This is a genomic window from Brevibacillus schisleri (assembly GCF_055685845.1).
Genome location: NZ_JBVNDM010000001.1, coordinates 2,212,575 through 2,305,000, shown reverse-complemented (window position 1 = coordinate 2,305,000; position 92,426 = coordinate 2,212,575). Strand labels below are relative to the sequence as shown.

Below are 92,426 nucleotides of genomic sequence, written 5' to 3'. Positions count from 1 at the left end.
CACGCAAAAGCCCCATTACTCCTAATGGGGGATTTCAACGCGAGTAATGTGTCCTTTACTCCACACCTGATGGACTGTGCCCTTGTCTCAGGTCAGGAAAAAAAACCAACGCTTCCTGCCTTCCGCCGACGCCTGGACTATATTTTTGCTTCTCATCACTGGAATATCGAGCACTACGAGCTGCTACCTGTCAATTGGTCCGATCATGTCCCGGTCATTGCGGATTTGAGGCTGACGGAATCCCCAGTTCACGGAGAATAAAGTCTTTGACATCTACCAGTCTTGCTGGGAGTGGAAACAACTCCGATGCCCCTGCAATCACTAACGGAATCAGAGAATCTTGCTTATGCAGGGAACCATGGCTTCCTCCACCTAAATGCGTGGGTGCACATTCCGATACTAATTCATAGCTCTTGGCAGCGGTAACGACTACCACGTCACCGGTCTGCGAGAACAATGCCCCGTATAGTCGAGAAAAAGCATCCGGGTATGTATCAAAAGAAAGACACTCCCCATCATATTGCACATCCAGCACGGTAACATCTCCTTCAATGGACCAAGAAGAACCGTAGGCATCTTGATACTCCCCGTTTCGCCAAAAATACATTTCCTGTTGCGTTCCGCCCCGACGCACCTTTACCTTCTCGCCCTCTTTCCAAGCAATCAAATCAATTCTTTCTTCCACACTAACCGCTTCTACAATAGAAAGTGGATCCGTTCCATTCACTGGATACAAATAGGCCATACGCTCATTATTGCAAATGACTACTTCCACTTCTGATGTCACATCCGTACCAAGCGCATGGATCGAAAAATTCGCCAAAAGATGATTCAGCGGTATATTGTGGTCCTCACTATCTCCGATGACGGTCTGCCCATGATCACTAATCAAAATGCATACATTTCTCTCCAGCATTTGCTCCCATGATGCGAAGCTATCCAGTAAACGAGCCAATTGCTTGTCCACATCTGCCAAGTGCTGTACAGCATCCTCCGGGGATTTGTGGAGTTTATGATCATTCTCTGGCAGATAGACCAGCGTAAAATGTGGCTGATGACCGCTGCGAATCACCTCAATCATCACATCGATTGCATAAGTATCATTAATTCCGTAGCCTTCCAAAGCGGATTGCGAGAAACCCCAGGGGACGGTACGAAATAACGCCGGGCTCACCAGTGTCCCCATACTCATGATCGTTGGACCACTTACCTTTTCGCGCAGGGAAAAAGATGTAATTGTATCAAGCAAGACTGGCATTTTCACCTTATGCTGCTTATGTCCGCGATGGGCGATCACATTGATGGAACCGGATACTAGTTTGTTCTCTTCCAGAACCTCATGAATCGTTTTGACATCCTTACTCAGATGACGTTCATTTAAATCAAAAAGGACGTTTTCGGCACAGCTTATGATGCCTATTTTTCGGATAGAAGGGGCCCCATTAATATAATTCACCATCTGTTTCTGCTCTGCATCATACCAAACTAAACCCGGTACTTTGTGCTGATCGGGGTAGACTCCCGTAATGAGAGAGCAATCTATCGAAGCCGTCATTGTAGGGAAAACGGTCACACAATCTGGTATGTACTGGCTATGCTCCATGAAAAACCGAAGCGCCGGTGCTTTATCGGCAGCAATGCATCGCTCCAGAACATCAGACATCATGGAGTCGATCAGGAATAGTATGACCTTTTTCATCCGGCTGCCACCCTTCTCTTCGTAATAGTAATAGTCATAGTCGCACCTGATAGTGTACGATTTTGCATGACCGAGTATACGCCTAAAAAAGAAAAAGCCCCTGTTCGCCAAAAGCGACAGGGGACCATGCTCACGAAGTAAATGTGAGGGTGTTGACACCATTTTTCGTTTGCTGTTTTAGTGCAGGGTACTTCTTCAAATACGGAGCAAGTGCTACGTAATCTTTTTCGCCAATGGACGGATCACCCAGCAAATGCGAAAGTACAGCAGCTCGGATTTGCAGCCCTTGAGGCGTTTGTTTAAAAAGAGGATCTACCGTAGGGAATGGAATTCCATTGATGACGGTATCGCCTTCTGCGTCACTCAGTTCCCACGTATTGACGTTCAATGAATGGAGAGCTTCTACTACTTGTGCTCCATAATCCTCCACAACCATATCCGGTTGCAGCCCTACGTGATTCACCACGGAATGCTTAGGGGTAAAATATTCATTCAATGTGAGTTTGAGCGCGTCGCCGTCTGACAAAGGAATAACTTGTTGGGCACTCCCTTTTCCAAATGTCTTGGTACCCACAAGTTTGGCGATGCCATGATCACGCAGCGCACCTGACAACAACTCAGATGCAGAAGCGGTTCCACCGTTTACCAAAATTCGCACTGGAATGCCGATATCCTGCCCATTTCGTACCCACGTCTCTACCTCTACCCCATTGCGATTCGTGGTATACATGAGCAAGCCTTCTTCCATAAAGAGGCTCGCAATATCTCGAGCTGTGGACAAGTATCCCCCACCATTATCCCGCAGGTCTAACACCAACCCGGACAACCGCTTTTGCACACGGGATAGTTCAGCAAGCTTGTCCCTTACCTGGATGGCTCCTTCTGATCCGAATGTTTCAAGACTGATATAGCCAACCGCGCCCTTCGTAAACATCTGTCCTTCCGCTTCCGGCAAGGTCATCGAGGCACGCTTCAACTTTATCTGGTGTTCCCGTTTGTCAGATGGACGATATACAGTAAGAACGGCTTCAGTCCCTTCGTTGCCCCTCAAATAAGCATACGCTTCTTCAAAAGTCTTTCCTACCAGCGAGGTCTCATTGACTTTGATCAATTGATCGCCTCGTTGCAAAGGAGAAGCTGCTGCTGGAGAATTCGGAACGATTTCACGGATGATAATATGATCATTTTGCCGCCGGAGACGAAAACCAAATCCGACAAATTGATTCTCAACGTCAGATTGGAACAAACGCAATTCATCTTGCGTAAAAAATACGCTGTGCGGGTCATCGAGCGTAGAGAGCATTCCATCAATCGCCCAAGTGTTCATCGTCGGCGTATCAAATCCGCCTTTCTTCTGCCATTCTACAAGCCTCAATTCCAACTCGTCCCAGGTGTCATCTTCTTCAGAAACTTTGAACTGAAGCTGTTTTTTCTGATTAGCCTGCTGACTGACCACCTCTAGAGCCCCTTTTACCAATTGTTTGGCTGCCGGTTTACTCAAGTGGCTCTGCATGACGTGCTGGAATACTTCTTCTGTTTCTTCGAAAGGATACTCTGCCGCTTGCACAGGAAGAACAGTTGTGAGTAGCAGTACAGCTGCTACTGCCCATTGACTAAATCGTTTCATGGCGCCACCCCTTTTCGAACATCATCAGGTATCGAGAATGCAACATTCCTTGTAAAGTCGTAATTGTCGGTACCCGAATAGGCTACGTATCCGTCGCCCTCATAAATTTCTTCATAACGCCACGTATGTTTGACAATTTGGTCGCTAGCTCGATCAATATAATACTTGTTCATGAACAAGGGAACCTCTTTCACTTTTCCCTGTCCGAGCGTAACCTTCTTTGATTTCTCTACCAGCATGGAGCCCGGAATCCACTCTGTAATGACATCATACTTCCCGTAGGATTGCTTGTAGTAGCGTGCATGAAGCTCCTTGGCACGATCGGCTACCTTGACAGCACCAACCCACTCGTGCAAAAAGTCAACTTTGTCCGTTCTACTCTTGTCCCATGTCTGCCGATCCGTATCGTACGAGTATTGCGTGTTTGTTTTCCCATCTGTATAGGAGAGCAGCTTGTCTGATATTAGTTTTTGCGGAGATTGATAAGAGCCGGATATTCTGCTTATTTGCTTTTCCTTGTTAACATCCTGCGTGTATGAGAACGTCAATCCACTCAACGCCGCTTCACCCTTGACTTGGTAGGTGTCGGCATTGTCCAACCGGCGCAAAGAGTACCCCAAATCAGAAATAATAGCTGGCTGATCTTTTAACGATGCAAACTCTTGACGCAACATTTTGTGCAGCTGATTCATTCTGCTGTCTGACGCTTTCGGTTTCATCGCAGCAAGAACCTCTTCAGCTTCCTGCATACGTCCTTCCTGCAAATAATAGTAGGAAGTATTCAACAATGCCTCCGGGCTCCTGTCGGCAAATCGCTTGTAACGAGCCAGCGCCAGGTCTACCTGACCACTCCTGATTTCCAGTGCCCCCAAATACATGGCGAGCGATTCCCATTCTTTGGAATCCTGCTTCACTTTTTGTTCATAAGCACTAAGTCGGTCAAGCACTTTTTGGTATTGGCTTTGATCCTTGTTCCCTAGCTGCAAGGCGATATCGTACACATTGGCACTCAACAGCCCGAGTGTTTCCGGGAGAATGATTTTGTCTTCGAAGTAAGCGTCGATAGAAAGAAAAGCTTCCTCCAGATTGGTTTCAATCGGTGTTTCAGGATTCCAGCTCAGTAAATAGTGAACACCAACTTGATTGGGGAAGGAGTCATCCGCCAGCTTGCGTAACTGTTCAAATGTCTCTTCACTATCATTTCTACTGCGAATAGCGGCAGCCGCATCTACATAAATCTGTTCTTCTGTTGTTTTGGGATCTGCATAGGTTGCGAATAGCGGCAATACCTCTTCGAGATCAGGAACCATGGGGAACTTTTTCCCGTCGTAATCCAGCAGAGGCATGATTCCATCCTGAAGGAAATAATTCACCATGCGATCAGCTGCAACCGCAGCATCTCCTCGCTTCACTCGTTCCGTTTTTTCTCCCTCTAGCCATCCCCACGAACGCACTTCTTCCCACGCATTTTTACTATCTGGAGACATGGTGAACATTTGCAAAATCTTGGCAGCTTCTTCTTTGGTGATCGGCTGATTCGGCTTCATCATCTCACCAGGAAAAATGTACTGAATCGCATTTGGGCCGTACAATCTATCCAAGATCGTGGAGATGCGCAACGTTGGTTTGTACATCCAGGTCAGACGGTCAACATCTTTATATGGCAAATACGGTTCCTGAAAACCTTCTGCCCGCGCCCACTCCGAATGCTCGGATAAAAAAGTAAGCGGATAGATCTGATACTGCCCCCCGTAATAAAGCCGATCGATCATGACGAGAAATTCCGCACGCGTCATGTCACGATTTGGGTAAAACTTCGGAACATTTGGACCAGCCTCAAACAAACCAAGCTGCACACCTTGAATGATTGCTTTTCTCGCCCAGTGCTTGCTGATGTCATTGTATGGCAATAAGCCCCCAGCCGCAGAAGCGACGCCGGGGGTGAGTAAGCTTACTGTCAGTAATCCACAAGAAATTGTCCGGATTAGTTTTTGCACATAAAATCCTCCTACACTTCATCTGGCAGGCAACAAAAGGTTGGTCCTGCTACGTCTTAAACAAACTGGAACGGATCTGTGTGCACGCGCGAAGGAATAACCTCTGTTTCGTAACCATTTGCCTGCAATTGTTCCAGCAGGATAGTCGCCAGCTTTTCCTTCATGATTTTTTCGATATTGTGACCAGCATCTACGATCGACAAGCCTTCTGCTTGCGCATCGTGTGCGGTGTGATAACCAATGTCTCCTGTTAAATAAACATCCGCGCCTTTAAAAATGGCTTTGGAAACAAAGGAGCTTCCGTCTCCACCTACTACCGCTACTTTTTTGACTGTCGCATCCAAGTCGCCAACTACGCGTAGACCGTGGAGAGAAAATCGTTCTTTGACGAGCAAAGCAAACTCACGGAGTGTCAGTGGTGTAGGCAGACTGCCGATACGCCCAATTCCGTATACAGTTCCGGACTGCTCTAGTGGAATGATGTCATAGGCGACTTCTTCGTAGGGATGGGCAGCAAGCATTGCTTTGACCACAGCCGATTGCCTGGACGCAGGAACAATCATCTCGATGCGAACTTCCTCTGCTTTTTCCAATTGACCTGTCGAACCGATATGGGGATTCGTTCCTTCCCCTGGTAAAAAGGTTCCGGTGCCTTCTGTCTGAAAAGAACAGTGGCTGTAGTTACCTACATGCCCTGCACCCGCTTCAGCAAGTGCGGAAAACACTACTTCCTTATGAGTAGCGGGCACGAATACGACGAGCTTCTTCCAATCCTCTCGTGAAAGAACATCCAGTACATCTACATTCGTGAGTCCAACCGCTTCTGCGAGCCAGTCGTTCATCCCCCCATACGCAACATCCAAATTGGTATGGGCTGTATATACCGCAATGTCATGCTTGATCAGCTTTTCGAACACACGTCCGGCGGCGAGATCTGTCCTAAGGTGTTTCAGTGGTCGATATATAACGGCATGGTGAGCCACAATCAGGTCTACACCCTCTGCGATTGCTTCCTCCACCACAGATTCCAGTACGTCTAGTGCGATCATCACTTTTTTTACCTTTTTTTGCAAGGTGCCTACATGAAGGCCAATCTTGTCACCTTCCATCGCCAACGATTTAGGTGCAAGACGTTCTACATATTGGATTACTGTTTGTCCGTGCGCAAGCATGCGATCACCTCATCGATCCATTTTACTTCTGCTTCGATTTCCTTGATTCGTTCTGCTGCTTCCGGCTTGTCCGAACGCTTTAATTGAACGATGATCTTTTGCCATTTTTCATGCTCATCCAGCCACTTCGCTTGTAATACCTCTGATTTTTCCACCCAAAGAAATGGACCAATGCGCATGAGCTCTTGCTGCGTACGATCTTTGCCCTCATAAGGCAAGGTAGGATTGCCTCGTTCGGCGACGAGAATCTCATAAATCACGCCGTCTTCTTGCAAAATGGACTCCGCGATTAACTGCCAACCATTCTCTATCATCCACAGGCGCACCGCTTCTTCCCCTACGTTTGGTTGGAGAATCAGGCGTTGCACACCTTCCAGTTTGTCTTTACCTGCTTCCAAAATGGAAACGATCAATTGTCCGCCCATCCCAGCAATGCAGATCACATCTGCTTCCCCAGGTTGTAATACCGCGAGCCCGTTTCCTTTACGTACCGAAGCGCGATCTTTTACCTGCAATGTATGTATTTGTTTTTTTGCCGCTTGAAAAGGCCCTTCATTCAATTCGCCTGCGATCACGAAAGAAGCAATTCCTTTTACAAGCAAATAAGAAGCCAACAACGCATGATCCGACCCGATGTCGGCGACGCGGGCTCCTTCTGGACAATAGCGGGCAATTGTTTGTAGCCGCTTGGATATTGATACTGATGTCATCTGTATATTCACCTTCCGTTGCCTCTATTCTACCCTATTTGGCAGCAATTGCGAAATGCAAATTCCCTAACAGATGATCAGCAAAGAACGACAAAATCCTCACTGTTGCACCCAGCAGGGACAAGGCCATTAAGGGGGCTCTTGGGTAGTAGTCGAGAGGCTTACAGGTTGCCATTACGTGGATGTAATGTTCGGAATAACAAGCAAAATTTTTAAATACGGCGTTGTTTTATCGTATTTTATACAATTTGATTTAATTTTCATCGAATTGTGAACTTTATTTTAATAAATAAATATTTACAAAATTTTTACATATATGTATATTAACGCCATGAACATCATGGACTAACACAAACTAACTATCTTTAAGGAGGAGAAAAGTTTGAAAAAAAGAACAGGCAAGTGGTGGGCAATGGGATTACTCTCTTCGGCGCTAGTGATGAGTGTCTTCACAGGTGTGGGGGCAGCCAGTAACGATTCACTCGATGAATTTGAAACTGAACGGGTATTAATTCAGTCAGATTCGGATGTGAGAACCGGTTATTTTGCTGGACCTTTGGAAGTACGCCATGATTTTGGTGAAGATGGCTTTACCCTCGATGTAAATAGTGATCAACTCGACCAACTGAAAAGCGATCCCAATGTAAAAATCACCGTATTGCAAAAATTAAAGATCGCTGAGTATATAGAAGAAGATCAAGTAAGTGCGCTAGAGGTCTCTCCTGCGGCAGTCGTTCCGTGGGGAATTAAAGCAATCTATAAAAACCAATCCCTCTCCGCTACAACTGGCGGTGCAGATGTTCGTGTTGCGGTCCTGGATACTGGCGTGTATACGCAGCACCCGGACCTAACCGCTAACGCAGAGCAGTGCAACGATTTCACGCAATCTTCTTCTCCTGTTGTTACCGGTGCTTGCAATGATGCACATGGTCATGGAACACACGTCGCCGGAACTGTTCTCGCTGACGGCGGCAATGGCGCAGGTATTTATGGTGTAGCACCAGATGCAAAGCTATGGGCATATAAAGTACTGGATGACTCTGGCTCCGGCTATGAGGATGACATTGCCTATGCTATTCGTTACGCTGCTGACCAATCCGCTCAATTAGGCGTGAAAGCGATCATCTCTATGTCTCTTGGCTCTAGCGGTAAGAGTACCCTTATGGAAAGTGCCATCACCTATGCAAACCAAAAAGGTGTATTAGTCGTCGCTGCAGCTGGTAACTCCGGACCGACAGTGAACAGCATTGGCTACCCTGGAGCATTAGTGAATACAGTAGCCGTAGCAGCGTTGGAGAATGTTCAACAAAACGGAACCTACCGTATAGCTGACTTCTCTTCTCGTGGCAAGAGCGGGCAAGCGGGAGACTACGTGATTCAAGAGCGTGATGTGGAAGTATCAGCACCAGGACGCGCTATTCAGTCTACATGGAATAACGGAGGTTACAATTCCATCAGCGGAACTTCCATGGCAACCCCACACATTTCCGGTTTGGCTGCGAAAATCTGGGCATCCAATCCATCTTGGAGCTCTCAAGATGTTCGTGTAGAATTGCAAAAACGCGCGAAAGGAAATGACATCAAAGGTGGCTCAAACGCTGCTGTAGGAGACGATATCGCGAGTGGATTTGGTTTCCCAACTGTACAATCTGGCGATCAATAAAAAGTAATAAACAAAAAAAGAGCCATGGCTGTCAGTTTACGCTGGCAGTCATGCTCTTTCGTTACCAAATACGGAAGGCTAGCACCCGATTTCTCTTGCGATGACATTACGTAAAATCTCTGAAGTCCCCTCGCCGATCTCTAACAGTCGGGCATCGCGGAAAAATCGTTCTACCTGATACTCCCGCATATAACCATACCCACCGTGAATCTGAATAGCCTGATGTGTAGCAGACATGGCAATCTCCGAAGCATACAATTTTGCCATTGCTGCTTCTTTCGTAAATTTGCGACCATGATCCTTCAACCACGCTGCTTTATACACCATCGTTCTCGCCAGCTCTATTTGCATCGCCATATCCGCCAGCTTGTGCTGGATCGCTTGAAAATGACTCAAGGAATTGCCAAAAGCCGTACGCTGCTTGGAGTATTGCAACGCCTTGTCATAGGCAGCCTGTGCAATTCCTACTGCCATAGCTCCGATCCCGATTCGCCCACCATCAAGTGTAATGAGGAACTGCTTGAAGCCTTCTCCCCGCTTCCCAAGGACGTTTTCCTCTGGCACGCGGACATTTTCAAGAACGAGCTCCGTCGTATTGGAGCTGTGCAAGCCGAGCTTTTCATAGTTCGCCAATACCTGAAAGCCAGGTGTATCTGTCGGAACGATAAAAGCAGTAATACCCCGTGAGCCCTGCTCTTTGTCAGTCACAGCTGTCAAGGCGAGAAACGAAGCATAAGAGGCATTGGTAATGAAGCATTTGGAGCCGTTAATCGTCCACTCCCCATCTGCTAAGATCGCATTCGTCCTCGTACCACCTGCGTCAGACCCTGCATTTGGTTCGGTCAACCCAAACGCGCCAAAGCTTTCGCCAGAACAAATTTTGCTTAAATAGTTCAGCTTTTGCTCTTCCGTTCCAAACAAAGCCAGTGGAGCGCCACCTAACGAGATATGCGCCGAATACGTGATTCCTGTAGAACCACATGCACGACTTAGCTCTTCCACAACGATCGCAAAACTCGTGGAATCGGCTCCCGCACCCCCGTATTTCTCAGAGAAGGGAAGGCCCATCAAGTTCAGTTCGCTCATCTGCTTGAATATTCCGACAGGAAATTGTTTAGTTTGATCGCGTTCATCTGCTTCCGGTGCCACTACCTCATCAGCAAATTCGCGTATCATTTTTTTTAACATTTGTTGTTCTGAAGTCAAATCGAAGTTCATAATCGCTGCCCCCTTGAAAACGCTTTAGTAAAGAACCATCAAGAAATACACAATTTTGACTGAGCGTTTGTTCAGAATACTCTTACCATTATACACCACGATTTTGGATTCATGTGGAATTTCTCAAAAAAAAACACGCCTATGATCGGCGTGCTCCTAATAAAATCGCTCCCAAAAAAGAGACAGATGCTGCTATGAATCCGATGCTATATGTATGTACACCCATAAATTTGGCTACTGTTTCTCCACCCAGAAAAAAAGCCGCCAGCAAAATACCGATTAAAACTTTCCACTTGTTGTTCATTTATTCACCCCGTTTGCTCTCTTCTGAAATTGTAACAGATAAGCATGCAGAGGAGAACGAGAAGTCTCGGATAGTCTACAGTCTCAACCACGCATACCAATATCCACGCGTGAAGAAGAACAAAATGGACGCAACGAACACCTTAATAAACAACAGCAATTGAATCATATCTCGCTTCGCCGCTGGAATATACAGAGCCTGTATCTCTGCACCAAAGAAAAAGGCAAGTCCACATACTGCAAATACTCCCGCCCATTTCGAATTGGCCTTATTCATCAAGAAGCCCATACCTGTGAGCAAGCACGCAAGCGGTACCCAGTACAACTCCGATGTCCACCATGTATAGTCTATCCCTACTCGATGAACGGTTGTAATGCCATACAAGATGGCCAAACCCAGTAATCCTGCATAGAGCAAATAAGCATAGCCGAAAACAATTGCGCTGATGCACAACAGCATGCAAACGAAGCCTAAATAAAACAGGATAAGCGGCAAGCTACCATCCATTTTTTGGATACAATAAACGCCTCCCGCGATCAAAATCCCAAAGGACAAAGCCAGGAATAAATGCGTCAATGGCGGGGCCGATCTTCGATAAACGAATCCCAGAATATAGAAAACGAGAGCGAAACAGGCAAAGATGGTAATTTGCATTGGGGTTTGAAAACGGTTAAAATGAAAAGCAAGTAAGATCAAACCAGCAATGACAAAGGCACCAAGGAGCCATGCCACTACCATTTTCCCCGTCACTGGAGAGACAGTTCTAGGTGCATATGTGTTTGTGACAGATGATGTTGAATTGACTTTTCCTGACAGCACACTCGGTGCCGTTCCCATTCGCTCATTCCCACCTGCGGACGCCGGTGTATTTGGCCGATCCCCTTCTGTATACAGATTTAACAAGAAGATGCAGTAATGTTCAGGCAGTAAATGGTTGCGCCGCCAGTTTTCAATTTCGGCAATGATCGTGCGCTTGCGCTGGTCGTCCAACGCGGCCCCTCCTAACTACGACAAAAAGTGTATTCCTTCATGAATAAGAAAAGCCTACGTCGGCTAACGTAGGCCACATACTTCTTATATCGGTTATTCTAAGAAATCTTTTAAGCGTTTACTTCTACTCGGATGACGCAATTTGCGAAGAGCTTTTGCTTCGATCTGACGAATCCGTTCACGGGTTACACCAAACACTTTGCCTACTTCTTCTAACGTCCGTGTACGTCCGTCATCTAACCCGAAACGCAGACGCAGCACATTTTCTTCCCGGTCTGTTAATGTATCCAAAACGTCTTCCAACTGTTCTTTCAAAAGTTCATAGGCAGCTGCATCAGATGGCTCCAATGCATCCTGATCCTCAATGAAATCACCTAAGTGGGAATCGTCTTCTTCCCCAATTGGAGTCTCCAGGGATACTGGTTCTTGAGCAATCTTCATGATTTCCCGAACTTTTTCCGGAGTGAGATCCATTTTTTCAGCGATTTCTTCTGGCATAGGTTCACGACCTAGCTCTTGCAGAAGCTGACGGGAAACGCGGATTAATTTGTTGATCGTTTCCACCATATGAACCGGAATCCGGATCGTTCTAGCCTGGTCTGCAATAGCACGGGTAATCGCTTGGCGAATCCACCAGGTCGCATACGTACTGAACTTGTAGCCTTTGCGATAGTCAAACTTTTCCACCGCTTTAATCAGACCCATGTTCCCTTCTTGAATCAAGTCGAGGAATAGCATGCCGCGTCCTACATAACGCTTCGCAATCGATACTACCAATCGCAAGTTCGCCTCAGCCAGACGTCTTTTAGCTTCCTCATCACCTTGTTCAATTCGCTGCGCCAGTTTAATCTCCTCTTCTGCGGAGAGCAGAGGAACTCGACCAATTTCCTTCAGATACATCCGTACAGGGTCATTGATCTTAATTCCAGGCGGAACGGAGAGATCGTCAAAATCAAATTCTTCGTTGTCCTCGTCTTTGATGATCATTTGATCGACTTCATCGTCGTCATCTTCATTCTCATTGTTGTTAATCTCAATGCCTTGATCACCTAGATATTCAAAAAACTCATCCATTTGATCAGAATCCTGCTCAAAACCTGCCAAACGAGCAGTAATCTCCTTATACGACAATGCGCCGCGTTTCTTGCCTAATTCGACCAACTGTTCCTTCACTTGTTCGATGGACGTTGCTTCCATGTCGGAAGTAATATTTTGCTTGTTCATCTACTTTCCCTCCTTCCCCGGGAATGATCTGAAGCTACCCTTCTTTTAAAGCATTTTCCAATTCAAGAATCTTCATCCCTGTGACGGCTGCTTGAAGTTCAAGTTGTTTGCGCGCATCCTCGCTGTCCGCTGCGGCCGCTTGGAGGTGTAAGCTCCGCTGCTCATCGCGCAATCGTTCCAACTCGGCACGCTTCGGGTAGTTATTCACTTGTTTGATGTAGTCACCGATCTCTAACTCAGATACGTCGTTGTTGCACTCCATCATGGCCAATCCCGAGGCTAATTGCTTTAACAAATCGTCTTGCACGTAATGTATAAACTTTCCAGGGTCTTCCGGGTTTCCCTCTGCATAGTAGGCGTACAGGTAGGCAGCCAGCGCATCGTGTTCATCCACCTGAAAGTGGGCACTGCATTCCTGCTGGACGCGGGCGGCTATTTCTTCGTTCCGCATCATGTAGTAAAGCAGCATGCGCTCAGCCGTGTGATAAGCGGGTGGCAGTGTTTTCGCGAGCGTAACTTTGCCATTATTTATACTATTATTCCATGCTGGCGTCACTTTATCCCTTTGGCGCTCACTTTTTTGCTGATTGTAGGCGCGTTTGGACTCCCATTTGAGATCACCGAGAGTAAGGGAGTATTCTTCAGCCAATTGCCGTTGATACATGTCCCGTTCCACCGGGCTGCTCAGTTCATTAATGATCTCGACCGCCTTCGCGATTAAGCGAGCTTTGTCCGTCTCATCTTTTATTACGAACTGACTGCGTAAATGTTTCAGACGGAAAGCCGTAATTGGCATCGCCTGTAACAATACCTGCTGGGAAAATGCTTCAGCCCCATGCTGGCGGATGTAATCATCCGGGTCCACTCCTTGTGGAAGTGGAGCTACTCGAACGATCAAACCGGCTTGCTGCAAAACGTGAATCGCTTTGCTCGTTGCTTCTTGCCCTGCAGCATCTCCGTCATAACAGAGTACGACTGACTCTGTATTGCGACGAAGAATTCTGGCCTGCTGCTCCGTCAAGGCTGTTCCCAAAGTGGCAATACCTTGCGTAAAACCCGCCTGCCATGCCGATATGACATCGACATATCCTTCAAACAACAGCGCCTCTTTTCTCTTTCTAATGATGGGGCGTGCACGATGAAGATTAAACAGCGTAGCACTTTTGTTGAACAAAAGGCTCTCCGGGCTATTCAGATACTTGGGTTGAGACTTTTGATTGGAATTGGGCTTCGATCCTTGCAGTAAGCGCCCACCAAATCCGATGACGTTACCTTGGGAATCCTGAATCGGAAACATGATACGACCTCGAAAGCGATCAAAGATTTTTCCTGCATCGCTCCTGGCCAATAACCCTGCTTCCACCATAAATTCCTGTGAAAATCCCCGCTTTGTCAACTGCTGCGTTACGAAATCCCAGGAATCCGGGGCAAACCCGATTTGGTATTCGGCGATTGTCGCCTCAGACATTCCGCGCTTTGCAAGATACTTCATCGCTTCTGCGCCATACGGGGTTTTCGTAAGCACGTAGTGGTAGAGGCGTGAAACGAATGTATGCGCTTCTTGCATCGCATGCTTCATCCGTTTTTCAGGTGATTCCTCTACTTGCTGCGGCTGGGGCATAGCTATCCCGGCACGCTCCGCCAATTTGTGCAGTGCCTCTGGAAAAGTCAATTGCTCCAGTTTCATTAAAAAGGAAAAGATATCCCCACCTGCTCCACAGCCAAAGCAATGAAAAAACTGTCGCTCTGCATTTACGTTGAAGGAAGGGCTCTTTTCAGAGTGAAACGGACATAGACCGAGAAAGGCACGACCGCTTTTTCTCAGTTGAACGTACTCTCCTACAACGTCTACGATGTCGACAGCGGCACGCACTTGATTTACAAATTCATCTGAAGTGGGACCAGTCATGTCTTTCCACCTTTATAAGGAGAATCGCACGTGAGAATATTTAGTTCGTCAAAATTCGTCAATTTCCTTCTTTACATCGAACTTCTTTTCTTCTTTTCTACTTTTCCACATTTCTTCGGGCAATAAACGCTGAGAACTCACGTATGAGAAGTACCTCAGCTAATTGAAATTCTACAAAAAACGTCAAAATCCTTCTTTCGGCCTATTTCCTTTCATTTCGGAGATTGTTTTTTCGAATCATCTCCAAAATGATGTTTGCCGTTTCTTCTACTGCCTTGTTGGAAACATCAATAACGGTACATCCAAGGCGCTCAATAATGTGCTTCGAATAGGCCAGTTCTTCGGCAATCCGTTCGAGATTGGCGTAATTTGCTTGTGCTGTCAATCCCAGTGCCTTCAGACGCTCTGTCCGAATGCCGTTCAGTTGCTCCGGATTGATGGTAAGCCCAATACACCGTTCGACTGGCAGTTGGAACAATTCTTCCGGTGGCTCTACCTCTGGGACAAGCGGAACATTGGCAACCTTAAGTCGTTTGTTAGCCAAATACATGGAAAGAGGCGTCTTGGAAGTACGTGAAACGCCAATCAAAACCACATCTGCTCGCAACAGACCGCGTGGGTCCCGACCATCGTCGTATTTGACAGCAAATTCGATGGCGTCTACTTTGCGGAAATATTCCTCATCCAGTCGGCGTACCAAACCTGGTTTTCCGGTTGGTGGCTCTTTCAACATGCCCTGCAATGTATTCATCAAAGGCCCCATAACATCAAGAGCCGGAATTCCGAGAAGAGCAGCTTGTTGTGTAATATACGCATTCAGCTCCGGAATGACCAGAGTGAAAACGATCATTGCCCGCGATTCTTTTGCCGAAGCAATGATTTCGTCAATCGATTCCTTGTCTTCTATATACGGATACTTTTGTACATCAAACAAAAAACGATCAAACTGACTAGCTCCTGCGCGAACGACAAGTTCGGCCGTTTCGCCGATGGAGTCTGAGACTACATAGATGAGCTGTCCTCGCTGATTACCTTGCATCGCTTCTCCTCCTACACTTTCGGTTCGCTACCCAATTCTACAAATGCTTTCGCGATCGTCGTCTTGGTGACGCGCCCCAACAGCTCCATTTGCTTCGGATCTTCCTCGCTAGGCCTTACGACAGGCAGAGAATCGATCTGAAAATCAATCAGCTTTTTAGCAGCTGCGTACAAGGTCTCATCAGGTGCGCATGTAATGATATTCGGCATTCTAGACATGATAATGCTGACTGGCACATCCTCCAGCGTCTTATTGCCTAAAGAAGCCCGTAGGAGGTCTTTTCGTGAGATCACGCCAGCCAAATATCCTTTTTGGTTGACGACGAATAACGTGCCAACATCCTCCAAAAAGAGGGTAACAATGGCGTCGTAAGCCGAGGCGGATTCGGATACCACGATCGGTACCGCCTTGTAGTCATTGACGAGAAGCTTGTGAAGCCGTTCACTTATGACTGAGCTTGCGGGTCTGCCGGCATAAAAATACCCGACCCGAGGTCTGGCTTCTAGATATCCTGACATCGTGAGGATGGATAAATCAGGGCGCAGCGTCGCACGAGTCAAATTCAGTCGCTCCGCGATATGTTCTCCTGTTATCGGTCCGTCATCCTTCACTATCTGTAAGATGTGCTCTTGTCGTTTGGTAAGCTCGATGACCAATCACCCCGGTTCTGTCTTTACCTCTTCCTAGTATTACTCTATTCGACGGGATATTCCTTCTTTCACGCGGAAAAAAGGTGCCCCCGCCTGATTTTCAGACGAAGGCACCAGTGTTATTTTGTTTAGGCGAAAACAATTTTGGAAAAATCTGCGTAGCGATAAAGCACACGAGAAAGCTGCAAGAGAAGTCCAAGACGATTCGCACGAACAGCCTGATCTTCGGCCATGACCATGACTTTATCAAAGAATGCGTTAATCGGCTGGCGCAAGGTTGACAAGGTTGCGAGCACCTTCTCTTGATCCTTCAGACTCTCTACATCCTTCTGAACAGCTTGGAATGCCTGATACAAGGCCCTCTCCACATCTTCTGCGAACAAAGCTTCGGTGACTTGGTCTGCTTCCGCTTTTTGCGCCAGATTGTTCACCCGGTTAAACTGCTCCACAATCAGCTTGAATTCTTCTGTTTGTACCGCTCCCATCAGTGCTTTTGCTTTTGCCAGCACCTCTGGAACCAATGTCAGGTCGGCAGCAAGAACTGCGTCGGTGACATCGTAACGAACACCATGATCCTGCAAGACATTTTTCAGACGTAGTGCGAAGAAGTCTACGAGGTCTTTTTTCACGTCTTCTGCGGCTCTCTTGTTTACTCCTTGCGCTACATAGCCTTCCATCGCGGCATTCCACAGATCGGCAAGAGAAATTTGCCAATCGCGCTCCACCAAAATCGTAACGATCCCCGCTGCCATACGGCGCAGACCATACGGGTCCTGTGAGCCAGTAGGCACAATACCGATCGAGAAGCAGCCTACGATCGTGTCCATCTTGTCAGCCAGACTGACGATCGCGCCTTGAGCCGAAGCAGGCATTTTGTCTCCTGCAAAACGCGGGAGGTAATGCTCGAATACGCCACTTGCGACGACGTCGGACTCACCCGCTTTGCGCGCGTAATCTTCACCCATGATCCCTTGCAGTTCAGGGAACTCCCCTACCATGTTGGTCACGAGGTCGAATTTTGCGATTTCTGCAATGCGGTCGACCTGCTTGGTTTCTTCTGCGCTCACGCCTAGCTTGCTTGCTATTTGCGCAGCTGTTTTGCGTACACGGCGAACTTTATCACCGATTGTTCCCAGCTCTTCATGGTAAACGATTGTCTCCAAGCGTTTCAGGCAGCTGTCAATGGACAGCTTTTGGTCCTCCACGTAGAAGAAACGAGCATCAGACAAGCGTGCGCGAAGAACTTTTTCATTCCCTTTCGCTACGTTTTCCAGAGCGCGGCTGTCTCCGTTACGTACTGTCACAAAATGATTCAGCAATTGACCCTTTGCATTTTCAACAGGAAAATAACGCTGGTGCTCACGCATGGAGGTAACCAAAACCTCACGTGGAATGGAAAGGAATTCTTGTTCGAAAGTACCGAAAAGTGCAGTCGGATATTCTACAAGATGAACTACCTCATCCAGAAGTCCTTCGTCCATTGGAATTGTCCAGCCATTTTCTTTCTCCAAGCGATGGATTTGTTCTACAATGGCTGCTCTGCGCTCGTCGGGCTTCACCATGACGTATTGCTCAGCCAGCTTGCTCACGTATTCGCTTGGGTGATTCAAGGTAACCTCTGTTCCCAAGAAGCGGTGTCCACGAGAAACACGTCCGCTTTTTACACCTGCAATCTCTAAATCGATCAATTCATCGCCAAACAAAGCAACCAGCCAACGAATCGGTCGAACGTATTTCAAATCGCGTGCGCCCCAGCGCATATTTTTCGGGAAGCTCATGCCGGTGATTACTTCAGCCAGTTGCGGCAAAAGCTCGGTAGTTGGTTTTCCCGCTTCGGATTTGCGAGCATGAACATACTCGATCCCGTTTACTTCTTTATAATACAGTTGGTCAGGCTCAACATTGTTGCTTCGTGCAAATCCAAGTGCTGCCTTGGACCAGTTGCCCGCTTCATCTTGTGCGATTTTGCGTGCAGGACCTTTCGCTTCATCATTGCGGTCAGGTTGCTTTTCTGCCAATCCATTGATTAACAGGGCAAAGCGACGAGGTGTCTCCAATGCCGTAATTTGATCAAACGGCACGCGCTCAGCAGTCAGCCACTTTTCTACTTTTTCCTTGAATTGTGCCGCTGCCTGTGCGACAAAACGAGCAGGCATTTCTTCCAAACCAACCTCTACGAGTAGATCGCGCTTACTCATTTGTATCCTCTCCCTTCACCTGATTCACTTGAACCGCAGCGTCTGCGTTGCCTTTTTGCAAAAGCGGGAAACCGAGGCGCTCACGCTCTTTATAGTAGGTTTGTGCTACTTCACGAGACAGATTACGTACACGAGCGATATAGCCTGTACGCTCCGTCACACTGATCGCTCCACGTGCATCCAGCAAATTGAAGGTGTGGGAGCATTTCAGTACATAGTCATAAGCCGGGTAAACCAGTCGCTCCGCCATCAGTCTCTTTGCTTCCGCCTCATACGTATTGTAGAGAGAGAACAGCATGTCGACATCAGACAGCTCAAATGTGTATTTGGAATGCTCGTATTCTGGTTGCAGGAATACATCGCCGTACGTATACCCGTTGCACCATTCCAGATCGAACACATTTTCTTTTTCCTGAATATAGGAAGCCAAACGCTCCAGTCCGTAAGTCAGCTCGACTGCTACTGGTTTACATTCCAGACCGCCCACTTGCTGGAAGTACGTGAACTGCGTGATCTCCATTCCGTCCAGCCAAACTTCCCAACCTAAGCCCCAAGCGCCAAGACCAGGGTGCTCCCAGTTGTCCTCAACAAATCGGATATCATGCTCCAGTGGCTCGATCCCGAGTTCGCGCAAGCTCTCCAGGTACAGCTCCTGAATGTTGTCAGGCGATGGCTTCATGATTACTTGGAACTGATGATGCTGATACAACCGGTTTGGGTTTTCCCCATATCGTCCGTCTGCCGGGCGACGGGAAGGCTCCACATATGCTACATTCCACGGCTCAGGTCCAATGGAACGAAGGAAGGTCATTGGGTTTAGCGTACCCGCCCCTTTTTCAACGTCATACGGCTGGACAATGAGACAGTTTTGCTTTGCCCAAAAGTTTTGCAGCGTCAAAATGATGTCTTGAAATGTCATTTTCATGCTTGATCCTCCTCTAAACTTCGTAGAACTTAGAACTTGGCTTTAAGTCGAAACTAAAAAAACCTCCCGCCTCTACACTGCCTGATGCGACAGTGTAGGGACGAGAGGATTCTCGCGGTTCCACCCTACTTGGCGAATGACTTCTTCGCCCACCTTACAATCAAATTGCTCCAGAACGCCCTTCATCAGCATGGTGACCGGGCTCTCACTATCCCCGATTCGCTACTCACAGCCAGTGGCCGACTACTCTTTTCCTTCATGGCAACATACGGTATACAAGTTTGCTTCTTATCATAACGAAAACAAATTCGTATGTCAATTAGTCCTGATCTGATTGCGTCATTCTTTCCATACGCTCCAGTTGCTCCAGAAATGACCGACTTTTCAGCCTGAGATCCAGATACTCGTCCATGAAGCTCCGCAGTACATGCTTGAGCTGGTTGCGTGTAGCCGGTTTTACTTCAATGTCACCAAGCCGTTCCAAATCAAATACCTGGAATAGCCGTAACAGCTTCCAGGTCGAGGGTGTAACTGCCATCGCATACGGATCGGAAGGCAGGCAAACTGGGCACAACAGGCCGCCCTGCCCCACACTGATCGCATAGGGTTCGCGCTGTTCGCCACAGTTTGCACACGCTGTGAGTTGCGGGGAGATGCCCGCTACAATGAGCATCTTGGTCTCAAAAATCCGACACAGAATCTCAGCATCTCGTCCTTCATCTAAATGGCGGAATGTATGAAGAAGTAGCTGAAACAAATAGGGATTCGGCTCCCTTTCCTGCGTCAGTCGATCCAAAAGTTCTGCTATGTATGCGGCATAAGCCGTAGCAGTCAGGCTTTGCCGCATATCCCGGAACGAATCCAGCATATCTCCCTGAGAGAGATCAGGCATTCCCGTACCGGGTCCTGCCTTGCATAGATAATAACTATGCGAAAACAACTGGGAGACGGCGGCAAGACGGCTTTTGGTCTTTTTGGCACCACGGGCCATCACGCCTAATTTGCCGTTCTCCCGGGTAAACATTGTCACCACTTTACTGGACTCGCCATAGTCCACACTGCGAATGACAATTCCTTCCCATTTTACAAGCATGCCTGTGTGTCACCCAATTCTTCCTGGGCGAGATCAAACGAGGTCTCCTCGCTGGAAACATCTGCTTGATGGTGATCACGGTAGAGAAGGTACGCATGGATGTCACCGGTTGAAGCGAAAACTCTCCAAGAAAAGTCACGAAGCAAGGAGCATCATCCTTTCCTATATCGGGTCTATCCACTTCCTTCTTAGAATCACCTTTGCCCGTTATTCTATGCCTTGGAAAAATTAACACATCGCGTTGGGAATATTATTGCTCGTCGTAGAAACCGAAGTTACGCAGCATCCGATCTTGGTTGCGCCAATCCTTTTTCACTTTGATCCAGAGCTCCAAAAATACTTGGTCCCCCATCAGTCGCTCGATATCCTTGCGCGCGCGTTGACCAATTTCTTTGAGCATCTGACCTTTTTGCCCGATTAAAATACCGCGCTGGGAATCCCGCTCTACATAAATGGCCGCGTAAATGTAAAGTGTTTTGCCATTTTCGCCTCGCTTCATTTCTTCGATGACAACAGCAATGGAGTGAGGTACTTCTTCCCTCGTCAAATGCAGAACTTTTTCCCGAATCAATTCAGCTGCTACAAAGCGTTCCGGATGGTCTGTCACCTGGTCAGCAGGGTAATACATCGGGCCTTCTTCCATTTCACCCAAAATAGCCTGCTGCAATGATCCTGTATTGTTACCTTCTAGAGCAGAGATCGGAACAATCTGCTTGAAATCATACAATTTGCGGTAATCGTCAATAATTGGCAACAATGCTTCCGGGTGGACTTTGTCAATTTTGTTGATGACCAAAAATACTGGCGTTTTGACCTGCTTCAACCGCTCGATGATGTAGTCGTCCCCGGCTCCGCGTTTTTCTGTTGCATCGACAACAAACAAAACGAGGTCTACTTCGTTCAATGTATTTTCGGCAACCGAAACCATGTAGTTTCCGAGTTTGGATTGAGGCTTGTGAATCCCCGGTGTATCCAAGAAAATAATTTGACCCTCTTCGGTCGTATGCACCGCCGTAATTTTGTTGCGTGTCGTTTGCGGCTTATTCGACATGATGGCAATTTTATGTCCCACTATATGATTCAACAGTGTTGATTTTCCAACATTTGGACGTCCCACAATGGAGACAAAGCCTGATTTAAACGATTGCTTGGTCTTGCGATTATCCACGTAAATCCTCCTTGGTGAATGCGCCTGGAAGCAGGGCAGATACTGTCGTTTCCCAAATGTCGCCTTTGAGATTCGTCAAAAATACAGGCATGTCCGGTGGGCACAGCTCCGCGATTACTTGTCGGCAAGCCCCACACGGTGATACAGCTTGCGGTGTATCAGCAGCGACAGCTAATGCCTTGTAAGTCCGATCGCCTTCCGAATACGCTTTAAAAAGAGCCGTACGCTCTGCGCAGTTGCACAGGGAGTACGCTGCATTTTCGATATTGCCTCCCAAATAAACCTTGCCACTCTCAGCTAAAAGAGCTGCTCCGACCTGAAACTTGGAGTACGGTACATAAGCAAGCTTTCTGGCTTCGATTGCTTGTGCTAATAATAATTGTTTATCCATTTTCATCATTCCTCATATGATTGGTCTTTAACATCATTTCACAACGGAATCTGTCCAAAGAGACACGAAGAAACCAGACTGAAAGGTCAACTGGAATGACCCGTCCGGTATCACTAGTAAAAACTATCCCCATACTTTTTGCAACAGTGGCTGTCCAAATACGATAACTCCGATGATAAAAGACAGGATCGCCGCCACAAGCACAGCTCCTGCTCCCACATCTTTGGCAATCTTCGCCTTGGTGTGCCATTCCGGGGAAGCTAAATCAACGACTGCTTCGATCGAAGTGTTTACCAGCTCAAGGGAGAAGACCAGACCGATAGAAAAAAGGACCAGCAAAACATCGCTGCGGGGTGTCTGCAGCCACCACGCTGCCGCCAGCACCACTATGGCTGCGGCTACGTGGATTTGCATGTTTCGCTGTGTCCGTACGGTATAGAAAATCCCTTGCAGAGCGTAGGTGAAGCTGCGAGTCAATCGTCGCCATTCCTTCAACGTAATCTCCTACCTCGTCAAGCCGATTTCTTCCAGCACCTTTTCTTGGCGTGAAAACATTTCCTTCTCTTCTTCTGGCGTCCCATGATCATAGCCCAGAAGGTGAAGAAAACCATGAACCGTGAGAAATCCGAGTTCGCGTTCGAATGAATGACCATAGTCTTCGGCCTGCTCATGTGCTTTTGGCACCGAGATAATGATATCTCCAAGCATATTCGGAAACTCGCTGGCCTCATCCTCATCGATGAAGATTTCCATTTCTCCTTCACCTGGCTCGTTCATCGCAAAGGACAGAACATCGGTAGGCCGATCTACACCACGATACTCGCGATTTAGCTCGTGGATGCGCTCGTTGTTCACCAGTGTGACAACTACTTCTCCTTGTACCTCTTCCAGCTTTGCAGCTGCTTCCAGGCAACGGACAAGCAGGTTTTGCAAATTCTCATCGATCGGTTCGATTTCTTCATGAAGGATTTCTACAGATAACACAGGTAAACGATCTCCTTTTTGTGACGCCATTTATTAATAGCCGTGTTCTACTTCTTCCTTGGCATAAGCAGCGATGATTTTTTGTACCAGACTGTGACGAACGACGTCTCCCTCTTGGAAATGAATAAAGGCTACATCGGAAATCGGATTTAAGATGCGCTGTGCTTCACGCAATCCGGATTTCTTGCCTTTTGGCAAATCCACCTGGGTCACATCACCCGTAATGACCATTTTCGAACCAAAGCCAAGCCTGGTCAAAAACATTTTCATTTGCTCGGGAGTCGTGTTCTGGGCTTCATCCAAAATAACGAAGGAATCTTCAAGCGTACGACCACGCATGTACGCCAAAGGAGCAACCTCAATGAGTCCGCGTTCCATCATTTTGGCGACTTGTTCATTGCCCAGCATGTCGTACAAGGCATCATAGAGCGGACGCAGGTAAGGGTCTACTTTTTCCTGCAAATCTCCTGGCAAAAACCCGAGGCTCTCCCCCGCTTCTACGGCCGGTCTGGTAAGAACGATCCGTTTGACACGCGCATTTTTCAACGCATTTACTGCTGTGACAACAGCCAAATACGTTTTTCCGGTACCAGCTGGTCCAATTCCAAACACAATGTCATGCTTCTTGATCGCAGACAAGTAATGACGCTGGCCTAAAGTCTTTGCCCTGATTACTTTGCCACGTTGGGTACGAGCGACTTCTTCATCATACACATCGAGCAGTTGGGCACCTTCTCCTCGTTCAATCAACGACATCGCATAAGAGATGTCTCTCTCGGACAGGGCAATCCCTCTGCGAATCAACTGTAGCAGAATTTCAATCAACGCTGTCAGTTTGTCCACTTCCGGCTTATCCCCGCTAATAACCAGTTCGCCTTCTCGGGTCATGATTTTGGCGGAACTTCTTTGCTCGATCAGTGTTAGGTACGCGTCATGTGGTCCGAACAACAGCAAGGCCTCAGATGCGTCTGAAAACGGGATTCTTACCTCATCTTGTACGTGCAACAGGCTTCCATCTCCTTGCAACGGTAATCAGCAATGCGTCATTTGCTTGCCATCCCTCACTGCCCAACGAAAGGCTGTTCAATGGCAATATCTTCAATGACGGAAAAATGAATGCTTACGTAAACTTTACCATTCTCTGTTGTGACGTGCAAAACTTTTTCGTCCTGAATGAACGCATCTTTTCCAGCTTTTTTCAAGATATCCTCCCTGGCGAATTTTTTAGCCAGCTCCGTCGCTTCCTGGACGCTCATTTCTGTTTGAACGGGTTCTGTTTGCGCGTACGTTACTGTCTTCCAGCCAAGTGGTGAGGTATATCCCGCATAGGAGGGCAGAAACCGTTGTTCTGCCATTTTGGCTTGTGCAAAGGACTGTTTTTCAAAAGGCCACACGTATACCGCATAGGGGCCTACGAGCAAGTATTGATGCTGCAGCTTTTCTCCCGTCAAACGGTGCATCGTTTGTTTTAGCGGGACGGATGTGTTGCTTATATACCACACTTCCCCTTGCACCTTGCCTCGTGCTGATACGGCTTGTTGACGGTCGTCATTGCCGATGATCCCGGAAATAAGCACTTGGCCTTTTTCTACCAATTGATTGCTCACAACCTGACTGCGACCAACCTCCGGGAGAATTTTTTGGACGACAGCCCTCTTTTTCGCTACAAGATGACGGGGACCTGTAGCAAGCGGCTTTACGGGAGCCTCTTTTTCAACCACTTGAAGCATGACCTTGGTTCCTTGAATCTCAATTCCAACCCAGGACGCTTCAGGCAGCAAACTCAACAGCTCTTTTTGCAAAACCAACGGTTCTTTTAGTTTGACCTTCCATGCCCCTTCTTTAATCCCCACTTGTTCGGCGACTTGAATCACTCGTCGCGGATCAACCATTTTCGTCCCACTTACTTCCACACTCCAAACAAAAGAGGAGAGCATGTACAATCCGATGAAAAAAAGAGCAGCCCCAATTGCCAGTCCAGCTCGTCTACGTATACGCAGTAGCCAGAAAGGTAGCCCATCTCTCGCCTCGACGTGACTGCGACAGCCTGTCTCTTTTAACAGCGGCCGCAAACGAAAATAATCCCGAATCAAAATATCGCAGCGAGTCACCTCTTCTCCTACCCTGCGAATATTCCAGATTCGAATTCCATCCCGTACGGCCATATTCAGCATCCGCTCAAACCGTTTTCCCCGAACGGTAATGGTTACATGTCCATCCACCCACTCCTTGATTCCATACCTCATACGTGCCGCCCCCTACCTCAACAAAAATTACGAGCTCTGTGGTCCCGTCTCCAAAAATTTCACGCCACCGATTCTACCTTCTAACAGAACCTCCTCAGGTAAAATCGCTCGGATGACAAGCTGTTCACCTGAAACAATCATTTGACCGTTCGTCAACAACAAGCGAAGCTCTTTTTCGCTAAAATGCAAGACTCCTCGATGATTCTCTATATACATTTGCAAATGACCGATCATCGTGATGCGCGGGACTTCCAGGACTACATCTTGCGGCAGATCCAACACCCCTCCGGCCAGCTGGCGCAGACGGCGGCTCCAACGCTTCATGGATTAGCCCCCCTTCTCGTTCTATATATTGGCGAATATGACGATCTCAACTGTTTGCAGGTACAAAACCATTCTTATCTATGCGTATGCGCGAGCATAAAGTGGCATTCATCAAAAACGGTCACAAAAAAAGAGCCCTCATCGCTCGCAATTTGGCAAGCAGGTGAGAACTCCCTTTTTGAAATACATATAACAAAATCCATTGATTATTTGCTTTCGTTTGTAAGCGCCTTCCATTTTTTCATGACTCGTTTTACTTTCTCAGCTGAACAACCGCACGCGATCGCTGTTTCATACACTGATTTCTTTTCGAAGATGGCAAGCCGAATCACTTTTTGGCGAAACCGCCCCATTTGTTCGAAAATTTGTTGATTCATCGCTTGACCTCTACTCCTTCTTCTATTCGGAAGAATTTTCTTTACATTCAGGATAGTCAACCGGGATACGAGAAACAAGACAAGTTGTTCGAGATATTTCGACATAAAAACATTGCGTATCAAGAAAAACAGGCGAACCGAGGTTCACCTGTTTTGACTTGCTGCTATTATCAAATCTTTCTTTGCCGAACCTGCTGAGCGTACGGAGCTTTAGAGCGCGGCTCTCCAAAAATGAGTGCCCATTTCATCCCATCACGCGGATTGCCGTGTTTCGCTGTGAGGGTACTCGCTCGTTCCGAATCAGCGACCTTCTTCGTTTCCGATTCCTTCACTGTGATGGTCGGACCCGTCGAAGCACGAGCTGGACTGGAAAATGCCCATTCCTGCTCAACTCCAATGCCTTCCATCGATTCTTGCTGAAGTGGCTCGTATTTAGAGGATGCTCGCACCGTCACTCTGCCGTACTCTTCCGTTTCCATCGGGATTTCCGACGTGCTTGCCGGGGTAAGCGGAGGCATTTTCTTGCCTTGAGACATCTTCTTCTTTCCCGCTTTACCAAGCGCTTTATATCCTAAGTAACCAAGGATGACAAACCAGAACTTGCCAATGAGCGGGATGATCCACTCGACTAAATCCAGTAAATCTGCGACGAGATCCATAAGATCTTCCATGGCAATCGCCCTTATTCTTTCTCGTCTGGCAGAGCAGGATCTTGTTTGTCACCTGCATGCCCAAAAGATTGACGCATTTGTGTATCAGCAGCAATGTTTTGCATGTTGTAATAATCCATTACGCCCATTTTGCCGCTTTTCAATGCTTCGGACAAAGCGAGTGGTACTTGTGCTTCTGCTTCTACTACTTTTGCCTTCATTTCTTGTACGCGCGCGATCATTTCTTGCTCTTGGGCTACCGCCATGGCACGACGCTCTTCCGCTTTCGCTTGGGCAATACGTTTATCTGCTTCTGCTTGGTCGGTTTGCAATTGTGCCCCGATGTTTTTCCCTACATCCACGTCCGCAATATCAATCGAGAGAATTTCAAAAGCAGTTCCGGCATCCAAACCTTTGTTCAATACCGTTTTGGAGATCAGATCCGGATTTTCCAATACGTCCTTATGTCCTTTTGAAGAACCAATTGTCGATACGATCCCCTCACCAACACGGGCGATGATGGTTTCTTCACCAGCACCACCGACCAATCGATCAATGTTGGCACGAACCGTTACTTTTGCACGAGTGCGCAGCTCGATACCGTCTTTTGCCATAGCTGCAACCACAGGTGTTTCAATCACTTTCGGGTTAACGCTCATTTGTACCGCTTCCAATACATCACGACCAGCCAGATCAATGGCTGCAGCTCGTTCGAAGCCAAGTGGAATATCCGCGCGTTGTGCTGCTACGAGCGCATCTACTACCCGGTCTACGTTACCGCCAGCGAGATAATGGCTCTCCAATTGGTTTGTATCCAGCTGCAAGCCCGCTTTACGCGCTTTAATCAACGGATTCACGATACGAGATGGGACGACGCGACGCAAGCGCATAGCGACGAGGGTAATAATCCCGATATTCACACCGGAAGCCAGTGCAGAAATCCAGAGCATGACTGGTACGAACGAGAAGAAAACAGAAAGTACAACAATGGCTACTGCCACCATAAAAATAAGGGGAATCAAACCGCCTTCAAACATGAAGAGCTCACTCCTTTTGTTCTAGTTCGGCAACAACGATACGCGTGCCTTCTACTTGCACAACGGTGATGGCGGTACCTGCTTCAATGAACCCACCAACCGATACGGCATCCACACGTTTTCCTTCCACCTTGACGACCCCTGCCGGGCGCAATGGTGTTAGCGCGATGCCTGATTTTCCTTCCAGCTCACGCTGATCGCGCGGAGCTACGTAACCTTCTTCATTGCTTTGCGTCTCACCCAAGACAAACCTGTTGAATAGACTCTTAACCCCGTATTTCTTCACTAACATGAATGCAACAATTACCGTGACCAAAGCGGCTACACCCAGGGATGCGAGCCCTTGCTTCGTGTCGTAGGCTGCCATTACGAGACCTGTCACAATGCTCAGGAAGCCAATCGCACCGACAATGCCGCCCGGAAGAAAAATTTCCAGAAGCATCAGTAAGATTCCGACGACAAACAGTCCGATGTGCAACCAGTTGGCAAATCCCGCTACATAATGACCGAAGAAATACAGACTAAAGGCAAAGAGCGAAATCGTCCCCGCAACACCAAAGCCAGGGGCAAACAGTTCGACTACAATTCCTCCCAATCCAATGATGAGCAAAAGACTCATCACAATCGGACTCGTCACCCATCTAGCTACCAGTTCGCCACCGGTTGGCTCAATGGCCTGAAGGGAATCTGGCTGAATGCCAAGCTTTTTGAGCAATTCTTCCTTATTGGACACCACATCATCTGCATAACCCAACCGCTTCGCTTGTTGGGCATCGAGAGAAAGCACCGTGCCTTTTGGCTTTAATCCCGGGAATTCTGTATCGATTTCCACCATCGCGCGAGCAACGTCAGGATTGCGATTATTCAGCTCAGCTGCCGCCTTCATTTTATTACTCCAACCGGAAATGAACTTGATATCTGCTGCATTCCCTGCCAAGTCAATCGGTGTGGCTGCCCCCATGCTACTGCCCGGCGTCATAATAATTTCATTTGCATTCAGGGCGATGTAAGTTCCCGCTGAAAAAGCCTGGTTATCAATGTAGGCTATCACATGCATGGGAGCCTGACGGATCAACTGCCCAATCTGGTCGGCAGCGTTCACTTCTCCACCTGGCGTATTGATATGCAAGATAACAAGATCTGCCTGCTGCTGCTGTGCGTCAGCAAATGCTCTCTGTAAAAAGCTCTCCAGCCCTCGCTCGATCGTGCTATCTACTGGAATCCAGACAGCTTTTTGATAGGTCTTGGCTGTTGTGGACGCGGGAGCAAGAAGCATCGTCATACCCATAATCAGGCAAAGAAGTGAAAAAAGCAATCGCACGCGGCTTTTTACTAGCCTTGTTGCACTCATTGCATGTACCTCCTTTCCTTCTATCAGCTTCAACTTGTGTGCAATAAGGTATACGAAAGAGGTTGGCAATCGTTTCATATTTCTTTCACATTTGGAAAAAAAGAAAAACCCAACCTTTACAGGTTGAGTTTTTCTGTTCGTATCTATATGAGGTGTTACTCGCGTCTACGATGGTAGTTCCTCAGATACAATCTTTTGCACGAGGTTTCCGTCTGCTCTGCCTTTCACTTTCGGCATGATCGCACCCATCACTTTGCCCATCTCCTTTTTGGAGGAGGCACTGGTAGCTGCGATACCTTCCCGAACGATATCACGAATTTCGTCTTCGCTAAGCTGAGCGGGTAAGTAAGCGGAGAGCACGTCGATCTCTTCGCGCGTTTTCGAGGCAAGTTCCACGCGGCCTGCCTTCTCAAATTCGTGGAGGGATTCACGGCGTTGTTTTAACTCACGAGTCAAGATGGTCAGCACTTCGTCTTCAGACAAAAGTCTGCCCTTGTTAATCTCTTCGTTCTTTAATGCGGCTTTCACCATGCGAATAACAGAGAGTTTTAGAGCAGCTCTGTCCTTCATTGCTTGCTTCATATCTTGATCGAGTCGCTCCATTACACTCATGATGAGCCCTCCGTCAATTAAAACTTGCGTTTGCGAGCTGCTTCGGATTTCTTCTTGCGCTTAATGCTAGGCTTCTCAAAGTGGCGACGTTTACGCAGTTCCGCCATCACCCCGGATTTTGCGCTTTCACGCTTGAAGCGGCGAAGTGCGCTATCCAAAGACTCGTTTTTCTTGACTCGAATTTCTGCCATTTGTCTTCCCTCCCTCCGCTAAAACCGTGGGACGCCTGAGTCGAACGTACGAACAGACTGTCACACTTCATTATAGGATAATTGACTAAAGAAGGTCAACCTTTAGTTCAATTTTATTCGTAAAAACCGGACAACAGGTGATAATGGATGTGGAAAACCTCTTGTCCACCCTCTTTGCCGCAGTTGTTAATCAAGCGAAATCCTGGCAGCTCCAGCTTTTTCGCCAGAAGTTGTGCTACATGGTGGATATGCCCGATCAGCGGCAGGTCCTCCGCGCTTACATCCATTAGCGTCGGAATTGGCTTACGCGGGATGATCAACAAGTGTACGCGTGCTTTTGGTGCAATATCGTGGATGACAATGACGTGCTCGTCCTCATACTCGATACGAGCAGGAATTTCACCGTCCATGATTTTGGTAAAAATACTTTTTTCCATGGGAGACTCCTTTCTTCCTCATGTATGTGGATAGTTATGTATGTAAGAATTGATCGTATCATATTCCCTCACTTTTGTCTTGCGGCGCTACCTAACGCATGGTAGCATGACTTCGAGGTTGAAACAGGATAACAAGAAAAAGGAGTTCGTGCAGATGAAACCAATTGCACTGGATCAGGCAGCAATCAACGCAGAAGGGATTTTGCTCGCTGGTTCCCCAGGGCTTGCCTTGTCATCCGTTCACTTTGATACCCGCGAGCTGACTGCGGGATCTTTGTTTGTAGCGCTGACAGGCGGCGCACGGGATGGACATGATTTTTTGTTACAAGCAGCTGAGCAAGGAGCAGTAGCTGCTCTCGTTTCGAATCAGGAGAAGATTCCTGCGGACTTGCCAAACGATTTTGGGTTAATTCTCGTCAATGATACACTGCGTGGCTTTCAAAAGCTGGCTGCCGCTTATCGGAAAAGCTTTTCGTTCCCTCGCATCGCCATTACCGGAAGTATCGGGAAAACAACCGTGAAGGACATCGTGGCACACGTACTTGCGAGCCGTTCGCCTGTATACAAGACATATAAAAACTTCAATAACCACATCGGTGTACCTTTGTCGTTATTGCAGATGGAAGAAAAACATCAAGCTGCTGTACTGGAGCTCGGGATGAACCACGCCGGGGAAATTGATCTGCTCGCTTCACTGGTCCAGCCAGATATTAGCGTGATTACATTTATTGGAGAGTCCCATATTGAGTATTTTGGCACGCGTGAAAAAATCGCTCTCGCTAAGGCGGAACTGCTTCCTCATACCGCTCTTGACGGGCTCGTGCTGCTCAATAAGGATTCGGAGTATCTACGGTTGATAGCCCATCTGTATCCGGGTGAACTCATGTACTACTCTGTTAATGAGAAAGCGGATATTTGGGCAGAGCAAATCGAAACGGTTGAAGGTGGGACTCGTTTCAAAGTATACCTTGCCTCCGGAGAGCATTTCGAGGCATTCCTTCCGCTCCACGGCCGCCACAGTGTCCTGAATGCACTGCCTGCTGTCGCGATTGCCAAGAGGCTCGGAATGGATACGGAGCAAATCGCTTACGCCTTGTCCACGGTTCAGCTCTCCGCCATGCGATTTGAGCAAATCAACGGGAAACACGGTACTGTGTATATCAGTGATGCGTACAATGCCAGCCCCGTCTCCATGGAAGCTGCCGTACGGACATTTGCCGAGCTGTACCCTGAGCGCGCAAGAATCGTCGTGTTAGGTGACATGTACGAGCTCGGACCAGATAGCAGGGCTATGCACGCGGGCGTCGGAGCCTCGATTCAAGACATCGCCGAGCGCTTCGAACTGCTCGTGACAATCGGTGAGGATTCACGCCATCTCCATGATGCTTATGCGGGGAAAAAGCTGCATTTTGCTACCAAAGCAGAGGCACTGGCTGCTCTACTGCCGTTGCGGGATGAAAAACATGCCTTTTTGTTCAAGGCTTCCAAAGGTATGTCATTATGGACGCTCATTACTGATCTGGAAGGTCACGAATAATAGAAAGAGAAAGTCGCCTCTCGTATCATACGGGAGACGGCTTCTTTTTTAGTGCTTGTCTTTGTCATTCCACAGGCGTTCTACCTGAATCAATTGATCTTCCTCAAAGCATAGTTTATAAATATCGGGCATCGAGGTCTTTTTCCAAAAGGAGAATTCGTACGATGGATCGTAGTGATTCATGATGATCGTCATGATGTTTCCATGGATGCCAATCGCGACTTTTTTGCCTCGATGGTGATCCAAAACTTCCTGTAAGGCAGCGAGTCCCCTTTCCCCCGCTACCGCATTCGATTCTCCCCCTCCGAAAGCGAACTCACGGTTTGCAAATACATGCTCGACAGCCTGTACGAAATGCTCAAAGCACTCTACCCAAGCACCTAATTCGCGCTCGCGAAAATCCGGTTCCAGCTTGATTTCCCGATTCGCTTGCTTCGCCGCAGTTTCAATTGTCTGGATGGCTCTTGCATAAGGGCTGGAGACAAATACTTCAATCTGTTCCATTTGCAAAATTTCCGCAACACGCCGCGCATCTTGCCGACCCTTTTCTGACAATCCGCGCGTTTCCTCCTGGTCCTGAATGTACGGCGACTCTGCATGGCGGATCATGTACACATGTGTTCGCACCTCTTACACTTCCTTCGCCTGAAGATTAGCCGAATTTGTTGGTTAGCGCTGCTCATAGATTTCGTTGTACATATCGAGCTTATCAAGTGCGAAAGCCGTATAGTGAGTAGAAGCAAGATCGGCTACGTAGTACGACTTCCCATCCTTTGCCCAGCCAATGATGCGATAGTTATCAGCAGAGCTCAAATACGGGTTTGGTAAGCCTTTCTTCGGATCACTGAATGGATCATTGCAATTTTTTACCTGCTTGCAAAAGCGGATGGACCCATACGAATCTTTTGAATTTGATGGATGTACATATACTTCTGCTGCAAACTGATTCCCTCCCGGTGACCAGAAAATCTGTTTCAAATCGTTATCAGGATAAAAGGACGACTTCAAAATCAACTTTTTCCCCGCTGGCAGATCCAGCATGTATTCTTCTTTTTCCGTTCGCATATACCGGTACTTCATATCATTCGAATAAGAAGGAAAGTCGGTCATTTTGTGTTCATATTATAACCCTGTTGGTAAATCAAGCTCTTTGAAGGCTGTTTTCGTCTGGTAAAACAGCTTTTTGGAATTTGGCATCCAATAAAACTTCTCTTGTGGTGCATATTGATCTTCCTTCCACTCATATTGGTCATTCTTTTTCATTTTGAGTGTTGGCAGGTGTTGCAAGTACAAATGGCCGCTTACTTTGGTATTGGAAGAGAGCATGTCCATCCGGGTGAACGCCATGTACTGTTCATCCGGTGAAACGGAAAAATCAAGGACGGGATACTGAGCTGCTGCCGGGACGAGTACTGTTTTTTTGCCGTCTGGCAGACTGAGCTTCACGATACCGCCATTTTCACGAACGTAGAGCGAGTCCTGTTTCGGCGACCATTTGCCATAACCGGATAGCTGCGTCATCTTTTTTGTTTGCATATCGTACAAGTAAGGTATGGTTCGGTCTGCTTTTCCGTATCCGATTCGCTCCCCGTATACAAACCTGCCCGATGGCGACATGCTTGCTCGATGGATCAAAGGCATGTTTGTCACGGTTTTTGTCACTTTTCCATCTACCGTTACTTGATAGATGACGACTGGCTCTGGCTTGCGAGGGTCTGCCTTCGCAGGAGCAGAAGCATTGATTTGTCCAGGGACAAGGATGCCCAGCAAGGAAATCAGCAAGCATGAGAGCAATAGGTGTTTTTTCATCAAGGGTCCTCCCGAATAAGTAATCAATACGTAGACGCTCACTGGAAGCACTTGGTTTCCTTTTACACGAAAAAAAGATCGGAAGCACCCCTGCGCCTCCGACCTTTTTTTACTTACGCACGAACCATCATTGCCTTCCGCAGCCACTCTACCTCTTCCGCTAATACACGCTGCGGACTCTGACCAAACCATTCAATCGATGCAAAATAATCCGTATCCGCAATCTTTTCTAAAATAGGCCCATAATCTACAACACCTTCACCGAGCAGTACCATTCCCTCACGATCGCCGTTAGGGGCATATACATTATGTGGAGCGAATACTGGTAAATGATTCGATGAAGAAATATTTTTCAAATGATAATGAGCTACCCACGGTCTCAATTGCTCATACGCATCGATTGGATCAGCGCCGGATTCCCAGACATGAAGAAAATCAAGATTCACTTTTAGTGCAGGATGATTGACTTCCTGCAACAAAGCAAGTGTAGAACTCAGCGAATCTGTAAGCGTGTTCGGATGTGTTTCGACCAAAAGCTGAATCCCGTGCTCTTGACACATCTTACATAAGATTTGTAGATGATGCACATAGCGTGCACGCTCTTCAGGCCCTACTTCTTGACTTGCCTTCTGTCCAGCAAACGTCCTGATTTGCTTCACATGCAACAGATTCGCCAGTGAAATGAGTTTTTTTGCTTTTTCCAATGTACGCTGAAATCCTGATGTAGTAGCAATATCCAGATAATCGCTAAGCATGGAGATACTCATGCCTTGATCCCTGACCAGCCTTACCTGTTCCTCCATCTCTACTCGATCATGATCGTACAGATGCTGGGCGTGAGTTCCCCATAACTCGATTCCATCAAAATGATGACGATGAGCAAACTGAACAAGCTGTGCAAACGAAATCAACTGGTGGCGAAAAGTAATTGTGCACAATGAGAGTTTCATATGATGTTTACCTCCACCCTTTTTCGTCGAAAGTGACGAGACTTTTATCCATTTGGGTCCACAGAACAAACTGACGTTCCAGCTCTTTTTTCACTTCTAGTTCAATCAGATCAATCTCTTCTAACGCCTCGATAATCGGAGGCAACAACGCCAGATTCTTGGTCATCGCCATTTTGACAGACAAGTACTGAGCTGTTGTAAACCCTTGGTAGATGTCCTCCACTTTATACGCGATACGCAAAAACTCATCACGATGGTATTGCAGGTAATCTTGCAGATAGAGAAATGCATACTCGTAGCTGTATTTGCGGATCGCAATCACTTTCACCTGAGTCACTGCCGCAAGCAACATGTCCAAGTTGTATCCATTGCGTCCTTCTGCCATGTCTGTAATTAATTGCTTTAGCTCAAGGGTAAACGGGTTATGATCACGCTTGAGTGCGTCATAGAAATAGTCGTGGATCATTTCATAGGTTGGTTCCTTAATTTCACTCGCATCCACCATAAAGCCGCCACCAAACGGATTTTCCAAGAAGGCTTTGATCACCGTCTCCTTCTTCACATTGCCCTCCCAACGAAAATCCGGGTCAAACATAAACCACTCATCCTCATTCTCCGTCTTTGAAATCATCAAAAAATGCGGGAATGGCTTCAATGCAAATTTATTATCTCGTTCTGGAACCAGCGACATGTCTATCTGAACAAGGACAAACTGATCCTCGGTACGATTATCGATTAGCTCCAAGAACATGTCCAGATTGGAGGCTTTATCTTGGGAATGATCATACCATTCTGTTACTTTCGCTCGGAAAAGTCGCTCATATCCCTTGATAATCTCCTCATGGTTATCAATGTAATAGGTGACCACACCTTGATCTGTAATGGAGTACTCGGCATCCCATATGCCAAAATAATAGGGACGATAATCAATCTTTGTGCGGCGCTTAATCACTTCGCATAGGCAAGAAATGATGCAATGTACCTTAACCATTCTGTATCCCCCACTCGCTGTTTGTATAGACGCTAATTCGATACATGCTGCGGTTCTAGCTGTTCAACAAAAGTAAGGAGCGATCCAACCGTTTGGAAGATTCGTGGATCTAACTCATGAGCAGGTATTACCAAGCGCAAATCTTCTTCGATATACACAATCAGTTGCAATAGCATAATCGAATCAATATGTAGATCCTCATTCAATCGCATGGACTCTTCTAGCGTGTGAATATGCGATAATTTTAATTTTTCGGTCATGATCGTATGGATTTGCTCGATTCTTTCTGATCGTGTCATTTGCTGATCGTCTCCGTTTCTACTAATCGACGGCTGATTTTTCCTGTGGCTGTTTTAGGAATGCTTGCCACGCATTGGATTTCAAATGGGACTTTATAGCCTGGCAAACGATCTTGGCACCATTTCCTGATTTGTTCAGGCGTAGTTCCTCCCTCTGCAATAACCTGCGCCTTCACAATCTCTCCCATGACCGGATGATGTCCACGATACACGACTACTTCTTTTATCCCACTCATTTTCAAAATGACGTCCTCGACCTCTAAAGGAAATACCTTTAAGCCAGAGACGTTTATCACATCATCCATCCTTGATACAAATTGAATATGTCCTTCTCCTGTCCAGAAACCTAAATCTTGCGTCGCTATTTCGTTCTGTCCATTCCAAATCTTAATTTCACCGGGGTGTTCTTCATTTTCGCCTGTTGTCATGGTTACATGGGAAAGGGGAACCCCCAGATCTGTATGCGACCGCATCTGTTTGCTCATACTGACGCACCCCGCCTCAGAGCAACCATATTGTTGCATCAAGATGTCGCTCATGCCTTGCAGTTTTAGAAACAAACCTTCTGGCATGGGAGCGCCAGATGTCATTAACCGGTGAAAGCGTACCTGCTCTCGCGTAAAGCTGGATAAGATGTGATAAAAGACTGGCAGACCATAAACAATATGCTGGGGAGTATCCTGGATCACCTGCAAAGCAAACTTCGGATTTTTGTGCGTCACAATCGAAGGCTTACTTCCCCGTTCCAGTGCTGCCAACACTCCACATATCAATCCATACGAATGTGTAACAGATGCCAGCACGATTGGGGTTAACGATTCCTCTCCCTGAAACAACTGGTTGTAGGCATGAATTTCTGTTTGGATATCCTCCCAACTTCTCCCGATGAGCTTCGCGTCCCCTGTCGTACCTGAGCTATATTGGTAGAGCGATGGTTTTTCGCTCTGTTGTTTATCCGTGATGGACAAGAAGTGCTTCGTCTCCTGATAAACAAGCCCATAACATCTTGCCTTCACTGCCATCTGATAGGCTGTTTCCATTGGGGTTTCCCCATGAATCAACAACACGGAGGCATCATGCTCACGTAAATATTGAACAAGACTAATCACGTCAAGTGGGTCAGCTATGCAGACAGCGTACCTCTTTCCTTCTGGCTGTCGAAAATGATCCATGCTTTCGAATCCTTGCTTATGTCTCTCCATTTCATGCACAGAAATCTCATTTTGATTCACAATGAACATGCTAGTAACCTCCCACAGCCATGGAATGAAGCCTTTTCCTTGCCTCGAACAAAGGATTGGGAACTTCATGTAAATGATAGTTCTCGGTCGGTGTATATAGCTTTTTCTTGGTCAATTTCTCTACTTGCACGCTTGGAACAAACAGATCAAATCGCGTAAATCGCTCCGCCAATTCCGGGAATCGTTGTTGGTGCCCCTCCAATACCTGAGCGACCATCTCCCAGAAGCGCTCTTCGGCATATCCGTAATGTTCTTCCAATAGCCGTGCGAGTTGCCCCAGATTGATCAGAAATAAGGTCTCTAACGTCAAATCTCTGACTGTTGAAGTTTCATTCATGTGAAACATTACATCATCAGGCTTCGTTGCGTAATATTCATGCACTTCCTCGAAATTCGGGCATTTGTCCGGATCACTCAAGAACGGTTGGCAAAAAATCAAATCTTCATGAAAATCCTTCAATGCTACCCGGGTAGGGACACCATCCCGATGCACCAGGATCATATTCTGCGCGTGTGTTTCCATGGCAATTCCATGTTTCACTAGAATATGAACGACTGGCAATACACTGCTTTCCAACAATCGCTCAAGCCAATTCTCTAGCCCTTGCTCACGAATCCAACGATCAATGAATGGCACCTCATCCACCTCTACTGCCGCTAATGCGTTATAAGGAACCGCATCTTCTCCTGCTTCGAGATGAGGGATGAGACTTTCTCTCCACATGCACCCAATTACTCCGAATGTAACCATTTCCACAAGCTCAGAAGCAGGGGGAGGATCGTATGCCACTGCCGCAAACTCCTGGAGCATGATCACCTTTTGCACGTCTCGTAAATACGCATCTGCGTCCGTAATCCCCTTGAGCCACCTCGAAACAATGGGGGCACTTGCCAGTGAGTGCGGGGTGAGATGACGTGCCGCTGAGGTATTCACCACGTTGATCGAGAGTTTCAGATACGGTTTATGCGGATTACTTTTGTTAGCAAAGGTGCGAATGGATTGTTGTGGACGATGACCATCAGAGCCTACCCCTAGCACAATGATCTCTTTGCGATGGATATCGTCCTGGAATCCAGGCACGATATGATTACGCCACTGCCAAGGATGGACAGGCACGAAGGCATACCGATCCGGATCGCATCCATGATTGACGATGATTTGTTGAAAGGCTTCTTTTTGGTCTCGACCTAATTCATCCAAGAGAAGGTCATCGAAATTTTTCCCTTGATCAATGGACACTTGAGAATATTGCTTATGTATCGCTAGCCATAGAAAATGAACTTCCTGCTTAAATTCAGGACCATAGGCAAAATGATCTACATAGGTAAAGCCAACACGTGATTTATAGCTAGGGTGGTAAGGGTGACCATCCATCAGATCACCTTCCAGCTCATCGAACGATTTGCCCTGCATCCGAATATCATTTTGTATCCGATAGTATTGGGACAATGTATCCTTTAACAACGTTTGTTCCAAGTCATTGGCAAATAGCTTCAGTCGTTGTTCATCTACCGTATTCGTTCGAAAGACTTCCACTAAAAAACGAGTGAGGGATACCGCTTCAGATTCTTGCTTTGCAACCCCGTTTTGATCGTAAACAACACGAGTAACGGGGTCCTTCCCTAAACGAACAAGCCCAAAACTGGCACTTTTCCGCCCTCGGCAAAGATAGCGAACAGGCAGTTCACCCTCATCAAGCCCATGCAAGGTGTAAATTGTTTTGTCCCCCTCTTGAAGGGTCTCAGGGATCAAAATTCCCTCATATAATAAAGACTCGATGCATTGTCGAAACACCCGTCTTCTCACCTGCACGTACTGGGGCGAGTGAAGTGCCTCTTCAATCGAGAAATCTTGTATTGTTAACTCCATACCTTATCCTCCAAGTCTCTTCAAGCTATCCAAAAGCATGCAGCCTTGCCTTTTCGGTCTGCTTTACCTTTGCTAAAGGATTATCTATGTAAACAAAAACAGATGATCTCTCTTCCGGTTGGGTTAATTCATCCAAATCATAGAAGCGCGTGAGCAAATTCGCCTTGCACGGAAGCTGTTCGCGCGTAAGTAGATTCTCTAGAAACTTCGACGCCTCTCGATTCATAGGTAAAAACTCGGTCAAAACCTCATGCATCTCTGCTAATAAAATTTGTTCGTCAATTAAACCTTCCGTTCCAAATCCATTAATAAGTCCAAACATATGGTTGAAAATCATATAATAGGTGATTCGCTCATCGACAAGATGGTCTTTGTAAATGTTCCTACTCGCCTTGCCAACCCCAGGCAATTCTGCCTCTAATACCTCTTGCATCGATTCTGAGAAATAGTAGCCTTGATTATCACGATAAAAGAACTGATCCGGGTATCCATCTTTGAGCGTGACTACACTATTCTGTTGATGAGCTTCCAAGCCGATTCCGAATTTCAGATAGAGCCATACCATCGGTTTCAATGAAATGTCTACGTACCGCTTAAACCATTCCAGACTAACTACATCCGGTGCCTTGCCTTCCTTTTGTGCCAGATGGTGGATGATCGTTGCCAACCGACTCTTGTAGCCAGGAAGTGGATCTTGCACAAGTGCCGCGATTTGCGTGACTTGTTCTGCATTCCTCCCCATAAAGGGATTATCACGCAGGATTACCTCAAATCCCGTTTCTCCCTCATGCTCCAACATGATCGTGATGTAAGCCGGATCAGAGATAAAGCCAAAGCCCGGATACTTGCGACTTACTTCACCGATACCTGTTTCAAAAAGTTGCTTCGCCTCTAAACCGATCTTCATCTCACTTAACTTGTTGACCCGTAAAGAATTCGTAACTTTGATTGGGACGGACAGCTTGAGCATGTATTTCTTCTCAGGATGATAAACCGTTCGAAGAGATGATGTCGCCATATACTCCTCACCTGCTGGCCCCAGGTATAGCAGCAATCCTTTCTCGATCAAGGATTGTACAGCTTCCTGTTCGAGCAACCATTCTGCTTGAAGCGGATGAATCGGGACGATTGAAAATGATGGATCGACATCAGCTATCGAAGGAAACTCATCCTTCAGTAATTGCGTAGCGGATTCTTTTTGCCCAGATTTTTCATGAACAATCAATGGATGGGCTGCAAACAAGTGGAGTTGAAACTTCCCGCAACACTCCGGTGCATACAACGCTTGCTTGGCCTCAGGAATTCCTTGCTGACTCTTCGGCGTTGGATGGAACAAGTGACCGAACAAAAGCGCCTGCTCTGCTTCGATGAAGCTTTGTTCCACGCCATATAACATCTCGGCATTACTTTGGCGCGTCCGAACAAATTTCTCAATGCTTTGGCAGCTTTGAATCATCCGCAAGACTAATTCATCCGGAACTGCATTTTCCCCATGCTGAAGCGTTAGTTCTTTAATCAAAAGAACCGCTAATGTCAAATAGTCCGCTTGAACGAAACGAGTGCAGTCACCACTTCGGTAGCAAGCTGGGTAATGAAACAAATGCCTGCCTGTCACGGAATGATATTTGACACTGACATAGAGGGAAATCCCCTGATGCGGGAGTTCGCAATGAAGGTACGTACCCGTTGAACTCGGCTGTATGATTTTCGTTAGCTGCTTCGTAATCTCGTCTTTTCGATTGATCCACTCGCCCCTACCTGTTTCTCGGAGATAACAATTGAGAAAGCTCTGCATCGTTGCATGCTCTGCGATATGCTTGACTACGAACATGTTACCTCTCCTCTTGCTTGATCCAATTTTTTATTCAAGCATTGTGACTGACATAACTGGTAAAACGTCCCATGTATAATGTAAACGATTATCATTCTCATTTCAAGTGATAATATTCTTCGGATACAGTTAAAAGAGATACGCAGGCCGAAATCCGTTCCTCCATCCACAAAAAAAAAAGATGCCGATTCATCAGCATCTTTTTTCTTATGATTAATCCAACTCTTCCGCATCTACGACGTTGCGACCTTTATCCGCATGTCGCTCGATAGCGAGTTGTACCAGACGATCGATCAGCTCGCTGTAGCTCACACCCGCAGCTTGGAAGAGCATTGGATACATGCTAAACGGCGTAAAGCCTGGCATCGTATTCACTTCGTTGATATAGAGTTTGTCGTTTTTTTCATCCCAGAAAAAGTCTACACGGGAAAGGCCAGAGCCATCGAGTGCTTGGAATGCCTGCTTGGCTATTTCCGCGATTTGTTCGGATACATGCTCGGGAACGATGGCAGGAATGGAGAGCTCTGTTCCCGCCCCTTTGTACTTGGCTTCATAATCGTAAAATTCTTTAGCGGCAATGACTTCCCCAACGACAGATGTCATCAGCTCTTCATTCCCCAAAACGCCAATCTCCAACTCACGAACTTGAACGAACTCTTCCACGATCAATCTGCGGTCGAATTTGGCAGCTACATCTAATGCGTGCTTGAGTTCCTCACGATTTTTCGCTTTGTTAATCCCTACGCTGGAGCCCATATTTGCTGGTTTGACGAAACACGGATAGCCGAGTTCACGCTCAATCCGATCCATGACATCGTCCTGGCCTTTTTCCCATTGAGAGCGCAGCAAGCCTACATATTTCACTTGCGGTAGTCCAGCCTGTGCAAAGACGGTTTTCATCATCCATTTATCCATTCCGACAGCGGAAGCCATTACTCCGGTTCCCACGTACGGGATATTCGCCAATTCCAGCAGTCCTTGAATCGTCCCATCTTCGCCAAATGGTCCGTGAACCACAGGGAAAACAACATCCATTTGCTCATTCATGGCAAACAGCGATCCTGGCTTGCTTGTTACTGCCAGCTCTTGCCCTGTCTCTGTTGCCTCGTTACTAACTGGTGTTTTTGCCGATAAGCGCAACGCTTCGATCTTATCCGGCAGTTGACCTGCCAGTGTTTCTCCAGTCACCCAAGAGCCATCCAATTGAACGTACACAGGGGTTACCTCATATTTATTTGCATCTACAGCCTGCATAATGGACATGGCCGTACGCAATGAAACTTCATGCTCTGAGGATTTTCCTCCATAAATAATGCCCAGTCGAATCTTTTGATTTCCCATCTGTGTCATGCTCCTTTCCCCTCCGTACGATACCCGGAGAGTCTACCCAGTTTCTACTCTCTCCTATGCTATGCAAAAGCCCAACATCTGCTCTATTTACCGGGCCGAGCCCGTCATTTAGCATACACAAACCAAACGCCAAAAACAAGAGAAGCAAGTATCACCTGCTCACGTTTTTTCTCATACGATATAAATAAAATTCCTGTCATGGAGCTATTTTTTGGAGGGATTTCCATGAGAGATTATTTACTGTACTGCACGTACTGCTCTTCTTACACTTTATTGCACAGCTATGATAAGGACAGCGGTTCATTCTTGGGGGAATATTCCCTGCTGCATAACAACTACACCCGTGACCCAATCGTCTTGAACAAATTTCTCCTCGCCCATCTCGGTCACACCATCCGTACCATTCCCTCTAAGACGGATGACTACCGCCATATCATCTGCAATGCCTCGCATTTTTTGGAGGATGATATTGACAAGTATGTGGAGGAAAGTCAACAGCGGGCTAAATTCAAGGAGCGTGATCGGAAAAGCGAACGGGAAATTGGTCAGGTACAGCTATATCTGGTCGAGCATCTCTTGACCCACGAGCTTCAGAACTTAAGCCAGGCCCGCGCTTCTACCCCCGCCGAAGGACAAGTCTTTTTAGGCAAGGAGCTGGGATTCAAGGAGGCACTCGATCTCGTCAGGCGTGTAAAAAATGACAAGCAATTGTCATGAGCACTTATTTCTTTATTCGAAATGATTCACATTCTTTGTGCAACTCTTTCCGCTCGTCGCGCGTATAAAAAGAGAGACGATACAAGCGGGGGGAAAGAACATGTTTGAATACAAATTCGTCCGAGTTGAGCTGTCCTCTTTTCGACGCCAACCAAAAGAAGATTATCAGACCGTTGTCCACGAGCACGCCAAGGAAGGCTGGCGTTTGGTGCAAATCTTTGCTCCAAGCACCGGTGGCGACGGTATGGCCAAATACTTCGAATTGATTTTTGAAAAACCAACTTCTTAAATCAGACTAAAAGCCGAAAAGAAAAACAGCGCCGTTTTAATGCGGACGCTGTTTTTCTTTTTCTCTATCGACGATCTCTTACTTCAAAGATGGCAAATTTCAAGTAATGAGCCTCATCAGCCCCACTGATTTGCGGGTGATCCTTACCCGCTCCTCGCCATTCAATCAGGCGCAATATCTTTTTCGCATCGACCGCTGCCTCTTGAATCGTTTGCAGGAACAGCTCAGGTGACATATGGTACGAGCAAGACGCGGTAACGAGAAAGCCACCCTGACGAACGAGCTTCATTCCGTTTAAGTTAATGTCTTTGTAACCGCGGCAAGCGCCTTTCACTGCTCCACGCGATTTCGCGAACGCTGGCGGGTCAAGAATGACTACATCCCAGCTCTTGCCTGCCTCTACATTTTCACGCAAGTAATCAAACGCATTCGCCACCACAAAATCAACACGATGCAAGAAGCCATTGAGTGTAATGTTTCGCTTCGCTGTTTCGATAGCGTGCTCGGAAATATCGAGGGCTGTCACTTTTTTCGCACCGTGCTTGCATGCGTTCAGGGTAAAGGAACCAGTATGTGTAAAGCATTCCAATACCTCAGCGCCATCCCAAAACGGATTTTTGACCACTTTCCCCCGCTTGTCAACAGGCACCTGCTTTGTATTGCCGTCTACTTCCATGCTCGTCAGGGAAATGCCGTGCTTTTCGCCCCAGCCTTTCATCAATGGCGCGATGGAGGCGCGATTTTCCCGCTGATCATAGAAAAAGCCCGTCTTTTGCCCCTCTACGATATCCACATAGTATTTCAATCCGTTTTCTTCGATCAGTACCTCACGCGGACACTCTCCGTACAGGACCTCTTTGCCCTGTGTGAGCCCTTCCAGTTCACGGACAGGTACATCATTGCGCAAATAAATACCGGTCGGTGCAAAAACCTCTACCAGTGCATCCCGAATCCAATCGATGCGCTTCTCCATCCCCAATGAGAGGACTTGGACAACCAATGTATCTTCGTAGCGATCGACGATGAGTCCAGGCAAAAAGTCAGCTTCCCCGTAAATCACACGGCAAGCCCGTGGGTTGTCCACAAATCTCGTCCGGAATTCTGCCGCTTCCTTGATTTTCCGCAAGAAAAAGTCGTAGTCGATCTCTTCCTTTTGGTCGTAGCTCAAAATGCGTACGATCATTTGTGAAGCTGGGTTGATGTAGCCCTTTGCCAAGAAATGTCCTTTGTGATTGGTGACCTCGACGATTTCACCTGGTTCTACATCCCCTTGAATTTCTAATACCTCTGATTGAAAAATCCACGGATGTCCTACTTCTAGCCGCTTTTTCCGATGTTGATTCAATAGCACACGTGCCATGCAGCCATTCCTCCTCTTTGTCATGCTTGCCCTAGTACAGGCATAGCGTTATAGTAACTTGCTAAAAATGGACAGGGAGGAACGTATCTTGTGATAGTCTCCATCCTCGCCCCTTTTACCTTTGGGCTCACGTTTTTTCTTTTCGGTATGTATGCCATGCGCTCCGGCTTTCAAAACCTCGCCGGCAAAAAAATGGAAGAATGGATGGGGCGCTTTACTCGTACCCCACTCCATAGCTTCTGGATTGGTCTTTTCGCTACTTTTGTCTTGCAAAGCTCCAGTGCGGTAACCGTCCTGACGATTGGGCTGACGAACGCAGGTATAATCCAGTTCACACAAACCGTTGGCATCATTTTAGGTACCAATCTGGGCACGACCGTGACAACGGAGCTGGTTGCGCTCAAGCTCGAGTCTTTTGCCATCCCCATGCTTCTCATCGGAGTGGCCCTTTGGCTGATGCCGCGCCGAAACATTCGTTGCATTGGTCTTGTCGTCGCCGGCTTCGGACTGATCTTCCTCGGCATCGATACATTGAAAGTCATGGCGAAGCCTTTGGAGCAGTCTGAAACGTTTCGTTCGCTTTTTCTGGAGAGCAGCCATTCCATCTGGATCGGTTTGATTACCGGGATCATTTTCACCGCGCTCATCCATAGCGGCTCCGCTACGACTGTGATCACGATGGGCCTACTCAGTCATCAAATTCTTTCGATGGAAACGGCACTCGCCATCGTATTGGGCGCGAACGTCGGAACCTGCTTTACTGCTGTCATCGCTGCGATTGGCACGAATACGGCATCCAAACAGGTCGCATGGTGTCATACGCTCTTCAACGTCGCAGGCGCGATTGTTTTTTTACCGTTTCTTTCCCAGCTTGCCCTCGTCAGTGCCTTTTTAACGGATAGTCCTTCTATGCAAATTGCTCATTCTCAGACGATCTTCAATCTCGTCTGCTCGTTGGTCGCGCTACCATTCGTGCCGCAAATAGCTCGGTTTATTCAATGGCTGATCCCTGATAAGCGTCGTCCTACTGACCTCACTTTTAGAAAGAAAATGGTATCAAGTAGATGGAAGTAATGACGCCTGCCACGATCATTGCGACACTTGAAGCTGCCGTTTGAACAGGGGAAACGCGGTTCAAGCTAGCCGTACCAATGGCGTGTGCACTCGTACCGATCGCGATCCCGATTGCCCAATCATCAGTGATTTTTCCCCATTTGAGAACAGGACGGGCAATCATGACACCGACCATCCCTGTTAGCGCGGTAAAAAAGGCTGCAAGTGCAGGCTCCCCACCTATGGAACGACTCAGTTCCAACGCAATGGGGGTGGTCACGGATTTGCTGAGCATGCTTTTGTATACGAGCTCATCTGAGCCCAGACACCAATGAACAGCCATAACGACGAAGATCGCAACTGCACAGCCTGCACATACACCAAGCAAAACACCGCGCCAAATATGAGCAAATTCCTTGATCTGTTTAGCCAGCGGAATAGCGAGTGCCACTGTTGCAGGACCGAGCCAAAAGGAAATCCACGATCCTCCGGCAGCAAACGCCTCCCAATCACCGCTAAATGCCCACCACATGGTCCAGACCAAGATCACAGCCACCAAAAGAGGCTGCATTCGATGGAATCGAGCGTTGATCATGGTTGCGCCTTTGTACCCTGCTATCGATACCAAAATGGCAAAAAATGGGCTAAGCATCCAAAGTCCTCCCCTCTTGCGGTAAGGACGATTCTGATTTTTGTTTATGATGCTTCATATACCATTGCACAACCACGCCAGTCACAAGCATGACTAGTAATGGACCGAGAACCATCGATAGTATGATTGGCAATGGGTTTTGTGTGAATACGTTTAAATAGGAAGCAACTCCGACAATGATCGGTACGAAAAAGAGCAACATGTGTCTAATTAAAAATGTACCCGCTTGTTCCACCCAATCCATTCGTATCCATCCCATACACAGTCCCAGTGTTAATAGCAACATTCCCACCAGGTTCCCGGGCAGGGGAATATGCAGCCATTTGCTCGCAGCTACGCCTACCCCATAAAAAGCCAACAGGATGACGATTCCTTTAACAAATTTCATTTTGCTAATCTCCTCCCCGCTCCCTATCCTCTCTCTATAGGAACTTCAGCATGCAGGACGGAAAAAGCCCGGCCTTACCTCGGCCAGGCTTTTCTTTCGTATTAGTATCCGCTGCCTGTTGTTTTTGCTCCTGTTACAATGGAAACACCGGAGCTCGTACCGATACGGCTCGCGCCTGCTTCGATCATCGCAACCGCTGTTTCGCCGTCACGAACGCCACCAGACGCTTTTACACCTACATTTGGTCCTACGGTTTTACGCATCAGGGCGATATCTTCAACCGTTGCTCCACCTGTTGAAAATCCTGTGGAGGTTTTTACGTAATCAGCACCAGCCTCTACGGAGAGCTTGCACGCAACTACTTTTTCTTCTTCGGTCAAGAGGCAAGTTTCCAGAATCACTTTCAAGAGAATATCGCCAGCCGCTTGCTTTACAGCAGCGATGTCTTTTTTGACAGTTTCCAGGTCACCGGATTTCAGGGCACCTACGTTCAGTACCATATCTACCTCAGTCGCTCCGTTTGCAATCGCATCGCGGGTTTCGGCTGCTTTGGATTCGATCGTGCTCGCTCCCAGAGGGAAACCGATTACCGTGCACACTTTTACATCAGAACCTGCCAAGAGTTCAGCAGAGCGTTTTACCCAATAAGGGTTTACACATACAGACATGAAGTCATGCTCTCTTGCTTCTTGGCACAGCTTGTCAATCATCTCTTGTGTAGCATCAGGCTTCAACAGCGTGTGGTCGATATATTTGTTCATGTTCATGGAACTACACCTCTATCCCTAATTGTTCGAATGCAAGGCGAAAAATGCTGTCATTGTTACGGTATCCCCGTTGCAGTTGCAAATCCCATGCTTCCTTTGCAGAATGCCAATGGACATCATTGATTTCCTCTAGCTGCACGGTGATCTCCGTGTTGTAAGCTTCCACCAAATAATAATGGACTTCTTTGTCGATGGATTCGCCCGTCACTGGATGTGTATACACATAGGTGATCATGTCGAGCTTGGACCCCAATCGCCCGGCTACGCCTGTTTCTTCCAAAACTTCGCGAAGAGCCGTTTCTTCGATGGTCTCGCCCATCTCCTGCTTCCCTTTTGCGAGTGTTACTTTGCCATAGCGGTCTTCAATCAATAGGAGCATGTACTCTGCGTCTTGCTTCTGGTATACAACGCCCCCTGCCGATATCTCCGTCATATAGCTCGCTCCTTCAGGTAAGGCAGCGCCTCTGTTTCCACTACGCGAACAAAAGTCCCTTTGCAGTATTCCGAGCCTGGTTCATCCAGTCTGACCTTGCAAATCTTGCCGATCATGCTCTCATCGCCAGGGAAGACGACGTTCAGGTAGTTGTCTGAATAGCCCATCAGAAGACCGCTATCAGGTGCTTCTTTAAACGGACGCTCTGGAATGACTTCCAGTACATCCCCTACGAATTTCTTGGAGTATGCCAAGGTCAGTTCCTGATTGAGCTCCAGAAGCTTCGCAACGCGCTCGTTCTTTTCCTCTTCAGGAATTTGATCCGTCATACGCGCTGCTGGTGTACCTGTACGCATCGAGTACGGGAATACGTGCATCTCGGCAAAACCGATCTTCTTCATAAACTCGTATCCGTTCCAGAATTGCTCTTCGGTCTCACCCGGGAAGCCTACGATGACGTCTGTCGTAATCGCTGCTCCTGGCAATGCTTCGCGTACTTTGACCATTCTTTCGTAAAACTCAGCAGTCGTATACTTGCGGCGCATGCGCTTCAACACTTCGTCATCGCCCGCTTGCAACGGTACATGCAGATGGCGTACGACACGATCGGAGTTGTTGATGACCTCGATCACTTCATCGGTGATTTGGCTTGCCTCGATAGAGCTAATGCGGATACGCTTGAGGCCTTCCACCTGATGAAGGTCAATCAACAGCTTGGCCAAATTGTAGTCTTCCAAATCTTCGCCGTATCCACCTGTATGAATCCCAGTCAAAACGATTTCCAGGTAGCCCGCTTCCACCAGCTTTTGAGCCTGTTCGACAACGCTCTCCGGTTTGCGGGAACGCATCAGACCACGTGCCCAAGGAATAATACAAAACGTACAAAAGTTGTTGCAGCCCTCTTGAATCTTGAGGGAAGCACGTGTGCGATCCGTGAAGTTAGGAACATCCAGCTCTTCGAAGTCGCGAGCTTTCATAATGTTGCCTACTGCATTGATCGGCGTGCGTTCTGCACGAATTTGATCCACGTACTCGATCAGCTTCTCGCGTCCTTGTGTACCAACTACGATATCTACACCGGGAATTTGCGCAATCTCACTTGGAGAGGTCTGCGCATAGCAGCCCGTTACGGCTACGATCGCCTCAGGATTCCGGCGAATCGCACGACGAATCACTTGGCGGCTCTTCTTATCTCCGGTGTTCGTAACCGTACAAGTATTAATCACGTAAACATCTGCATCTTCTTGTTCAAAGTCGACTCTCTCATAGCCGTCAGCCTTGAACAATTGCCAGATGGCCTCTGTCTCATAGCTGTTTACTTTGCAGCCCAATGTATGAAAAGCAACGGTAGCCATTGCCATTCCTCCTTTTCCGTGAAAAACGTTTCACCGTTTTTCATAAAAGTGGATGTGACCGCTAGCGGTCAACGAAAACGGTCATGACCGTTTCGTTCCTGCTCATCCTTTGTGAAGTGATGAAGCCTTTCGTTCAAACTGATAGGAAGCGCAGGCCAAAACATACTGGCTTGCTGTTTCCGTGCGCAAAATACGCGGGCCGAGGGATACCGTCAGGAACCCTTTGCTCTCTGCTTGGGCCACTTCCTCAGGAGAGAAGCCTCCCTCCGGTCCAACGAGGACGAGAAGTGAATCACTCGCAGTCATCTCTTCTAACACTTGATGAATCGTGGTACTGCCCTCTTTTTCATAAGCAATTGCGCAACGCGTATACGATTGGCCAGCTTCAAGTATCTCACGAAATGAAACAGGAGATAAAAGCTCTGGCAAAACAGCACGATGAGACTGTTCAGCAGCCTCTTTAACGATTTTGCGCCAACGCTCCAGTTTTTTCGCTTCTTTTTTGGCGTCCAGCTTTACAATGGTTCGCTCAGAAGAAAACGGGAAAAAGGAGTACGCCCCAAGTTCCGTCCCCTTTTGCAAAATCCACTCCAGCTTCTCGCCTTTTGGAAGCCCCTGACCAATTGTGACCCGGATCGGCAGTTCTCGCTCTTCTTGAAGCATTTCCATTACTTCTGCCCGTACTTCCTTGGCAGAAAGATAGACAAGCTTGGCCCGTGCTGACCTGCCCGCTCCATCAGAAACGATGATTTCTTCGCCTTCCCGAGCACGCATTACATTTACGATATGGTGTACGTCGTCTCCGACAATCGTTAGCTCATTCTCAGTAAAGGAATGTGGCTCGACAAAATATCGTTGCATCTCGTCAACCCCACTATTCTATCGTTTTTTTGCTACAATTGCTACCCAGTCATCGATGAAAATGGTTTCCACGATCTCAAGACCTGAAGCCACCAACGCCGCTTTCACATCCGCTTCACGCGCAGCAATAATACCTGACGAGATAAAGGTCCCACCTGGCTTCAACACGCGGAATACATCGTCGGTGAAACGCACGATGACCTCTGCCAAAATGTTAGCCACGACCACTTCCACCTGCTCCTCGATGCCGTCGAGCAGGTTGTTTTGTCTCACGTTGATATGCTCATGCACACCATTCAGTTCGGTATTGGCCTGTGCAGAGCGCACAGCTACTTCATCTAAGTCCATCGCCAGCACATCTTTTGCTCCGAGCTTGATGGCAGCAATACTCAAAATTGCTGTGCCTGTCCCAACATCATACACCTGATCGCCTTTTGCCATATACTTCTCGAGTGCACGCAGACAAAGAATGGTCGTCGGATGTGTACCTGTTCCAAATGCCATACCTGGGTCCATTTCGATAATGATCTCATCTGGGTGCTTCGGCACGTACTCTTCCCATACTGGCTTGATGGTCATGCGATCGGACACATGAACCGGTTTGTAGTATTTTTTCCAGGCGTGGGCCCATTCATCTTCATGGACATCGTTTACAGCAATCGATGCCTTGCCGATATCCAAACCGTACTCGATCAACTGCGCCAGCTGCTCTTTCAATTCTTCTACAACATCTAGCAGCTCGCTGCTGTCAACCGGCAGGTATGCTTTAACGAATACGCCCTCGGCCGGAAAATCATCAGGAGAAAGCTGGTAGATTTCGCCAAAGGGGGTATCCCACTCACGATAGAGCACCTCCGGGTCTTCAATTACGACACCATTGGCACCCAATTCATACAAGAGGCTTGACACCGCCTCCGTAGCCTCCGCTGTAGTATGGATACTGATTTCTGACCATTTCACGAATCTACCACTCCCCACATAAGCTCCCAATCGGGCTTTTCATTTAATCGACTTCGCTACATGAAACTTTAGGCAAAAAGCGGACAAATCCGCGACGGATTACTCGCCGCGGAATGCCCGTTTCATTTTTTCGAAAAAGCCTTCGTCTTCTCCTCCGTGCTGTCCTGGTTTTTCTCCAGACAGTTCGGCGAGCTCACGCAACAATTCCTTTTGTTTATCGCTCAGCTTGGTCGGCGTAATAACGCGCACTTTCACATGCTGATCACCGCGGCCGTTTCCACGCAAATGCGGAACACCTTTTCCACGCAAGCGGAAGAATGTTTCTGTTTGCGTACCTGCCGGGATCTTCAACTTCACGCGACCGTCGACAGTCGGCACTTCGATCTCATCTCCAAGTGCTGCCTGTGCGTAAGTAAGCGGAACCTCACAGTAAATATCATTTCCTTCACGCTCGAAAAACTCATGGCTCTTCACGCGTAATACGACGTACAAATCTCCAGGAGGTCCACCGTTTGCGCCCGGTTCACCCTCGCCAGTTACGCGCAATTGTGCTCCATCGTCCACACCTGCTGGGATGTTGAGATGAATTTTGCGGCGTACCTTGACACGTCCACTTCCACGGCAAGTTGAACATTTTTCTTTGACAACTTTCCCTTTGCCTTCGCAAGTTGAGCAAACACGGCGGTTGACGATTCGGCCAAACGGCGTGTTCGCCACCACTTCTTGCTGTCCTGTACCACTACAAGTCTTACATGTATCGACACCGGAACCAGGCTTCGCGCCAGAACCAAGGCATGTATCGCATTCTGCTTCTTTTGGAATTTCCACGTCGGTTTCTTTTCCAAAAATCGCGTCGATAAAGTCAATGCTGAGGCCAAATTGCAGATCAGATCCTTTGCGAGGCGCATTTGGATTCGCACGTCTGCCGTTGCCACCGAAGAACATATCAAAAATATCTCCGAAGCCGCCCATGCCTGATCCGTCAAAGCCTCCGCCACCGAAGCCCTGATTCGGGTCTTGGTGACCAAAACGGTCATACTGCGCACGCTTTTGTGGCTCGGACAGGATGTCGTACGCATCCTTAACTTCTTTGAACTTTTCTTCCGCGTCAGCCTCTTTATTTACATCCGGATGGTACTGACGTGCCAGCTTGCGATACGCTTTTTTGATTTCATCCGCGTCCGCGTCCTTGGCTACGCCGAGAACCTCGTATAAATCACGTTTCATCTCCAACATCACTCCCATGACAGTCAACTGTTATCATAGCATGTGACAGACTTGAAAAAAAGTCAAAGTCAGCATTCCGTGACTTTGACTTTCATGGGTCACATCGTGGGAAGTGAGGGAAGAAATCTCTCCCCTCACAGTTCCAGCGTGTTACTTTTTATCGTCTACCACTTCGTAGTCAGCATCAACGACATTGTCTTTCTTCGGCTCTTGACCTTCAGCGCCGCCTTGTGCTGCTTGCGCTTGAGCTGCCTGCTCATAGAGCTTCACCGAAATTTGTTGGATGATCTCGGACAGTTCATCTTTCGCTGTCTTGATCTCTTCGAAGTTACCGCCTTCCAGAGCAGCTTTCACTTTATCTTTCGCAGCGTTAGCGCGATCGATTTCAGCTTGGTCGATCTTGCCTTCTACTTCTTTGAGTGTTTTCTCAGTCGTGAATACGAGTTGGTCAGCTTCGTTGCGAACTTCTACTTGCTCTTTGCGTTGTTTGTCCGCTTCTGCATTCAACTCAGCATCTTTTACCATGCGATCGATATCATCGTCGGACAGACCAGAGTTAGAAGTGATCGTGATACGTTGCTCTTTGCCTGTACCCAGGTCTTTTGCACGTACGTTTACGATACCGTTCGCGTCAATATCGAAGGATACTTCGATTTGCGGGATGCCGCGTGGCGCTGGCGGGATATCGGACAGGTTGAAGCGTCCGAGCGATTTGTTGTCGCCTGCCATTTGACGCTCCCCTTGGAGAACGTGAATTTCTACAGATGTTTGGTTGTCCGCAGCTGTAGAGAACACTTGGGATTTGCTTGTTGGGATCGTCGTGTTGCGATCGATCAGCTTGGTGAATACGCCACCCAATGTTTCGATACCGAGAGACAGTGGCGTTACGTCGAGAAGAACGACGTCTTTCACGTCACCAGTCAGTACGCCCGCTTGAACAGCCGCGCCCAGTGCTACTACTTCGTCTGGGTTTACACCTTTATGTGGTTCTTTTCCTGTAAATTTCTTGATGGCTTCTTGTACCGCTGGGATACGAGTAGAACCACCAACCAGGATAACGCGATCCAGTTCGCTTGGAGTCAGACCAGCGTCTTTCAGCGCTTGACGAGTTGGGCCCATTGTACGCTCAACCAGCTCAGCAGACAGCTCTTCGAACTTCGCACGAGTCAGGTTCATCTCCAAGTGCTTTGGACCTGTTGCATCTGCTGTAATGAACGGCAGGGAAATGGTCGTAGTCAATACGCCGGAGAGGTCTTTCTTCGCTTTTTCAGCAGCGTCTTTCAAACGTTGTTGAGCCATGCGATCCTTGGACAGGTCGATGCCATGCTCTTTTTTGAATTCGCTCACCAGGTAGTTCATCACAACATCGTCGAAGTCGTCTCCGCCCAGTTTGTTGTCACCGGACGTTGCTTTTACTTCGAAGAAGCCGTCGGACAATTCGAGAATGGATACGTCAAAGGTACCGCCGCCCAAGTCAAATACGAGAACGGTTTGATCTTCTGTTTTCTCCATACCGTATGCAAGTGCAGCTGCGGTTGGTTCGTTCACGATACGCAGTACTTCCAAGCCAGCAATTTTACCAGCATCTTTTGTTGCTTGGCGTTGGCTGTCATTGAAGTAAGCTGGAACCGTAATCACTGCCTGCGTCACAGATTGACCAAGGTAGGCTTCAGCGTCTGCTTTCAGCTTTTGCAGGATCATAGCAGAGATTTGCTCAGGTGTGTACTGGTTGCCTTCCAGCGTTTCTTTATGGGCGCTACCCATGTGGCGCTTGATGGAGATTACGGTATTGTCTGGATTGGTGATCGCTTGGCGTTTTGCCGCTTCCCCAACGATGCGCTCGCCGTTTTTGAATGCTACTACGGATGGTGTGGTGCGGTTACCTTCCGCATTGGCAATAACGACTGGCTCGCCGCCTTCCATTACTGCTACACAAGAGTTGGTTGTTCCCAAGTCAATTCCGATTACGCGACTCATACAAAATGTCCTCCTAACACTATACGTCTAGTGAATTTTCGTTTTTTGAGATTACTCGTTCACTTGAACCATCGCCGGACGAACGACGCGGTCTTTGAACATATATCCTTTTTGCAGCTCGGCTACCACAACGCCTGATTCAAACTCAGGGTTTTGTGTTTGCATAACCGCCTGGTGGATGTGTGGGTCAAATGGTTTTCCTTGTGCCTCGATTGCAGCCAAGCCTTCTTTATCGAAAACTTGGACCATCTGACGGTATACCATGTTGACACCCTCCAGCAGGGATTCTACAGTCATGGATTCCTTGTCAGCCGCAAGTGCTCGCTCGAAGTTATCGAGGACTGGCAAAAGCTCTTCCACGATTTTCAGTGAAGCGTACTTAGCCAGATCTTCCTGCTCTTTGCGAACACGGCGGCGAAGGTTATCCATGTCAGCCATGGCACGCAGCATGCGGTTTTGGTGATCTTCAGCCTGAGCCTTCCAGTGAGCAGCCTCTTGCTCCCAGTTCATCTCGGTTGCTTCTGCTTGGTCTGCATCCTTTGCTACTTGTTCTTCCTCGAGAGTCGGGTCTTGCGTTACTTTTTCCTCGCTCAACGTCACTACCTCCTGGCGGCTTTTCCAGTCAAAAGACTGTGTTGCCATTCACTCCATTTATTTCTCAAACTGCGAAGTCAGCATGCGCGATAGGCCTTCCGCCAAATGATTGAGTACAGTAATGACCTTGCCGTATTCCATTCGCGTCGGCCCAAGTATCCCCACCATTCCAACTGGCTTGCCTCCAAGCGAATAAGAAGTGGTAATAATACTGCATTGCTTAATCGCGTCTAGCTGGTTTTCCTGTCCGATGCGCACCGTGAGACCATCACCCTGCATGCCGATCATATTCATTAATTGATCGTGCTGCTCTAATAGCTCGAGAATATCCTTGACTTTATCTACGTCTCGGAATTCCGGCTGGTTCATGATCTTGGTCGCACCGCGTAAGTATACGCGTTCTTCTTCTTGTGTCAGCGAGTTGTTGAGGAGCTGAAGAATTTCTTCATACTGCTCCGTATGACGTTGCATTTCACCGGAAATCTCTTGATAAAGACGTTGCCGAAGCTGCCATAGTGGCACGTCAGTCAGCTTTGCATTCAACAGATTGACGAGTTTCTCGATTTCCCCGGCCCCTATGCCTTCTGGAAGATCAATCAGCTTGTTCTCCACTCGTCCGGTATGTGTCACCACAATCGCGACAGCCTGTTCAGCATTGAGAGGAACGATTTGAATATGTTTTAACCGATGCTCAAAAATCTCTGGTCCCAAGACAATCGCCGTGTAGTTTGTCAACTGAGAGAGAATTTGGGCAGTGTACTCTACCACTTGTTCTGCGTGGAGAATACGTTCGGCAAACAACTGTTTTAGTTTACCCAACTCCGTTTCCTCCAAAAGATGAGGCTGAATCAGGTTATCGACGTAGAAGCGGTATCCTTTTGTAGAAGGAACACGTCCCGCCGATGTGTGGGGCTGTTCTAAGTATCCCAGCTCCTCCAAGTCAGACATCTCGTTGCGTATCGTTGCCGAAGAGAATCCGATGTCGTCCCGTTTGGAAATGGTTCGGGAGCCAACAGGTTCGGCAGAATGAATGTAATTATCGACAATCGCATTTAAAATCATTTGTTGACGGTCTGATAACATGGATGTCGCTCGCCTCCTGTTGGATTGTTAGCACTCATGCTTATCGAGTGCTAAATCTATATACTAAGGTATCAATAGTAGAAGGATTTGTCAACGAACTTGAGCTAGTTCTATAGACAAAAAATCTCATTTTTCGCGAGTTTCACTTTTTCCTTAACGAAGAAAGCGCGCAAATACCTCATTTCCTAGCGGAAGCCCCTGTTTCGTCAGCTTCAAAAAGCCGCCCTTTTCTTCCAGCATCCCTTTGGCTACCTCTTCTTCTATTATTGTCCCAAAAATATCATGAACAGTTGCGCCAAAACGGGAAGCAAACGCCGAAAGATCAACTCCTTCTCTCAAACGCAGTCCCAAAATCATTTGTTCCTCCATGGCATCCTCGCGCGGTACCTCGAATTGTTCTACACGCGGCAGCCCTTCCTTGCACTTCTGCAAATAGATCGCAAGCGGGCCAGCATTCACGTGTCGGTGGCCGCAAACATAACCGTGGGCACCTGCACCCAACCCATAGTATTCACGATTGAGCCAATAGGTTTTATTATGTTTGCTCTCGAAGCCCGGTTTTGCAAAATTGCTGATTTCATACTGCTTGTACCCATGCCGCTCCATCTCTTCTATTAATACCATGTACATCTCAAGCTCCGTCTCTTCAGACGGCAGTGGCAGCTGATCCTTTTGGTAAAGCGTGTGGAACAGCGTGTTCTCCTCCACCTTGAGACTGTACGCGGAGAAATGAGTGGTACCAAGCCCAAATGCCTTGTCCAATGTCTGACGGAAAATATCGAGTGTCTGATCCGGCAATCCAAACATCAGGTCGATGCTGAAGTTGTCGAAGCCTACTTTTTTCGCATTATCGATACTGCGGTACACGGCTTCCTGGTCGTGGATTCGTCCCAGTCTTTTTAAGAGTGCGTCGTCAAAGGACTGCACACCAAAGCTCAGCCGATTGACACCCAGCTCACGCATGATCCGTAGCTTTTCCACGTCTGTCGTTCCCGGATTCGCTTCCATCGAGAACTCGATATCATCCGTCCAGTACTTGCCCAATTGCTTTTGTACCATTTCCAAGAACGTGCGCATTTGAGCATGATCGAGAAACGTAGGTGTTCCTCCGCCGACAAAAATCGTTTTCACCTGCTCGATCGGCTGCTGGCTAAAGGTGATCTCCATTTCGCTGTTCAATGCGTCTAAGTAATCCCAAATGAGCTGCGGATTGTTCGTCACAAATGAGTTGAAGTCACAGTAGTAACATTTATTCGTACAAAAGGGAATGTGAATGTAAACCGATTGTGGCATCATGTCCCTTTCCCTCCTTTTAAATTGGGTTGTTCTAAAGACGACTTTTTGACAACCTCTTTAATAGAAAAGACCTGACACAAGGTCAGGCCTACTTCTTATCATCCATGCGTAAAACAGCCATATACGCCTTTGATCGACCTCGTTATTTTATTGTAACACAGTAAATGAGAGAATCGACTGCAAACATTGATACAGCAAGCATTTGTAACAGCTTGATTATCATAGTGTATTTTTCTATATCGAGTCAAACATGATAGGGAAGCGCAGGAATAAAACAAAATCTATCGTTTTAAGCAGTTTGTTCAAATTCGTGAATGAAACGTTTCATTTCGAATAGACATGTTAGAGTTGTTACTTGTTTTTGAGGAGGATTCTTAAATGACTGATCTCTATTCCCGTATTTCTAAAAATGATGCTGCTGTTCTTCTGATTGATCATCAAACCGGCCTTATCTCTGGACTTGTGCGTGATTACGGGGTTGATGAATTCAAGAACAATGTTCTGGCTTTAGCAAAGACCGCGAAATTATTTAATTTGCCTGTCATTCTTACCACGAGCTTCGAGAGTGGTCCAAACGGTCCATTGATCAGGGAACTCGTCGAACTCTTTCCAGACGCGCCTAAGATTGCTCGTCCAGGACAGATCAATGCGTGGGATAATGAGGATTTTGTAAAAGCGATCCAGGCAACTGGCAAGAAGCAACTTATCATTGCTGGTGTGGTTACCGATGTCTGCGTAAGCTTCCCCGCACTTTCCGCTCTTCATGCAGGGTATGAAGCATTTGTCGTCACCGACGCTTCTGGCACTTTCAGCAAACAGGTAGCGGAAGCCTCGTTAATGCGCATGGCACATGCTGGCGCGCAGCTTATGAACTGGTTTAGTGTAGCGTGTGAGCTACAACGGGATTGGCGCAACGACGTCGAAGGTTTTGGTGCTTTACTAGCTGGTCACCTTCCCGGCTATCAAAATGTAATCGAAAGTTATCAAGCGCAGAACGAACTTGTCAAATAGAACCCACTTCGGGGTACCTCCATATTGTTGGCGGTACCCCTTGCTATTACTTGCGACCCTCATCCATTTGCATAATGTCCTTTCAAATACTTGATATTACAAACAAGTAAAGGAGGTAGTTCTGATTGTCACCAACCAATAATGATTCCCAACTTAATTCTAACTGTCCACCAGATTGTAACTTACCGAATCCAGAATTCCCGCCATCGAATGAAGTCCCTCATCCACCAACTCCTTGGCCACCACACAGCCTCGATCCTCATCCACCAACTCCTGTACCACTCCCCCCAACCAAATCCACATCCACCAGCGATACCACCTGTAACCAATCATCCCCAACCACCACATCCTTGGTGACCACTCGATCCTCCACAGGGTCGAGTTTTCATGTCATCAGAACGGAATGTGCCAAAAAGAAAGACGACAGAAGCAGATTTAAAAATTCTGCCTATGTCGTCGCATTCTACATCTCATTTCATACCGTTAACCTTCGAGTAACTTATGTTATGAAAAAAATAAATCCCCCACCATTTCGCCCATTGGTGGCTTTTTGGTGGGGGGAGAGCTGCTACTTCTTATCATCCATGCGCAATACAGCCATAAATGCTTCTTGTGGTACCTCTACGGAACCAACAGACTTCATGCGCTTCTTTCCTTCTTTTTGCTTTTCGAGCAGTTTACGCTTACGCGAGATGTCCCCGCCGTAACATTTAGCAAGAACGTTTTTACGCAACGCACTGATCGTTTCACGAGCGACAACCTTGTGTCCGATGGTTGCTTGAATCGGCACCTCGAATTGCTGACGTGGAATCAATTCCTTCAGCTTTTCGCAAATGACTTTACCGCGAGCATAGGCCGTATCTTTGTGTACGATAAACGACAGAGCATCCACCACTTCGCTGTTGAGGAGAATATCCATTTTCACCAACTTAGAAGCTTTGTAGCCACCCAGCTCGTAGTCAAAGGATGCATATCCTTTTGTTCCGGACTTCAGCATGTCAAAGAAATCGTAGACGATCTCGGACAATGGCATGTCGTACTTCAGCTGCACGCGATTCTCACCCAAGTACTGCATGTCAAGAAACTCACCGCGTTTACCTTGGCACAACTGCATAACATCACCGACGTATTCTTTCGGGACCATCACTGTCGCCGTAACGTAAGGCTCCTCGACCATTTCGATCTTTTGTGCTTCCGGCATTTTGGACGGGTTGTCGATTTCGAATACTTCGCCGTTCGTTTTGGTAATGCGATAAATAACGCTCGGCGCGGTCGTAATCAAGTTAATGTTGAATTCACGTTCGATCCGCTCCTGGATGATCTCCATGTGCAGAAGTCCCAAGAAACCACAACGGAAACCAAAGCCAAGTGCTTGGGAAGTCTCCGGCTCAAACTGCAGGGACGCATCGTTTAGCTGGAGCTTTTCCAATGCATCGCGCAGATCGTTGTACTCGTTCGTTTCGATTGGGTACAAGCCGCAGAAAACCATTGGGTTGATCTTGCGGTAACCAGGTAGCGGTTCAGCTGCAGGGCGATTCGCATCTGTAATGGTATCCCCCACACTGGTGTCTCCCACTGTTTTAATGGAAGCAGCTACGTAGCCTACATCTCCAACCGTCAATTCTTCTACTTGCGTTTGGCGTGGTGTCGATGTACCGATTTCGGTTACTTCGAACGACTTGCCTGTCGCCATCATTTTGATTTTCATACCCTTTTTCAAGGTTCCGTTAATGACACGGATGGAGGCAATAACGCCACGATACGCATCAAAATAGGAGTCGAAAATCAAAGCCTGGAGAGGTGCATCCGGGTCTCCCTCTGGAGCAGGTACTTTTTGCACAACAGCTTCCAGTACTTCTTTAATCCCGATACCTGCTTTGGCAGAAGTCAGAACCGCATCGCTGGCATCCAGACCGATCACGTCTTCCACCTCTTGCTTCACGCGCTCAGGCTCTGCGCTCGGCAGGTCGATTTTGTTGACGACTGGGATGATCTCCAGGTTGCTGTCCAACGCTAAATACACGTTAGCCAATGTCTGGGCTTCGATCCCTTGTGCCGCATCCACGACGAGGATAGCTCCTTCACAGGCAGCCAAACTGCGGGATACTTCATACGTAAAGTCGACGTGTCCAGGGGTGTCAATCAGGTGGAGAATGTACTCCTCACCGTCATCTGCTTTATAGTTCAAACGCACGGCATTGAGCTTAATCGTAATCCCGCGCTCTTTTTCCAGCTCCATCGTGTCAAGAAACTGGGCTTCCATCTCACGTGCAGTCAAAGCACCGGTCAGCTCCAAAATGCGGTCTGCCAGCGTCGACTTTCCATGGTCAATGTGGGCGATGATGGAAAAATTTCGTATCCTTTTTTGTCTTTCACGACGATCCATGTGTTGTTCGTTCCCTCCCACGCGAATCCATTCAAACGTTCAGATTGCGCCTCGCAAAAAATACACTAACAGTAATTATAACAAACCGATGATATAAAGAGCAACCAAAGAGAATCAGGCATTTGCCTCCTTTTTCTCGTATCCAAACTTTTCCTGTGCTAAAGTGGTAAATAGTATGGAGGTGGCTAGGCTGGCGAATGCATTAACTCAACCATTAGGCGATACTGCCGTGAGCACAAAGAAGGAAACGGAGAATGATCAAAGTGAACAGCGTTGACTCTTGCTTGCATTCCTTAACGATAGCGGATATTCCCGGCCTCATTGCCTTATCTGATTCCGTAGGCTGGGATTACGATGAACCGGAAATTCGCACAATTCTGTCTATCGGAACCGCATTCGGTCACAAAGACGCGAGTGGCACCCTACTTTCATGTGCGGCTATCATCCCGTACGATGACAAGCTTGCGAGCATCGGTATGGTGATTGTCCATCCCTCGTCGCAAGGCAAAGGGTATGGTCGCCAGCTCATGAAGGCGTGCATGGCATCTGTTTCTACGGATACATCGATCATGCTCATTGCGACTCCAGAAGGAGAGCCATTGTACAAAAATCTCGGGTTCCAGACGGTGGATCGTATTCGAAAGTTTATAGCTGAACGCTTTGTGCCTGAAGCACCTCTGCAAAACGAAGCGAATGACGAATTTGAAATTGCACCAATGGAGTTGGACGATTTCTCGAGCGTGGTTGAATTAGACAAAGCAGCACTGGGTAGCAGACGCACTCATTTTCTCGAGACACGCATGAGACAAGCTAGCACCTGTCTGGTAGCCAAAAATCTCTCCGGCAAGGTCATCGGATATGGCTTCGCCGTAAAAGGCCCAGTCAATCTGATCGCGGGGCCGATCGTCGCAGAGAATGCTGGTATGGCTGAACACCTCTTGTACAAGCTGACACAGCATCATACCGGACGTGTGCGAATAGACGTACCGGATGAACAAGCAGCGTTCCACACTTTTTTGGAGCAAAACGGCTTCGCAAGGGCTTCCCATCCCCCAGTGATGGTTGCGAATGCGAATAGCCTACCTCGCCGTAATGGAACGTACTGGGCGATAGGTGCTCAAATATACGGATAGACATGAAAAGCGAAAAACGGACCTTTTTTAGGCAAAGGTCCGTTTTGTCATTCTCACTTTGTTTTTGATCGATTTTGAACTTGTTCCAGCACTTTTGGTGGAAACAGTTTTTGCAGGCTGCTCTGGTAGTTGCGGCCGTCCTCGGGCATTTGGAAGTCAGTAACCCGATAAGCATTTCCATTGTAGACGATTTGAAAGACCATCGGTGCACTGAGCGCGGAAGAATGGCTACCCGTTATTTTCACCCAGGCGTATACGGTCCGCTTCGCAGCATCTTGCGCTTCCACTCCAATCAGCTCAACGTTTATCTCTCGATATTTTCCCAGCCACCCCAGCTTGACGCTTTCCGTCTCTAAATACTGCTGAATGATAGGCCCAACCAATTGACGGCTCGCAGGTGATATCCCTTTTTTCACCTCGACAAAAACTTGTCCGAGATGTTTGCCTCCTGATCTTGCTTCCAGCTTCCATTTTCCCGGTTCAGGCAACACGATCCCTGATGGAAAATGACCATCTGCATCGTATAAGGGGTCCATAACCACGTAGCTGCCCAATGACAGACGAGTCCCATCGGTATTGTAAGCAGTGATCTCTACTTCTTGGGCGTAGTCCCCATTCAACAGCCATATCACTCGCTGCGTCTGCCCTTCGTAGAAACCGTCCTGATCTGTCATGATGCGGACAGGCTTTTCTCCCAAATAAGAAAAGGACTGATTGTCGTAAGTGGAAGATAAAGAAGGTGACAGCTTCCACAAATCGGCTTCGACCATTTGGGCCCCTGGCAACAAGGAAGGTATTTGTGTCTCTTGTTGCGAACGTGTTATCACATGCTGTGCAGATTGTCTCTCCTCCTGAATGGGGAGCCCAAACCACAAGAGCAAGCCCACCGTCAGCACAACGCCCGGCAAGGCTAACTTCCTCCAGCCAGTCATCCACCCATTCCCAGACCTCACCCTCTGCCGCACTCGCTCTTCCATCGATGCAGTGAACTGTACATCACGAAAAATGGTCTGATCTGCCCGTTCCTTTAAATCCGCGAGCCATCGGTTTTCGTCCATTCCCAGTCCCTCCCCTCTCCCATACTCTGCCGCAGTTGCTGTCTTGCCCTATGCAACCGAGTTCTCACTGTTCCCTCCGTTACTCCTAGCACCTCAGCCACCTCTTCGATGGATAAATCCGCATAGTAATGAAGGGCAATCACTTGACGATAGAGCGGAGGAAGCTGCAACACTTCCGCAACGAGCTGGTCCTTCTCGACTTGATCGAGCACAAGACTTTCTGTAGAGAGCTCCCCATCCTGTCTCATCCACGAGCGGGGAAGGATATGACGGAACGACCAAGAACGCAAATAACCTTTGCACTCATTAACCGCGATTCGATACAACCACGTGTGCACACTGCTCTCCTGCCGAAAGCGTGGAAGATGCCGATACACCTTAACGAAGACATCTTGGGTAATATCCTCTGCCAAGCTGCGATCTTTGACCAGAAAAGTGACGAGTCGAAGCACGCGGGTCCCATATTCCCTCATGATTTGTTCAAAAGCAGCATCTGTCGTTGGCTGCAATTTTTCCAAGGGCGTGACCTCCTTCACTCGCATTCACTGGTTAGATGCAACAGCGGACGTTTTGTTACAAAGTCGAGGAAAAAATTTTTTTCGCCAAAATTGTCCAGCGAGTAGCTCCACCCGGTGTCCCGACAGGCTCAGCGAACGGATACCCACCATGCTGCCAACGATCCATATCATAGCCCTCGTCCGCTTGACTCGGCTCGAAGTCTTGCTTGTGGAATACATTCTCTCTGCTATAGATGACGCGAAAGCCTGATCCTTCCAATAACAGCTCAAGCTCTGTAGGCAAAAGCAACGCCATCTCGCGCTCTACGCGATACCTCGGCTGCTCAATCTGATCAAGAAAAGTCTCATAAGTAAGCGTGTAGCGGAACTTTTGATCCAAGAGTGAGGTCTCCCCCTCCACCTTTTGATACACCATGCGATCCGGGAAAACGAATTTGCGTTGCTGCGTTGCCCATTGATTTTTTACTGGCGGCAACAGTAAGTCAATTGCCACTGTTCCGTCCTCCGTTATGTAATTGTGGATGATCGAAAGCAATTGACGTTGCTTGTCTCTACAGGTGGCCTGCTGAAAAATCCCTTCTGGAAGAAGCACATGCGTAAATTGCCGATCTAGCTCCAGCTCCCACATATTTTGTTCTACCAGCTCCAGCAGTTCTTCTTTCCCTTTTAATATGCGCCGTTTCTTTTTGGTGGCCATCGCAAGCATTTCCGAGCTCCAATCGATCCCGCAGACGGGCAAGTCATTCCGTGCCAGCTCAATGGCAATTCTCCCTGTTCCAACACCCAGCTCCAGCACAGAGACTGGTGATTGCTCCGCTTCTCGTAGCAACCAGTTTCGATAAAAAGCGATGCTAGCCTTTCCGGCAAACTGATCGTAATACGTAGCTTCTACGTTCGTGTACTTCGTTTCAGGAAGCGGCAAGTGCCGTCCTTCCTCATTCATCTCACATTCCGTACACACAGAACCTGCTAAATGAGGAAAAGGCACTCTAGGCGGGACGCCATTTTTCGTATCACCTAGCCACTCGTCGTAACGGAACTTGCATTTTCTGCAACTGTAAATAGCCATAATGCTTTAATTACCTCCTGAAGATTCCTTACTTCCCCCAGACCGTAAGAGAGGGAGCTTGATATGACTCGGATACTTGCTGTCATGATAGACACGTTGCGAGGCGATGACCGTCTCAGTTTCCGTTGCCAGATCGTTGCCTGTATTCGGATTCGGGAACGAGAAGTTCTCAGCACCAGAAGTAACCGAGACGCGAATGCGGTGACCCCTCCGGAAGACGTTGGCGATCTTGGTCATGCGAATCTCATAGCATTCGATTTGCCCTGGAACAAGTAGCTCGGGCTCCTTAAACGAGTGACGATAGCGCGCGCATATAATCCCGTCCGATAAACGAATCGAATTGCCTTCCTCATCTACATCACACAGCCGAACCATCCAATCTGTATCCCGCGCTGAGCTGGATGCATAGATAACAGCCGAGATTTCTCCTGCGATGACGACTTCCTCTTCCAATGGCTCGGATGTGTAGACAAGGACATCTGCGCGTTCTTCCACATCACGATAGTTTTCCGGAACGCTATTTTCATTCTCGGACAAATCCAGCAGATACGGTGCTGCGTCTAGCGGATCATAGCTGTATGTATCCAACGCTTCTTTACCCGGGATAGACAGGGTCAGTGTTCCATCTCCGCCGCTCGTGTTGGCGTTTCCCCCACTGCTCAGATACAGATTCGTCAGTGTCATCTCCGCTGGCGGCCAAGCCTGCGAGGTCTTCCATTCGTTTTCTCCCACCATGTAGTACTCGACACGCGGCTCTTGATCGACGCCATTTTTCACTCCCTTTAAATAGCGGTCAAACCAGCGGAGCTGTGTCACATCCAGATCGTAACGGATAGCGTTGTTTCCGAAGGGTACATGATGGATTTCTCGCGTCGTATTCGCCTTGTGATACCACGGCCCCAAGATGAGTCTGGTGTGCTCTGGTACATTTCGTGAGACAACCTCCCACGATTCGCTCGTCCCCATCCCGTTGTCGTCATACCAACCTGATACGAGGATAGCAGGCACCCTCACCTGATCCGCATGCCGTTTCCAGTCTGACATAGCCCAGAACTCGTCTCCGTCCGGATGTTCCATCCATTTTGTCCAAAACGGGATTTCTTTCCCCAGCACTTTTTGCGGAATTTCCTTGATCGGACGCACCTTGATGACCTCACTCCAGTCATCCCGGGAAAGAGCTGCGACATTTCGCCGTTTCTCTGCCATCATGAAAATCCATGACAGACCTCCAAGAATCGTTCCCCCTTTGCGTGGGATGTCCACATAAGGCGTTCCTACTGTCACGTAGCTGAAAATCGCCTTCAGATGTGGATTTCCGCTTGCAGCCGCAGCCCATTGCACATATCCCACATACGAGCCGCCGAGCATCCCGACGCTGCCATCAGACCACTCCTGGCTCGCGATCCAGTTGAGACTGTCGTCTCCATCATTGCGCTCATGAACAAGTGGAATCCACTCTCCCTCGGAATCTTCTCGTCCGCGTGTATCCTGAACAACCAGCGCATATCCGCGAGCTACAAAAGGTAATCGCCGAAAAATGCCATCCATCCGTCCATAGGGAGTGCGCATGAAAATCGTTGGGACTCGCTGTCCTTCCGCCAAGCCCGCGGGCAGCCAAACCTCGGTCGCCAAACGAATGCCATCCCTCATCTCTACATCATGCCTACCCAAATGATGTACACCGTAGTTAACCTCGGACAGCAGACGGTCCTGCCACATCGTAAGTGGAGTCAAATTCTCCCACCCTGTTTTCGCCAATACGACACTATCACCGCGACCTGTCAGCACAAATCCGATGACTTCGTTTTCACAAATGATCAGGTCAATTGGCTGCGCAGCTTCGCGCACCGCCCAGATCCACGCCTGCTTTTGACCTGCGGGACCTGTTCCTTCGATGGATAGATGGCGTTGGTAATGCCCTCCTTTTTCCATTAATACGACTTGTTCGCTCTCCCAGTCGATTTGCTCCCATTCCAGCAGCTTTTGTGCCAGGGTGAGGAGAGGCAACTCGTAGGCTGCTTCCCCTTCAATCAGTTGTGCAAATAGACCTTCAGCCGCACCACCCTTATCCCAACCTGTGCCCCGATGCCAAACTTCCCCATCCTCAAAACGTATATCAGCTACCTTGATACCAGATTGATAATAGCCAAAAGAAACTAGTGTAAGACCAGTCTGTGCCATCCTGCATTCCTCCTGTTATCTGATCTACTTCCACACTTGCTGATACACTCTGAGGAAATTGCCACCCAAGATTCCTTCGATTTCTGTATCCGTGTACCCGCGATTCATCAGTTCACGTGTAATTTCTGGAAAAGACGCATGGCCTTTTACTACATCAAATGGCATTTCTTTGGTTTTGGCAATCTTGTCCAAGGGCAAATATTTCGTCAAATCATCGCACAGGTCTAGGCCTATACCGATGTACCTTGCTCCAACAAGCTTTTTCATGTAGTCAACATGATCTATCAGTCTCTCGATAGTTGCATCGGCGCTGTTAGCTGCTGTGAACATGCTAAACGCATTCAACCCGACAAGTCCGTCCTTTTCTGCAATCGCTTTGATCTGCTCATCTGTCAAATTGCGCATCGTCGGTACGACTGTTCGGCTGTTGGAATGAGAAGCAATCACTGGCTTTTCAGCGATTTCCATCACGTCCCAGAACCCTTCGTCATTCAAATGGCTCACATCGATGACGATCCCCAGCTTTTCCGCTTCTTCGATAAGACGCACACCGAAATCGGTAATGCCTCCTTTTTTCCCTTCGCGCACCGGTGCAAAAAAACTGCCGTCCCCAACGAAATTGCGCCGACTCCAAACCAGCCCCATCATCCGTACTCCGAGCTCATAAAAGACACGCAAGAGACTCAAATCGTTATGCAGTGGCTCTGCCCCTTCCAACGACAGAATGAACGATACTTTTTGCTCCGCTCTTGCCCGTTGCAAATCATCAAGATTTTTGGCGATGACGATGTGCTCAGGTGACTCTGCCGCCTCTGCATGCATAGCGCTGATCTGGTTGAGTGCCTTTCGCAGACTCATCTCCGGTACAAAAGCATCCTCGACGAACACGGCTGCCACGATGGAATGCACGCCCCCCTGCTGAAACCGTGGCAAATACTCCGTCTCGATCATTTTGGTTCGACCGTATCCACGCTGAATCTCCACATCCATCAGCAGATCAAAATGCCCATCCAGAACGTGAACACCGTCATGAAATTTGCGCGCCTGTTCTCTCGTTACTTCCGTCATACGGGTCATCTCCCATCTTGTTCTATGGATTTTTCTTATCGAGATAGTTGTAAACCGTGAATTTGGATATATCCAACAATTTCGCGACGTATCGCACGGCTCCTTTGATCAATAAAAGAACCTTTGCATCTAACAGGTAAAACCCCGACAGTTGGAGCGAAGTTCTCTTCCGCTTTTACTGCCGTTGGCTTAACAAAAAAGGACGCCGACTAGGGGCTGTTGACAAAAAGGGTTAGGGACCCAATGCCCTAACCCTTTTGCCGTTTTTTCACTTATACGTCGTCGGATTGTTTTGTTTCGTAACCTGTGATTAGTTTGCTTTTATCATTCGTTTAATGTTAATTGCCATTGCAGAAAAGAGGCAGTGTTCGGATACATTTCGAATGCCTCTTTTGTATGTTTCTTTTAAGTTATGCTGCCTTTTCATTGTACCGAAGGTACCCTCGCACCATATTCTTCTTTGCCTTTGGATAACACTGTACTCTTGGCTTTGCTTCCTTGCTTGGTTGCGTTCTTTAGCCTCTTGGAATAATGGTCTTTCTATTGTTTTGCGAGATGCGGTTTGTCCAAAACATTGTTGGCGTAACTCACAGGACTTACAGTCCTTTGTTTGGGCAGCATAAATTTTGCTATAACTTTGTTTCCAACTGTGCCACTTAACATGAGTAAATTGAAGTGCCTTGCCATTCGAGCAATAATAGGCATCGTTCATTTCATCAAATGTAAATTGTACTGACCTTTCGGTCTGATCAATAACACCTTTTATCGGAGAGATATAACCGGTTATCTTTAAATTTTCTAATTCATGGTGTACTCCAGAGCGATCATACCCTTTATCTGCGCCTACTTTGCCAATATGTAAACCAAATTTCTCTTTTTGTATCTGTAATCGCTTTATAAATGGTTCGTGGTCATTCACATTAGCAGCCGTAACGTGTATATCAGTTATGATTCCATGCTTAACGTCCACACTGGTATGCGCTAAATAGTGAAATCCCTTGGGTTTATTAGGACGGTTCAATAAACCTGACTCCGGGTCTGTTGTGCTCTGTTTTACTTCCTTCTCAGGAGGAGAGGTTTTAGGTTTTCTTCCTCGTTTTTTCCTAGTGGGATCGTTATCTCTGTCTTTTTTAATTCTCCGTGCTTCCTTTTCTAGCTCTTCAAGGTACTCAGTAGGCTTTTTCTCCACTAAAACTTTTTCTGACCTATTAATCGATGCATTCGCTTTGATGTGAGTAGAATCAACAACAATTATTTCCCCAGTAACTAAACCAGTTCGAATACATTCCGAGACGATGTGATCGAAGATCTCCTGAAAAATATGACTTTCTTTAAATCTACGACGGCGGTTCTGGCTCAGTGTGGAATGATCGGGAACAGTGTCAGTTAAGTCCAATCCTAAAAACCATCGATAGGCCAAATTCACTTGGATTTCTTGTTCCAACTTCCTTTCGGAAGGGATGCCATAAAGATACCCGATAAGGATCATTTTCATTAACAAAACTGGATCAACTGAGCGACGACCTACAGGCGAGTATAAGTGTTGCACTTTCTCATAGATAAAAGAAAAATCAATCTTATTACGAACAACACGTAAAAAATGATTCTCGGGTACAAGATCATCCAAATTTAAGAACATAAACTGGTGCTGTTTGTCTCCATCGATTCCCATCATGAGATAGCCCTCCAAAATAAAAAGAACCGTATAGAAATGATTTCTACACGATTCCCAGAAACCCCTATCTCTACGGCAATTTGTCAACAGCCCCGACTAGGCATCCCCTCTTATGAAAATCAAAGAAACTCAACTTGTCCCCCGTCAGTTGACTCCACTTATTACCTTCTGGATAGATGGCTTCACACGGATCGCTTCCGAGTAGAAATATACATGCTTTTTTCCAGTAATAGGATGGGTCGTCACTTCTGTCTCTACTCCGAAAACATCCCGGATCAGAGTGGGTGTCAAGACCTCCTCTGGCGTCCCTGATGTAACGATTTCCCCGTCACAGATCACGTACAGACGATCACAGTACATCGCTGCAATATTGAGATCATGCAACGAGGACAACACTGTAATCCCAAGATTTTTGACCAGATCCATCACCTGCAACTGGTATCGAACATCCAAATGGTTCGTCGGTTCGTCAAGGACAAGGAACTGGGCTTGCTGCACCAAAGCTCTGGCAATTAACACCCGCTGCTTCTCTCCACCCGATAAACTGAAAAAGCTGCGATCGGCATATGTTTGCATCCCTACCCGCTGTAGTGCTTCTTCACAAATCTGAAGGTCTTCTGCGTTATCAGACTGAAATAGTCGTTTATGCGGAGCACGTCCCATATTCACGATTTCGGTTACCGAAAAATCAAATTCAACAGAGGACTCCTGCCGTACTGCTGCCATTCGCTGAGCGTTTTGACGCGAGGTTAACTTGTATACGTCGTCGCCATCCAGTGAGATCCATCCCGAACGCGGCTTCAGTACCCGATAAATACTTTTTAGCAATGTGGACTTCCCACTGCCATTCGGCCCGATCAGTCCCACAAACTCTCCAGAGCGCACCTCCAGACTGACGTTGCGCAGGATTCCCTTTTTCTCCAGTTCGACCGATATATTCTCAACCTGCAAATTCATCGTCCGCTACCTCCAAAGGAATAAGAACTCCGCAACATCAACCAGATAAAGAATGGACCACCACATAGCGCTGTCAAAATACCGATCGGCAGCTCCTCCGGTGCAAATGCAAGCCTGGCGACTACATCAACCCAGATGAGAAATATCGCGCCAAACAAAGCGCTGACAGGCAGGACACGTCTGTGATCTGATCCGACCATCACACGGACAATATGGGGCATCATTAATCCGACAAAACCGATTGATCCCGCGATGGACACGATCACCCCCGTGAGTAGTGCCGTGATCACCAGGAGAAGCTTGCGGAATTGTACCGTATTAACCCCCAGTGTTCCCGCTGACTCCTCGCCCATCAGCATCGCATTGAGCGAGCGGTATTGGGCCATTAAGACGATGAGACAGATGACAACAATCAATGTAGGGATCGTCAGGTACTCCCATTTGCCGCCAGCCAGACTGCCACTCAACCAAAACAGGACCGTTCCAATTCCATGCTCATTCGGTGCTGAAAACACAAGGAGACTGGTAATGGCCGACAAGATCGCAGATATCGCAATTCCAGCCATGAGCAGGCGTACCGTCGAGTTTTGTCCTCCAATACGAGATAGCGTAAAAATGAGAATGATGGACACGAGAGAGCCTGTAAAAGCGCCAAAGGTTAACGCATATTGCCCGTACATGCTGAATGCTCCGAAAATAATTACGGAAGTAGCTCCAACGGAAGCACCTGAAGATACGCCTAACACATACGGGTCAGCCAGGGAGTTGCGAACCAACGATTGGATCGCTACTCCCACGACAGACAGACCTGCGCCGACGATCGCCCCCAAGAGTACACGCGGAAAGCGAATATCCCAAATAATTGTTTGCTCCCCTTGGGACCAGTCCACCTCAATCCATTGGGTCAACATCGGAATTTTTGATAAGGCAATTTTCCATACCGTAGTCGGTTTAATCTCCACCGATCCGAGCGTAACTGCGAACGTAATCGAGAGGAAGAGTCCGACCAATAAAGTAATGATGATAGAAGGTAACTTGATCTGTTGCAGTGCTATTCCCTCCCTTAAAAGGGGCGTACTCTATTTGAATTTATCCGGGTAGAGTCCTTCCGCCAAAATTTTCAGCGCAATCGGTGCTCGAACGCCTTCAGAAGCCGCAGACAATGGCAATACAACCAGTCGTTGATTTTTAATCGCCGGGATATCCGCCAGTTCTTTTTTGGTCAAAAGGAAATTACGCTTTTGCTCAACAGTTCTATCCCCGTAGTCTACGATAATAATCACGTCTGGATTGCGACTCACTACTTGCTCCCAATTGACCTCTGCCCAACCCTTTTGAATATCGTCAAAAATGTTCTTGCCGCCAGCCGTTTTGATTAAGGACGTCATGTAGTTGTTGGCTGCTGTGAATGGCTTATCTTCCCCGTTGTCGTACACGAATACTTTAAGTGGCTCGTCCACCTTGCCAATTTTGCTAATCGTTTGATCCATTTCACTCTTCATTTTATGGATCAAATCATTGGCTTTGTCCTCCACACGGAAAATGCGTCCGATGTTCGTAATATCCGCGAACACATCGTCGATCGTTGGACCAGGCTTGTTAGACGATTCTTGCAGATACGATTTGATGCCGACCTTTTCCAAATCCTGCATCGTTCCTACGCCCTTTTCGCCGAAACCGCTTTTCCATCCGGCGTACACGAAGTCTGGGTTCGCTGCCAACAGCACTTCTTTCGTAGGATACTTGTCAGACAGGACCGGAATCTTGTCATAATCTGCTTTTAACGCTGGAAGGATTTCATCGTCCAGGTAAGCGGTTCCGACCATTTTATCAGCCAGGCCCAACGCCAACATGATTTCGGTGACGTGTTGGTTCAATGTCACGGCACGTTCAGGTGCTGTTGGATAGGTCATTTCGATGCCATTATTGGTGAGTGTTACAGGCTTGCTCTCTGCTGCTGGAGCAGCGGTTTGTTCTGTTTTGGCTGGAGCCTGCGTTGTCGTAGTGGAGCCGCATGCCGAAACCAAAAGCATGGCAGCTGTCATGATACCGAAAGCTAGTCCTTTCATTACTGTATGTGTTTTGATTGTATGAAACATCTGTAATCCCCTTTTTCTTTTATAAATGTTGTAGTAAACCAATTGCTTCCACAAAAAAAGCACCCCCCATTTCAATCGGGAGGTGCATGACAAACGTAGATATAGCCATAATAGGCGCAAAGGCGCCCTTTCATAGACTGTTTCCACATCTGCCCCATCCTCGTGGGTCGATTGTAAATGATCGCATGGCAGGTCTCCTGGCTTACGGATCAACACACCCAGCTACCTTCCCATTTTTTGTCTCGCAAAAAACAGTGGCTATTCGCTAGGCGCTCCTCGTTACAGTGGCGGGACCGCGCCGGTTTTTCACCGGACTTCCCTTTTAAGCTGACGGCATATGCCATCCAGCACCATTCGATACGTATTCAATTTTTCCAACTTATTCATCCGTTAATAGAAGTCAGTTTTTTCGGGAACTGCGTGAGTATTTCAACGCCCGTTTCCGTAACCAATACATCGTCTTCAATCCGCACGCCACCTACTCCTGGCAAATAGATGCCCGGCTCGATGGTAAAGACCATTCCTGGACGAAGCACTTCTTGGTTCTGGCTGTGAACAGACGGATATTCGTGTACATCCATCCCTAGTCCATGCCCAAGGCGGTGCATGAAGTATTCTCCGTAGCCTTTTGCGGTGATAACATCGCGAGCGGTTTTATCCAAATGCGCAAAGGTCACACCCGGACGAATCTCAGCAATTGCCGCTTCGTTAGCAGCCAATACTGTCTCGTAAATTTCTTGTAGCTGGGCGCTGATCTCGCCTACAGCAAAGGTACGCGTAATATCGGATACATATCCGTTCGCAGCTACCCCGATATCAAACAAAAGCAAGTCGCCTTCTAGCACCTGGCGCGTTCCTGGCTTCCCATGTGGCAAAGCGGACTTCTCCCCTGCCAATACCATGGACGTAAAGGATGGACCTTCTGCACCCCAGCGCTTCATCTGGAATTCCAGCTCAGCTACGATTTCTGTCTCGGTCATGCCTGTCTTGACTTTTTTCAGGGTCTCCCGCAAGGAATCCTCGACCAACTGAACAGCGTGCTTCAGACGATCCACTTCGTCCGCAGATTTGATCAAACGCATTTCACGGAGTGGCTCTTCCACGTCTACATAGCTCGACGCCAGAACAACTTGTCCAAGTGCTTCATAGCGCTCGACAGTCATATGACTTTTTTCAATTCCAAGCTTCGCCAAGTTCGCTGGTAACACTTGCTTGAGGATTTCATACGGGTTTTGGATATCCGTATGTGTATGGATATCTTGAACGAACGAAGCCTCTGCTGCTGCCTCACGATCAAGAGCAGGTACAATTAAGGAAGGCTTTCCTTCAGCAGGAATAACAAGACCCATAAAACGTTCATGTGGGTCAGTAAAAAATCCGGTCAAATAGTAGACGTGCTTGGGAGAGGTAATCAACACCGCGTTCAGCTCTTGCTCTGTCAAAAACGTGTGGAGCTTCGAAATGCGCTCTTGAAACAACTTCTTCACCCTGCTTTCACCAATTATTCTATTGCGAGAATACCACTTCCCCATCAAAAAAAGAAGAGTTCAATTGCAAAATCTACTTCGGATCGGACAACCTAAGGGTGGGGTGAAAACAAAAATGGAACAAATACTCGTCCATCAGGATGGCAAGCAGTTTGCTTTTCACATATCGGGGAAAGGCCAGCCGTTATTGTGTATCCATGCGCCATGCATCGGCTCTATCAATTTTGTTTATCAGCAAGCACTCGCAGATACTTTTCAGCTCATTGTCCCTGATTTGCCCGGACATGGTGACAGTTCGCCCATGGAGAAGCCCTATTCTATTGGGGAATTGGCAGAACGACTCCATAAGCTGATCCCATCACTCGGCATAGAGCGTCCCTTTATTTTGGGGTACTCCCAAGGTGCTTCTATCGCCCTTGAATATTGTCTTCGCTATCCTGATCATGCACGAGGCGGTATACTCGTGAGCGGTTTTTCCGAAGTGAATGACCTGTATTTGCATGGACGATTTTGGATGGCGCAGGCATTGTCGATGCTTCACGGAGTCCCTCTTCTTGCCCGTTCCATTGCCTCCTCACATGTCAATAGCCCAGAAATGCAGGAAAAATGGACGGCGCACGCCTCCAAAACAGATCCCACCAGCTTAAAATACCTTTACGGTGCCGGTCATCGCTATCAATGTACAGAGCGTCTAGGCGAGATCCAGCTTCCGATTTTACTTGCCTATGGCGAACAAGATAAACGTATGCATCATTATGCGCAAATGCTTACGATGAAATTGCCAAAAGCAAGACTCGAGATGATCCCAAACGTAAGGCATCAGGTAATCACGAAAGCTGCGCCTGCTTTCAATCAGTTGTGCCGCACCTTCATGGAAGAAGGATAAATAAGAAAAGACAGAAGGACGGTATCTCCATTCCCTTCTGTCTTTTTCAATTGGACTAGCTCTTCATCCGCGGGTCAAGTGCATCACGCAAGCCGTCCCCAATTAAGTTAAAGCCGAGAACTGTTAGCATGATAGAGAGCCCTGGAAAAATAACGGTCCATGGTGCTTTTTGAATGTACTGACGTGAATCAGCGAGCATTTTTCCCCATTCTGGTTCTGGCGCTTGTGCTCCCAGTCCGAGAAAGCCAAGTGCAGCTGCTTCAATAATTGCTGTTGCGATCCCCATCGTCCCGGTCACAATGATTGGTGCGAGGCTGTTCGGCAAAATATGCTGCATGATAATGCGGGAATTTTTCATTCCGATTGCCCGTGCGGCCATGACGAATTCCTCTTCCTTTAAGCTCAATACACGGGCGCGTACTAACCGCCCAAATGTCGGAATGTTAATAATCGCAATGGCAATCAAGGCGTTTTGCAAAGATGGCCCCAAGATGGCAACCACAGCGATTGCCAAAAGAATACTCGGAAACGCAAGCATAATATCAAAAAGACGCGAAATGATCGTATCGATCCATCTGCCATAATATCCTGCCAAAAGACCGAGCAAGGTCCCTACGAGAACGGAACCAATGACAGAGAACGTCCCTACCCACAAGGAGATTTGTGCCCCATAAATAACGCGACTAAATACATCACGACCATTGTAATCTGTTCCAAACCAATGCGCTTCGGAAGGTGGCTTGTTTTTCATCACGAGCTCGCCTTTGTCGTACGGATACGGAGCAATCCATGGAGCTAGTACCGCCACAACAACGAAAAACAAAATGATCCCGAAGCCCACCAACGCCAGCTTGTTTTTTCGTAGCGTCCTCCATGCATCCTTCCAAGGAGAGACTACTTCTTCTTGCTTCACTTTTAAAGGTACTACCTGATCTTGTGATTGTAATTGTGGTTGTGCCATGTCTCTTCGTCCCTCCTTAGCGATATTTGATGCGCGGATCGATATAGGCGTACAGAAGGTCGACCAAGAGATTGATCAGGACGAAAATCGTCGCGATTACAAGGATACCTGATTGGATAACCGGATAGTCACGGTTTCCAATGGCGGTCACAATATAGCGACCAACTCCTGGCCATCCAAAGATCGTCTCTGTCAAAACGGCTCCACCCAGCAACAACCCTGTTTGCAAACCAATTACCGTCAAGACAGGGATCATTGCATTTTTCAGCGCATGCTTGTACACGACCCAAAACTGCGTCAGGCCTTTTGCACGAGCGGTTCTGACATAGTCGGCACGCATGACTTCCAGCATACTCGAACGAGTGATACGTGCAATGATCGCCATCGGGATCGTACCTAACGCGATTCCCGGCAGGATCAAATGCTTGATAACTTCCCATAGCTGATCCCAACGACCAGCCATCATCGTATCCAGTATATAAAAGTGCGTAATAGCCTCTATGGGATTACGCGAATTGTCGCGACCAACTGATGGCAGCCATTTCAATTCTTGGGCAAACACCCATTGCTCCATCAAACCTAGCCAAAAAATCGGCATGGATACACCAACCAAAGCGATCAACATCGCACAGTAGTCAAACCAGGAGTTTTGCTTCCACGCAGAAAGAATCCCTGCATTTACACCGATAAACACCGCAATCAGCATGCTCACAATTGTAAGTTCAGTCGTCGCCGCCAAATAAGGCATGATTTCATCTGAAATCGGCGCATTCGTTTGCAATGATTCCCCAAGATTTCCACTCAAAATATTTTTCATATAATCGAAATACTGTATGTACCACGGATTATTCAATCCCAAAGCTTCTCGTATGTCTGCAATCGCCTGTGGTGTTGCCTTTTCTCCCAAAATCGTCAAAGCCGGATCACCAGGGATGGCACGAATAATGGAAAAAACGATGATTGACATGCCCACTAAGACAGGAATGAGCATTAAAATTCTTCGAATGCTGTAAGCTAGCAATGCCATCTCCTCGCCTTCCTGCATAAAATAATGGCTAAATGAATGAAAGGAGGGTAAGAAGAGGTATGCACTCCTCTTACCCTTTTCCGATGAATCAGCTTACTTGAAGTCTACCTTTTCCAAACTTTCAGATCCTTTCGGATGCGGGTTGTAGTCGACGATATTCGCTTTTCCTGCCAATGCTGGTGTAGAGTGTGCCAGCGGAACCATTGGCACATCTTTGAAAATGATCTCTTGTACTTTTTTGTACATTTTTTCGCGCTCTGCTTGGTCTGGGGTGGACTGTGCTTTCATCATCAATTGATGTGCTTCTTCGTTTGCCCAGCGTGTATAGTTGTTGCTTCCGATGTTGTTTTTGTCGAGCAAGACAGCCAAGAAGTTGTCAGGATCGCCATTGTCACCTGTCCAACCAAGCATGAACATTTCTTGCTCACCCAAACGAGTCTTTTCCAAATACGTTGCCCATTCCATCGTCACGATCTCAGCATCAACCCCGATTTTCTTCAGGTCTTGCTGGATTGCTTCTGCAATCTTCATACCTTCTGGCATGTACGGACGTGGAACTGGCATTGCCCAAAACTTGATTTTAAAGCCATTTGGATGTCCTGCTTCGGCCAGCAATTGTTTTGCTTTATCGAGGTTGAACTCACGATCTTTAATATCGTTGTTATGTCCCCACATCGTTTTTGGCATTGGGTTGACTGCTGGTTCTCCAACCCCATCGAAGAAGGCTGTAACGATTTCAGGTTTGTTAATTGCATAAGCTATGGCTTCACGAACCTTTGGATTGTCGAGTGGCTTCTTCTCTACGTTGAAGCCGATGTAACCGATGTTATTAGTAGGACGCAGGAAGAGTTGCAGGTCTTTGTTGTCTTTTACTGCTGGGATATCATCTGTGTTCAGACCATCCATCAAGTCGATCTCACCAGATGCCAAAGCAGTCAGACGTGCCGTGTTTTCCGGAATGACCTTGAATACCAGTTTATCGAGCTTCGGATATCCTGGGTTCCAGTAATCAGGGTTTTTCTCAAGTGTGATCGTGTCGTTGCGCTTCCACTCTACGAATTTGAAAGGTCCTGTACCGATTGGGTGCTCATTGAATTTCTTAACATCCTTTTTCAATGCCTCAGGCGAGCCAATCGCGAAAGGGGACATTGCCAGGTTGGCGAGGAATGGAGCCAATGGACGAATCAACGTGAATTTTACAGTGGTCGGATCGACTGCTTCTACAGATTTGATAATGTGAGTCGCGTCACCCTTGTACCCACCAAACTGGCTCACGTAGTACTCGAAGCCCTCTGGTGAATGCTGTGGATGGCTCTTGTCGCTCCAGCGCTCAAAGTTGTATTTAACCGCCTCTGCATTGAAATCAGTTCCATCGTGGAATTTCACGCCTGATCTCAGTTTCAGCGTATAAACGAGACCATCAGGAGTTACTTCCCATTTCTCGGCCAACGATGGAGCGAGCTCTGTTGAACCATCCGCGAAGCCAATCAATGTATCCATGACGTTCTCCGTTACCTTAAATGTCTCACCATCTGTTTGCGTAATTGGGTCAAGCCCTTTTGTGTCTGCACCGCGACCGATGATTAATTGCTTCGGTCCAGTTTTTGCAGGCTCAGTTGCAGGTGCCGGAGTTTCTGTCTTTGGTTGTTCTGCCGGCGCTTGTGTCGTTGTGCTAGAGCATCCAGCAATCAGCATAGCCAGCGCCACTAGGCTGGTCATGGTTGCGGAGAGAACTCTTCTCTTCATGAAAACATCCCCCTTTTTCAAATAACGTTCGCATGTTCCTTTTTGGTAGATAGTCGGTTGATACAATACCTCCTGCTTTGCATCCCCCCTTTACAAGACTTCCTATTCGGCAGGCAAACTCCCTTTTGTCGATTAGGACTTGTATAAGTGACAAGCAACAAAGTGACCATCGCCTGTGTCCGCAAATTCTGGGCGCACAGTACGACACTCCTCTGTCACATGGGGACACCTCGTATGGAAGGTACAGCCACTAGGAGGTTTTGCAGGGCTCGGCACATCTCCCTGGAGGATAACTCTATCTCGTACCGCATCAGGGTCTGGCGAAGGTACCGCCGACAGCAGTGCTTTCGTGTACGGATGGAGCGGATTGGAGTACAATTGGCTACTCGTCGTCAGCTCGACAATTCTGCCAAGGTACATCACGCCTACTCGATCACTGATATGACGCACTACACTCAAATCGTGGGCAATGAACAAGTATGTAAGGCCGAATTCGCGTTGCAAATCCTGCATGAGGTTGAGCACCTGCGACTGAATAGACACGTCCAGTGCAGACACAGGCTCATCCGCAACGATCAATTTGGGTTTGAGCATCAGCGCTCTCGCAATACCGATCCGCTGCCTCTGTCCTCCACTGAATTGATGCGGATAGCGGCTCGCGTGATAGCTGCTCAGACCAACGATTTCCAACATTTCCTGCACGCGCTTTTTTCGCTCTGCCGATGAACCCAAACCATGTACAATCAAAGGTTCTTCCAAAATCTTCTCAATATTATGTCTAGGGTTAAGCGAAGCAAATGGATCCTGAAAGACAATTTGCATGTCACGCCTCATCTTTCTCATGGCATCTGTGGAAAGTGACATGACATCTGTCCCGTCAAAATTGATTTCACCGGAGGTCGGTTCAATCAGTCGCAGCAACGAACGCCCCGTCGTGGACTTTCCACAGCCACTCTCACCTACCAGCCCCAAGGTTTCGCCACTCTTAACGGTAAACGATACGTCATCTACCGCCTTTACTACACCTAATTCCCCTCCAAGAACACCGCCTGTGATTGGATAGTACTTTTTTAAATTTTTTACAACCAGAAGATCTTCAGCCACCTGCATGCTCCTCTCGGGTTATTCGGTCAGCCAGCAGCGGGAAAGGTGATTGTCCTCTACCACTTTTAATTCTGGCATCTCACTGCGGCATCGGTCTGAAACTTTATCGCATCTAGGTGCAAAACGGCATCCGACAGTAAGCGACCCCGGGATCGGGACGTTGCCTGGAATCGAATAGAGACGCTCCTGTGATCCTTCCAGCTTCGGCAACGAATTCAACAAGCCGATCGTATAAGGATGCTTCGGATTTTTTAAGATCGTACGAACATCGCCTTGTTCAATCACATTGCCTGCATACATCACCACGACACGGTGACACATTTCCGCAACGACCCCAAGATCGTGGGTAATGAGGAGAATGGATGTGTCAGCTTCCCGGTTGAGTTGGCGCATCAGGTCCAAAATCTGAGCTTGAATCGTCACATCGAGCGCAGTAGTAGGCTCGTCTGCAATCAAAAGCGCTGGATTGCAAGCCATTGCCATCGCAATCATGACACGCTGCCTCATGCCTCCAGAAAGCTGGTGCGGGTATTCATCGACAATCGCGTCCGCTCGAGGAATTCCGACTTTTTTCAACATCTCAATGGCACGTGCTCTTGCGTCCTTTTTGCTCGCTTTCGTATGTAATCGGACTGATTCTCCTATCTGGTCTCCAATCGTAAATACCGGATTTAAAGACGTCATCGGCTCCTGAAAGATCATCGCAATTTCATTTCCGCGGATGTCTCTCATTCGCTTTTCATCGACAGATATGAGATCCTCCCCCTTGAATTTAATCGAACCTCCCACGATTCTCCCTGGGGGATTGGGTACTAGCTTCATGACGGAAAGGGAGGTAACGCTCTTTCCGCAGCCGGATTCGCCTACGATACCGACTACTTCTCCTTTTTGTACCGTGATCGTCACGCCATCAACGGCAGGGATTTGGCCGCGGTCTGTGAAAAAGTGCGTTTGCAGGTTTTCGATTTGTAGGACAGGATGTGACACGTGGCTCACCTCTCTCACCGAAATATACTTCCAAAATAGACCTATCCATAAACATTATGTCATTTATTCAATTTTTTCGCAACACAATAAATTCTAACTATTAACTCTTTACTGACTAAAAAGAATATTTGACTCGCGCTTGAAAATTATGTAAAAGAATTTTATGATAGCCCTTTCATTGTTGATGTAGCCTCATATGCACTGTTTAGGCAGATCGTACGAAGCATCAGTGGTCACATGCAAAAGACCCGCTTGTACGGGTCTTTAGTCACTGGGGCTTTCTGCACCCCTTCTTTTTGCGCGTAAACCATTTTCACGGTTCAAAAAAACTCCCTACCCAATCGACAAAACTCTGCGCTCCACTTTTAATGCTTCCACCCAAAGTCAAACCGATCCGACTGACATAGTTGACCATTTCCTTCGGGTTGGCAGTCTGAACCTGCTTGCCCATTACCGCGATCTCTACTTGTCCTTGATCCACTTTTTTGATGGAAAAGGTTTGCGCCTGCCCCTCTGGCACCCCACTCACCTTGGATATTCCACGCTCAGCCGTTTGCAATCCCAAAACTACCCCGACCAGCAAGATGATTAACAGTCCAGTTAGCTTCATCGTCACGTTCATGCCCGTCACCTCTTTGCAGGCTCGTCAGAAACTGGTTTGCCTACTTTTTCAGCTTGCTGATAATAGGCTGCGAAAACATCTGCCAATGCTTCTGCCGTATTCCTGCTTTCCTGCACGCTGTTTTCCGTACCACCTATTTCTATTAACAGGCTTCCCGGGGAGAGTGACTGATTATACTCGCCGTGATCCGTTTTTGCGCCTTTTTCCATCACGCCACGCGAAAGCTCTGGGTACATTTTTTCCATCAACTCATGCAGCTCTGTTGCAAACGCCTCATTTTTCTCGTAGCTTTTGTTTCTTTTTCCGATGACGAACAATACTCTTCCATACGTTTTTCCTTTGATCGTGACCGTCGTACGCTCTCGTGGGGCTGTGTCTCGATGCAGATCGAAAAAGTAGTACAGTTCCTTGTTTTTCTCTGTTGCCGCTTTGACCACTTGCAAAGATTCCGCGTAGGAAAAGGAGTAATGCATTTTTTTGTTCAACAGCTGTTGATAGATGTCGTCGGTGCTCACATCGGAACCAATCCCTCTGTCATTCAACGCTTCTGATAAGTACTTGCTGATTAACGATATATTTCTCGTAGGATGATCGACTGAGGTTCCCACTGACTTCGTCTCACTAAACCACGATTCACGGTTGTGCGAGTTATAGATGTAGACGATCTTTTTACCGTCCGTGATTGAATTGGGCACAGGAGCTGGCTGTGCTTCACCTGACTTGGTGGTATCCTCCGGCTTTGGCTCTACGATTGGAACTACTTGCGATTGATCTGCTACCTGTTTTGGATGGGCGGGATACTCCAAATAAAAATCTGCGAGAGAAGCTCCCTTTCCCTGTACGACAAATCTGGCATCCTCTGTTGTCACCATCCCAGGCAGCTCCCTGCCTAGCAAGCTACGCAAGTCTCCTGGCTGTATATTGGTTGCCAAGCGAAAGAGAAAACCCGTTACGCTATTCGTGCGATCATCCGCCTGTGCTTGCACGGTTTCGGACAAAACCGGAATTTCCTGCCCCATCCATCCCAAAATCGCCAGACTGGAAATATGAGAAGCGGCCTGTTGAATGGCAGAGGAAGATATTGCGATTCGGTTCCCGCCGAGCGAAAGCACTCCTGTCATGACAAACAGGAAAGCGGTTATAAATGAAAGAACAACGAATTGGCGTTGAATGAGGGTCGCCATCAGTCTCACTCCTCTAGCTGTAGCATGGTTGCACGTCGGGAGAACTTTCCCTTTCCCTCGTGCTTGTCTATGCTTTAGCTTATGAGGCTCATAGAGACGATAGAACCCTTTTCTAGCTTTTCTCTCTCACTCTAGCTTTTCATGACTTAGTGGGTATACGAGCCGCTATTTTCTTCATTTACGGCACTGTGCAGGGCGCGATTCAGGCCTGTTGCGATCACATTTGCCACACCTTCAATAAAATCATCAATTTCTTTTGGCGTGACGACCAGATCCTGTCCAAGCGGCCGGAGGACCTCATGAATCAGTTGCCGTTTCTCTTCTTCCGGCAGTGAACCTACCAATCCCATGAATGTCTTACGGGATTCCAAGTCAGGCAAATCCTCTTCGGTATACGGTTCCTTACGCTCTGGCAGCGTGCTTAATGCCAGTTTGTTAAACGCCCGCTTGCTCTCCACCATGGATTGTCCAAAATGCCCCAGCAAGTATGTAATCGCATCATTTACAATCGTGGAGGCAAAAACGACCGTAGGGACTCCAATCGCAATCACTGGCACACCAAGTGTCTCCTGATCAATCGCTTTGCGCTTGTTTCCGACTCCTGATCCGGGATGAATCCCTGTATCCGATATTTGAATCGTCGTGTTGACCCGGTGCAGCGCGCGGGACGCAAGTGCATCGATACAGATGACAAAATCGGGTTTGCTTTTTTCCACGACGCCAAAAATAATTTCACTCGTTTCTATACCCGTAATCCCAAGGACGCCCGGTGATAGCGCACTGACTTCCCGATACCCTTCTCCAACGGTTTCAGGAGCCAGCGTGTACAGATGGCGTGTAATCAACAAATTTTCCACAACCATTGGTCCAAGCGCATCGGGGGTCACATTCCAGTTTCCTAGACCAACGACCAGAGCCTTTTTGTCCTCTGTGATCCCCAGTTGCTTGAGAAACATCGCAAATTCGGCGGAAAAGCGCTTGGCCACCTGCTCCTCAATCGATGTATCGTTATCCCGCAGCTTGGGTACTTCAATTGTTAGGTAATGCCCCGGGAGTTTGCCGATTTCCTTTCCTGCTTCCTCTGTTTCCACATGCAGTCTCGTTACTTTCACATTGGGCTCGCTATCGTCAGCTTGCAGCCAAATGCCCTCAATATCACTCTGGTTTTGCTGCTGAGCAAGCTCGTGGGCCTCCAAGGCCAGATCCGTACGAATGGAATAACCAGACAAGTCAATGTTATGTGCCATGTTCATCAGCTCCTTTGATCCGAAGTGAAAAAAGTACTGACCATTTTGTTCCTGCTACTAGCTTGCTTGAATCCTGCATTTTTATTCCGAATCCTTTCTTGCAAATGGGTTCGCCCCATGCTAGAATTACTTTGTTGTATGACTGTATGTCTATGGTCGTATTAAGGAGGTGACACACATGCCAAACATTAAATCCGCGATTAAACGCACCAAAACAATCGAAAAGCGTCGCGCACACCGCGCTTCTCAAAAGTCTGATCTGCGTACTTCCATCAAGAACTTTGAGAAAGCTGTCGCTGCTTCCGATGTAGCATTGGCGAAATCTACTCTTCTGGTGGCTGTGAAAAAGCTGGACAAGGCCGCTTCGAAAGGTCTCATTCATAAAAACGCAGCAAACCGTCAAAAGTCTCGTTTGATGAAAAAGCTTAACGTTCTGAGCGCTCCTGTAGCGTAAGAGACCAAGCGCCAAAAAACCCCGTGAACATCTTGTTCTAGGGGTTTTTTACTATGAAAAATCGTCACGACCGTTTTGTTCGTTCGTCATGTGCACGTGCAATAAATAATTCGAGGGCGAGGCGCTTGTCCACTTGCCCTGACTTCATCCGGAAATCTTCTTCGGCCAAGATCCCCAGCAGTTTTTTTAACGACTCCTCAGAAAAATGACGCGCTTGCTCCATTGCTTTTTTCACTGCGTAGGGATGCATTTTAATCATGCCTGCCACTTGTTGTTGTGAATAACCACGCGGGGCCAATTGCTTGACATGCAACAGCATGCGGAACTGCCTCGCCAAGAGAGCCAGCAGCTTGATCGGCTCCTCTCCTGTTTTCATGCAGTCGTACATCATCCTGAGTGCCTTGTCCAATCTCCCCGAAGCGACCTGTTCAATCAGCGCGAATACATCCTGCTCCAGCGTACGTGCTCCGAGCAGCTCAATGGCGTCATCCGTGATGCTTTCCCCCACCCCGACAAACAAGGCCATCTTTTCGATTTCCTTGTCCAGTAGACGCAGCTCGGCTCCTACTCGCTCCACAAGCTTCATGGTCTGCTGACGATCAATTTTCGCCTGGTATTTACCCGCTTGCCGCTCTACCCATCCGTATAAATCCCCGTCTTTTAGCAACGGAAAAGGGATCACTTTCGCTTTTTGCTGCAACGTTTTAACCAGCTTTTTTCGTTCATCGAGCTTGTCCGCTTCTGTATGTAGAATAAGCGTGGTGAAGGGAGGCGGATTTTGCAAATAATCGAGCAGAGCATCTGGGTCACTTTCTACCTTCGTCGAAGGCTTACTTCCTGTTAAAAAGTAGGCTTGTCTGGCAATCACCAATCGATGCTCGCCCATAAACGGCAAGGTTTCCGCATCCTGCAGAATTTCACTCAATCCTGTTTCGGTGCAATCATACACGCTCATATTCAAATCCATAAATTCTGGATCAATCATTTCTTTACGAGCCAACGCCAAAAAATCTTCGGCCAGAAAAGACTCCGGACCGTATAAGACGTAGATCGGCGAGAATTGTTTTTGCCGTATTTCGCGAATAGCCGATAGGAGTGGCATACGTTTTCTCCCCTTTCCTTCTTCTTACCTGCGTTATTATAGCACATGTTGATCTGAGCAAAGCGAAAAAAAACCGCCACCAGTGAATCGGTAGCGGCTTTTTCATCCGTTGGCACCTCTATGTAAACGTTTAGGGAAAAGCCCCGGGATTCCTCCTCCCCAAACGGTAAGCAGGGGGTGCTTGATAATGTACTATACGCAGAATCCCCGCAAGCGGTGCCGGTCCATACGCGGAAAAAAGTTAGTCATTATCTTTATTTTTTTTCTTCTCTTTATTTTTTCCCTTGTCTTTCTCCTCTTGCTTTTCCCCGTCGTCGTCCTTTTTGTCATTAGCAGGTTCTTTGTCTTCTCTGTCCGGATTCTCATCCAGTCCGATCGGCCAGCCCGATGGTTGATCATCTGTCATTACTGGCGGTGGAGGTACAACTTTCTTCGGTGGCTGTGGCGGATTCGTTTTCTTCGGTGGCGGTGTCTGCTTTTGAACGTTCTTTGCCGGTGGCCTTTTACTCTTCGTCTGAGTAGCCGATTTTGTAGACTTTTTAGTCTTGTCCTCTTCCTCTTTTGAATTCGATGATATTGGATTATTGCTTGGAGGAGTGGGAGCATCTGGCCCGGGGGTTTTAGGTTGTTCCACGACCGCTGGCGTCATGTCCGTTCCGTTCTGGAACGAATCGACTTCTTGCTTCTTACCATCACCGCCAGAGAAAAGCATGCCAACCAATAAACTGGCAGCGACGGCCGTACTACCAAGACTAGCCATCCACACTTTCATCCGCTTCCACTTTTTTGATTCCGGCAGCGAAGACGACTCACGCTTAACTTCCAGAGTGGGCAGGATTTCTTCGTTCACCGTAGATTTCACCGCAGCAGGCTTTGCAGCGGCTGACTCCAGCTTGGGTAGGATAGAATCTACGATGCTGATCGGAGGTACGACAGGGGGTAGATGTTCTAATTGTTGTGACACATCTTTCAAACGGTTGTACATAAGCTGCAGGTCAGTATCTTTCTGGATCAAACGATGGAGTAGTTGCTGCTCTGACTCCGACAAATCTCCATCCAAATCCCGCTGCATGAGTTCAAAAATCTCTTCGTTGGTCATCAACCGATCCCCCCTTTCTGGTAGTCGTACAACAGCTCCTGTAACTGTTGCCTAGCCCGAAATAAGTACGACTTTACCGTGTTAAGCGGCAAATCTAGTGCCTCCGCTATTTCTTGATAAGATAAATCCTCCAGATAGCGGAGTACTACAACCATCCGATATTGCTTTGGCAATCTGCCGATGGCTTCCTGGATGTCATTCGACAGCCCGGTGAGAAGGATTTCTTCTTCTACGTTGTTACGATCAGGAATGATCAACTCGTGCTCGTCAATTGAGACCGTTTCCTTCTTCGCGCGAAATTTATCCATACAGACGTTGCTGACAATGCGTTGTACCCAGGTAGAGAACTTTGCTTTTTCCTGATAGGTGTCCAACTTTCGATAAATTCGAATGAGGACTTCCTGGGAGGCATCGAGCGCGTCTTGTTCGTTCCCTAGAATGTAATAAGCGCTTCGGTAAACGGAGGTCTCAATAGATCGAAGCAGTTCGACTAGCGCATCATGATCCCCGGATTGCGCCATCCTGATCAACTCTGCTTCATGCATATTCTCTTCTCCCCCCTACAGACGGTTCGCTCATTGAAAAAGTTGCAAACAGATTATGTATCCAATATTTGGGCCTGCCAATATAATCCCGTAGGTGTAATAACCAGCGTAATCGCTCCATGAGCATCAGTCCTGTACACGGCAGAACCCGATTTTTTTAGGCGATGCAGCACTTCGGGCGAAGGATGCCCGTACCGATTTTTCACCCCGGCAGAGATTACAGCAGCTTTTGGTGCTGTGACTGCAAGGAGCTCTTCGGTAGTCGAGGTATTGCTTCCATGATGGGCTACTTTCAAAACATCCACAGAAGTCAAACCGTTTTGAACAAGCTGACTTTCCCCGTCCTTTTCAATGTCACCCGTAAACAATACAGTCTTGTTGAAAGCAGTCAGCTGGAGTGTTACGGATGCATCATTTCCTGAAAAAGTCGATTCACCCGGGTGCAGCCACTTCCACTCGATTCCTGGTGCATCTGACCATGATTGCCCCGGAAGCCCGGTTAGTATCGGAACTCCTTCTTGTTGGAAAAGTTGGACAATCTCACCCTCCAATTCCGAAGGTGCTGTTCCATTCACCAATACCTCTCCAAAAGAAAAATGAGGAACAAGCGATTTGAATCCCCCAATGTGATCCAGATCGCCATGCGTCATGATGACACGATCGATTTTCTCGATTCCTCTGGCCATCAGAAACGGCAGAACGACGTCTTTCCCCACCTCAAATGGGTCACGTTTTTCCATCCATGGTTCAGCAGCTGGGAACCGCATTGTCCCACCCGCATCCATTAAGTATACCTTCTGATCACCAATTTCGACAACGATGGAATCCCCTTGTCCGACATCAAGGAAGGTAATTCGCACTTCTTCGACTCCTGAAAACGGCTGTCTGGCCGCTACAATGAACGAAAGAAATATAACGAAAGTAAGCATTATATCACGCTTTCGATGATAGCCCAACCTCCATGAAATGGGCAGAACACCCAAAAAAAAGGTATACAAAGCAAGCCACCACCACGAAGGATGCGGCCAATAGGTAAAGGGCAGCCTTATTTTTTCAAGAGCAAACAGCGGGAGATGAATCCATTTCAGCATTGCCGTCGATAACCAAACAGGAATCACTGCCAAAAACGGGTGGACGAAATCGAGGACAACGGCAATATACCCGAGTGGTAGCGCTATGGCCGAGAGAATCGGTGTCACTATTAAATTGACCAGCCAAGACACAGGTGAAAACAAATGAAAATGGTAGATGAGAAACGGAAAAGAAACAAGCTGGGCTGACAATGTAACCGCCAGCAGTGTACGAATCCAGACAGGTACCCGAACAAACACATGCAAGCTATATGGCACAAAAATGATCAGACCAAGTGTTACCGCAAAAGAAAGCTGAAAACCGACATGCCACAGCTGATACGGATTCACCAGCAGCATTAGGATAAGTGCCCCAGCCCAGACGTCTTTACCATCCAACTTCTTTCCAAATACTTGGCAGAGAAGCCCCACACTTCCCATCAGTCCAGATCGGATCGCGGACGCGCTGGCTCCCACCAGAAGCACATACCCGATCAAGAACAAAATCGTTACAGCAAATGCTAGTCTGCGTCTGATTCCAATCCGCTCCAAACACCACATAAACATAGAGCTGACCAATGTCACATGTAAACCGGAAATCGCGAGGATATGACTTAATCCCAAATTCGAATACATCGCCGCTAGCTCGGGGTTCACCTCTTGTCCAAGACCAAGCAGGAGCGACTTCATATAACCCGCTGTTTCTGGATCTGAAAATAATGATTCAATTCGCCTTGCACCCGAGTCCTGCCATTCTTGGAAGCTCGCCCAAACAGAAAAAGCAGGTGTCATCTCAACCGCTTGATAGCTTGTTTCCCCTGTGACATGGACACCTTGCCAATACAAATAGCTGGCGTAGTCGAAGGCATGAGGATTGCGCGCAGGAGCTGGTAAGGATAGTCGGACCGGAGCCACGATAACACTCCCACGTCTCCACTGCTCGATTTGTTTTGCTTCCTGGAAAGAGGCAAGCTTAACACGAAGCGCGATTTTTTCGAGAGACCAATGCTCGTTCTGCTCACGCTCGTTTTCACCCCAGGATGTTATCGTGACAAAAAATCGTGCTGCATCGCCGTCCCGTCTCACAGGAGAATCAATGACTCCTTCTATCCAGATGGTCTGCTCCCTTTCTGCTAATGGTTTCACTTCAGAGCTGTGGAGATTCTCGTACCCATAAAAAAAGAGACCTGCTAGAATAGAAATCAGTGAGTACCACGCAACGCATTTGCGGTATAGTAACGGGATACATGCAACAAGTGCCCATAGTAAGCCTGCAGCCAGCAGCAGCCAAGCAGGATGCAAATAGGCGGACAGAATAAGACCGATCATCATCGCTAGGCTTGCTATCCATACTGACACTGTAATCCCCCCGTCCTGTTCTTTCATGAACTGTTTTGTCGAACGATTCATGGTCTCCTAAGGGAGTATATCTAACCGAATGGGGACAAAAATAGAAAAGAAGAAAGGCTAATTCCCTTGTAAAATCAGCATTTTCGAGGTCAATCACTGGCATTCATAAGAGATTGCGTTGATTGTCGATACATGATAGAGTAAGCAGGAGCAATCCAGTGAGAGGAAGAGTCATTTCTTATGTGCGGAATCGTATCACTCTATAACAAGCGGCAAAAGCCTGTTCAACAAGAAGCGATTAGTGCAATGACGGGTGTCATCCTGCACCGTGGTCCAGATGACGATGGTTTTCACCTTGAAGACAACATCGCCCTGGGCTTTCGTCGTTTAAGCATCATTGACGTGGAAGGCGGACATCAACCGCTGTTTAACGAAACACGTGACATCTGGATTATTGGTAACGGCGAAATCTACAATTACAAAGAGTTACAGCAATGGTTAAAGGACATCGGTCACGTTTTCCATACCGATTCTGATATTGAGACCATCCTCCACCTTTATGAAGAGGTAGGAACAGATGCACCTAAGCATTTACGCGGGATGTTTGGCTTTACGATCTACGACTCCCGTAAAAAACGTCTGTTTGGGGCGCGCGACCATTTTGGAATCAAGCCTCTCTACTATGTCGAGACGAATGATTCGATTGGGGTTGCCAGTGAGATCAAAAGCTTGCTGGAGCTGCCAGGCTTCAAGCGTGAAGTGAATCCAACCGCTTTTTATCACTATTTGACGTTCCAATATGTACCTGATCCTGAAACGATGTTTGCTGGCATTTACCGTATACCACCTGCACACTCGTTCGTGGTTGAAAACGACCAGATCAAGCTGGAAAGGTACTGGGATGTAGAATTCAAGCCTGATGAAAGCAAGCCGTTCTCTTATTTTGTTGAGGGTACGCGCAGTGTCATGCTTGAATCTGTCGACAAACACCGGATTAGTGAAGTTTCTCGTGGAGCCTTCTTGTCTAGTGGTGTTGACTCTAGCAGTATCGTTGGGATGTTGCGTACGTTCGAGCCAGTCAAATCTTTTTCCGTCGGCTCGGATATTCCTGGTTATAGCGAGCTCGATTATGCGAAGCGAACCGCAGCATACTTGGGATCGGAGCATTTCGAGCGCGTGATAAACGCCAAGCAGTACATGGATGAATTGCCAAGACTGATCTGGCATCAGGACGAACCGGTAGCAGACCCATCTGCCATCTTGCTCTATTTCGTAGCACAGATGGCGAGTGAACACGTAACCGTTGTATTGTCCGGTGAAGGTGCAGATGAATTTTTTGGCGGATACAATATTTACAGAGAGCCTCATTCTCTTAAAATGTTTTCCGGAATGCCCGGCTGGATGCGCCAATCCATCGGATACATGGCAGAACGCCTCCCTGATCAGGTAAAAGGGAAAAACTTCCTCATCCGTGGGTCGAAAACGGTTGAGCAGCGCTTCTTCGGAAACGCGCTGATTTTCAGCGAAGAAATGAAAAAGCGCGTCGTCATGGAGGATATTACCCGTTCGGAATCGTATGTATCTCCTTTCACCATTACAGAAGAGATTTACAAACGCGCTTCCGAATATGATGATGTGACCAAGATGCAATATTTGGACATTCACACTTGGCTCAGAGGCAACATTTTGATGAAGGCCGACAAGATGACGATGGCCAATTCTTTGGAGTTGCGAGTGCCTTTCATTGATCTGAAGGTATTTGAATTCGCCGCTACCATTCCAACCAAGTACAAAATTGCCAACGGCACGACCAAGCACGTGCTTCGTGAAGCGATGAAAGACTTCTTACCACCTGAGATCCAATCGAGAAAGAAGCTGGGCTTCCCTGTTCCGACTCGTCATTGGCTCAAAAACGAATTTTACAAATGGGCAAAAGAGATCATTTTTGAATCCAAGGTGGATAATTTGATCAATAAGGCCTATGTGCTCTACATGCTCGATGAACACCGTGAAGGCAATGCGGATTACAGCCGCAAAATCTGGACGATCCTAGTCTTCATGCTGTGGCATCAAATCTTCATTGAGCAAAAGCACAATTTTGAGCCTTATGTCAGCCCGAATGTAGACCTTCGCCGCAAGAAAAATTCTTCGCTGCAGCATATCGGCTAACAACGAAAACAGACTAAATAGATTTGCAGACCCTCTCTTACTTTTCGTAGCATCGTTCATAGAGAACATGTTCTCTCTATGAACGCATCGCTACCTGAAGGACGGGAGGGTTTTTTGTTATGGTGTTGGAATGGTGGGAGCGTTATCGCCGTATCCTCTTGCTGACTGCGGCTGTTCTGTTTGTCGGTTGTAGCTATTGGCTCTATCAACGCGACCAATCGCCTAAGACTGCCGAACTACCGTTGCATACTCCAGCTTATGCAGCATCAGATGTTGAAACAAAAGAACGAACAGATGATTCAGTTGCTGCTCAACCTGCCAAGCGTATAAAAGCAACGCCGGAAAAAGATAAGGATAAAGAACCACTCCCCGCTCCTCTCTATGTCGATGTGAAAGGACAAGTGAGAAACCCCGGTTTATACCAATTTGAACCAGGTACGCGTGTCGCAACTGCCATCGAAAAAGCAGGAGGAGCACTGCCTGATGCTGATCTGGTGCAGATCAATTTGGCAGCGCCGCTCGCAGATGGAGCTGCTCTTGTCATCCCGACTAAAGGGGCAACCACGCCAGTCTCCGCATCCATTGGCCTTGTACAATCTGCTGCAAGCGTATCCACCACAGGTGCCTCTACAGTCATAAACCTCAACACGGCAACTGCCGAAGAGCTCATGAGTCTTCCCGGAATTGGAGAAGCTCGTGCAAAGGCAATCGTGGATTACCGGTCAAAACAAGGGCCATTTCGCTCGGCAGATGACCTGAAACAGATTGAGGGAATTGGCGAGAAGATGTTTGCACGGATAAAGGATCGACTGGTAGTACAATGAGATCCGGTCATGATCATAGGTGCTCCTACATAGAATGGGAAGAGAATATCGGAGGGAGGTATGCCCATGAATAGAATTGGGTTCATTGGTACGGGCAGCATGGGCAGTATCTTGATTGAATCATTACTGTCAGCCAAGGCGCTGACCCCTGGTCATGTCATTATCAGCAACAGAACCCCTGCGAAGGCGCAAAAACTGGCAGAAAAACATCCTGGGCTCATTGTTGCGCACATCAATGCCGATTTGGTCAAAGAAGCTACAACGATCGTGCTGTGCGTCAAGCCACTGGAATATAGCGTGATGCTCGAACAAATCGCTCCTGCCTTAACGC

General features: G+C 47.7%; 91 protein-coding genes and 1 riboswitch (2 of these 92 cut by a window edge). Of the genes, 13 read left to right on the top strand and 78 right to left on the bottom strand.

The features are described from left to right. Positions 1-261, top strand: partial view of an endonuclease/exonuclease/phosphatase family protein gene (locus tag ACUUHJ_RS11455; protein WP_199928863.1) — the final stretch only. 420 nt of this gene lie to the left of the window's left edge; only the last 261 of its 681 coding nucleotides appear in the window; its start codon lies off the left edge, out of view; the stop codon is at positions 259-261. Here the strand turns inward: ACUUHJ_RS11455 and ACUUHJ_RS11450 are convergent. The 5 genes from ACUUHJ_RS11450 to ACUUHJ_RS11430 form a co-directional block, all read right to left on the bottom strand. After that, complete coding sequence (locus ACUUHJ_RS11450; protein ID WP_289677356.1) at positions 215-1,699, bottom strand: alkaline phosphatase family protein; 1,485 nt, start codon at positions 1,697-1,699, stop codon at positions 215-217. The genes ACUUHJ_RS11455 and ACUUHJ_RS11450 overlap by 47 nt on opposite strands. Before the next feature lie 130 nt (positions 1,700-1,829). Beyond that, entirely contained in the window at positions 1,830-3,326 is a 1,497-nt protein-coding gene (locus ACUUHJ_RS11445) for a S41 family peptidase (protein WP_472298927.1), read from the bottom strand. Then, positions 3,323-5,323, bottom strand: a complete 2,001-nt coding sequence (locus tag ACUUHJ_RS11440; protein WP_472298926.1) for an S-layer homology domain-containing protein — start codon at positions 5,321-5,323, stop codon at positions 3,323-3,325. Before ACUUHJ_RS11440 ends, ACUUHJ_RS11445 begins: the two co-directional genes overlap by 4 nt. Positions 5,324-5,379: 56 nt before the next feature. Then, positions 5,380-6,495: a Nif3-like dinuclear metal center hexameric protein gene (locus ACUUHJ_RS11435; protein WP_289677353.1), complete on the bottom strand. Its 1,116-nt coding sequence runs from the start codon at positions 6,493-6,495 to the stop codon at positions 5,380-5,382. Continuing rightward, on the bottom strand, positions 6,471-7,205 hold the full coding sequence (locus ACUUHJ_RS11430; RefSeq protein WP_289677352.1) for a tRNA (adenine(22)-N(1))-methyltransferase: 735 nt from the start codon (positions 7,203-7,205) through the stop codon (positions 6,471-6,473). Before ACUUHJ_RS11430 ends, ACUUHJ_RS11435 begins: the two co-directional genes overlap by 25 nt. 382 nt (positions 7,206-7,587) lie before the next feature. On the opposite strand from ACUUHJ_RS11430, the gene ACUUHJ_RS11425 reads away from it, so the two are divergent. Then, positions 7,588-8,868 carry a S8 family peptidase gene (locus ACUUHJ_RS11425; RefSeq protein WP_289677351.1) on the top strand — a complete coding sequence of 427 codons (1,281 nt, stop codon included), beginning with the start codon at positions 7,588-7,590 and terminating at the stop codon, positions 8,866-8,868. A gap of 78 nt (positions 8,869-8,946) precedes the next feature. Here the strand turns inward: ACUUHJ_RS11425 and ACUUHJ_RS11420 are convergent, their stop codons facing one another. The 25 genes from ACUUHJ_RS11420 to ACUUHJ_RS11300 all read right to left on the bottom strand — a co-directional run bounded on the left by ACUUHJ_RS11420 (position 8,947) and on the right by ACUUHJ_RS11300 (position 30,186). Next, a complete protein-coding gene (locus ACUUHJ_RS11420; protein ID WP_064202900.1) occupies positions 8,947-10,086 on the bottom strand; it encodes an acyl-CoA dehydrogenase in 1,140 nt (379 codons plus the stop codon). Between the two features lie 139 nt (positions 10,087-10,225). After that, the gene (locus tag ACUUHJ_RS11415) at positions 10,226-10,390 is read right to left on the bottom strand and encodes a hypothetical protein (RefSeq protein ID WP_016742642.1); all 165 of its coding nucleotides are present in this window, start codon (positions 10,388-10,390) and stop codon (positions 10,226-10,228) included. Between the two features lie 75 nt (positions 10,391-10,465). Further along, positions 10,466-11,380 carry a hypothetical protein gene (locus ACUUHJ_RS11410; protein ID WP_472298925.1) on the bottom strand — a complete coding sequence of 305 codons (915 nt, stop codon included), beginning with the start codon at positions 11,378-11,380 and terminating at the stop codon, positions 10,466-10,468. A gap of 93 nt (positions 11,381-11,473) precedes the next feature. Beyond that, positions 11,474-12,604, bottom strand: a complete 1,131-nt coding sequence (gene rpoD, locus ACUUHJ_RS11405; RefSeq protein WP_012685780.1) for an RNA polymerase sigma factor RpoD — start codon at positions 12,602-12,604, stop codon at positions 11,474-11,476. 34 nt (positions 12,605-12,638) lie between these two features. After that, positions 12,639-14,513 (bottom strand): DNA primase, encoded by a 1,875-nt coding sequence (gene dnaG / locus ACUUHJ_RS11400; protein ID WP_289677348.1) that lies wholly within the window; start codon positions 14,511-14,513, stop codon positions 12,639-12,641. Positions 14,514-14,715: 202 nt separating this feature from the next. Then, positions 14,716-15,552: a pyruvate, water dikinase regulatory protein gene (locus ACUUHJ_RS11395; RefSeq protein WP_289677345.1), complete on the bottom strand. Its 837-nt coding sequence runs from the start codon at positions 15,550-15,552 to the stop codon at positions 14,716-14,718. A gap of 11 nt (positions 15,553-15,563) precedes the next feature. Next, positions 15,564-16,208, bottom strand: coding sequence for a helix-turn-helix transcriptional regulator (locus ACUUHJ_RS11390; protein ID WP_012685777.1), 645 nt, complete (start codon positions 16,206-16,208; stop codon positions 15,564-15,566). 122 nt (positions 16,209-16,330) lie between these two features. Continuing rightward, a complete protein-coding gene (gene glyS / locus ACUUHJ_RS11385; RefSeq protein WP_472298924.1) occupies positions 16,331-18,400 on the bottom strand; it encodes a glycine--tRNA ligase subunit beta in 2,070 nt (689 codons plus the stop codon). Then, positions 18,393-19,319, bottom strand: coding sequence for a glycine--tRNA ligase subunit alpha (gene glyQ / locus ACUUHJ_RS11380; protein ID WP_436406364.1), 927 nt, complete (start codon positions 19,317-19,319; stop codon positions 18,393-18,395). Before glyQ ends, glyS begins: the two co-directional genes overlap by 8 nt. A gap of 325 nt (positions 19,320-19,644) precedes the next feature. After that, entirely contained in the window at positions 19,645-20,418 is a 774-nt protein-coding gene (recO, locus tag ACUUHJ_RS11375; RefSeq protein WP_012685774.1) for a DNA repair protein RecO, read from the bottom strand. Then, positions 20,409-20,564 (bottom strand): YqzL family protein, encoded by a 156-nt coding sequence (locus ACUUHJ_RS11370; protein WP_088906899.1) that lies wholly within the window; start codon positions 20,562-20,564, stop codon positions 20,409-20,411. Before ACUUHJ_RS11370 ends, recO begins: the two co-directional genes overlap by 10 nt. Positions 20,565-20,668: 104 nt before the next feature. Next, the gene (era, locus tag ACUUHJ_RS11365) at positions 20,669-21,586 is read right to left on the bottom strand and encodes a GTPase Era (protein WP_016742636.1); all 918 of its coding nucleotides are present in this window, start codon (positions 21,584-21,586) and stop codon (positions 20,669-20,671) included. Next, a complete protein-coding gene (gene cdd / locus ACUUHJ_RS11360; protein ID WP_289677338.1) occupies positions 21,579-21,977 on the bottom strand; it encodes a cytidine deaminase in 399 nt (132 codons plus the stop codon). The genes era and cdd overlap by 8 nt, the downstream gene beginning before the upstream one ends. Before the next feature lie 123 nt (positions 21,978-22,100). After that, positions 22,101-22,472, bottom strand: coding sequence for a diacylglycerol kinase family protein (locus ACUUHJ_RS11355; protein ID WP_289677336.1), 372 nt, complete (start codon positions 22,470-22,472; stop codon positions 22,101-22,103). Positions 22,473-22,481: 9 nt separating this feature from the next. Beyond that, positions 22,482-22,991, bottom strand: a complete 510-nt coding sequence (gene ybeY / locus ACUUHJ_RS11350; RefSeq protein WP_436406357.1) for an rRNA maturation RNase YbeY — start codon at positions 22,989-22,991, stop codon at positions 22,482-22,484. A gap of 3 nt (positions 22,992-22,994) precedes the next feature. Next, complete coding sequence (locus tag ACUUHJ_RS11345) at positions 22,995-23,966, bottom strand: PhoH family protein (RefSeq protein ID WP_289677334.1); 972 nt, start codon at positions 23,964-23,966, stop codon at positions 22,995-22,997. 56 nt (positions 23,967-24,022) lie between these two features. Continuing rightward, positions 24,023-25,207, bottom strand: coding sequence for a sporulation protein YqfD (gene yqfD, locus ACUUHJ_RS11340; RefSeq protein ID WP_472298923.1), 1,185 nt, complete (start codon positions 25,205-25,207; stop codon positions 24,023-24,025). 27 nt (positions 25,208-25,234) lie between these two features. Then, complete coding sequence (gene yqfC, locus ACUUHJ_RS11335; RefSeq protein ID WP_007727617.1) at positions 25,235-25,531, bottom strand: sporulation protein YqfC; 297 nt, start codon at positions 25,529-25,531, stop codon at positions 25,235-25,237. A gap of 206 nt (positions 25,532-25,737) precedes the next feature. Continuing rightward, positions 25,738-25,908: a sigma-70 family RNA polymerase sigma factor gene (locus ACUUHJ_RS11330; RefSeq protein WP_472298922.1), complete on the bottom strand. Its 171-nt coding sequence runs from the start codon at positions 25,906-25,908 to the stop codon at positions 25,738-25,740. A 170-nt stretch (positions 25,909-26,078) separates the two neighbouring features. Beyond that, entirely contained in the window at positions 26,079-26,579 is a 501-nt protein-coding gene (locus tag ACUUHJ_RS11325; protein WP_472298921.1) for a hypothetical protein, read from the bottom strand. 11 nt (positions 26,580-26,590) lie between these two features. After that, positions 26,591-27,595, bottom strand: a complete 1,005-nt coding sequence (gene floA / locus ACUUHJ_RS11320) for a flotillin-like protein FloA (RefSeq protein WP_012685765.1) — start codon at positions 27,593-27,595, stop codon at positions 26,591-26,593. A 7-nt stretch (positions 27,596-27,602) separates the two neighbouring features. Next, the gene (locus ACUUHJ_RS11315) at positions 27,603-28,946 is read right to left on the bottom strand and encodes an NfeD family protein (RefSeq protein WP_472298920.1); all 1,344 of its coding nucleotides are present in this window, start codon (positions 28,944-28,946) and stop codon (positions 27,603-27,605) included. A 165-nt stretch (positions 28,947-29,111) separates the two neighbouring features. Beyond that, a complete protein-coding gene (locus ACUUHJ_RS11310) occupies positions 29,112-29,558 on the bottom strand; it encodes a GatB/YqeY domain-containing protein (RefSeq protein WP_289677326.1) in 447 nt (148 codons plus the stop codon). Between the two features lie 17 nt (positions 29,559-29,575). Further along, a complete protein-coding gene (gene rpsU, locus ACUUHJ_RS11305; RefSeq protein WP_007727630.1) occupies positions 29,576-29,749 on the bottom strand; it encodes a 30S ribosomal protein S21 in 174 nt (57 codons plus the stop codon). Between the two features lie 113 nt (positions 29,750-29,862). Then, positions 29,863-30,186 (bottom strand): histidine triad nucleotide-binding protein, encoded by a 324-nt coding sequence (locus ACUUHJ_RS11300; RefSeq protein ID WP_012685763.1) that lies wholly within the window; start codon positions 30,184-30,186, stop codon positions 29,863-29,865. Between the two features lie 154 nt (positions 30,187-30,340). On the opposite strand from ACUUHJ_RS11300, the gene ACUUHJ_RS11295 reads away from it, so the two are divergent. Beyond that, entirely contained in the window at positions 30,341-31,723 is a 1,383-nt protein-coding gene (locus ACUUHJ_RS11295; protein WP_472298919.1) for a UDP-N-acetylmuramoyl-tripeptide--D-alanyl-D-alanine ligase, read from the top strand. A 48-nt stretch (positions 31,724-31,771) separates the two neighbouring features. Here ACUUHJ_RS11295 and ACUUHJ_RS11290 read toward each other — a convergent pair whose 3' ends face one another. The 10 genes from ACUUHJ_RS11290 to ACUUHJ_RS11245 all read right to left on the bottom strand — a co-directional run bounded on the left by ACUUHJ_RS11290 (position 31,772) and on the right by ACUUHJ_RS11245 (position 42,055). Continuing rightward, complete coding sequence (locus tag ACUUHJ_RS11290; protein WP_472298918.1) at positions 31,772-32,350, bottom strand: histidine phosphatase family protein; 579 nt, start codon at positions 32,348-32,350, stop codon at positions 31,772-31,774. 42 nt (positions 32,351-32,392) lie between these two features. Further along, positions 32,393-32,788, bottom strand: coding sequence for a hypothetical protein (locus ACUUHJ_RS11285; protein ID WP_472298917.1), 396 nt, complete (start codon positions 32,786-32,788; stop codon positions 32,393-32,395). A gap of 57 nt (positions 32,789-32,845) precedes the next feature. Continuing rightward, on the bottom strand, positions 32,846-33,532 hold the full coding sequence (locus tag ACUUHJ_RS11280; RefSeq protein WP_472298916.1) for a TolB-like translocation protein: 687 nt from the start codon (positions 33,530-33,532) through the stop codon (positions 32,846-32,848). Between the two features lie 113 nt (positions 33,533-33,645). Beyond that, positions 33,646-34,482, bottom strand: coding sequence for a sugar phosphate isomerase/epimerase family protein (locus tag ACUUHJ_RS11275; RefSeq protein ID WP_289677320.1), 837 nt, complete (start codon positions 34,480-34,482; stop codon positions 33,646-33,648). Between the two features lie 7 nt (positions 34,483-34,489). Beyond that, complete coding sequence (locus ACUUHJ_RS11270) at positions 34,490-35,473, bottom strand: DUF6005 family protein (RefSeq protein ID WP_472298915.1); 984 nt, start codon at positions 35,471-35,473, stop codon at positions 34,490-34,492. 32 nt (positions 35,474-35,505) lie between these two features. After that, the gene (gene asbD / locus ACUUHJ_RS11265) at positions 35,506-35,772 is read right to left on the bottom strand and encodes a petrobactin biosynthesis protein AsbD (RefSeq protein ID WP_472298914.1); all 267 of its coding nucleotides are present in this window, start codon (positions 35,770-35,772) and stop codon (positions 35,506-35,508) included. After that, positions 35,769-37,013: an AMP-binding protein gene (locus ACUUHJ_RS11260; RefSeq protein ID WP_472298913.1), complete on the bottom strand. Its 1,245-nt coding sequence runs from the start codon at positions 37,011-37,013 to the stop codon at positions 35,769-35,771. Before ACUUHJ_RS11260 ends, asbD begins: the two co-directional genes overlap by 4 nt. A 1-nt stretch (position 37,014) precedes the next feature. After that, on the bottom strand, positions 37,015-38,883 hold the full coding sequence (locus tag ACUUHJ_RS11255) for an IucA/IucC family protein (RefSeq protein ID WP_472298912.1): 1,869 nt from the start codon (positions 38,881-38,883) through the stop codon (positions 37,015-37,017). 25 nt (positions 38,884-38,908) lie between these two features. Next, the gene (locus ACUUHJ_RS11250; protein ID WP_289677315.1) at positions 38,909-40,714 is read right to left on the bottom strand and encodes an IucA/IucC family protein; all 1,806 of its coding nucleotides are present in this window, start codon (positions 40,712-40,714) and stop codon (positions 38,909-38,911) included. 213 nt (positions 40,715-40,927) lie between these two features. Further along, entirely contained in the window at positions 40,928-42,055 is a 1,128-nt protein-coding gene (locus ACUUHJ_RS11245; protein ID WP_472301171.1) for a D-alanine--D-alanine ligase, read from the bottom strand. Between the two features lie 234 nt (positions 42,056-42,289). Here ACUUHJ_RS11245 and ACUUHJ_RS11240 point away from each other — a divergent pair, with 234 nt between their 5' ends. Then, positions 42,290-42,781, top strand: coding sequence for a hypothetical protein (locus ACUUHJ_RS11240; protein WP_012685752.1), 492 nt, complete (start codon positions 42,290-42,292; stop codon positions 42,779-42,781). 100 nt (positions 42,782-42,881) lie between these two features. Continuing rightward, the gene (locus ACUUHJ_RS11235; RefSeq protein WP_472298911.1) at positions 42,882-43,070 is read left to right on the top strand and encodes a DUF4177 domain-containing protein; all 189 of its coding nucleotides are present in this window, start codon (positions 42,882-42,884) and stop codon (positions 43,068-43,070) included. A gap of 64 nt (positions 43,071-43,134) precedes the next feature. Here the strand turns inward: ACUUHJ_RS11235 and ACUUHJ_RS11230 are convergent, their stop codons facing one another. Continuing rightward, positions 43,135-44,430 carry a class I SAM-dependent rRNA methyltransferase gene (locus tag ACUUHJ_RS11230; RefSeq protein WP_472298910.1) on the bottom strand — a complete coding sequence of 432 codons (1,296 nt, stop codon included), beginning with the start codon at positions 44,428-44,430 and terminating at the stop codon, positions 43,135-43,137. Between the two features lie 90 nt (positions 44,431-44,520). Here ACUUHJ_RS11230 and ACUUHJ_RS11225 point away from each other — a divergent pair, with 90 nt between their 5' ends. Beyond that, complete coding sequence (locus tag ACUUHJ_RS11225) at positions 44,521-45,504, top strand: Na/Pi cotransporter family protein (protein ID WP_047072548.1); 984 nt, start codon at positions 44,521-44,523, stop codon at positions 45,502-45,504. Here ACUUHJ_RS11225 and ACUUHJ_RS11220 read toward each other — a convergent pair. The 12 genes from ACUUHJ_RS11220 to hemW all read right to left on the bottom strand — a co-directional run bounded on the left by ACUUHJ_RS11220 (position 45,470) and on the right by hemW (position 57,076). Next, entirely contained in the window at positions 45,470-46,135 is a 666-nt protein-coding gene (locus ACUUHJ_RS11220; protein ID WP_472298909.1) for an LrgB family protein, read from the bottom strand. The genes ACUUHJ_RS11225 and ACUUHJ_RS11220 overlap by 35 nt on opposite strands. Then, the gene (locus tag ACUUHJ_RS11215) at positions 46,128-46,523 is read right to left on the bottom strand and encodes a CidA/LrgA family protein (protein WP_012685747.1); all 396 of its coding nucleotides are present in this window, start codon (positions 46,521-46,523) and stop codon (positions 46,128-46,130) included. Before ACUUHJ_RS11215 ends, ACUUHJ_RS11220 begins: the two co-directional genes overlap by 8 nt. 101 nt (positions 46,524-46,624) lie before the next feature. Then, positions 46,625-47,290: a deoxyribose-phosphate aldolase gene (deoC, locus tag ACUUHJ_RS11210; protein WP_012685746.1), complete on the bottom strand. Its 666-nt coding sequence runs from the start codon at positions 47,288-47,290 to the stop codon at positions 46,625-46,627. Between the two features lie 4 nt (positions 47,291-47,294). After that, positions 47,295-47,723: an NUDIX hydrolase gene (locus tag ACUUHJ_RS11205; RefSeq protein WP_012685745.1), complete on the bottom strand. Its 429-nt coding sequence runs from the start codon at positions 47,721-47,723 to the stop codon at positions 47,295-47,297. Beyond that, positions 47,720-49,078 (bottom strand): tRNA (N(6)-L-threonylcarbamoyladenosine(37)-C(2))-methylthiotransferase MtaB, encoded by a 1,359-nt coding sequence (mtaB, locus tag ACUUHJ_RS11200; RefSeq protein WP_142495770.1) that lies wholly within the window; start codon positions 49,076-49,078, stop codon positions 47,720-47,722. The genes ACUUHJ_RS11205 and mtaB overlap by 4 nt, the downstream gene beginning before the upstream one ends. 102 nt (positions 49,079-49,180) lie before the next feature. Then, positions 49,181-49,939, bottom strand: a complete 759-nt coding sequence (locus tag ACUUHJ_RS11195; RefSeq protein WP_289677309.1) for a 16S rRNA (uracil(1498)-N(3))-methyltransferase — start codon at positions 49,937-49,939, stop codon at positions 49,181-49,183. 18 nt (positions 49,940-49,957) lie between these two features. Beyond that, the gene (gene prmA / locus ACUUHJ_RS11190; protein WP_012685742.1) at positions 49,958-50,899 is read right to left on the bottom strand and encodes a 50S ribosomal protein L11 methyltransferase; all 942 of its coding nucleotides are present in this window, start codon (positions 50,897-50,899) and stop codon (positions 49,958-49,960) included. 99 nt (positions 50,900-50,998) lie between these two features. Further along, positions 50,999-52,126 carry a molecular chaperone DnaJ gene (dnaJ, locus tag ACUUHJ_RS11185; RefSeq protein WP_012685741.1) on the bottom strand — a complete coding sequence of 376 codons (1,128 nt, stop codon included), beginning with the start codon at positions 52,124-52,126 and terminating at the stop codon, positions 50,999-51,001. Between the two features lie 150 nt (positions 52,127-52,276). Then, entirely contained in the window at positions 52,277-54,103 is a 1,827-nt protein-coding gene (gene dnaK / locus ACUUHJ_RS11180) for a molecular chaperone DnaK (protein ID WP_472298908.1), read from the bottom strand. A gap of 51 nt (positions 54,104-54,154) precedes the next feature. After that, positions 54,155-54,745 (bottom strand): nucleotide exchange factor GrpE, encoded by a 591-nt coding sequence (gene grpE, locus ACUUHJ_RS11175; protein ID WP_142495768.1) that lies wholly within the window; start codon positions 54,743-54,745, stop codon positions 54,155-54,157. A 9-nt stretch (positions 54,746-54,754) separates the two neighbouring features. Further along, positions 54,755-55,780 (bottom strand): heat-inducible transcriptional repressor HrcA, encoded by a 1,026-nt coding sequence (hrcA, locus tag ACUUHJ_RS11170; RefSeq protein ID WP_289677306.1) that lies wholly within the window; start codon positions 55,778-55,780, stop codon positions 54,755-54,757. Between the two features lie 153 nt (positions 55,781-55,933). Further along, positions 55,934-57,076, bottom strand: coding sequence for a radical SAM family heme chaperone HemW (gene hemW / locus ACUUHJ_RS11165; RefSeq protein ID WP_472298907.1), 1,143 nt, complete (start codon positions 57,074-57,076; stop codon positions 55,934-55,936). Between the two features lie 378 nt (positions 57,077-57,454). Between hemW and ycaC the strand changes: the two genes are divergently transcribed. Beyond that, positions 57,455-58,087 (top strand): isochorismate family cysteine hydrolase YcaC, encoded by a 633-nt coding sequence (ycaC, locus tag ACUUHJ_RS11160; protein WP_289677304.1) that lies wholly within the window; start codon positions 57,455-57,457, stop codon positions 58,085-58,087. Between the two features lie 159 nt (positions 58,088-58,246). On the opposite strand, the gene ACUUHJ_RS11155 is transcribed toward ycaC, so the two are convergent. Both ACUUHJ_RS11155 and lepA read right to left on the bottom strand, forming a co-directional pair. After that, positions 58,247-58,420 (bottom strand): hypothetical protein, encoded by a 174-nt coding sequence (locus ACUUHJ_RS11155; protein ID WP_472298906.1) that lies wholly within the window; start codon positions 58,418-58,420, stop codon positions 58,247-58,249. A 235-nt stretch (positions 58,421-58,655) separates the two neighbouring features. After that, entirely contained in the window at positions 58,656-60,473 is a 1,818-nt protein-coding gene (lepA, locus tag ACUUHJ_RS11150; protein WP_016742608.1) for a translation elongation factor 4, read from the bottom strand. Positions 60,474-60,727: 254 nt separating this feature from the next. Between lepA and ACUUHJ_RS11145 the strand changes: the two genes are divergently transcribed. Beyond that, positions 60,728-61,606: a GNAT family N-acetyltransferase gene (locus ACUUHJ_RS11145; protein ID WP_289677303.1), complete on the top strand. Its 879-nt coding sequence runs from the start codon at positions 60,728-60,730 to the stop codon at positions 61,604-61,606. 53 nt (positions 61,607-61,659) lie between these two features. On the opposite strand, the gene ACUUHJ_RS11140 is transcribed toward ACUUHJ_RS11145, so the two are convergent. From ACUUHJ_RS11140 to ACUUHJ_RS11090, 11 genes are all read right to left on the bottom strand, one after another. Then, positions 61,660-62,664 carry a hypothetical protein gene (locus tag ACUUHJ_RS11140; protein ID WP_289677302.1) on the bottom strand — a complete coding sequence of 335 codons (1,005 nt, stop codon included), beginning with the start codon at positions 62,662-62,664 and terminating at the stop codon, positions 61,660-61,662. Beyond that, on the bottom strand, positions 62,634-63,182 hold the full coding sequence (locus tag ACUUHJ_RS11135) for a sigma-70 family RNA polymerase sigma factor (RefSeq protein ID WP_472298905.1): 549 nt from the start codon (positions 63,180-63,182) through the stop codon (positions 62,634-62,636). Before ACUUHJ_RS11135 ends, ACUUHJ_RS11140 begins: the two co-directional genes overlap by 31 nt. 55 nt (positions 63,183-63,237) lie before the next feature. Next, a complete protein-coding gene (locus ACUUHJ_RS11130; RefSeq protein ID WP_472298904.1) occupies positions 63,238-64,251 on the bottom strand; it encodes a methyltransferase domain-containing protein in 1,014 nt (337 codons plus the stop codon). A 6-nt stretch (positions 64,252-64,257) separates the two neighbouring features. Continuing rightward, on the bottom strand, positions 64,258-66,432 hold the full coding sequence (locus tag ACUUHJ_RS11125) for a CocE/NonD family hydrolase (protein WP_472298903.1): 2,175 nt from the start codon (positions 66,430-66,432) through the stop codon (positions 64,258-64,260). Between the two features lie 24 nt (positions 66,433-66,456). Then, a complete protein-coding gene (locus tag ACUUHJ_RS11120; RefSeq protein WP_472298902.1) occupies positions 66,457-67,500 on the bottom strand; it encodes a dipeptidase in 1,044 nt (347 codons plus the stop codon). A 22-nt stretch (positions 67,501-67,522) separates the two neighbouring features. Continuing rightward, positions 67,523-67,597: a helix-turn-helix domain-containing protein gene (locus ACUUHJ_RS11115; RefSeq protein WP_289678069.1), complete on the bottom strand. Its 75-nt coding sequence runs from the start codon at positions 67,595-67,597 to the stop codon at positions 67,523-67,525. 213 nt (positions 67,598-67,810) lie between these two features. After that, positions 67,811-69,175 carry an IS1182 family transposase gene (locus ACUUHJ_RS11110; RefSeq protein ID WP_472298067.1) on the bottom strand — a complete coding sequence of 455 codons (1,365 nt, stop codon included), beginning with the start codon at positions 69,173-69,175 and terminating at the stop codon, positions 67,811-67,813. A gap of 144 nt (positions 69,176-69,319) precedes the next feature. Then, entirely contained in the window at positions 69,320-70,132 is an 813-nt protein-coding gene (locus tag ACUUHJ_RS11105; RefSeq protein WP_289677297.1) for a heme ABC transporter ATP-binding protein, read from the bottom strand. Beyond that, positions 70,129-71,187, bottom strand: coding sequence for a FecCD family ABC transporter permease (locus ACUUHJ_RS11100; protein ID WP_289678068.1), 1,059 nt, complete (start codon positions 71,185-71,187; stop codon positions 70,129-70,131). Before ACUUHJ_RS11100 ends, ACUUHJ_RS11105 begins: the two co-directional genes overlap by 4 nt. 24 nt (positions 71,188-71,211) lie before the next feature. Continuing rightward, positions 71,212-72,231 (bottom strand): ABC transporter substrate-binding protein, encoded by a 1,020-nt coding sequence (locus ACUUHJ_RS11095; RefSeq protein ID WP_289677296.1) that lies wholly within the window; start codon positions 72,229-72,231, stop codon positions 71,212-71,214. A 170-nt stretch (positions 72,232-72,401) separates the two neighbouring features. Next, positions 72,402-72,601, bottom strand: a riboswitch (cobalamin riboswitch). Positions 72,602-72,614: 13 nt separating this feature from the next. Further along, positions 72,615-73,709 carry a M24 family metallopeptidase gene (locus ACUUHJ_RS11090; protein ID WP_472301169.1) on the bottom strand — a complete coding sequence of 365 codons (1,095 nt, stop codon included), beginning with the start codon at positions 73,707-73,709 and terminating at the stop codon, positions 72,615-72,617. Between the two features lie 124 nt (positions 73,710-73,833). On the opposite strand from ACUUHJ_RS11090, the gene ACUUHJ_RS11085 reads away from it, so the two are divergent. Then, complete coding sequence (locus tag ACUUHJ_RS11085; RefSeq protein WP_472298901.1) at positions 73,834-74,604, top strand: alpha/beta fold hydrolase; 771 nt, start codon at positions 73,834-73,836, stop codon at positions 74,602-74,604. A 55-nt stretch (positions 74,605-74,659) separates the two neighbouring features. Here ACUUHJ_RS11085 and ACUUHJ_RS11080 read toward each other — a convergent pair whose 3' ends face one another. The 8 genes from ACUUHJ_RS11080 to gpr form a co-directional block, all read right to left on the bottom strand. After that, positions 74,660-75,565 (bottom strand): ABC transporter permease, encoded by a 906-nt coding sequence (locus ACUUHJ_RS11080; RefSeq protein ID WP_289677294.1) that lies wholly within the window; start codon positions 75,563-75,565, stop codon positions 74,660-74,662. 16 nt (positions 75,566-75,581) lie between these two features. Further along, positions 75,582-76,592 carry an ABC transporter permease gene (locus ACUUHJ_RS11075; protein ID WP_016742595.1) on the bottom strand — a complete coding sequence of 337 codons (1,011 nt, stop codon included), beginning with the start codon at positions 76,590-76,592 and terminating at the stop codon, positions 75,582-75,584. Positions 76,593-76,685: 93 nt separating this feature from the next. After that, positions 76,686-78,338 carry an ABC transporter substrate-binding protein gene (locus ACUUHJ_RS11070; protein WP_472298900.1) on the bottom strand — a complete coding sequence of 551 codons (1,653 nt, stop codon included), beginning with the start codon at positions 78,336-78,338 and terminating at the stop codon, positions 76,686-76,688. Between the two features lie 132 nt (positions 78,339-78,470). Further along, positions 78,471-79,442: an ABC transporter ATP-binding protein gene (locus ACUUHJ_RS11065; protein ID WP_472298899.1), complete on the bottom strand. Its 972-nt coding sequence runs from the start codon at positions 79,440-79,442 to the stop codon at positions 78,471-78,473. An 18-nt stretch (positions 79,443-79,460) separates the two neighbouring features. After that, positions 79,461-80,429 carry an ABC transporter ATP-binding protein gene (locus ACUUHJ_RS11060; protein WP_289677290.1) on the bottom strand — a complete coding sequence of 323 codons (969 nt, stop codon included), beginning with the start codon at positions 80,427-80,429 and terminating at the stop codon, positions 79,461-79,463. 313 nt (positions 80,430-80,742) lie between these two features. Further along, a complete protein-coding gene (locus ACUUHJ_RS11055) occupies positions 80,743-81,051 on the bottom strand; it encodes a YqxA family protein (RefSeq protein WP_007727739.1) in 309 nt (102 codons plus the stop codon). 5 nt (positions 81,052-81,056) lie between these two features. Next, a complete protein-coding gene (gene spoIIP, locus ACUUHJ_RS11050; RefSeq protein ID WP_289677289.1) occupies positions 81,057-82,235 on the bottom strand; it encodes a stage II sporulation protein P in 1,179 nt (392 codons plus the stop codon). 146 nt (positions 82,236-82,381) lie between these two features. Next, entirely contained in the window at positions 82,382-83,482 is a 1,101-nt protein-coding gene (gene gpr, locus ACUUHJ_RS11045; protein ID WP_064200857.1) for a GPR endopeptidase, read from the bottom strand. 178 nt (positions 83,483-83,660) lie between these two features. On the opposite strand from gpr, the gene rpsT reads away from it, so the two are divergent. After that, entirely contained in the window at positions 83,661-83,936 is a 276-nt protein-coding gene (gene rpsT, locus ACUUHJ_RS11040; RefSeq protein ID WP_012685714.1) for a 30S ribosomal protein S20, read from the top strand. Between the two features lie 64 nt (positions 83,937-84,000). Here the strand turns inward: rpsT and holA are convergent, their stop codons facing one another. From holA to ACUUHJ_RS11020, 4 genes are all read right to left on the bottom strand, one after another. Then, positions 84,001-85,038, bottom strand: a complete 1,038-nt coding sequence (gene holA / locus ACUUHJ_RS11035) for a DNA polymerase III subunit delta (RefSeq protein ID WP_472298898.1) — start codon at positions 85,036-85,038, stop codon at positions 84,001-84,003. Between the two features lie 241 nt (positions 85,039-85,279). Continuing rightward, complete coding sequence (locus ACUUHJ_RS11030) at positions 85,280-86,137, bottom strand: anti-sigma factor family protein (RefSeq protein ID WP_472298897.1); 858 nt, start codon at positions 86,135-86,137, stop codon at positions 85,280-85,282. Beyond that, positions 86,137-86,682, bottom strand: a complete 546-nt coding sequence (locus ACUUHJ_RS11025) for an RNA polymerase sigma factor (protein ID WP_012685711.1) — start codon at positions 86,680-86,682, stop codon at positions 86,137-86,139. Before ACUUHJ_RS11025 ends, ACUUHJ_RS11030 begins: the two co-directional genes overlap by 1 nt. Positions 86,683-86,735: 53 nt before the next feature. Beyond that, positions 86,736-89,138 carry a DNA internalization-related competence protein ComEC/Rec2 gene (locus ACUUHJ_RS11020; protein ID WP_472301168.1) on the bottom strand — a complete coding sequence of 801 codons (2,403 nt, stop codon included), beginning with the start codon at positions 89,136-89,138 and terminating at the stop codon, positions 86,736-86,738. A 204-nt stretch (positions 89,139-89,342) separates the two neighbouring features. Here ACUUHJ_RS11020 and asnB point away from each other — a divergent pair, with 204 nt between their 5' ends. From asnB to comER, 3 genes are all read left to right on the top strand, one after another. After that, the gene (asnB, locus tag ACUUHJ_RS11015; protein WP_012685709.1) at positions 89,343-91,271 is read left to right on the top strand and encodes an asparagine synthase (glutamine-hydrolyzing); all 1,929 of its coding nucleotides are present in this window, start codon (positions 89,343-89,345) and stop codon (positions 91,269-91,271) included. Positions 91,272-91,390: 119 nt separating this feature from the next. After that, on the top strand, positions 91,391-92,095 hold the full coding sequence (locus ACUUHJ_RS11010; RefSeq protein ID WP_289677286.1) for a helix-hairpin-helix domain-containing protein: 705 nt from the start codon (positions 91,391-91,393) through the stop codon (positions 92,093-92,095). A 66-nt stretch (positions 92,096-92,161) separates the two neighbouring features. Further along, positions 92,162-92,426, top strand: partial view of a late competence protein ComER gene (comER, locus tag ACUUHJ_RS11005; protein WP_472298896.1) — the 5' portion only. Its footprint extends 569 nt past the window's final position; 265 of the gene's 834 nt are visible here — the first part of the coding sequence; the start codon lies at positions 92,162-92,164; the stop codon falls past the right edge of the window.

Bases quoted from the DNA above. Each gene is read 5' to 3' on its own strand.
- ACUUHJ_RS11085 (WP_472298901.1), top strand. From the start codon at position 73,834: ATGGAACAAATACTCGTCCATCAGGATGGCAAGCAGTTTGCTTTTCAC.
- ACUUHJ_RS11325 (WP_472298921.1), bottom strand. From the start codon at position 26,579: ATGGAAGATCTTATGGATCTCGTCGCAGATTTACTGGATTTAGTCGAG.
- dnaJ (WP_012685741.1), bottom strand. From the start codon at position 52,126: ATGAAACGTGATTTATACGAGGTTCTCGGCGTAGCCAAGGACGCGGAC.
- ACUUHJ_RS11315 (WP_472298920.1), bottom strand. From the start codon at position 28,946: ATGAGTGCAACAAGGCTAGTAAAAAGCCGCGTGCGATTGCTTTTTTCA.
- ACUUHJ_RS11010 (WP_289677286.1), top strand. From the start codon at position 91,391: ATGGTGTTGGAATGGTGGGAGCGTTATCGCCGTATCCTCTTGCTGACT.
- deoC (WP_012685746.1), bottom strand. From the start codon at position 47,290: ATGAACATGAACAAATATATCGACCACACGCTGTTGAAGCCTGATGCT.
- ACUUHJ_RS11450 (WP_289677356.1), bottom strand. From the start codon at position 1,699: ATGAAAAAGGTCATACTATTCCTGATCGACTCCATGATGTCTGATGTT.
- ACUUHJ_RS11025 (WP_012685711.1), bottom strand. From the start codon at position 86,682: ATGCATGAAGCAGAGTTGATCAGGATGGCGCAATCCGGGGATCATGAT.
- ACUUHJ_RS11105 (WP_289677297.1), bottom strand. From the start codon at position 70,132: ATGAATTTGCAGGTTGAGAATATATCGGTCGAACTGGAGAAAAAGGGA.
- ACUUHJ_RS11125 (WP_472298903.1), bottom strand. From the start codon at position 66,432: ATGGCACAGACTGGTCTTACACTAGTTTCTTTTGGCTATTATCAATCT.
- ACUUHJ_RS11445 (WP_472298927.1), bottom strand. From the start codon at position 3,326: ATGAAACGATTTAGTCAATGGGCAGTAGCAGCTGTACTGCTACTCACA.
- ACUUHJ_RS11415 (WP_016742642.1), bottom strand. From the start codon at position 10,390: ATGAACAACAAGTGGAAAGTTTTAATCGGTATTTTGCTGGCGGCTTTT.
- ACUUHJ_RS11020 (WP_472301168.1), bottom strand. From the start codon at position 89,138: ATGAAAGAACAGGACGGGGGGATTACAGTGTCAGTATGGATAGCAAGC.
- rpsU (WP_007727630.1), bottom strand. From the start codon at position 29,749: ATGGCAGAAATTCGAGTCAAGAAAAACGAGTCTTTGGATAGCGCACTT.
- ACUUHJ_RS11215 (WP_012685747.1), bottom strand. From the start codon at position 46,523: ATGAAATTTGTTAAAGGAATCGTCATCCTGTTGGCTTTTTATGGGGTA.
- ACUUHJ_RS11095 (WP_289677296.1), bottom strand. From the start codon at position 72,231: ATGTTTCATACAATCAAAACACATACAGTAATGAAAGGACTAGCTTTC.
- ACUUHJ_RS11435 (WP_289677353.1), bottom strand. From the start codon at position 6,495: ATGCTTGCGCACGGACAAACAGTAATCCAATATGTAGAACGTCTTGCA.
- ACUUHJ_RS11270 (WP_472298915.1), bottom strand. From the start codon at position 35,473: ATGGTTAAGGTACATTGCATCATTTCTTGCCTATGCGAAGTGATTAAG.
- ACUUHJ_RS11250 (WP_289677315.1), bottom strand. From the start codon at position 40,714: ATGTTCGTAGTCAAGCATATCGCAGAGCATGCAACGATGCAGAGCTTT.
- mtaB (WP_142495770.1), bottom strand. From the start codon at position 49,078: ATGGCTACCGTTGCTTTTCATACATTGGGCTGCAAAGTAAACAGCTAT.
- holA (WP_472298898.1), bottom strand. From the start codon at position 85,038: ATGCCACTCCTATCGGCTATTCGCGAAATACGGCAAAAACAATTCTCG.
- floA (WP_012685765.1), bottom strand. From the start codon at position 27,595: ATGTTTGAAGGCGGTTTGATTCCCCTTATTTTTATGGTGGCAGTAGCC.
- ACUUHJ_RS11055 (WP_007727739.1), bottom strand. From the start codon at position 81,051: ATGAACGTGACGATGAAGCTAACTGGACTGTTAATCATCTTGCTGGTC.
- ACUUHJ_RS11070 (WP_472298900.1), bottom strand. From the start codon at position 78,338: ATGAAGAGAAGAGTTCTCTCCGCAACCATGACCAGCCTAGTGGCGCTG.
- spoIIP (WP_289677289.1), bottom strand. From the start codon at position 82,235: ATGGCGACCCTCATTCAACGCCAATTCGTTGTTCTTTCATTTATAACC.
- dnaK (WP_472298908.1), bottom strand. From the start codon at position 54,103: ATGAGTCGCGTAATCGGAATTGACTTGGGAACAACCAACTCTTGTGTA.
- ACUUHJ_RS11220 (WP_472298909.1), bottom strand. From the start codon at position 46,135: ATGCTTAGCCCATTTTTTGCCATTTTGGTATCGATAGCAGGGTACAAA.
- dnaG (WP_289677348.1), bottom strand. From the start codon at position 14,513: ATGACTGGTCCCACTTCAGATGAATTTGTAAATCAAGTGCGTGCCGCT.
- ACUUHJ_RS11230 (WP_472298910.1), bottom strand. From the start codon at position 44,430: ATGGCACGTGTGCTATTGAATCAACATCGGAAAAAGCGGCTAGAAGTA.
- ACUUHJ_RS11235 (WP_472298911.1), top strand. From the start codon at position 42,882: ATGTTTGAATACAAATTCGTCCGAGTTGAGCTGTCCTCTTTTCGACGC.
- ACUUHJ_RS11420 (WP_064202900.1), bottom strand. From the start codon at position 10,086: ATGAACTTCGATTTGACTTCAGAACAACAAATGTTAAAAAAAATGATA.
- ybeY (WP_436406357.1), bottom strand. From the start codon at position 22,991: ATGGCGTCACAAAAAGGAGATCGTTTACCTGTGTTATCTGTAGAAATC.
- gpr (WP_064200857.1), bottom strand. From the start codon at position 83,482: ATGGCACATAACATTGACTTGTCTGGTTATTCCATTCGTACGGATCTG.
- rpoD (WP_012685780.1), bottom strand. From the start codon at position 12,604: ATGAACAAGCAAAATATTACTTCCGACATGGAAGCAACGTCCATCGAA.
- ACUUHJ_RS11275 (WP_289677320.1), bottom strand. From the start codon at position 34,482: ATGAAACTCTCATTGTGCACAATTACTTTTCGCCACCAGTTGATTTCG.
- ACUUHJ_RS11295 (WP_472298919.1), top strand. From the start codon at position 30,341: ATGAAACCAATTGCACTGGATCAGGCAGCAATCAACGCAGAAGGGATT.
- ACUUHJ_RS11245 (WP_472301171.1), bottom strand. From the start codon at position 42,055: ATGGGAAATCAAAAGATTCGACTGGGCATTATTTATGGAGGAAAATCC.
- asbD (WP_472298914.1), bottom strand. From the start codon at position 35,772: ATGACACGATCAGAAAGAATCGAGCAAATCCATACGATCATGACCGAA.
- ACUUHJ_RS11145 (WP_289677303.1), top strand. From the start codon at position 60,728: ATGATCAAAGTGAACAGCGTTGACTCTTGCTTGCATTCCTTAACGATA.
- ACUUHJ_RS11280 (WP_472298916.1), bottom strand. From the start codon at position 33,532: ATGAAAAAACACCTATTGCTCTCATGCTTGCTGATTTCCTTGCTGGGC.
- asnB (WP_012685709.1), top strand. From the start codon at position 89,343: ATGTGCGGAATCGTATCACTCTATAACAAGCGGCAAAAGCCTGTTCAA.
- ACUUHJ_RS11030 (WP_472298897.1), bottom strand. From the start codon at position 86,137: ATGACCAACGAAGAGATTTTTGAACTCATGCAGCGGGATTTGGATGGA.
- rpsT (WP_012685714.1), top strand. From the start codon at position 83,661: ATGCCAAACATTAAATCCGCGATTAAACGCACCAAAACAATCGAAAAG.
- ACUUHJ_RS11120 (WP_472298902.1), bottom strand. From the start codon at position 67,500: ATGACGGAAGTAACGAGAGAACAGGCGCGCAAATTTCATGACGGTGTT.
- ACUUHJ_RS11155 (WP_472298906.1), bottom strand. From the start codon at position 58,420: ATGATTGGTTACAGGTGGTATCGCTGGTGGATGTGGATTTGGTTGGGG.
- grpE (WP_142495768.1), bottom strand. From the start codon at position 54,745: ATGGCAACACAGTCTTTTGACTGGAAAAGCCGCCAGGAGGTAGTGACG.
- ACUUHJ_RS11130 (WP_472298904.1), bottom strand. From the start codon at position 64,251: ATGGCTATTTACAGTTGCAGAAAATGCAAGTTCCGTTACGACGAGTGG.
- ACUUHJ_RS11330 (WP_472298922.1), bottom strand. From the start codon at position 25,908: ATGAATCAACAAATTTTCGAACAAATGGGGCGGTTTCGCCAAAAAGTG.
- ACUUHJ_RS11195 (WP_289677309.1), bottom strand. From the start codon at position 49,939: ATGCAACGATATTTTGTCGAGCCACATTCCTTTACTGAGAATGAGCTA.
- glyQ (WP_436406364.1), bottom strand. From the start codon at position 19,319: ATGACATTTCAAGACATCATTTTGACGCTGCAAAACTTTTGGGCAAAG.
- ACUUHJ_RS11310 (WP_289677326.1), bottom strand. From the start codon at position 29,558: ATGAGTGTAATGGAGCGACTCGATCAAGATATGAAGCAAGCAATGAAG.
- yqfC (WP_007727617.1), bottom strand. From the start codon at position 25,531: ATGAAGCGTTGGAGCCGCCGTCTGCGCCAGCTGGCCGGAGGGGTGTTG.
- ycaC (WP_289677304.1), top strand. From the start codon at position 57,455: ATGACTGATCTCTATTCCCGTATTTCTAAAAATGATGCTGCTGTTCTT.
- hemW (WP_472298907.1), bottom strand. From the start codon at position 57,076: ATGATGCCACAATCGGTTTACATTCACATTCCCTTTTGTACGAATAAA.
- ACUUHJ_RS11240 (WP_012685752.1), top strand. From the start codon at position 42,290: ATGAGAGATTATTTACTGTACTGCACGTACTGCTCTTCTTACACTTTA.
- recO (WP_012685774.1), bottom strand. From the start codon at position 20,418: ATGCTTGTAAAATGGGAAGGAATTGTCATTCGCAGTGTGGACTATGGC.
- hrcA (WP_289677306.1), bottom strand. From the start codon at position 55,780: ATGTTATCAGACCGTCAACAAATGATTTTAAATGCGATTGTCGATAAT.
- cdd (WP_289677338.1), bottom strand. From the start codon at position 21,977: ATGGATAAACAATTATTATTAGCACAAGCAATCGAAGCCAGAAAGCTT.
- ACUUHJ_RS11080 (WP_289677294.1), bottom strand. From the start codon at position 75,565: ATGGCACAACCACAATTACAATCACAAGATCAGGTAGTACCTTTAAAA.
- ACUUHJ_RS11255 (WP_472298912.1), bottom strand. From the start codon at position 38,883: ATGGAGTTAACAATACAAGATTTCTCGATTGAAGAGGCACTTCACTCG.
- ACUUHJ_RS11395 (WP_289677345.1), bottom strand. From the start codon at position 15,552: ATGCAAGGTAATCAGCGAGGACAGCTCATCTATGTAGTCTCAGACTCC.
- ACUUHJ_RS11110 (WP_472298067.1), bottom strand. From the start codon at position 69,175: ATGATGGGAATCGATGGAGACAAACAGCACCAGTTTATGTTCTTAAAT.
- ACUUHJ_RS11285 (WP_472298917.1), bottom strand. From the start codon at position 32,788: ATGCGAACGGAAAAAGAAGAATACATGCTGGATCTGCCAGCGGGGAAA.
- ACUUHJ_RS11140 (WP_289677302.1), bottom strand. From the start codon at position 62,664: ATGGACGAAAACCGATGGCTCGCGGATTTAAAGGAACGGGCAGATCAG.
- ACUUHJ_RS11260 (WP_472298913.1), bottom strand. From the start codon at position 37,013: ATGTTCATTGTGAATCAAAATGAGATTTCTGTGCATGAAATGGAGAGA.
- ACUUHJ_RS11430 (WP_289677352.1), bottom strand. From the start codon at position 7,205: ATGACATCAGTATCAATATCCAAGCGGCTACAAACAATTGCCCGCTAT.
- ACUUHJ_RS11075 (WP_016742595.1), bottom strand. From the start codon at position 76,592: ATGGCATTGCTAGCTTACAGCATTCGAAGAATTTTAATGCTCATTCCT.
- lepA (WP_016742608.1), bottom strand. From the start codon at position 60,473: ATGGATCGTCGTGAAAGACAAAAAAGGATACGAAATTTTTCCATCATC.
- ACUUHJ_RS11205 (WP_012685745.1), bottom strand. From the start codon at position 47,723: ATGACGGAGATATCGGCAGGGGGCGTTGTATACCAGAAGCAAGACGCA.
- ACUUHJ_RS11300 (WP_012685763.1), bottom strand. From the start codon at position 30,186: ATGGAAAAAAGTATTTTTACCAAAATCATGGACGGTGAAATTCCTGCT.
- yqfD (WP_472298923.1), bottom strand. From the start codon at position 25,207: ATGAGGTATGGAATCAAGGAGTGGGTGGATGGACATGTAACCATTACC.
- glyS (WP_472298924.1), bottom strand. From the start codon at position 18,400: ATGAGTAAGCGCGATCTACTCGTAGAGGTTGGTTTGGAAGAAATGCCT.